Consider the following 85,742-nt stretch of genomic DNA (forward strand, 5'->3'; position numbering starts at 1 on the left):
GAAGCCGACCACACGGCCGCTGTCATCGCGCACGGCTTCGATCACCACATGGGCATGAAAGGTCGTGCCGTCCTTGCGCAGGCGTGTGCCGATTTCTTCGAAACGGCCAGTGTCACGCGCCTGTGCAAGGTTCTGCTCGGGCAGACCGGCAACGCGCTCGGCTTCGCTGTAGAACAGCGAGTAGTGCTTGCCGACGATCTCGTCGGCAAGGTAACCCTTGGCCCGCTGGGCGCCCGGGTTCCAGTTAGCGACGATACCGTCAGGGGTGAGCAGGTAGATGGCGTAGTCCACCACGCTCTGGATCAACAGCCGGTACATGACGTCGGGGCTTGCGACTAGCGACATGAAAATTTCCCTGAACCTGCAACGCGCACGAAAAGGACCCCCAGGCCAGAGCGACCGGGTCTTGAATACAAGGTAATGGCATTATGCCGCTTGGCGGGATTTTGTGAAGTAGATCACAATTTTTTGCCAGCGCCGCTCAGTGGTAAGCGGACGTAACCTTATAGGTGAGCAGGTCCGGGTCATCACCCAGCATGATTTGCTGCACCGGCCGCGGCAGGTCGGCCACGACGGCTTTGCAGAAGGCGACAGCGATGGGGTCCGGCGCGTAGCAACGCAGCAGCCAGTCTCCGGCACCGCTCAGCACCTGCAGCGCGACCGCACGGCCAATACCCTGCCGGCGGTAGCGCTTGAGGATGAACAGGTCGGCCAGTTCACTGGCATCGATGCCAGGCAGTTCGCTGCGTTCGACCAGCACGAAGCCAGCAATGAAACCATCCACCAGCACCAGGTTGGCGCTCCAGCCGTCTGCAAGCCAATAGCGCTGCAGGTGCTCTTCGTGGATGTAGAAGCGCCCATCCACCTCAACGTCTTCCTGCTCCCAGTCAGAGGACTCGTAGGCATAGAACTGATAGAGATTGCGGATCAGGTCGGCCTGGTCGGGGGTGGTGGTGAGCAGTTCGATGGGCAGCATGGTGGGCTCGGGGCAAGAGAGTGTTCGAAGGCTTACGTCAACAAAGTAGCGGCCCCCGAATTATGGCTCAACTCGCCGCCACAAATGGCATCAGGCGCTGCGCACCTGACGCCGTGTCCCTCACTTTTCCTCCAGTACCGCCCTGCCCTTCACTGCCCGCGGCCCTCGCCAGGCCCAGAACAGCAACCCCGGGAACGGGGCGTAGACAACGAAGACGATCCATAACATCTTGCGCTCCGCGCGCCGTTCGCTGCCGATGATGTTCCAGATGGCGAAGATCTCCAGCAAGATGACCAAGGCCGCAACAATGATCCAGATCGTTCCGATTTCCATGAGCACTCTCCCGTTGGCATGTAAAGGGTTGGGTTACTGCCAGCGGCAAGGGTTCATTCGGATTTGCTTGGCTGCGCCTTTTCCAGGGCAGCCTTCAACGCTGGCGCATCCGCGAACTCCTGCTGGCTGACCAGCGCACCCTGCTCAAGCTGCAACCACAGCACCTTGCCTTCATGCCCAGGGTAACGGCTGGCCACCTGCCCTTCACGATCAAGCATAACCCGGTAGTTGTAATCACGCATGGCGGGGATGGCGAACAGTTTGCTGATCAGCGCAGGCATGCGCTGGATATCCGCCACGAACACCGCATGGCGCGACTCCAGGTAGCCCTTGGGCTGGTCGGCCAGAGCCGCCTTCACCAGCTTGGCGCCGTCCATATCGCGGGCCACCAGCAGCACCTGCGTGCCGGCCTCCAAGGTATAGGGCTGGTCATGTTGATCGAGCAGCGTCCACGGTGCGAGCTTCTCCCCGGTTTGCAGGGCGTTCGCCAGCAGCGGCAGCAGGCTGAACAACAGGGCGACGGCGTATTTCATCGAGGTTCTCCAAATGGGAGGCGCCAGCATAGCCCAGTTGCCTCAATACGACCTCCACTACCACAACCCCACCCTGGCGATTGTCTTTCCACAGGCCACCGGCCACACTCTGCTGGCCAGCCAGGAAGCGGAGTCCAGAGTGCCCACCCCACGCCAGTTCAGCAAGAAGACCAGCACCAGCAACATGCTACGGCTCAAGTCCACCGCGGCCAGCCCCCAGGTGCCCTATCGCGTCGACTTCGTCCTGCTCAAACACTTCTCCATGGCCAGTTTCACCGTGGCCATGGACGTGCTGGTCACCGCCAACCTGCTGCGCGCCGACAGCTTCAGCTTTACCCCGCTGTCGCTGGACGGTGACCGGGTGCTGAGCGACCTGGGCCTGGAGCTGGTGGCCACTGACCTGGTTGCCAGCGAGCTGAAAGCACTCGACCTGCTCATCATCTGCGGCGGCTTGCGCACACCGCTCAAGTACCCCGAGCTGGACCGCCTGCTGGGTGACTGCGCCGCCCACGGCAAGGCCCTGGGCGGGCTATGGAACGGCGCCTGGTTCCTCGGCCGCGCCGGGGTGCTGGATGACTACGGCTGCAGCATTCACCCCGAACAGCGTGCCAGCCTGTCCGAGCGCAGCCCGCAGACACGCATCACCCCGGCCAGCTTCACACTGGACCGTGATCGGCTCAGCGCCGCCAGCCCCAACGGTGCCATGGAGCTGATGCTCGGCCTGGTCCGCCGCCTGTACGGTGACGGCCTGGCAGAAGGCGTCGAGGAAATCCTCTCGTTCTCTGGTGCGCGCCACCGCCAGGTTGGGCCGGGGGCGAAAAAGTCGATGAGCCTGCACCTGCGTACCATCGTCGAGCTGATGGAAAACAACCTTGAGGAAACCCTCAGCCTCGACCAGTTGGCGGCCTACAGCGGCCGCTCCCGGCGGCAGATCGACCGCTTGTTCCAGGCCCAGCTGGGCACCTCGCCACGGCGCTATTACATGGAACTGCGTATCACCAAGAGCCGCCGCCTGCTGCAGTACTCCGACCTGTCGGTGATGGAGGTTGCGGTGGCCTGCGGCTTTGTTTCGGTATCGCACTTCAGCAAGTGCTACGCGGCCTACTTCGGCTACCCGCCGTCACGTGAGCAACGGCTGGGCGAGTGAACGGCACTCAGGCCTGGATGTAACGCATCACCGCTTCGCAGATCATGGCCTTGTGACGCAGTTTTACCTGATCATCGAGCAGGTCGATCTGGAAGATGTCGCCGAAGGTGTGGCGGTTCGATACCCGATAGAAGCAGAACGCGCTCATCAGCATGTGCAGGTCGATGACCTCGATGCCCGGGCGGAACACGCCCTCTTGCACGCCACGCTCCAGCGTGCGGCCCAGCGCCTGAAGGACCAGGCTGCTCATTTCGCGGATGGCCGGGGTTTTCTTCACGTACTCGCCGTAATGGATGTTTTCGGTGCAGACCATGCGCACGAAATCGACGTTGCGGTCGTGGTGATCGAAAGTGAACTCGGTCAGGCGCTGGATGGCCTGCTCGGCCGGCAGCGACTCCAGGTCCAGGCGGTGCTCGGTCTTGCGGATGTCGCCGTAGAGTTTGACCAGGCACTCGACGTACAGCTGCTCCTTGCTACCGAAGTAGTAGTAGATCATGCGTTTGGAGGTAGCGGTGCGCTCGGCGATGGCATCCACCCGCGCGCCCGCCAGGCCTTGCTGGACGAACTCGTTGATGGCGGCCTGGAGGATGTCCTCGCGGGTTTTTTCAGGGTTGTTCTTGCGCGACTTGCGTGTCCCTTCGATCTCGGGCTGGCCGAGGGGGGCAACGGGATTGCTCATAGCTGCTCACGGGTATTTATTGGGATTTGGACGGGATTATCCGTGAGTGGAGGGTTGGGGGGAAGCGCGCTGTTGATCGAGCGGGCAGGATTGGCGAGGGCCAGCCTGTGGCCATGATCAGGCGCCGCGCGAGCAGCGCCCGATTTCACAGGCCGTGAACCCTGCGGGGGTTACAACACCGGCTTGCGCGCCGCCCCGCTGCGCCGCTTGGCCATCGCCGCCAAGCGCACAGGCACGTTGGCCGCGCCATAGCCGGCGTAGCCACCCTTGCGCTGGATGATTTCAAAGAAGAAGCGGTCTTCGAACGCCTCGGTGTACACGTGGAACAGCTCGCCACCCTGTGCGTCGCGGTCATACAGCACGTTGTAGTACGCCAGCTCGCTGAGAAACTCGTCGTCGAAATCGAAACGAGCCGCCAGATCGTCGTAGTAATTGAGCGGAATTTCCAGCAACGGCACACCGGCCTCCTTCGCCCGCGCCACTTCCTTGAAGATATCGGCACAATCGAAGGCGATATGATGCACACCCGACCCGCGATAGCTCGACAGCGCGTGGGCGATAGCGGTGTTGCGGTTTTCCGAGATGTTCAGCGGCAGGCGCAGGCTGCCGCACTGGCTGCGCAGCGCACGGCTTTTGACCAGCCCGTACGGGTCGGGCAGCACCACTTCATCGTCTGCGGCAAAGTCGAACAGGCTCTTGTAGAACAGCACCCAGCTGTCCAGCGACTCGGCCGGCAAGGCCAGGGCCATGTGGTCGATGCGCTGCAGGCCACCGGTGCTGCTGGCACTGGGCTCCAGGCGGAAGTCGGTGTCGTACAGCGACGGGCCTTCCTTGCCCTGCTCCACCAGGTAGATCAGGCTGCCATCCGGGGCGCGTACGGCAGGCACCTCACATTCGTTGGGGCCGACCAGCCCGCGGAACGGCTGGCCGCGGAAGTCGGTGGCACGCTGCAGCGCCGCGTGCTCGTCCTTGACCCGCAGTGCGGTGGCGCACAGCGACGGGCCATGGGCCTCGAAGAAGTTGTGGCCAAAGGAGTACGGCTCGGCATTGAGCACGATGTTGATGTCGTTCTGGCGCAGCAGGCGTACGTCCTTGCTGCGGTGCTTGCCCGCGTCGGCGAAGCCCAGGCGCTTGAGCCAGCTGCCCAGCCGCGCGCCGACCGCTTCGTCGACGGCAAATTCGAGGAACTCCACGCCGTTGTAGGCACTGGCGGCGGGCGGTGCGAACAGCACACCCGGCTCGATGGCGGTACCTTCCTGCTGCAGGCGCAGACGGGTCTGTTCCTCCAGGTACAACAAAGAACGCAGGCCATCGGCGGCGTTCTGGCGCGGCGGTGCAGCGCGGAAGCCGTCGTTGAAGATTTCCAGCGACAACGGGCCGCGATAACCGGTAGCCAGGATCGGCGCGAGGAAACCGGCCAGGTCCATTTCGCCCTGCCCCGGGAAGCAGCGGAAGTGGCGGCTCCACTCCAGTACATCCATGGCCAGGATCGGCGCATCGGCCATCTGCACGAAGAAGATCTTGTCGCCGGGGATATCGCGGATCGCAGCAGGGTCGCCCTTGAGCGACAGGGTGTGGAAGCTGTCGAGGATCACGCCCAGCGCCGGGTGGTCGGCCTGGCGCACAAGGTTCCACACTTGCTGGTAGGTGTTGACGTGACGGCCCCAGGCCAGGGCTTCGTAGCCGATGCGCATGCCGCGTTGGCCGGCATGCTCGGCGAGCAGGCGCAGGTCGTCCACCAGCAGTTGTTCGTCGCCCAGGGCGTCGGCCTGCACGTTGCTGCACACCAGCACCAGGTCGGTGCCCAGCTCTTGCATCAGGTCGAACTTGCGCTCGGCGCGGTCGATGTTCTTCTGCAGGCGGTCGCGGCGGCAGCCTTCAAAATCGCGGAACGGCTGGAACAGGGTGATGGCGATGCCGAGGTCGGCGCACATCTGCCGCACTTCGCGGGGGCTGCCGGCATAGTAGAGCAGATCATTTTCGAAGATCTCGACGCCGTCGAAACCGGCGGCGGCGATGGCTTCGAGCTTTTCCGGCAGTGTGCCGCTCAAGGACACGGTGGCTATCGAACGCTGCATGGTGGAATTCCTTGTTATGGGCTACAGGGCTGGAAGCGAGTGGTGCTGTGGGTACCGGCCGCTTGGGGCGAACCTGCGAAGGGCCGGGAGCGGCAGCTCACCATCAGACTTCTTGGCATGATGAATTATTCGCAGGTAAAGTCATGGCAGCAATCACTTTGTACGGAATGGTTAGTTTTGCGTTCGATTATCGCACAAAACCCGTTTTGGCGAATTGATTCACTGCCACCCCTGCGCAACTATGAGACCAGACGCAGGCACACCGACCACCACTTTCTGCCCAGTGGCCGTTCGGCGCAACCTGCGCTCACAAGCCCAGCGCCACAACATAATAAGTTCAATAAAACGGGTACCGACCTATGCACATCTCCCTCGCCTTGCAACCCGCACCTGCTGGTTCGTCTTCACCTAGCAGACTTCGCCAGCGATCGCCGGCTTTATAAGCGCACCCCTTACTCCCGATAGCGATCGCACACCCACTGGCTGCCGCCTGACGGCGCCTGCTGTGCGGCGACAAACAAAAACAACGGAGACAACGATGGCTCACTCCAGCTCTCAAGCCAAGAAAGCGACCGCCAGCGGATGGATAGGCTCGGCACTCGAGTATTACGACTTTTTCATCTATGCCCAGGCGGCGGCACTGATCTTCCCGCAGATCTTCTTCCCCAACACCGACCCCAAGATGGCGATCATCGCCTCGCTGGCCACCTACGGCGTGGGTTATCTGGCCCGTCCGGTCGGCGCCTTCGTGCTCGGCCACTGGGGTGATACCCGCGGGCGCAAGAACGTACTGCTGCTGTGCATGTTCCTGATGGGCATTTCCACCATGGGCGTGGGCCTGCTGCCTACCTACCACGATATCGGCATGCTCGCCCCGGCCTTGCTGGTGCTGCTGCGCCTGGTCCAAGGCTTTGCGGTGGCCGGTGAAATCTCCGGCGCCAGTTCGATGATCATGGAACACGCGCCATTCGGGCGACGCGGCTACTATGCCAGCTTCACCTTGCAGGGCGTGCAGGCCGGCCAGGTCATGGCGGCGGCCGTGTTCCTGCCACTGGCCTACTTCATGCCCAGCGAGGCGTTCAACGACTGGGGCTGGCGGATCCCGTTCCTGATGAGCGCCATCGTGCTGATCGCAGGCTTCATCATCCGTAAGGAAGTGCACGAAACCCCGGCCTTCGTGAAAGAAGAGAAACAGGCCAAGGTTGCCAAGTCGCCAATCAGCGAGGCCTTCCGCCACAGCTGGAAGCACATGGTGCTGGTGATGTTCATGGCGTTGATGAACGTGATCCCGGTGGTTGCCACCATCTTCGGCGCGGCTTACGCCGTACAGCCGGCCTACGGCATCGGCTTCGACAAGAGCGTGTACCTGTGGATCCCGGTAGTGGGCAACATCGTTGCAGTGCTGGTGATCCCGTTCGTGGGCAACCTTTCCGACAAGATCGGCCGTCGCCCGACCATGATCGCCGGCTGCCTGGGCTCTGGCCTGCTGGCCTTCGTGTACCTGTATGCAATCAGCATCCAGAACGTACCGCTGGCCTTCGCCACCTCGATCCTCATGTGGGGCATGGTTTACCAAGGCTACAACGCGGTGTTCCCAAGCTTCTTCCCTGAGCTGTTCAACACCCGCTACCGCGTGTCGGCCATGGCCATCGCCCAGAACATCGGCACTATGCTGACCGCCATGCTGCCGGCACTGTTCGCACTGGTGGCACCACCGGGTTCGGACAACATCCCGCTGGTCGTTGGCGCCCTGGCGTTCTTCATCACCTGCATATGCGCTCTGGCAGCCTATATCGCACCGGAAACCCACCGCCTGGCGATGGAAGACCTGGGCAACCCGCAGGCCAAGCCGATGGACAAGCAAGCCTACGAGGCCAACCGCAAGAGCGGCCTGCAGACAGCAAGCCACTGACAGATGCACGGGGCCGCTCTGCGGCCCCACGCATTTCAGCCGTTAACCACTGCCTGCAAGCGCTGCCACAACTGCTCGACATGTTCACGCTCAGTGGGCAGCGCCCCCACCGAAACCCGCACCATCCAGCGCCCATTCAAGGTCGCCGGCGTAACATAAGCATCACCGCAGGCATTGAGCCGCTCAGCCCAGGCCTTGGTATGCGCATCCAGCGCTTGCCCCTCCAGCCCCGCAGGCCGGTGCACAATGCACAAGGTCTGCAACTGTACCGGCGCCAACAACGCCCACTCCCCTGCAGCCTCGATCTGCGCAGCCAGCCAGCGGGCATTGTCCATGTCGCGACGCAAGCGCTGCTGCAACGCCTCTACCCCTTCGCTACGCAACATGAACCATAGTTTCAGTGCCCGGAACCGGCGCCCCAGGGGGATGCCCCAGTCGCGCAGGTTCTTCACCTCGCCATCGACCGCTGACTGTAGGTAGCTGGGGTTGGTGCTCATCACCCGAATCAGGTGCTGCGGGTCACGCACGTAGTAGATAGAACAGTCGAACGCCACACCCAGCCATTTGTGCGCGTTGACCACCACGGAGTCGGCCAGCTCGATACCGTCCCACATCCAGCGGCATTCGGGCAGGATCATCGCCGAGCCGGCCATGGCAGAGTCGACGTGCAGCCACACCCCCTGGGCCTGGGCGATCTCGCCAATCTGACGCAAGGGGTCCAGCGCCGTAGTGGTCGTTGTGCCGGTGGTGGCGACCACTGCGCAAGGCTGGTTGCCGTCGGCCAGGTCCTGTTCGATGGCCGCCAACAAGGCCTCGGGGCGCATGGCGAACTGCTCGTCGGTGGCGATCAGGCGGATGTTGGCGCGGCCGAAGCCGGCCAGCAACGCGGCCTTGTCCACCGAACTGTGGGCGTGGGCACTGACGTAGACGATCAGCGGTTTGGCTTCGGCTTGCAGGCCGCCGCGCACCAGGGCGTAATCGGTGGCACGTTCGCGGGCACAGATCAGCGCGACCAGCGTGCTGGTCGACGCGGTGTCCTGAATCACGCCGCTCCACTGCCCCGACAGGCCCAGCAACTGGCGCACCCAGTCCAGGGTGGTTTCCTCCAGCTCGCTCAGCGCCGGGCTCGATTGCCATGACAGGCCCAGTACCCCAAGGCCCGTGCTGAGAAAGTCGCCGAGCACCGAGGACAAGGTGCCATTGGACGGGAAGTAGCCATAGAAATCGGGGTGTTGCCAATGCGAAAGCCCAGGCATCACCAGGGTGTTGACGTCATCGAGGATCGCCTGGAACGGTTCGCCCTGCAGCGGGGCGCCGGCAGGCAAGGCAGCTTTCAGGTAGCCGGGCTCGACCTGGGCCATCACCGGGCGTTCACCGACCGTCTGGCGGTAATCGGCAATCAGGTCGATCAATTGGTGGCCGTATTGACGGAATTGTTCTGGGGTCACGCGCGGTCTCCTGTGGGTTGTCCGCTGTCGGCGATGGGGCGTCACCAACAGCTCAAGGGCCCCAGTCTAGGCGCGTACCGCCACGCGTATAACCCCGCTTCGCGCATACCTGCTATGGCGAACCCGCATGCCCACCCTGCACACCGAACTGTGATTGGCGCCACAGCTCGAACACCCGGTTGCGCAACCAGCGGTGCTCGGCCGACGCCTGCAGGCGCTGGTGCCACACCACCCAGTAGCGTTGGGTATGCTCCACAAACCCCAACGGGCGCCAGGCCAGGCCATGCAGCCGGCAGAGCTGGCGGGCAATGTGCTCGGGCAACGTCGCCAATGCCTGGCTGTTACCCACCACCTGCACGGTGGCCGAAAAGAACGGCACCTCCAGGCTGATGCGCCGCTGCAGACCCTGGGCGCGCAGGTGGCGGTCGATGAAGCTGTCCTTGTCGCCACCGCCACAGATGCGCACGTGCTTGAAGGCCAGGTAGTCGTCCTGGCTCAGCACTTCGCAGGCCGCCAGCGGATGGTCGCGGCGCATCAGGCACACCGCCCGGTCCTCGCCGAGCAGGCGGCCGTGCAGGTTGGCCGGCGACTCGTCGAACAGGGTGGTGGCAAGGTCGATCTCGCCGCTGGCCAGCAACGCGTATTGTCCGGCCTGCCAGGTGCGGTAGTCGATACTGACGCCGGGGGCTTCCTGCTCCAACGCCGCCACCAGCAGCGGCAGCATGTGCTCTGCAACGTAGTCGGACGCGGCCAGGCAGAAGCGCCGCTCGCAACGGGCCGGATCGAACGCGGCGGGCTGGCGCAGGGCCTGGAGTTCTTCCAGCACCTGGCGCAGCGGTTCGACCAGGGCTTGGGCGTATTCGCTGAGCACGTAGCCGCGGCCCTGGCGCACCAGCAATGGGTCGTCGAAGGCTTCACGCAGGTGGGCCAGCTGGCGGCTCAACGCCGACTGGCTGACGCCCAGGCGCTCGGCGGCGTGGCTGAGGTTTTTCAGCTGCAGGAGGCAGTCAAGGGTACGCAGGTGGGCGAGGCTGAGGGAGGCGAAGGTTGGGTTCATACAGGCTTCCCAATGCAGTATCACAGGCCCAATCGCCGGCAAGCCGGCTCCCACAAGGACCTCGCAGGCCCATGGCCCGCAGTGTGCCCGCAAGAACCCAGGGGGTGCGCTGCGCCCGCGGGAACCTGAGGCTTGCACCGTCCCTGTGGGAGCCGGCTTGCCGGCGATTGGGCCGCAAGGCGGCCCCGCTTTTTACTCGGTCAGGCCAACATAGACGTTCTGTACGTCATCGTTCTCGTCGATCGCTTCAAGGAACGCCTCGACTTCAGCCAGCGCCTCGGCACTGAGGCTGGCAGCGCTCACCGGGTTCTTCGGGGTATAGCCGATCTTGGCCGAAGAAACAGTGAAACCATGCTCCGGCAGGGCTTTTTGCACTGCATCCAGGTCAGTGGTGTCGGTGATGAACAGGGTCGAGCCCTCTTCCTCACCTTCTTCAAAGTCCTGGGCACCGGCCTCGATGGCGGCCATTTCCGGGTCGGCATCGCCGTCGGGCATGGCTTCGATCAGGCCCACATGGTTGAAGTCCCACGCCACCGAACCGCTGGCACCGAGTTGGCCCTTGCGGAACAGCACGCGAATCTGCGCGACGGTGCGGTTGACGTTGTCGGTCAGGCACTCGACGATCAGCGGCACCTGGTGCGGCGCAAAACCTTCGTACGTCACCGCCTGGTACTGCACGGCATCACCGTCCAGGCCCGCGCCCTTGCGGATCGCCCGGTCCAGGGTCTCGCGGGTCATGGAAGCCTTCTTGGCTTGCACGATGGCCAGGCGCAGGCGTGGGTTCATGTCGGGATCGGCGCCCGACCTGGCCGCGATCTGGATTTCCTTGGACAGCTTGCCCATGATCTTGCCCTTGGCATTGGCAGCTGTTTCTCTATGCTTGGCTTTCCACTGTGCGCCCATGTCGACTCTCTTGTTTCAGCGGCCGGTTCAGGAAGCGACCGGCCAAAAAGTGGGAGCAGTTTATACGCCCTCGGGCCAGTGTTCGACAAGAAATCTCATGCTTTGTCGGCCTTGCCCGCCGCCGCGGCGAAGCGGGCCAGCCGTACGTCCAGGTGGCGTGGCCGCAGCCCCCGGTCTTCGGCGCGCTCCTTGCGGCGAATAGCATTGCGCACCATCAGCGAGCCCAGGTAGCGGATCGGCTCCGGCGGGAACAGCCCCAACGGGCCCTTGACCAATGGCGAGCGGGTCCACGGATTGTCCAGCCCCAGCGCCAGGGACGAGAGGATCTGCCCGCCCATGTGGCACGGCCCTACCCCGCTGCCAGAATAGCCGAAGCCATAGAACACGTTGCCCTGCCCGTCCAACCGCCCAAAGAACGGCAGCCCGGTCACCGAGCGGTCCGAGGGGCCGTTCCAGCTGGCCGCCAGCGGCACATCGGCCAAGGCAGGGAAGAAATCGGCCAGGCTTTCACGCAGCAGTGGCCGGTACGGCGAGGGTTGATCGAACACCGGCAGCATGCGCCCGCCATAGGCGAAGGTGTTACCACCCTTGCCGAGCATCAGCCGCCCATCAGAGGTGTTGTGGTAGTAATGCACGAAAATCCGTGAGTCCAGCACGCTGATGCCGTTGTTCAGGCCGATCTCGCGCAGCAGCTCGGGGCACGGCTCGGTGATCACCATGTCACTGGAAACGATCGCCACGCTGCGCTCGAACTGCGGGAAGGCTCGCGCCATCCAGGCATTGAGGCCGAGCACGACACGGTCGGCACGCACCGTGCCATGGGCCGTGCGCACCTGCACCGGGGCGCCGTGCTCCAGGCCGGTCATGGCTGTGCCTTCATGGATGCGCACGCCGCGCTGCAACGCCACCCGCCGCAGGCCGCGCACCAACCGGCCTGGCTGCACGGTGGCGGCGGCTGGCGAAAACCAGCCTTCCAGGTGCCGCGCTGAACCGGCCAAGCGCTGCACCTCGTCCAGCGGCAAACGCTCGAATGAATTGATCCCCCTGTGCTCCAGCGCAGCGATCACCGCATCGGTGGCGCCCACCTGGGCCTGGTTGGTGGCGGTGTACAGGGTGCCGTCCAGGCGGTAGTCGCAATCGATGCCATTGGCCGTGCAGAATGCGCCAATGGCACCGATGCTGCGCTCCGACTCGCTTACCAGGCGTACCGCTTCAGCCACCCCGAACAGACGTTCGAGGGTGAAGTACTTGGCCGACCACGACAACGCACACCCCCCATTGCGCCCACTGGCGCCCGCACCGCAGATGTCTGCCTCGATCAGCAGCACGTCCAGCGACGGTACTGCCTCCTTGAGCATCAGCGCGGTCCACAGGCCGGTGTAGCCGCCGCCTACGATGCACACGTCGCAGCGGGCATCGCCTTGCAGCGGCGGGCATACCGCGTCCTGCTCACAATCCAGGGCCTGTTGCAGCCAGAAGGGTCTCATTCGCTCGCTTTCCTTTAGGTACGCAGTGGCTTGATCGCCATGCTGGTGTTGGGAGCCACATCATTGGCCTGGGCTGCACTGGCCGGACGGCTGTTCCAGTGCGGCAGCAGCACCAGGGCCGAGAACAGTGCGCAGCCAGCGAACACGATGAACACCGTGACGCTGTCGAAGTAACCGGGCAGCAGGCCGCCAAGCACCGCGCCCACCGAGCCGCAGCCATTGACGAAACCGGCTGCCGTGGCACCGGCCTTGGCCGTGCCGAAGTCGATGGCCGCCGCGCCGCTGATCATCGAGTCCGGCCCATACAGGGTCAGGCCCATGAAGAACAGCAAACCAACCACCATGACGATGCTCCCGCTGTGCATGGCGGCCATGAACGCCGCCAGGGCCACGGTCAGCAGCACCAGGCTGATCACACAGGCCGGCATGCGCCGTGCGCCGAACAGCTTGTCCGATGCCAGGCCAATGATGATCGGGCCCAGCAGCCCGGCCAGTTCAAAGGCCGTGGGGATGATCGCAGCGCCTACTTTGCCCACCGAGGGCATCTGCTCGAAGACGATCACCGGCCCCCACAGCAGGATCGCGTAGCGCGCCGGTTTCAGAAGAAAGTACGCCAGGCCCAGGGTCAACACCGTGCGGTTGTGCAGGATCTCGCGCAGCGGCGCCCAGACACTGCACAGGCCACCGGCCGGCGCCATGCTCTGCGGCTCCGGCTCGACCGCCGGCAAGCCTACATCTTCGGGTTTGTTGCGCTGCAGGAAGAAGAACAGCACCGCCACCGCAGCAACCACCGCGGCACTGGAGAAGAATGCCGCATGCCAGGTGCCGATCAGGGTGTAGGCCCACCAGCCGGCGAACGGCGAGGCGACCAGGCCGCCAAAGGCATAGCAGGAGCTCCACAACCCCAGTACCCGGCCGCGCTGCACGGCGGGGAAGAAGCTGCCGATGTTCTTGCACAGCCCGGCCCAGCCCGTGGACTGCGCCAGGCCCTGGATCAGCATGCAGGTGGCGAAGATCGGGAAGGTAGCGTAGCTGCCCATCACCACGGCTGCCGCCGCCGAAATCAACAGGCCCCCAAGTACCACCACGCGCGGGCCGAAACGGTCGGCCAGCATGCCCCAGGTGAACTGGCCCACCGCATAGGCGGCCAGGTAGATGGCGTCGAGGTTGGCCATCGATGCCTTGTCGAGCATGAATGTCGGGTCTTCACCAATGCCTAGCTTGGCCACCGAGAAGGCCTTGCGGGTGAAGTAGAAGGCGGCGTAGGCCAGCCAGGTGATGGCGAAAATCTGGATGCGCCAACGTTTCAACGCGGCTAGAGAGTGATTCATGTGCGTCTGACCTCTTGCTCAAGTGTGCCGGCAGAATGTGAATAAACGCCTGTCTTGTTTTTGTGTTGCGCACTGCATGACGTGGCTCGTCATCTGGTCAGATGGCGCGGGGGTGCGCGCCATGTCCCGCAGCTGCTCGTGGCAGCGCCGGGATTGATGAATATGGAAACAGCTGGTGACTGATAAATAAAATCGATTTATCGTATTTCACACATAAGCTCAGCTTGTTACTGGAGTCGACATGTCGGTGTCCCACGCTCAACTCAAGGCTTTCCATGCGGTGGCCGTGCACGGCAGCTTCACCCGGGCGGCAGAAAAGCTGTTTCTGACCCAGCCGGCCGTCTCCGACCAGGTGCGCAAGCTCGAAGAGCGCTTCGGGGTGTTGCTGTTCCACCGCAACAAACGCTCGGTGCAGTTGACCGACCTGGGCGAGCGCCTGCTGGGCATCAGCAAGCGCCTGTTCGCCTGTGAGGCCGAAGCCCACGAACTGCTGCAAGACTCCCGCGCCCTGCACACCGGCAGCCTGGTGCTGGCGGTGGATGCGCCGGTGCACGTGCTGCCCCAGATCGCCCGCTTTTGTCAGCGCTACCCGGGCATCCAGGTCAAGGTCGAGACCGGCAACACCGATGAATCCCTGGCCCGGCTGTTCAGCTACCAGGCCGACCTGGCACTGTTGGGGCGCGATGTCGACGATGAGCGCCTGCACTGCGTGCCGCTGCGCCGCGACCCGATGGTGGCCTTCGTCTCGCACAACCACCCCTGGGCCAGCCGTGGCTCGATCAGCCTGGCAGACCTGGACGACACGCCGCTGGTACTACGCGAGCCTGGCTCGGTGACCAGGCAGACGCTTGAGGAAGAAATGCAGCGCGCTGGCTTGCGAATTCGCCCCGCCATTCAGGTCGAAGGCCGCGAGGCCGCGCGCGAGGCGGTGGTGGTGGGGATTGGCGTGGGGGTGGTGTCGGCCGCCGAGTTCGGCGCCGATGCGCGGGTGTGTGCACTGCCCATTGTCGATTGCCAGCGGCACCTCACCGAGACACTGGTGTGCTTGAGCGAGCAGCGTACCCGGCGGGTGGTGGCCACGTTCCTGCAGGTGGTACAGGAAAGCTTGTAGCGGCCTTGCGGGCGATTGGGCCGGTAAATCCAATGCAAGACTCGAGAGAAAGCCCCGCAAAAGCCATCCTGGCTAGAAAACGCCCAGCACCTCCAGTCTTGAGTGCCGTGTTCAATAGGCCAGTGAAGCCTTCATAACTATGCTGGGTATACATCCCTGTCAAACTGCATACCCCATGCTCTACCGTCTAGCCGCCGACACCCTGGTGCTGCTGCACCTGGCCTTCATCCTGCTGGTACTGTCAGGCGGCCTGCTGGTGCTCAAGTGGCGCCCCGCCCTGTTCATCCACCTGCCCGCCCTGGCCTGGGGCCTGGCGGTCGAGGGCCTGCACCTGGAATGCCCGCTGACCGACTGGGAAAACCGCATGCGCTTCGCCGCAGGCGGTGCCGGCTACCACGGCGGCTTCGTCGAGCACTACATCTGGCCGCTGATCTACCCTGCCGGGTTGACCCCGCAGATCCAATGGCTGCTGGGCGGCGTCGTGCTGGTGGTCAACCTCGTGATCTATGGCTGTGTGATCCGGCGCTGGCGCCGCTCACCTACCGGGTAGCGATGACGAACAGCCGCGGGAACGGCAGCAGCACCTTGCCGTCGGTGGCCGCCGGGTAGTCGTGCTGCATGGCCTGCAGGTACATCTGCAGAAAGTCCGCCTGCTCTTTCTCGTCCAGCCTGGCCAGATAAGGCCGCAGGGCCGACCCCTTGAACCACTCCACCACCGCCTCGGCGCCACCGGTCAACGGGTGATGGTAGGTCGTGCGCCATACGTCCACCCGCGTACACAGCGGGCTGAGCAGGTCGTAGTAGAACGCCGCGTTATGCCGGGGCGGCAAACTCAGGTCGGCGAATTTTTCGGCCCAAGGGCCACGACCGGCAATCTCGCGCAACTGGCGGTGGGCCGGCTCGTCAAGGTTGTCCGGGGTTTGCACAGCCAGGCTTGCACCCTCACTGAGCTGGCGCACCAGGTGCGGGTAGAGCGAACCGTGGTCAGGCAGCCATTGCAGTGAAGCGTTGGCCAGGATCAGATCCTGCGGTTCGGGGGCGGCCCACTGGGCGATATCGGCGATTTCGCAACGCACCCTGGGGATGCGCAAGCGCTGGCGTGCACGGGCCTTGTCGATCATGTCCGGGTCACTGTCCAGGGCCGTCACCTGGGCGTCGGGATGGCGCTGCAACAGTATTTCGGTGGAATTGCCAGGGCCGCACCCCAGGTCGGTGGCATGGCGCACCGGGCGTGGCGGCACCGCGGCAAGCAGGTCGCGCACCGCACGGGTGCGTTCGTCTTCGAACAGGGAATACTGGGTGGCGGACCAAGCCATGAGGGGCTCCTTTTGGCGGGCAATGTGCTCAGCATAAGCCATCTGTCGCCTGTACGGGCCCTGTCGAGGGAACTGTTCGCGGATCCTGGAAGTCAGTCCTCATATGCGTATGCCGATGAAACCCTTCCTGGCCCTGGCCCTTCTGGCCCTGATGGCTGCCGCCGCCCTGCTCGGCTCACCCTGGATGAACGGGCGCTTTCACATGCCGGATGAGAAAACCCCCGCCCATCAACGCGAAACGGCCGGGTCCACGAGGGAGCCGGCCGCTTCGGGCAAGCGCTAGCGCTTAGTGCTTACGGGCGCTGCGCATCTGGTGCACCACACCCATGGCCACAACGACGGCCGCGGCAATGCCGGTGGAGATCACCAGGATCTGGTAGTCAGGCATGAAAGCCATGGTCACCAGCGCGGCGACGATGAAGGCGATCACCAGGTAGGTCAGCCACGGGAACAGCCACATCTTCAAACGGACTTCCTTGCCCTCGGCGATCAGCTTGCGGCGCATGCGCAGCTGCGAGAAGGCAATGACCAGGTACACCAGCAAAGCGATCATGCCGGTGGTGTTCATCAGCGTATCGAGCACGTCTTTCGGGCGCAGGGTCTCGCTGAAGTTGATCAGCGCGCACACCACGGCCACGGCGCACGAACCGATGATCGCGTTCACCGGTACGCCGGTACCGGGGCGGGTCGACTTGAAGAACGACGGCGCATCGCCACGCTGCGCCAGCGAGAACAGCATGCGTGAAGCGGTGTAGTGGCCCGAGATCAGGCAGCTGCTCACCGAGGTCAGCACCACAAAGTTCATCAACAGCTCGGCATACGGCACACCCAGCAGTTCCAGGGTGCGGCGATACGCGCCATAACCGGAAACGCCCAGGTGCGGGTCGTTCCACGGCACGAGGCAGACGATCAGGAAGATCGAACCGACGTAGAACAGGCATACCCGCCACACCACAGAGTTGGTGGCCTTGACGATCTGAGTGGCCGGGTCCTTGGCTTCGGAGGCGGCGATGGTGACGATTTCGGCACCGAGGAAGGCGAACATCACGCCAAGCAACGCACCGATCACCGTGGTGATGCCATTGGGCATGAAGCCTTCGGCGGTCAGGTGAGTGATGCCGCGCACTTCACCGAATTGCCAGATGTTCATCACCGCTGCGGTACACACGATCAGGAAGCAGACGATCGCGATCACCTTGATCAACGCGAACCAGAACTCGAACTCACCGTAGTGTTTGACGTTGAAGAAATTGACGGTGATCAGCACCAGGGTCGTGGCCAGCACGAACACGTTGACGCTCACATCAGGGAAGAAACCATGCAGGATCTTGCCCGCCACATAAGCTTCCCAAGCCATGAGGATGACCCAGTACCACCAGTACAGCCAGCCGATGGTGAAACCGGCCCAACGGCCGATGGCGCGGTCGGCGTAGGTGGAAAACGAACCGGTGTCGGGCGACGAAGTCGCCATTTCACCCAGCATGCGCATGATCAGTACCACCAGGATGCCGCCTGCCAGGTAGGCCAGGACAGCCGCCGGGCCGGCGCTGTGGATCACGCTGCCGGAGCCGACGAACAAGGCGCCGCCGATAACCCCGGCGATCGACATCATCGTCAGGTGGCGCGACTTGAGCGAGGCACTGAGTTTGCTCTCATGCCCGCTGTTCGCGGTGGTGGTTGTGGATGTTGCGTCCATCAGTTGTGTACCCCGTGCTTCTTTTTATCCAAGGAAAACTGTAAGGCCGCGATGGTCATCGGCCTCACCTGTACATCAGTGCTAATGCGGGCAGGAGGTGTGCGGTTACACACGCAGGCCTTCCATGGCGGCCTGCTGACGCGCCCCAGGGTTTGCCCCTTGGGCGAACTGAACATGCTTTATGTGGCGATATCTGACACCTAATGTAAAAATGTCCGGCACATAGAGCCATGCACAGTGGCATGAAAGTCGCACTGCACTGTACAGGTCGCCGATGCAATACACCCTCCAGGCGCCTGCCGTTACGCACCCTCAAGGCCCCCGAATGCTTGAATTACACCCAGACTCCTCGACGCCGTTGGTCAACCAGATCATCGACGGGCTGCGTGAGCTGATCGACAACCAGACCCTCAAGCCAGGTGCCAAGGTCCCGTCGATCCGCGCGTTTGCCGCGACCTACTCGGTGAGCACCTTCACTGTGGTCGAGGCGTACGACCGCCTGGTTGCCCAGGGGCTGCTGGTGAGCAAGGGCAATGCCGGGTTCTTCGTCAACCGCGCGGCGGCGGAACTGCTGGAGAACCACGGCGCCGAGGCCGATGCCAGTCGGCCCTCGTTCAACTCCGAGTGGTACCTGCAGCAGATCTTCGAGACCCGCCAGTTGCCATTCAAGCCGGGCTGCGGCTGGCTGCCCAACGACTGGATGTACGAAGAAGGCCTGCGCCGCGGCCTGCGCCAGGTTGCCGGCAGCCCGCTGGAGCTGTCCGGCTATGGCGACCCGATGGGCCTGCCGGAACTACGCGCGCTGACCGCGCAGAACCTGCAGCAGGAACTGTCGATCGTCGCCAACCCGGCGCAGCTGATGCTCACCCACGGTGCCAGCCAGGCCCTGGACCTTGCCGTGCGCACGCTGGTGCGCCCGGGCGACGTGGTGCTGGTGGACGATCCCGGCTACCCCAACCTGATGAGCATCCTGCGCACCCAGGGCGCCACCCTGATCGGAGTGCCACGCACCCCCAACGGCTACGACCTCAACCACCTCGAACAGCTGTTGGCGCACCATCGCCCGACGGCTTTCTTCACCCAGCCACACCTGCACAGCCCGACCTGCTCGCGCACCCCGCTGCCGCAGTTGCACCGCTTGCTGCAACTGGCCAGCCAGCATGGTTTTCGCCTGGTGGAAAACAACCTGTACGCCGACATGGTCGCCGAGCCACAGCCGTGCCTGGCAAGCCTCGACCACCTGCAACAGGTGGTGTACGTGGGCAGCTACTCCAAGAGCATTTCGCCCAACGTGCGGGTCGGCTACCTGTTGGCCAACCCGGACCTGGCGCAGAAGCTGCTGCACCTGAAGATGCGCTCGGGCCTGACCACCTCGCAGGTGATGGAGCGCGTGGTGTATGCCGCGATCATCGACGGCCGCTGGCGCAAGCACCTCAAGCGCCTGCGCCAGCGCCTGGCCGAGGCCCACCAGGAAGTTGGCCGGCACCTGCACCGGCTGGGTTTCGAGCTGTTCATCGAGTCGGATGAAGGCATGTACATATGGACCCGTCACCCGGCGCTTCCCGACAGCGCTGCACTGCTCGATGATGCGCTGGAGAAAGGCATCATGCTCGGGCCCGGGCAGTTGTTCATGGTCGATGCCAAGCCGACCGGGTGGATGCGGTTCAATGTGGCGTTCAGTACCGACCCTGCGATGTGGGAGTTGTTGGAGAAGGTGCTGGTCAAGCACGTGCGCCGGGCGGGCATCTAGGGCTTACGGAGGGTGCTGCGGGCCTGCTGGCCGCGGCATTTTCAGCGTCTGCACCCCAAGCGCCGCGCGCGGCGCTCTATCCGATGGGTGCTATGAGCACGCAACCTCTATGCCGTAACCCCCGGCCCCGCTAACCACGGCACTGGCCATGCCACTGATCCTGCTGAACTTGGATCCGATCCAATGAACGGGTATGCTCGCGGCAATAGCCAATTGCCATCATTCAGGCACGCACCACGCCTGAACTTCAAGGACGAGCCCTTTGCCCAGCAACTCTACCCGCCATACGATCGCCCGCCAGTGGCAACTGCTCAAATTGCTGCCCGACCGCCATCCGGGCATGAGCTCCACCCAGTTGCAGGCCGCATTGGCCAAGGTCGGCTTCAAGACCAGCAAACGGACAGTGGAAAGAGACCTCAACGAGCTTGCTTCGCTGTTCCATTTGCGCTGCAACAACAAAGGTATGCCCTACGGCTGGTACTGGCAGCCAGGCCGCAGCCCGGGTGCGGCTCAACTGCTGCAGCCGGATGCGCTCTGCCCTGCCCGGCAGATCGAACTGCGCGCCTGGGTGGATGATGCCCTCGCACGGCGCCTGGAAGATGAGCCCTTGTCAGCTGACATGCGCCTGGCCCCGCACGGCGACGGCGGCGCGACACTGGATGCCACCGTCGACGATAGCCGCGCGTGATGGGCTGGCTGCTGTCCCAGGCGGGTTCGATACGTGTACAAGCGCCAGAGGCATTGCGCACAGCCGTGATCGAGCAGTTGCGCCAAAGCCTGGCCTTGCACGACACCGGCCACTAGGCGCCAGCTGGCACCCTCAGGAAGGCAATACGGGCTTGCGCGGCCGCGCCAGGCAGGCGTAGCCCAGGCCCAACACGCTGAGCACCAGCACACCAAGCAGCACCATCAACTCCCGGCTGTAGCGCGCCACCAGCGCCGGAAAACCGATGAACTCTCGGTACACCTGCACATCCGCCACACCCTCGGCATGGGTGATGCTGATACCACCCTGGCGGATCTGCGAGTAGTCGGCATCGAAGTAGACCCACACCTTGCACGCCCTGCCACGTTCGATCACAGGGATCTCGATCATGGCCGTGGGGGCCTCGTAGAGGGTGTCGTTGCCTGAGCCGTCGCGCACTTGCACCAGGCCCTTGGCCGGCAGCCGCACCTTCACCTCGCGCACCTCGGTGTCACCTGTGTTGCGCAGCTCGATGAGCAAGCCGGTACGGTGATCCACCAGGCCGGCCTCGAACGGTTTGGCGAACAGTTGCGCGTAGGGCGCTTGGGCAAGGTCGATCAGCCTGTCGACCTGATCCTGGCTCAACGCCCCCTGGCCGATGCTGGTGATGCGTGGCTGCAACCGCTCGTACTTGAGCTGGTCGTTGGTCTTGCTGATACGCTCGCTGAACTGGCTTGGGTAAGTGAGGTAGGCGTAGGTCAGGGAAGCTTCAAGGCGGTCGTTGCTCTTGAGCGCCACATAGGCCACCAGCCAGACCATCAGGCCAAGCAACAGGGCTACGAGAAGTTTCCCGATTTTGTCCCAACTCAAGGGTAAATTTCCTTCTGTCACGGCATCGACGGTTCAGAGGCCACAAAGGGTGCCAAGTTCAACACCGCCAGGCAAGCACTCAGTGGCCCCTTAACCCTTCAGGCAAAGCGTTCGACCTGCGCCTGGGTGCGGCGCATCAGCACCTTGCCCTGCCGGATCGACACCAGCGCATGGCCCTGGCTGCGCACCATCTCGTAGTCGTCCGGCGCCGACAGCAGCAACACGTTCGCCGGTCGCCCCACCTCGATGCCGTAGCGCTCGCCAAGGTTGAGCGTGCGCGCGCTGTTGTCGGTGATCAGGTCCAGGCAACGTTGCAAGTCTTCGTACCCCAGCATGTGACAGATGTGCAGCCCGGCCTCGAGGATGCGCAGGATGTTGCCATTGCCCAACGGGTACCAGGGGTCGACGATGGAATCCTGGCCGAAGCACACATTCATCCCTGCGCGGTCGATTTCGGCGACACGCGTCAGCCCGCGGCGTTTCGGGTAGCTGTCGAAGCGCCCTTGCAGGTGGATGCTTTCGGTCGGGCACGAAACAAAGTTGATGCCCGACATTTTCAACAGGCGGAACAGTTTGGAGCAGTAGGCATTGTCATACGAGCCCATGGCCGTGGTGTGGCTCGCGGTAACCCGTGCCCCCATCCCGCGTACCCGCGCCTCTTCGGCCAGCACTTCGAGGAAGCGCGACTGCGGGTCGTCGGTTTCGTCGCAATGCACGTCCACCAGGCAGTCCGTGCGCTCGGCCAGGTCCATGAGGAACTTGATCGACGACACGCCCTGGTCGCGGGTGTTCTCGAAATGTGGAATGCCACCGACTACATCGGCGCCCATCGCCACCGCCTCGGTCATCAGCGCCCGCCCGTTGGCGTACGACTCGATGCCCTCCTGCGGAAACGCGACGATCTGCAGGTCGATCAGCTCGCGCACCTCTTCACGCACCTCGACCATCGCCTTGAGCGCGGTGAGCTTGGGATCGGTCACATCCACATGGGTCCGCACATGCTGTATGCCATGGTCCACCAGCATGCCGATGGTCTTCTTGGCGCGGGCCTTGATGTCATCGTGGGTGGTGATTGCCTTGCGCTCGGCCCAGCGCTCGATACCTTCGAACAGCGTGCCACTCATGTTCCAGTTCGGCTCGCCAGCGGTGAGGGTGGCATCGAGGTGAATGTGCGGCTCGACGAAAGGCGGCACCACCAGGTTCTGCTGGGCGTCCAGGTCATCGGGGCCGGCGGCCATGACGACATTGGCCTGGGGCACGATGGCGGCGATACGCTCGCCGTCCAGCTCGATGCGCACCAGGCCGGCCTTGCCGCGCAGACGTGCGTTGATGATGTTCATGGAGTTACTCCTTGCCTTGGGCTTCGGTCATGCGCCATATCAGCATAGCGACCGCAGCGTTCATACGGAAAAGCGGGTCGTCCAGCGACTGCCCGCTCAGTTGTTCGATGCGTTGCATTCTTTGATTGATGGTGTTGCGGTGCAAACCCAGGCGCTGACCAGCCTTGAGGCCATTGCCGTTTTCCTTGAGCAGCGCATCGAGGGTGTGCAGCAGTGCATTGGGTTGTTTACGGCCGGGGGCGCGCAGCGGGCCGAGCGTCTGGGCGACGAAGTCATCGAGCAGCGAACGGTCGCCAATGCCCTGCAACAGGCGCAATACACCCAGCTCGCTGAAGTCGCACAGGCCGGTGGCTGGGCGCAGGTTTTGCGCCACCTCCAGGGCCTGGCGCGCCTGGTTGAGGGCCTGGCGGTAATGGCCGCAGTCCTCGGCGGGGCTCGACAGCCCCATGAACAGCCCCATCTCGCCTGCCTGCGCGGCCAGTTGCCGGTGCAGGGCAGCCAGGGCTGCACGCAAGTCCGGGGTATCGGGCAGCAGCAACACGAACAGGTCACCGGCCAGTTGCGCGGTGACCGCGCCGGCCCGGGCCCGGCACCAGGCTTCAAGCTGGTCTTCCAGGGTTTGGCGGGTGTCCTGCCACAGGCGTTCGCCTTTGGCCAGGCCATGCCGTTCGAACAGTCCATCGACCGCAGACAAGCGCAACGCTACCAGACGCCGTGGCCCCTCCAGGTCGAGCTGCAAATGCGCGGCCCGCTGCCGGGCGATCGCCAGGCTCGGATAATCACCGCTCAGCAGTTGCCCGAGGATGTCGTCGCGCGAGCGACGCACCTGGGCCATCTGTACCAGCGCGGTACCGATCAGGTGGGTGACCACCACCATCTTCAGGGCGTAGGGCTGTTCGATCAGTGGCAGCCCCAACTGCTCGGCGCGCTCGATTACCGCGGCCGGAATGCACCTGATGAAGGTGCCTCCCGTGAGGATCACCAGGCCGGCGATACCCACCGCATCGCCGTCTTCGACCAGGCTCAACAGGTTGCCCTCGCCGCGTGGATGGTTGATGCCGGTGACGAACACCAGTTCGCCGCCCATCACCCATTCGGCGATGCCCTCGTTCTCCGCCACATAGGGCCAGCGCACCCGCCGCTGCAAATTGCGTGCGCCCGCCCGCACGCTCATCTCGTGCAGGCCGGGCAGGTGCAGGATCTCTTCCAGGGCCAGGCTCACGGCTCGACCCGCGCTTGGCCCAGGGCCCGGCGTCGGCCGCCCAGCTCAAGCAGCACGATGTAGCACAGCGCCGAGGCTCCGATGCCCACCAGTGGCGCCACCCAGGGCGAGGCACAGGCCGCCACCGCACCGACGCCATAGGCGCACAGCCCCAGCAGGTTGTAACGCGGCAGGCTGACCGTGGCCAGGGCCGGATACTTGCCACGGTGGCGGTACCAGAAGTCGGCCATGATCACACCACCCACCGGCGGGATGATCGAGCCCAGCAGTACCAGGAAGGGAATCAGCAACTCGTACATGCCACCGATCGCCAGCACGATGCCCACCCCTGCCGCTACCAGCGTGGCCGTGCGCCGGCGTTCGCTGCGCACCAGGTGGCAAGCTGCGGCGGCAACGTTGTAGAGGGTCGGCCCCTGGATGGTCCACAGGTTGAGGCAGAGCATTACCACCGCTGCGAACGACAGCCCTTGCAGCATCATCACTTCGACGATGTCGGCCTGCTGATAGACCATCGCGCACCAGGCGCCGGCCACGACCATGAGCCCATTGCCGAGCAAAAATGCCACCACACTGGCCGTCACCGCCACCCGCCCACTGCGCGACAGGCGCGTCCAGTTGGTGGCCTGGGTGGCGCCGCTGGCAAAGGTGCCGAAGACCATGGTCACCGCCGCCGAGAAGGTCATGGTTTCATGCGGCACCAATGCCGCCAGTTGCTGCAGGCCACCCACGTCGCGGGTGGCGATTGCCATGGAGATGATCAGCAGGGCGAACATCAGCGGCACCGATACCCGCGACAACAGGTCCAGCCCCTTGAAGCCGACCATTGCCGTGATGCTGAAGCCCAACCCGAACAGCACCATCAACGGCACGGTGAACCCCTCGGCCAGCCCAAGCAGCTTGACCAGCACGATCGCCACAGTGGCCGTACCCCACGCATACCAGCCCAGTTCGGCGAAACCGAGCAGGAAGTCCGACAGCCGGCTGCCGGCCTCGCCGAAACAGAAGCGCCCCATCAATACAGTGTTCAGCCCGCTGCGCGAAGCGATGAACGCCAGCGCGGCGGCGTAAAGGGCCAGCAGGGTGTTGCCGAGGGTGGCGATCCAGAGCATGTCGACGAAGCCGAAGGCCATGCCCAGCTTGCCCCCGGCGAACATCGTGCCGGTGAAGAAGGTGAAACTGAACAGGACCATGGCGATTGGCAACAGGCCCTTGCGGGCGTGCTGCGGCGCCTCGCAAAGCGGGAATTCTGACGGGGAACTCATTGTCGGGTGCTCCGGGTTGAAGTTGGAGCAGCCAGAGCAATATGCGGGCCGCTTTCTGTCGGGCGGCTGTACCTCGAAATAGCGGGCGCACGGCATGGCAAATAGTGTGCAAGGTGCACAGATGTGCACGTTCGTGATGGTTTTTTATGTGCCAAATGACTCAATTTGAGGCCGCCGCGCACCAAAGCGGGACGCGGCTGGGTAGTTTCCACCCGGCCGCCCCTGAAGGACGACGCGGCCGGTCAGGCCGAAGCGGTGCGTGGCATCAGTTCATAGGGATGCTTCCAACCCGGCAGCGCCTGGATACGCGCTTTCCACGCCTCGATATGGGTGAACTGAGCCAACGGGATGCCGGTATCTTCCGGCATGAACACATAGCCGGCCAGCGACAGGTCGGCGATGGTCAGGCGCCCACCGACCATATAGGGCGTTTTCGCCAGGTGCGCATCGACTACCTGGTAAGCCGCCGTGGCGCGCTCTCGCAGAAACTGAGTTACCGGTGTTTCGCCAGCGTTCTTCAGGCAGAAGATGAAGCGCAGCGCCGCGTAATAGGCAGTGAACTTGTGGTTGTCGAACAGCATCCAGCGCCAGATTTCGCGCTTTTCGTCGTCATCGCGCGGGCCAAACTGGCCGGTGCGTTCGGCGAGGTATTCGAGAATGAGCGCCGATTGGGTGATCGTCTTTCCCGCATGCTCCAGCACCGGCACTTCGCCCTGCTCGTTGACCTCATCCCGCCAGCGTTGGTCGCGGGTCTGGCCGTTGAAGAAATCGACGAATACCGGCTGCCAGGCCTGGCCGGTGAGTTCGAGCATGAGTGCGGCTTTATAGGCATTGCCGGATTCGGCGAAGCAATGGAGCGTGTAGTCGGGCATGGTAATCCTTCATTTTCCCAGGGGCGATAGCGCTGTTGGTCAGGGCCGTAAAGGGGCCGCCAGCCCGAGCAGACCACGCCGGCTCGACACGGTCAATGCACACGCGCAAAGTAGAGCGCTACCCCCGCATGCCAGGACGGCCCCTATGCCCTACCCCACACTCCCTCGCACCCTGACCACCCCGCGCACCCGCCTGGTCCGCCCCGACCCGGCGCTTGCAGGGCAATTGCGCCAGGCCCTGCTCGATAGCTATACCCTGCACCAACCCTTCCTGGCCTGGGCCAAGCCCGACTGGACGCTGCCGGAAGTGCGCGAGAGCCTGCAGCTGAGTGCCCGTGAGTTTCTCGACCCCGCAGCCGAAAAGCGTTACTTTGTGCTGCACCTGGACAGTGACGCAGTCATTGGCTGCATCGGCCTGCGCCCGGGCAACGCTGAGTACGAGGTGGGTTACTGGGCCAGCCAGGCGTTCACTGGCAAGGGACTGATGCGCGAAGCATTGACTGGCTTGCTCGATGCCATCGCAACCCCGGTGTGGCTGACCACCGACATCGACAACCAGGCCAGCCAGCGGCTGGCGGAGCGTTCCGGCTTCGTCCGGGCCGGCGCCAAGCTCACCGAACTCGACCCGAGCACGCCGCGCCCGCTCTATCGACGCCCCTGAGCCCCGGTGCTGCTGGCTTTGCGAACGGTGCGCGACGGTATCGATGCATCAAGGGAACTACCGCCTCAGTTCTGCCATCTTACTCACTGAGTGGTATTTCCCTTGGGCTTCACGCTATTGGAGAACACGCTATGCGCCACCTATTGCTCGCCCCTGCGCTGCTGCTCCTGCTGCCAGCCGGTGCTGCCATGGCCCGCGTCGATGCGGGCGACGTCGCTACCTCGGCCGGTGTATCCGCCTCGCTGTATTCGACCTTCAAGGATGATAAACGGATCATCCCCGCCCGTGACGAGCTGTCTGCATTCGTCGCCAGCGGCGGTGCCATTCGCGGCGCCTACGTAGAGTCGGCGTTGGAACAGGCACGCAAGGACAATCCTGGCTTGCAGGCCAGCGATGAGGAGCTGGCTCGAGCCATCTTGTCCCAAGATGACCCAATGGCTCACCACTGAGGCCTGTATGGCGTCAGGGCCACCCAGGTACACGCGTGAGGGGGGCTAGGTTCAGCGGTTCATCCTGCCCAGGTTGAACCGATGCCTATGCCCCGCCCTCTCTACGTCATTGCCTGACGTTCTCGATCGCCTGGGTCCAGGCAACCGCTGCCCAACCCCTTCCCTAAACTACAAGCGCCGTGTTCCGGTCGACGCCCGGGCCTGTCTCACCCCCACCCGTCCATGCGCATCGTCGCCCGCACCAGCCGCTGCTCCTCCTGCTCGATCTCGCGCAAACTGTCACGAATTCCGTTGATGTGCTCACGCGCCGCCCGCTGCGCCTGCTCCGGCAACTGCTCCATCACGGCGTGATACAGCCGCGCATGCTGGCGGTCGATCTGGCGTTTCTGCGCGGGGCGGCAATACAGGTTGTTGACCGATGCGAACACCGTGCTCAAGGTCAGATCACTGAGCGACTGCAGGGTGTGCACCAGCACCGGGTTGTGCGAGGCCTCGCTGATCGCCCGGTGGAAGGCGTGGTCGCGGAGGGCGTGCTCACGCGCATCCAGCCCTTCGGGCGCGGCGTGGGCGGCGAGCATGTCCTCATAGCGGCGGCGGATCAGCAGGCGGTCCACCTCGGTGGCCCGCAACGCCGCCAGGCGCGCCGACTCGGCCTCGAGCAGCGCGCGCACTTCCAGCAGGTCGAACAAGGTGCGCGGCTGCGAGCTGAACAGGTGCATCAGCGGCGTGATACCCACCTGCTGCCCGGTCAGGTCGGCGACGAACGAGCCGCGCCCCTGTTCGGTGTCGATGATGCCGCGCCCACGCAGGATGCGCAGGCCCTCACGCAGCGCAGAGCGCGAACAGCCAAGCTTTTCCACCAGGCGCCGCTCCGAAGGCAGGGCCTGACCCACCTTGAGCACACCCTCGACGATCAACCGTTCGACCCGCTCGGCAACCTGGTCGGCGACCTTGGCTTTGCCTTCAGCAACCATGCGCACCCCTCCACTGGTAGGACCACTTCCATAGCTTGCGCCAATCTATACGCCTGAACGGGTAAATAAACAGCGGCAGGCACAAAAACTGGTAGGACCAGTGTGCTTCGCACTCGACCTGGTGCGACCGGGCGCGCAGGCTGCGGGGGTAAGCGGTTTACCCACAACAACAAAAATTGCCGTTGAGTGAGCCTGATGAACATTCTCTACGACGAACGGGTCGATGGGGCGCTGCCTGCCGTTGACCAGCCTGCACTGCTGCAGGCCTTGCGCGAAGCGCTGCCCGACCTTGAGATCCTGCATCGCCGCGAAGACCTGGCACCTTACGATTGCGACGGCCTCTCTGCATACCGCACCGTGCCCCTGCTGGTGGTGCTGCCCGAGCGTCTGGAGCAGGTGCAGACGTTGCTCAGGCTCTGCCACCTGCGCGGCGTTCCCGTCGTGGCTCGCGGAGCCGGCACGGGGCTGTCAGGCGGCGCATTGCCATTGGCCAAAGGCATCCTGCTGGTCATGGCACGCTTCAACCGCATTCTTGAAGTCAACCCGCTCGGCCGGTTCGCCAGGGTTCAGCCCGGGGTGCGCAACCTGGCCATTTCTCAGGCCGCGGCGCCGCACGGCCTGTACTACGCGCCAGACCCTTCTTCGCAAATCGCCTGCTCCATCGGCGGCAACGTCGCGGAAAACGCCGGTGGCGTGCACTGCCTGAAGTACGGTTTGACCGTGCACAACCTGCTCAAGGTGGAGATCCTCACTGTCGAAGGCGAACGCCTGACCCTGGGCAGTGATGCCCTCGACAGCCCTGGTTTCGATCTGCTGGCGCTGTTCACCGGTTCCGAAGGCATGCTCGGCATCGTCACTGAAGTGACCGTCAAGCTGCTGCCCAAGCCTCAGGTCGCCCGGGTCCTGCTCGCCAGTTTCGCCAGTGTGGAGGACGCCGGCCGCGCCGTGGCCGAAATCATCGCGGCCGGGATCATCCCCGGTGGCCTGGAAATGATGGACAACCTGGCGATCCGCGCCGCCGAAGACTTCATCCACGCCGGCTACCCGGTTGAGGCCGCGGCGATCCTGCTATGCGAACTCGATGGGGTGGAGGCCGACGTGCAGGACGACTGCGAACGCGTGGCAGCGGTTCTGCAGCAGGCCGGTGCCGACGAGGTGCGCCTGGCCTGTGACGAGGCCGAGCGGGTGCGCTTCTGGGCTGGCCGCAAGAACGCATTCCCTGCCGTGGGGCGCCTCTCGCCAGACTATTACTGCATGGACGGCACCATCCCGCGCCGCGAACTGCCGCGCGTGCTCAAGGGCATCAGCGAACTGTCCGAACAGTACGGCCTGCGCGTAGCGAACGTATTCCACGCCGGCGACGGCAACATGCACCCCCTGATCCTGTTCGATGCCAACCTGCCCGGGGAGCTGGAACGCGCCGAAGCCATCGGCGGGCGCATCCTGGAACTGTGCGTGGCAGTGGGCGGTAGCATCACCGGCGAGCATGGTGTGGGCCGCGAGAAAATCAACCAGATGTGCGCGCAGTTCAACAGCGACGAAATCACCCTGTTCCATGCCGTGAAGGCCGCGTTCGATCCCAAAGGGCTGCTCAACCCAGGCAAGAACATCCCCACCCTGCACCGCTGCGCCGAGTTCGGCGCCATGCATGTGCATCACGGCCAACTGCCCTTTCCTGACCTGGAGCGCTTCTGATGAGCCTGGACCGTGACATGAGCCAGGACCTGCTCGAACAGGTGAACCAGGCCTTGAACCTGAACACCCCGCTGCGCATTCAGGGCAGCAACAGCAAAGCCATGCTGGGCCGCCCGGTGGCCGGGGAGATCGTCGATACCCGCCGCCACCGCGGCATCGTCAGTTACGACCCGACCGAGCTGGTGCTCACTGCTCGCGCCGGTACGCCCCTGCAGGAAATCGAAGCGACGCTGTTCGAGGCCGGGCAGATGCTGCCGTGCGAGCCGCCCCACTTCGGCGCCGGTGCGACCTTGGGTGGCGCGGTCGCGGCGGGGCTGTCCGGGCCGCGCCGGCCCTGGGCCGGTTCGGTACGCGACTATGTGCTCGGCACGCGGGTCATTACCGGCCACGGCAAACTGCTGCGCTTTGGCGGTGAGGTGATGAAAAATGTCGCAGGCTACGACGTGTCGCGGCTGATGGCCGGCAGCTTCGGCTGCCTGGGCCTGCTGACCGAGGTATCGCTGAAGGTGCTGCCACGGCCACGCCAATGCCTGAGTCTGCGCCTGCCGATGGACCGCCATCAGGCCCTGGCCGAGCTGGTTGAATGGGGCCAGCAGCCATTGCCGATCAGCGCAGCCTGCCACGACGGCGAAGCGCTGTACCTGCGCCTGGAAGGCGGTGAGGGCTCGGTGCAATCGGCCCGTCAGCGCCTGGGCGGCGACGTGCTCGACAGCCGGTTCTGGAGCGAGCTGCGCGAGCAGCGCCTGGCCTTTTTCGACGGCGACGAACCGCTGTGGCGCCTGTCGGTACCGATCGATACCGCCGAACTGGACCTGCCGGGGCGCCAGTTGATCGATTGGGGCGGTGCGCAGCGCTGGCTGAAGTCCAGCGCCCCGGCATCGGTGATCCGCGAGCAGGTGGCCAAGGCCGGCGGCCACGCCACAGGCTTTACCCCCGGCGAGCACAGCAGCGCCCCCCTGCCCGCCGCGTTGATGCGCTACCACCACGCCCTCAAGCGGCAACTCGACCCCCAGGGCCTGTTCAACCCTGGCCGCCTGTACCCGGACCTGTGAGGCCACAGCATGCAAACCAACCTGAGCGAAAGCGCCAAGCGCCTGGCCCGCGCCGAAGAGGCCCAGAGCATCCTGCGCGCGTGCGTGCACTGCGGCTTCTGCACGGCCACCTGCCCCACCTACCAGCTGCTCGGTGATGAACTGGACGGACCGCGTGGGCGCATCTACCTGATCAAGCAAGTGCTCGAAGGTGCACCGGTCACCGCCAGCACCCAACTGCACCTGGACCGCTGCCTGAGCTGTCGCAACTGTGAGACCACCTGCCCGTCAGGGGTCAAATACCATGACCTGCTGGACATCGGCCGCGCCGTGGTCGAGCAGCAGGTGCCCCGCCCGCTCGGCGAGCGCCTGCTGCGCCAGGGTTTGCGTGCAGTGGTACCGCGCCCGGCGCTGTTCAAGGCGCTGACCCGCGCAGGCCAGGCCCTGCGCCCCGTCCTGCCGGCCACCCTCAAGAGCAAGTTGCCCGCCCAAGTGGCCGCCCCTGGCAAGCGCCCGGCGGTGCGCCACGCGCGCCGCGTGCTGCTGCTTGAAGGCTGCGTGCAGCCGGCCCTGTCGCCCAACACCAACGCCGCCACCGCGCGGTTGCTGGACCGCCTGGGCATCAGCGTCGAGCCAGCGTTCGAAGCCGGCTGCTGTGGTGCGGTGGATTACCACCTCAATGCCCAGGAGCAGGGCCTGCAGCGTGCCCGGCGCAACATCGATGCCTGGTGGCCCGCCATCGAAGCGGGCGCCGAAGCCATCGTGCAGACGGCCAGCGGCTGCGGCGCCTTCGTGCGTGACTACGGCCACCTGCTGGAAAAGGATCCGCTTTACGCGGCCAAGGCTGCACGGGTCAGCGCGCTGTCACGCGACCTGGTGGAAGTGCTGCGCGATGAACCGGTCGAGCAATTGGGCGTGTGCCACGAACAACGCCTGGCGTTTCATTGCCCGTGCACCCTGCAGCACGCCCTCAAGCTCGGTGGCCAGGTGGAGCGCCTGCTGGCGCGGCTGGGCTTCACCCTCACACCAGTGCCGGACAGCCATTTGTGCTGCGGCTCTGCCGGTACCTACTCGCTGACCCAGCCAGCGCTGTCGCGGCAACTGCGCGATAACCGCCTCAACGCACTGGAAAGCGGCAAGCCGCAAGTCATCGCCACCGCCAACATTGGCTGCCAGACCCACCTCAATGGTGCCGGGCGCACACCGGTACGGCACTGGATCGAAATCGTCGAAGCAGCCCTGAACCCGGAGAACAGCCATGCTTAGCAAGCCCGTGATAGGTCAGACCGAAGTTGCCCGCCTGCTCGCAGCCGCGCGCCAGGAGGCTCTGGCGCATCAGTGGAATGTCACCATCGCGGTGGTCGACGACGGCGGCCATCCCCTTGGCCTGGAGCGCATGGATGGCTGCGCGGCAGCCAGCGCCTACATCGCCGTTGAAAAGGCCCGCAGCTCGGCCTTGGGGCGCAAGGAAACGCGTGATTACGAACAGATGGTCAACGGTGGGCGTACCGCCTTCGTCACAGCGCCGCTGCTGACCTGCCTGGAGGGCGGCGTGCCGTTGCGGGTGGATGGCCAGGTGGTTGGCGCCATCGGTGTGTCCGGGGTCAAGCCTGAGCAGGATGCCCAGGTGGCCAAGGCCGGGGCAGCGGCCATCACGTAACCCGAGCCTTGACGACTCACCGCCACCAGAAGAGCCGGGCCGTGGTTGGCTTTCGCAGGTCGACCGCTTGCAAACCACCCGGCCGTCCCTACATGTTCAGAAAATTCCTACCCAACCTCTCGGAAGCGTCCTACTTGCCGCCCACCACCATGGAAAACATGATCGGCTCTTGTGTCCCAGAGGAAGCAGCGCATGCATCCACACACCCGCACCACTGCCGAGCTGCGCAGTACCCTGCGCGAGCTGCTGGCTCATGATGTCAGCAACCCTGACGATGACCCGCACCTGTCGGGCGTACTGTTCTTCTGTGCCACCGACGAGCGCACGCGAGGGCTGATCGAACGCATCGAGTTGCTGGCCAGCGACTTGTTCTTCGACGCCTGCGGCCGCCTCATCGCCCACCGCATCCGCGCCGTTGCCGTCGAGGTTGTGTCCATCAAGCAAAAACGCAAAGCCCCCGCCGACGAGACCGTGATCCGCATTTCGCTGCTGGACAAAGGCTACATCACGGTGAGTACCGCACGCTTCTAAAGCCAACAGCCAACGGCGACACCGCCGCAACGCTGTCGCTCAATGCTTACTTTGCCTTTGCCTTTGCCTTTGCCTTTGCCTTTGCTTTTGCTTTTGCTTTTAAAGCGCGCGGTAGCTCAGTCACCGCAAATTGCGACTTCAGGAGGCCGAGCGCAGGTCTTGCGGAGGGAGGTGACGGGCATGGATGCCCGTCAAGCGCTTCGGCCCATGGATGGGCCGTGAGCGCGGTCCTCCCGGGAGCAAGGCCGGAGCGAGGGAACCCCGAAGCGAAGCGTAGGGGCCGGATGACGGGAGCCGGCGGTTTTTGGTCCCTTTTTGCCAAGACAAAAAGGGACCCGCCGTAAGGGCGGAAAGGTGAGTAAGCGCCACCATGGCAACCGGATATGCCCACCCGAATCAAAGCCCCCCAACTTCTATCTTGCAGCTTGCCGCTCGCAGCTCGCAGCCAACCTAGTGCCCAACCAACCTAGCCCGATACCTCCCCGGACTCTCCCCCGTCCACTTCTTGAACGCCCGATGAAACGCACTAGGCTCCTGAAAGCCCGCCTGCTCGGCAATTTCAGCAATGCTCATCACCCCCTCCCGCAACCGCTCGAACGCCATGGCACGCCGCACCTCATCCTTGATCTGCTGATACGAACGCCCTTCGCGCTCCAACTGCCGACGGAAAGTACTGGCACTGATACCCTGCCACTGCGCCATGGCCGCCAACGTCGGCCATTGCCCATAGCGCCGGGCACGCAGATGCCGGTACACCTGCGCCACCAACCCATTCTGATTGCGAAACCGGATGACCAACCCCTGCGGCGCACTCCGCAGGAACGTTTTCAGACCCGCCAAGTCCTGAACCACCGGCAAACGCAAGTAGGCACTGTCGAACTCCACCTCGGTACGCCCGCTGCCCAGGCGCAAGTCCGGGCCCCACAGCAGCAAGTCGTCGTCCTGTGCCGGGCGCGCCACGGCAAGCTCAGTGCGGTCGATGGCCAGACGGCGCCCGGCCAACCAGCACAGCAGGCCCACCACCAGCACAAGATAGGTTTCCTCGGCATACACCCGGGTCAACGGGTCGGCAATGTCCGAGTGCACACTGATCACCGCCCGCCCCGCGCGCACCGTCAGGTTGCCCCGCAGGTCACGCAGAAACAGGCTGAAATTGCCCAGGCATTGGCGCAGTGCCTTGTCCAGGTTCGGTTCCTGAATAAGGCCGCGGCAGATCAAGGCAAAGCTGCCCAGCGGCATGCCATGGCTGTCCAGGCGAAAGAACTCATCGTCCAGCAGCTGGATCTGCGTCAGCCATAGCTGGGCAAACGCCTTGGCCGGTACCCGGGCCTGCGGCTGGTCGAGCACCGCCGGGTCGATGCCCACCGCAAGCAAATGCGCATCACGCACCTCGGGCTGGTCGCGCAGGGCATGGAACATGGCATTGAGAAAGTACACCGCGACCGAATCGCTATCGCGCATGGCGTTATTCGCTGTCTATGCTGAGTGGCAAAAAGTGCCAGGTTGACTGAACAGATCCGGCATAGGCTGGCACAGGGCCTTTGCCTAGACTCGGACTCAACGAGGGAGCGCCAACCATTCTCGCAGAGCCTGGCCCGCTCCCGCCATGCCTTCGCAATCGGAGCCTCTATGAGCAGCGCAGAAATCTACGTCGTCAGTGCCGTCCGTTCCGCCATCGGTGGTTTTGGTGGCTCGCTCAAGGACCTGCCCCTGGCAGATCTTGCCACCGCCATCAGCCGCGCCGCCCTCGAGCGCTCGGGCGTAGCCCCTGAGCAGGTCGGCCATGTGGTGATGGGTAATGTCATCCCTACCGAACCACGCGATGCCTACCTGTCGCGGGTCGCCGCGATGAACGCGGGTATCCCCAAGGAAACCCCGGCGTTCAACGTCAACCGCCTGTGCGGTTCGGGCCTTCAGGCCATCGTTTCCGCCACCCAGTGCCTGCTGCTTGGTGATGCCGATGTGGCCATGGCCTGCGGTGCCGAGTCCATGAGCCGTGGCCCTTACCTGCTGCCGCAGGCCCGTTGGGGGGCGCGCATGGGCGACCTGCAAGGCATCGACTACACCGTCGGCGTGCTGCAGGACCCGTTCGAACACTTCCACATGGGCATCACCGCGGAAAATGTCGCCGCCAAGCATGGCATCACCCGCCAGATGCAGGATGAACTGGCCCTGACCAGCCAACGCCGCGCTGCCCGCGCCATCGCTGAAGGCCGCTTCGCCAGCCAGATCGTGCCGCTGGAGCTGAAAACCCGCAAAGGCACCGTCGAATTTGCCATTGACGAACACGTGCGCGGCGATGTGACCGCCGAACAGTTGGCCGGCATGAAAACCGTTTTCAAGAAAGACGGTACTGTGACTGCCGGCAACGCCAGCGGCATCAACGACGGGGCTGCCGGCCTGGTGCTGGCCACCGGTGACGCCGTACGCCGCCTGGGGCTCAAGCCGCTGGCGCGCCTGGTGGCCTACGCCCATGCCGGCGTCGAACCGGAGCTGATGGGCCTGGGCCCGATCCCGGCAACACGCAAGGCGCTGGAAAAGGCCGGCCTGAACATCAGCGACCTGGACGTGATCGAGTCCAATGAAGCCTTCGCAGCCCAAGCCTGCGCCGTGGCCCAGGCGCTGGATTTCGACCCCGAGAAGGTCAACCCGAACGGGTCCGGCATTTCCCTCGGCCACCCCGTGGGTGCCACCGGGGCGATCATCGCCACCAAGGCCATCCATGAACTGCAACGCATCCAGGGCCGTTACGCGCTGGCCACCATGTGCATTGGCGGCGGCCAGGGCATCGCCGTCGTCTTCGAGCGCGTTTGAGGGGGCTTGCAGCATGAGCATTGAACAGATCGCCGTGATCGGCGCCGGCACCATGGGCAACGGCATCGCGCAAGTCTGCGCGGTGGCCGGCTATCAGGTGCTGCTGGTGGATGTCGCCGAGGCCGCGCTGGCGCGCGGCGTAGCCACCCTGAGCAAAAACCTGGAGCGCCAGGTCAACAAGGGCACCCTCGATGCAGCGCGCGCCAGCGCAGCGCAAGCGCGCATCCACACAAGCACCGACTATGCCCACTTGAGCACTGCGCAACTGGTGATCGAGGCGGCGACCGAAAACCTGCAGCTCAAGCAACGCATCCTGCAGCAAGTGGCTGCCAACGTGGCGCCCGATTGCCTGATCGCCACCAACACCTCGTCACTGTCGGTGACCGAACTGGCGGCCAGCATCGAGCACCCCGAACGCTTCATCGGCGTGCACTTCTTCAACCCGGTGCCGATGATGGCCCTGGTCGAGATCATTCGTGGCCTGCAAACCAGCGATGGCACTTATGCCCAGGCGCTACTGGTCACCGAAAAGCTCGGCAAGACGCCGATCACTGCCGGTAACCGCCCGGGCTTCGTGGTCAACCGCATTCTGGTGCCGATGATCAACGAAGCGATCTTCGTGCGCCAGGAGGGCCTGGCCAGTGCCGAGGACATCGACACTGGCATGCGCCTGGGTTGCAACCAGCCTATCGGCCCCCTGGCGCTGGCCGACCTGATTGGCCTGGACACCCTGCTGGCGATCATGGAGGCGTTCCATGAGGGCTTCAATGACAGCAAGTACCGCCCGGCCCCCCTGCTCAAGGAAATGGTCGCGGCCGGCTGGCTGGGGCGCAAGAGTGGCCGCGGCTTCTTCACCTACTGAGGAGCGGACAGCATGCCCCCGGTCAACGCCGCGATGCGCTGTGCCAATTTTGAAGAGCGGCGTGACCGTGCCATGGCGCTGTTCGCCGAGAAAGGCTTCGGCCAGGTGAGCATGCGCGAACTGGCGGCACACATTGGCTTGACCGCCGGTTCGCTGTATCACCACTTCCCGAGCAAGCAGGACTTGCTGTACGACCTGATCGAAGAGTTGTACGAGGAGCTGCAGGCAACCCTGGAGCCTGGCCGCCGCGCCATGGCGAGCGGGCGGTCAGCGTTGGCCTGCCTGATTGCAGCGCACTGGCAACTGCATGCTGAACGCCCCCTGCAGTTTCGCCTGGCTGCCCGGGACTTCTGCTGCCTGAGCGAAGCGCAGCAAACGCGCCTGGCGTTGTTGCGCAAGCGCTATGAGACCGGGTTGCTGCGGTTGATCGCACCACAGGCGAAACTCCCCGACGCGGCATTGGCGGCGACGGCGCAGGTGGTGGCGACCTTGCTCAACCAGTTGCCTGGGATGCTGAAGGCGTTGCCTGAGGAACAGGGGTTGGGCTTGATGGAAAGCCTGCTGGTGGGGGGGATAGAGCGAGCATTGCGCTAGGCTTTGTACGAAAAGTGCCTGCGCGACGATCATGCTGCGTTGAGAGCAGGCTCGGAATGCTCATTTACACCCCGTAAACTCCGCTTCCTCGCCGGCTTTCGCCTTGCCTGATCGCCACTCGGCGACTTTTCGTACAAACCCGAGGCGCTACCTCTTCACCACCTCAGCACACGCGGACCAAGCACTGCTCCGATCAGGGTGGGCACCGACATGCCCAGCACGTACCAGGTCGCCCAGAACGGCACCTGCATTTCCGGGCAGTGCAGGCAGTAGACCACCGTTGCGGTCGAACCGGCGAGCAGGCCCGCTGCGGCGCCAGCCTGGCGCAAACGCGTCGGCGCCAGGCCACGCAATGCCCAGAACAGGGTGATGAACACCGGCACGCACAGCAGGGTGATATTCAGCGCACAGGTGCGCCAGGTACGCCCAAAAATCAAATCGGCACGGGCCTCGACCGGAGCCCCGAACAGGCTGATCGCCGCGCCCAGCCAGACCACCAGCAACGGCAGCCCGAGCAGCTGCCACGCTATCCCGCCGCGCACACCGGGCCTGGACAGACGCTGGGTCAGCCACAGCCCGAGCAGCGCCAGGCTGGTGGGCAAGGCCAGCTTGGCCCAGAACAGCGGCGTACGCACCACTTCGCCCAGGTCGCTACGCACGCCATAGAGGGCGACCGTCATCAGCACCGCAGCCAGTGTGCCTGCAAGCAACGCCAGCGCCAGGCGCCGTGCCAGCGCGTGACGGTCCACCGGCCCTTCACCGGCGGCCAGCAGGGTAATCAGTTCTTCAGTCTTCATGCTCTTCACTGCCTCGAATCAGCCTGGCAAGCGCCTTGAGCCCCCGGTGTATCCCCACTTTGACCGCCGAACTGGACAGCCCGGTAATGCGCGCAGTCTCCTCCACCGACAACCCCTCTAACTTGACGTGGACGATCGGTAAACGCTGGCGCTCCGGCAACCGCCCCAGCAGCTTGGCAAGGTCGCGACTGGCCTGGGCCGGCGCCTCCTCGCTGACGGCGAACAGGCCACTGTCGTCCTCCAGCAGGTCATGCAACGCGTCGTGGCGCGCATAACGGCGCAGGTAATCTGCCAGCTTGTAGCGGGCAATCGCCTGCACCCACGCCGTCAGCGGCTGTTGCGGCTGGTAGGTGTGACGTGCGTTATGCACGGCCAGCAACACTTCCTGCAGCACGTCTTCGATTTCGGCCGGGCGCTGGTACAGACGCCGCCGCAGAAACCCGCGCACATGCAGCGCCAATGCCGCAAGAAACTCGCGGTAAGCCTGCGCATCACCCGCCAGCCCGCGCAGCAGCAAAACCTGCAACTGCCTCTCGCGTGCGCCGAGCGTGTCTTGAGTGTTAGTTCGTTGCATGGGGCGCCAAGGTTACACCGTCTGAAGTTTTTTCTTTCATCGAACCTTAGCCGCTGCTGCGCTTTTCAGCGCCCCGCTCAGGTCAGATGCAGCACCCTGAAAATATTTTCGCGTGCCTGTAACCCGAGCAGCGGCCAGCGCGAACTAGTCCATGAGCCTGGTACATCACCACGGCCCCATCCTCTGGAGACACCCCCATGAATAGCCTCGCCCTCACCACTGCCGCCCTGGCCCTCGCTTCCATGGCCAGCGTCGCCACCGCTGCCGATACCACCAGCACTGGTGCGGCCATGGAGAAATGCTACGGCGTTGCCATGGCCGGCAAGAATGACTGCAAAGCCGGTGCCGGCACCAGTTGCGCAGGCAGCTCCAAAAAAGACTACGACGGCATGGCCTGGAAAAACGTGCCGGCTGGCACCTGCACCTCGATCAAGACGCCTAACGGCATGGGTTCACTGACCCCGATCAAGTCTTGAGCAGAGGCCGCCGACCATGAACTCGACTGCCTCTCTGGGCGCCGGGCTGGGGCTCAAGGCTGAACACTTTGCCCAAGCCTTAGCCTGCAACGCCGATGGCCTGTGGTACGAGGTGCATCCAGAGAACTACATGGTCGGCGGGCCGCGCCTGGCGTGGCTGCAGCGCATGGCCGAACGCCATGCGCTGTCGCTGCACGGGGTGGCACTGTCACTGGCAGCGGACGCCGAACCCGACCTGCCCCACCTGCGCCGGTTGCGCACGCTGATCGACCAGGTGAAGCCGGTGCTGGTCTCGGAACACCTGGCCTGGTCCACCTGGCGTGGTCAATATCACCCCGACCTGCTGCCGTTCCCCCGCAGCCACGAAGCCCTGGTACGCATCAGCGACAACATTATGCGCACCCAGGATGCCTTGGGCCGTGGCATCGCCATCGAAAACCCCAGCCACTACCTGCACCTGCAGGGGCACGCGCTGGACGAAATCGACTTTCTCGGCGAACTGGTGCGCCGCACCGGTTGCACGCTGTTGCTGGACATCAACAATGTTCATGTCAGCGCCCACAATCTGGGTTTCGACGCCCAGGGCTACCTCGACCGCTTCCCGGCCCATGCCGTCAGCGAAGTGCACCTGGCCGGCCACAGTCACGACGACCAAGGCGCACTGCTCATCGACTCGCATGATGCAGCCATCGCCGAACCGGTCTGGGCGTTGTACCGCCGGCTGATCGCGCGCATCGGCGCGCGCCCGACCTTGATCGAGCGCGACGGCAACCTGCCGGCCTTCGACGAACTGCTTGCCGAACGGGCCATTGCCCAGGCGGCACTCGACCACGCAGGGGCCTTGCCATGAACCTGCCCCTTGCCCAGTTCCAGGACGCCTTCATCGACGCCCTCTGCCGGCGCCCTGCCCCGCTGCTGCAGAGCCTGACCTGCCAGCCGGCGTTCGCGGTCTACCGCAATACCGTGATGGCCGGGTGCGTGGACGCATTGCGAGCCAACTTTCCCAGTGTCGAAACCTTGGTCGGTACCGACTGGATGCAGCAAGCGGCGGCGGCCTACGCACAGCACACGCCACCCGACGACCCGCGGCTGATTCGCTACGGCGCCACGTTCGCCGCCTTTTTGCAAGACAGGCAAGCCAGCCACGGGCTGCCGTACCTGGCTGACGTCGCGCGCCTGGACTGGCATTGGTGTGAAGTGTTCTGCGCCATCGAGCAACCTTGCCTGGCCCTGGCCGACCTGGCAGGCATGACGGCCAGTGACCTGGGCCGTAGCCACCTGCGGCCGCGCCAAAGCGTGCGCTGGCAATGGTTCGACGCGCACCCGGCACTGAGCCTGTGGCGCTGCAGCCGCCAAGGCCTGCCATGGCCCCAGTCACAACCCTGGGTGGCAGAAGGCGCACTGTTGAGCGCCGACCAGGATGGCGTGAACCATCAGCCACTCGAGGCCGGTGGCTGTACCTTCCTCGATGCCTGCGCGGCCGGTCACTCACTGCAAGGCGCCTCACAGCTCGCCCTGCAACGCCAGCCTGACCTCGATTTCACCAGCCTGCTCGGTCGCCTGATGCAGGCCCGGGTCTTTCTCCCGCTTTCATTCGAATGAAGGAACGGCCATGGACACCCTACGCCCACCTGCTCCCCCCATTGGCCTGCGCCAACGCTGGAACGCCCTTGCCGACGGCCTGCAACGGCTGCTCAGCGACAGTGCCGTGTGCCTGATAGCGCGGCTGGGTATCGCCGCGATCTTCTTCCTGTCAGGCCGTACCAAGGTCGAAGGCTTGCTCAGCATCACCCCCAGTACGTACGACTTGTTCCACACCGAGTATGCCCTGCCGCTGCTTTCGCCCTGGCTCGCAGCCCACCTGGCGACCTACGCCGAACACGTGTTCCCACTGCTGCTGGTGCTGGGCCTGTTCACCCGGCTTTCGGCCCTTGCCTTGCTAGGCATGACGGCAGTCATCCAGGTATTCGTCTACCCGGATGCCTGGCCTACCCACCTGTCCTGGGCCGGCCTGCTGCTGTTGCTGGTAGCCCGCGGGGCCGGCGCTTTGTCACTGGACCGATTGCTGAGGCTGCATTGAACCCAACCGGCCAGCTACCGTTGGGCAGCGGCAGGGTGTTGTGAGAAGCACACTTGCAGTGAAGCCCCCCCAAGCCGCGGATTTCCAGCCTTGCGGTGTCGACCCACAGGCGCGCCAAGTGACCGCAGACTATCGCCAGCAGATGCAGATCCTCAGGGAGCAGGCAGCGCTGAACAGGTAAGGCACGAACCGCGCATGGCACGCTGCGGCGCCCTTGCCGGTTGCATGTGACCGGGCATACGTGCAAGGGTAAAAAAGGAATACCCGTCAAAACAAAGGAAGCGAAGCACCCCATGCCAGGAATCACACGTATCCATCGCTATTTGCGCTCACTGTCTGCAAACCGATCTGCAGCCAGTGGGCGTGAAGTCAAACAAGGCGCCCGAGCTGCCTCGAAGCTCGCAGACATCCTCTGCACTCCCCGCTCTGTCCCCCCTTACTTCTACGTCGCGCCGGTGCGCGGCCCTGTCGATCGCCTGCCCCCTACCTGACAACTCAAGCCGCGTTTTTTCGCAGCGCTCGCTTGTACCCGTGTGCAAGCCGAGATGAATCACGACTCAACAAGGGGCAATAGCCAATGATCTTTTTTCAAGGCAAACGCATTTTCAGCGCCATCTTCGATATGGATGGCACCATGTTCGACACCGAGCGCCTGCGCTTCAAGACGCTCAAACAAGCGTCTCTGGAAATTTCCGGCAAGGCGCTGAGCGAGCAGACACTGATCGGTTCGCTGGGCCTGAGCGCGAAGAAGGCCGAGGCCCTGGCCAAGGCGCACAACGGTGACGACTTCCCGTACGCGCAGATCCGCCAGCGCGCCGATGAGCTTGAACTGGAGTACGTGCGCAACCACGGCGTGCCGATCAAAGCCGGCTTGCTGGAAGTGCTGGAGCGGCTGCGCAAGTCTGGCTTGACCATGGCGGTCGCCACCTCCAGCCGCCGGGCCATTGCCGAGGAGTACTTGATCAACGCCAATGTGCTCAAGTATTTCGACATCACCGTGTGTGGCGACGAAGTCAGCCAAGGCAAACCCCACCCCGAAATCTTCCTGCGCGCCGCCACCGCCCTCAACTGCGAGCCGAGCCAGTGCTTCATGGTCGAAGACTCGGAAAACGGCATGCTTTCGGCCATCCGTGCCGAAGGCCAGGCGATCCTGATCGAAGACATCAAGCCGCCGGCCGCTGAAGTCAAAGCCGGCGCGCTGAAGGCCTACCGCAGCATGACCGAATTCCTCGCCGACTTGAGCGAATGCGTGCCTGACTTGGGCATGCCGCAGCTTGAAGAGCCCTTTCCAGCGTCACTGAACCAGTTCCGTGTCGGCATTCACGGGTTCGGCGCCATCGGCGGCGGTTACCTGACCCAGGTGTTTTCCCATTGGGACGGCTACACCCGGCCGTGTGAAATCATCGCGGCCACCCGCTCGCGCATGCTCCGCGAAACCGTCTCTGCGTTTGGCCGCTACAGCGTGCGCTACGGCGCCACCTCGTTCGACCAGACCATCGAGAATGTACGCATGATCGACATGGACGATGCCGAGGCGGTGATCGACATGTACAACGCGGCAGAAATCGTCGGCCTCAGCCTGCCGGAGCAGGCCATCCGCAAACAGGCCAAGGTGATTGCCCAAGGCCTGCTGCGCCGCTTCGAGCGCCGGGGCCGTGACCTCACCATCCTGATCGTGCTGAACAAGATCGGTGGCGCCGCGTTCGTACGCTTGCACGTACAGGCGGAGCTGGAACTGCTGTGCGCGCCAGACATCACGCAACAGATCCTGCAAAAAACCCATTTCGCGGAGACGGTGGTCAGCCGCATCGTGTCCAAACTCAGCAACGAGGCCCTGGTCCGTCAGTTGCGCATCAAGTCGCAGATGTTCCAGAACAGCCTTGACGACGAGCCTGCACCGGTCAGCAAACCCTCCGCACCCGTACCTGAATACGAGCGGCTGATCTGCCGCTTCCGGCCGTTCGCGCAGTCCAGCAACGCGATGAGCCAGTTGCACCTGATCCTGTTCAACAGCGAGCCAGACATGCCGTTGTACGTGGAGCGCGGCAGTGACCTGCTGGAGCGTCTGCGCCAAGTGAAGACGGTCGCTGACATTGCGCAGATCCAGGTCATCAAGAACCGCCTGTGGAACGGCCCTCACGCCATCATTGCCTGGTATGCAAGCGTGCTGGGCTATGACTGGGTTGGCCAGGCCATGGGCGATGAGCGGGTCAGTGAACTGGCCGAGCGCTTGATCAGCCAGGAGGTCGCACCGGCACTGGTGGCTGAGAATGCCGACATGGCAGAGGCGGTTCGCGATTTTGCCGCCACCTTTCTGGAGCGCTGCAAAACGTCGTTCAAAGACCCATGCTCGCGTGTCGGGCGCGACCCACTGCGCAAACTTCAGCGCAACGAGCGCATCCTCAGCAGTATCGACCTTGCCCACAAGCACGGCATCGAAACCCCTGGCCTGGCGTTCGGGGCTGCGCTTGGCATTCACTATGCGTTGCGTTGCAACGACAGCAAGGACCTCGAAGCGCAGACCATCAAACGCATCTACCAGCAGAACGGTGAACGCGTCGAGGCTGTGCTGACCCATAAGGGTGATTACAACGGCAAGCCTTACCCAGGGATGGACCCCGTTGCCGACGCGGCGCTGATCGAGACCATTGCAGGGAATTTCAGGCAATTGCAGCAGGAAGAGAATGCGGTGATGTCCGCGGTGAATTAAGCCCAGGCTTGTGTCGCCTGTGAGATCGGCAGTGCGTGATCTCACAGGCGTCCAGGCGCTCAGGGGCTGCAAACGCCGACAAAAAACCAAAATCCGATCGACCTCTTGCGCCCACTGGGCGTCCGATGCACTGCACGTGCGAATTCACTCAAGGGCAACCAGGAGGCCAATCGCTCATGAACGATCGCATCATCGAGTTTTTCACCGACACCACTGTATTCGGTATTTCCATCCTCAACCTGCTGCTGGCGGTCGCGGTCGCCGCACTGACCTTTCTGGCCGCACGGGCGACCATCAGTTTTCTGCTCAGGCGGGTGCAACGCTGGTCCGTGCATGACGGTGCGCTGAGCCATGTCTTGGCCAAAGTACTGTCCGGCACCAGCAATTCCCTGCTGTTCCTCGCTTCTGTGCTGGTGGGCCTGAGCATGCTCGACCTGCCCGAGCGCTGGCTGAGCCGGGTGGGCAGCCTCTGGTTCGTGGTAGCAGCGCTGCAGATCGGCCTGTGGGCCAACCGCGCCATCGGGCTGGGCCTGGGCCGCTACTTCGCCCGGCACGGCACCCCAGGCCTGAACCAGGGCAGCGCCCTGGCTACCCTGGCCGGCTGGGGCGCACGCGTGCTGTTGTGGTCGGTGGTACTGCTGGCCATGCTGTCGAACCTGGGCGTGAACATCACCGCCTTCGTCGCCAGCCTGGGTGTGGGCGGCATTGCCGTTGCGCTCGCTGTGCAGAACATCCTCGGCGACCTGTTCGCCTCGCTGGCGATTGCCGTGGACAAGCCATTCGAGGTGGGCGACTTCATCGTCATCGGCTCATTGTCCGGCACCGTCGAGCAAGTCGGGCTGAAGACGACGCGCATCCGCAGCCTGGGCGGTGAGCAGATCGTCATGGCCAACGCCAGCATGATCAGCAGCACCATCCAGAACTACAAGCGCTTGCAGGAGCGGCGCATCGTCTTTGAGTTCGGGCTGTCTTACGACACCCCGACCGAGGCCGTGAAAAAAGCCCCGGCCATCGTCGAGGAGGCGATCAAGGCGCAGGACCAGGCGCGCTTCGACCGCGCCCACTTGCGTGGTTTCGGCAAGGAGGCATTGGAGTTCGAGTGCGTCTACATCGTCAAGGACCCAGGCTACAACCTCTACATGGACATTCAGCAGGCCATCAACTTCCGCTTGCTCGAACGGTTCTCCAGGATCGGCGCCAAGTTCGCCGTACCGGTGCGGGCAATCAAGGTCACAGCGCTGCCGCAAGGGGCCGAGACCTTCGGCCACAGTACCGAAGAGCGGGGTTTCAGAGAGGCCTGAGCTTCAGCCCCTATCGACCCAGCCCACGCAGCGCTTCGACCAATTGTGCCTTGGTCATGCTGGAGCGCCCCTTGATGTCCTTGCTGCGGGCCTCTTTCATCAGGCTTTCCTTGGTCTGGGTCTCCAGGGAAGCGCCTGATGTGCGGGCATGGCCCTGACGGGTTTTGGCGGCACGCCTGGCAGAGTCGGAACGCGCGGTGCTTTTTTCGCCGGGCGTGGTCTTCTTGCCTGAGCCGCCAGCTTTCTCGCCACCCCCAGACTGCTTGTTGACGGTAGCCCAAGCACGCGCCTCGGCCTCATCTTTGGAGACCCCCTTCTGCTCGTAGCTTTCTTCTATATGCTCAGCCTTGCGTTTCTGCTTCTCGGTGTATTTGGCTTTGTCTCCACGTGGCATGGCATTCACTCCTGCGGCAGTTTCCTGGTGGGGTTGGGCGGCGAAGGCCCGTCATCCGTTTGGACGAGGCTTGCTGGCGGATGTTCAGCCTGATACGCCGCTGTGCCTCGGTTGCCGGCACAAAGCGAAGCCAATCAAACTTTTTCATGCCCATAGGCTCTTTTGAAAGACATACCTTCAAGCGGGAGCAAGCCATGAAGCACACCGATCGCAACAACGGCGACAGCGCGGATAAAGTCCCTCGCCCGATATCCTCGGAGCAGGCCCAGCAAGGCGAGCCATCGCCCGACCCTGTGCTGGAGCGGCCGGACCCCGACACCGAAGCCGTGGACAAAGTGATCACGCCGACGTCGATCAAGGAACAACAGGCGCAGACCGAGGCCATCAAGCGGCGCCTGGCTGAGGTCGAAGACAAAAACCGGCGATAACCGAGCTGCCCACCCGCCAGCCGACAGGACGCGCCATGACGACCCACGCCCTGCAACCACCCGCCGGCGCCTGTGCGCAGGAGCGCTTCTACCGCACCGACATACCGTCCCGGCTCGACCGGCTGCCGTGGACGCGCTTTCATACCCTGCTGGTCATGGCGCTGGGCATCACCTGGCTGCTCGACGGCCTTGAAGTGACCTTGGCCGGTTCGGTGGCGGGCGCGCTCAAGGCCAGCCCGACCTTGGCAATGACCAATACCCAGATCGGCCTGGCAGGGGCGGCCTACATCGCCGGTGCCGTACTGGGTGCATTGCTGTTCGGCTGGCTCACCGACCGCCTGGGGCGGCGCAAGTTGTTCTTCGTCACGCTGTTGCTGTACATCGGCGCAACGGCGGCTACGGCCTTCGCCTGGGACCTGTGGAGCTTTCTGCTGTTTCGCTTTCTCACCGGGGCCGGCATCGGCGGTGAGTACACCGCCATCAATTCGACCATCCAGGAATTCACCCCGGCGCGCTATCGCGGCTGGGTCGACCTGACCATCAATGGTACGTTCTGGCTCGGTGCCGCACTGGGCGCGGTGGGCGCAGTGATCCTGCTCGACCCAGCGGTGCTTGGCGGTGAACTGGGCTGGCGCCTGTGTTTCGGCATCGGCGCCGCGCTGGGTTTGCTGATCCTGCTGATGCGCCTGTGGATACCCGAAAGCCCACGCTGGTTGATGATTCACAATCAGCCTGAAGAGGCCGAACGCATCGTCGCCAGTATCGAACGCCATTACCACCAGCGCGGCATCGCCATTCCCCCGCTGCAAACCCCTGCCCTGCAGCTGCGCGCGCGCGACCATACGCCACTGCGCGAGGTGTTCCACAGCCTGTTCAGGGTGCACCGGCGGCGGGCACTGGTGGGGCTGACGCTGCTGACCGCCCAGGCCTTTTTCTACAACGCGATCTTCTTCACCTATGCCTTGGTGCTGACCGACTTCTACGACGTGCCGCCTGCCCAGGTGGGCTGGTACATACTGCCGTTCGCCCTGGGCAATTTCTGCGGGCCGTTGCTGCTGGGCCGGCTGTTCGACGTGGTCGGGCGGCGCATCATGATCAGCTCCACGTACCTGCTGTCCGGCCTGTTGCTGGCGGTCAGCGGTTACCTGTTCCAGCAGCAACTGATCGATGTGACCGAGCAGACCATCGCCTGGATGGTGATTTTCTTTTTTGCCTCGGCAGCCGCCAGTTCGGCCTACCTGACCGTGGCTGAAACCTTCCCGCTGGAGATCCGTGCGCTGGCGATTGCCGTATTCTATGCCTTTGGCACGGGGCTTGGTGGCTTGATCGGCCCGACCTTGTTCGGCGCGCTGATCGAGACCGGCGAGCGCCTGAATGTCCTGTACGGCTACCTGATCGGCGCGGCGTTGATGATCATCGCGGCACTGGCCCAGGCGCTGTGGGGCGTGGCGGCAGAGCGACAGCCACTTGAACACGTAGCCAGGCCCCTGTCGCAAGTGAGCGACACCTGACCCATTCGGAGACTTTATGCTGCGCGCGTTTGAACAACGGCTCGACCCCTTCCCACCCGACGAGGCGCCCCCACCCCCGGTTGGCCTGCTGCGCTTCCTGTGGGCCTGCACGCGAGGCGCGCGCGGCTATGTGCTGGCCCTGGCGCTGCTGAGCGCCGGGGTGTCGATCTACGAAGCCTGGCTGTTTTCCTTTCTGGGGCAGGTCGTCGACCTGCTCTCGGCCTGGCAGGCGGGCGGCGCTGCCGATGGGCAGGAAACCCGGGTGTTGTGGGGTATCGCCATCGTATTGCTGACCAGCATCGGCCTGGTGGCGCTGCGCACGATGGTTCAGCATCAGGTACTGGCGATCAACCTGCCACTGCGACTGCGGTGGGACTTCCACCGGCTGATGCTGCGCCAAAGCCTGTCGTTCTTCTCTGACGAGTTTTCCGGCCGGGTCACCACCAAAGTGATGCAGACGGCGCTGGCGGTGCGCGAAGTGCTGTTCACCGTCATCGAGATCGCCCCGGGCATCGGCGTGTATTTCATCGCGATCATCGCCCTGGCCGGCGGCTTCGACCTGAAGCTGATGCTGCCGTTCATTGCCTGGGTCGCGTTGTTCGGGCTGGCCATGCTGTACTTCGTGCCGCGCCTGGGCCAGGTAGGGCAGGAGCAGGCCCACGCGCGTTCCTCGATGACCGGGCGAGTGTCGGACGCCTACACCAACATCACCACGGTCAAGCTGTTTTCGCACTCCAAGCGTGAAGCGCATTTCGCGCGGGCGGCAATGGAAGACTTCAAGCTCACCGGCTTTCGCCAGATGCGCCTGGTCAGCCAGTTCGAGATCGTCAACCAGGCGCTGGTGGTCGGCCTGATCGCTGGCGCGGGTGGCTACGCCCTGTGGCTCTGGCACCAGGGCGAAGTCGGCACTGGCGCGGTCGCCGCGATCACCGCCATGGCACTGCGGGTCAACGGCATGTCGCACTGGATCATGTGGCAGATGACCTCGCTGTTCGAGAACATCGGCACCGTGCAGGATGGCATGGAGACCCTCACGCGCGGCCCGAAAGTGCAGGATGCGCCGAACGCCGGGGTGCTCAAGACCACGGGCGGGGCGGTGGACTTCGACAACGTCAGCTTCAACTACAACGGCGAACGCCAGGTGCTCGACGGGCTGACGCTGCACATTCGCCCAGGCGAAAAAGTCGGCCTGGTGGGGCGCTCCGGTGCGGGTAAATCCACGCTGATCAACTTGCTGCTGCGCTTCTACGACGTGGACAGCGGCGAAATTCGCATCGATGGGCAGAACATCGCCAAGGTTACCCAGGACAGCCTGCGCAGCGCCATTGGCATGGTCACCCAGGACACCTCCCTGCTGCACCGCTCCATCCGCGACAACATCGCCTACGGTCGCCCCGATGCGACCGAGCAACAGATCCGCCACGCCGCGGCCAACGCCCAGGCCGATGCATTCATCGAGCAGCTCAGCGACCGGCAAGGCCACAGCGGCTACGACACCTTGGTGGGTGAACGCGGCATCAAGCTTTCGGGTGGCCAGCGTCAACGCATCGCCATCGCCCGGGTCATGCTCAAGAACGCCCCGATCCTGCTGCTCGATGAAGCCACCAGCGCGCTGGATTCGGAAGTCGAGGTCGCCATCCAGGAAAGCCTCAATGAAATGATGCAGGGCAAGACCGTCATCGCCATCGCCCACCGACTGTCGACGATCGCCGCCATGGACCGGCTCATCGTCATGGACCAGGGGCGCATCATCGAACAGGGAACCCACAGCGAACTGCTCGCCAGGAACGGCACCTATGCCCGGCTATGGCAGCACCAGAGCGGTGGCTTTCTGGGTGAGGATCAGGGTGTGGCCGAGGCCATGGAGTAAGCCATGGGCCATTCACGCATTGCCCTTGCCCTGGCGCTGACGCTGGCGGCCAGTACCCCTGCGCTCGCCGAGCAGCCGTTACGCCTGCAACAGCTCAAACGCTGCGGCGACTTGATGGACAGCCAGCAGCAAACCTGGTGCCTGCGCGTGCAGGGCCTTGGCCAGGCCACGCCGCAGCTGCTGCTCAACGGCAACGCAGTGGCTCCGGCGCGTATCCAGCGCCAGGGTGACACCCTGCGCCTGCAACTGGACAGCACGGCGGTGCGAAGCGGCCCGCTGTGGTTGCAGGACGGCCCGCGTGCCAGCAACGCCGCCTGGCTTACCCTGCGCAACAACCATGTGCTGGCCGCAGGGCCCAAGGAGGTGGCCAAGAACATGGATGGCCTGACCACCTATGTCGACCTGGTCAGCGTGTTGATCGAAGAGGACCACGACGGCCGCCAGGAGGCCGAACGCTTGGCGCGCAAATATGGGGCCAAGGTGGTTGGCAGCATCGCTGCGCTGAACCTTTATCAGCTGCGCCTGCCCGCCCGGGACCTGGTGCAGCGCGACGCGCTGGTATTGCGTCTGGGTGGTGAAACCAGCGTGGATGCGGTGGTGGTGGAGGAATCAGCGGCTGAAGAGGCAGAGCACGCCGCCCGCGAGGCGCCGGGGACCCGCAAGCCTGCGCAAGACTCTGACGAGTGGGCTGCCAACCGCTTTCTCGATGCGGTGCACTACTACCAGCGGCGCATCCCGGGGCGCCAGGCACCGGTGCTGCCCACCCCCATTCGGGTCGGCGTGATCGAACGCAACGTCGACTTCGACAGCGCAGACTTCGCCGACTACCTGGGCGCCTGCGAGGGGCGCCGCACCTGCGTCTATGCCCAGGATGCCGGCAAGCCGGACAACCACGGCACGACCGTGGCCGGCATTCTCGCGGCCGCCTGGGATGATGGGGGCAATACCGGCTTCCTGAAGGGGCTGGACAAGGCGGCAGGTGGCTTCGAGGTGATCGTCGAGCGCAACTCCGATGCCGGCATCACCGCCAACATTGCCGCATCGGTGAACCTGGTCGAGGACGGCGTGCGCGTACTCAACTGGAGCTGGGGCATTCACCGCGTCGGGGCGCGCAACGTGCAAGGCGACGAAGTGGACTCACTGCTGCGCTCCGGGATTGCCATGAGCGGCTATGAAGAGCTGCTCGAGGAGTTCTTTCTCTGGCTGCGCAAGGCCCATCCGGACGTGGTGGTGGTCAACTCGGCCGGCAACGGCGCCTCGTTCTCGGGCACCGACGAATACCGCCTGCCCTCCTCCTTCATCACCGAACAACTGCTGGTGGTGGGTGGCCATCAACGCAGCGGGCAGGCGTCAGTCCCCGTCGAGTCGCCAAACTATGCCGTCAAGCGCAGCACCTCGAACGTAGACATGCGCGTCGACATCACCGCCGCAGCCTGCGCCCACGCCTCTACCCCACAGGCAGGCCAACCCGGGGCGGTGCATTGCGGCACGTCCTATGCTACCCCGATGGTCACAGGCCTGCTGGCGGCAATGCTGTCGATCAACCCGCAGTTGCAGCCCGAGCAGTTACGCATGCTGCTGCGCCGCAGCGCCATGACCATCGGCGGCAACAACGACTTCGAACGAGAGGACGCCGAAGACCTCACCGCGCCGATCCTGCCGTCGGAGCGCAACTTTCAGTTGCACGACCAGGACGTGGGGCGTTCGGCGCGGCTGGACATGCAAAAAGCCCTGCAGCTTTCGGTGCAAAGCCTTGAGCGGGTGCGCTGAACAGCATCCAGAACCTCCGCGCTCACGGCCTCGATCAGGGTGCCTTTTTCTCCACATCCCTGGGGGGCTTGGCCGGCCCTTGGGGATCGACCTGCGGGTCGTCCAGGTCCGGTGAGTCCGGGTCGAAACCCAGGTCATCTTGGCCGTCGGCGTGGTCGGACGAGTGTGGCCCCTTGTCTCGCGCGGTTCGTTGCGCGGTGGAATCATGCGCCGTACCGTTCGAGCCGTCTGGCCGATGGGCATCATTGTCCCGCTCGACTTCCCCTTGGCCCTTGGCCTGGCCTGCTTTCTCAGGCGCTTGCGTGGTGTGCGTCTTCATTGCCCCTCCTGAACCTTTGGCGTGATACAGCACTGGCTGCCCCACGGGGGCCGCTGCTGTAACAGAGGAAGCCTGGAGGCCTGATAAAGTTCACCTGGCCATCGCTGCGCCGGGATGGGCGGCCAGCTGCACACCACGTTCAGCGGCCATGGCTCACCTCCTCTAGCGAATGAATTCTCGCGCGGCGCGGGGTCAATTCAGCGACTGGTTGGCGCAATCGCGAAGATACGCCGCAACTGACCCGCTCAGGCCTTGCCAATCTCCGGCGCCAGCATCCATTCAGCGCTGTCGTTCCACACATCCATGCGCACGATCTTGCCCGCCTTCACTTCGAAACGGTCCAGGTAACGGTTGCCGGAAAAGCTGCGGCCATCCGGCCACTGCCCGTACAGCGTGCCATTGGAATACACCACGGTGTGGTCCTCGCGCTCACACCAGTCGAACTGCCCCAGCTGCTTCTTCACCCAGGTGTAACGCGCGCCGTTGAACGCGGTGATGTCGGCCGGGGTGGGCATCGCGCGGCCGCCGGTAAAGGTAATGCGCACGTCGTCGCTCATGAACGTGGCAGCGCGCACCGGGTCGGGGGCCATGGAAGCAGCGAGGAAGTCGCGAACGATCTGTACGGCGCTGTTGCTTTCGGTCATTGCAAGTCTCCGAGGGTGTCCAGAACGGGGCGCAGGCCCCGAGCGATGCCTTGATCCAGTGCACGCGAGGGCGCTGAAGCCGAAGGCGCAAGCCCCAAAACACGGGGTGCCCGAAGTATTTTCCAAATGGCACCTGTTTTGCTAGCACATTTTTATAAATTGCTAGCAATCAGGAGTTCGAACCATGTTCAGCCGTTCCTTGCTACGTCGCTGGCTGCCCTGCGCAGCCTTTTCCCTGGCCTGCTGCACGGGCTGGGTACAGGCTGCAGAGCCGATCAAGGTGGGCCTGGTGGCCGCGTTGTCGGGGCAGTCTGCCAAGTCCGGCGAGGCCCTGACCCGGGGCCTGACCCTGGCCATCGATGAGATCAATGCCAAAGGCGGGCTGCTGGGCCGCCCGGTGGAACTGGTGCGCCGCGATGACGAGAGCAACCCGGCCAAGGGCATGCTGGCGGCGCGCGAGTTGATCCAGCGGGAAAAGGTCAGCGTGCTGTTCGGCGGCCTCGACACCCCGGTGTCGCTGGCCATCGTGCCCTTGGCCAACCAACTGAAAACGCCGTTCATGGGGATCTGGGCGGCGGGCACCAAAATCACCGAGAACGGCGCGAAGGACAACTACGTGTTCCGCGTGTCGGCGGTGGATGAACAAGTGGACGAAGCACTGGTCGCCTATGGCCTGCGCCAGGGCATGAAGCGCCCGGGCCTGATCCTGGCCAATAACCCGTGGGGCGAGTCGAACCTGGCAGGGCTCAACGCCGCTATGGCCCGCCGCGACATGGCCCAGGCGCCGGCCGAGCGCTTTGAGGACAGTGACCTGGACATGGTGCCGCAACTCACCCGCCTGAAAAACGCAGGCGTCGACACCTTGCTGCTGGTGGGCAACGTCGGGCCTTCGGCGCAGGTGGTCAAATCGCTCCAGCAGATGGGCTGGAACGTGCCGGTGGTGTCGCACTGGGGCCCGGCCGGCGGCCGCTTCGGCGAGCTGGCCGGGCCTGACGCCGGGCGCGTGCACTTCATCCAGACGTTCGTCTTCAGCGCCCACAACAGCGCCCGCGGCGATGCCTTGCTGGCCGCCCTCAAGCAGCGTTACCCGCAGGTCAAGACCCTGGCCGACGTGACCCCGGCCGTGGGCATCGCCAACGCCTACGACGCCATGCACCTGGTGGCCCTGGCGATCGACAAGGCCCAGGACACCCAAGGCACGAAGGTGCGTGACGGGTTCTATGCCATCAGCGACTACGAGGGGCTGATCAAACACTACCAGCAGCCGTTCAGCGTTGACCGCCACGACGCCCTGGGCCCTGAGGACTATGTCTTCAGCCGCTTCGATGGCGACACCATCGTGCCCGTGACGCCCTGAGCGGAGGCCCTCGACATGATCACCACCGCACTGGTCAGCGGCCTGGGCCTGGGCAGCATGTATGCGCTGCTGGCGCTGGGCTTTCACCTCACCTATGCCGTGTCGCGCACGGTCAACTTCGCCCAGGGCAGCGCGATGATGGTCGGCGCCGTGCTTGGCTACAGCCTGGCCGTGACCTGGGGCTGGCCGTTGTGGCTGGCACTGCCCACTACCCTGCTGCTGTGCGCGGTGCTGGGCCTGGCCATCGAGCGCTTTCTGGTGCGCCCGTTCCATGCCCGTGGCTCGGACGCCTGGCTGATGGCGACCGTGGCGGGCGGGCTGCTGCTGGACAACCTGGCGATGTTCACCTTCGGCAAGGAGCCACGGCAGTTCGGCAGTGCCCTGACCAGCCTGCGCCTGGACCTGGGCGACAGCAGCCTGAATGCCGTGCAGTTGGCCATCCCGCTGGCCGGTGCGGCGGTGGCGGCCGCGCTTTACTGGGTGCGCCGACGCACACAGCTGGGCCTGCGCCTGGAAGCCTGCGTGCAGAACCCACGGGCAGCCCGGCTGATGGGCATCGACGTGAACCGCGTGGTGACGGCGGCCTTCGCCCTGTCGACCGTGTTCGCGGCGCTGGCGGGCCTGCTGATCGCACCGCTGTACAGCGTGCACGCCGACATGGGCACGTTGTTCGGCCTGAAGGCGTTCGCCGTGGCCATCCTCGGCGGCATCGCCAGTGCGGGTGGGGTGTTCGCGGCAGGCCTGCTGTTTGGCCTGCTCGAGGCGGTGGTCACGCTGTATTTCGGCTCTGCGTTCACGCAATTGCTGTGCTTTGCACTGGTGATCGTGGTACTCGCGGCACGTCCTGACGGCCTGTTCGGCCGCAAACTCTGGGTAAAGGTATGACCATGCGCGAGCGACTCGCCCCCCTCGGCCTGGCCCTGTTCGGGGTCGCCAGCCTTGGCCTGGCTTTGGGCCTGGACAGCTACTGGCTGTTGATCCTGACCTTGTACGCGCTGGCGGTCACCGTCGGCGTGGGCCTGAACATCCTGATCGGTTTGTCCGGGCAGATGTCCTTCGGGCACATCGCCTTCTATGCCATCGGCGCCTACCTGTCGGCGTTGCTGACACTTGCCGGCCTGCCGCTGTCGGGCGCCCTGCCCCTGGCCGGCCTTGGCTGCGCGCTGTTGGGCGGCTTGCTGGCGATCCCGGCGCTACGGGTCAGCGGGCCCTACCTGGCGATGATCACCATTGCCTTTGCCCTGGTGGTGCACAACGGCCTGATCGAGTGGCGCAGCATCACTGGCGGTGCCAACGGCCTGATGGGCATTCCACTGCCTGAAGTCGGCACGCTGGACCCGGCCCTGCTGCTGGCACTGGCTGCGGTGCTGCTGATGCTGGCGGCGCTGGCCTTCTACTGGAGCCTGCAGCGCAGCGGCTGGGGCCTGGCAATGCGGGCGGTGAAGGCGTCGGAGATCGCCGCCCGCTCATTGGGGGTCAACCCGGTGCAGACGCGGACCTTGGCCTTTGCCCTGTCGGCAGGCCTGGCGGGCGCAGCCGGTGCGCTGGTAGCGCCGGTGCTGATGTTCATCAACCCGGCAGCGTTCCCGTTCTCGCAGTCGATCCTGTTCGTCCTGGCGGTGATCGTCGGTGGCGCCGGCATGCTGTTCGGGCCGGTGCTCGGTGCACTGGTGATCGTGCTGCTGCCTGAACTGCTGGCCGACTTTGCCGAGTACCGGCTGCTGGCGTTCTCGGTTTTGCTGCTGGCGGTACTGTGGGCGGCACCACGCGGTGTGCTGGGCAGCCTCGCCAAGCGGTTTTGGCGGCCGCGGCACGAGCCGGTCACCGCACAGCCAGATCCGGCGGTGCTGAGGGCGTTCTTCACCGGTGGTGCGCGGCATGGGCTGAAGGTCGAGGGCATCGGCATCCGTTTCGGGGGTGTGCAGGCCGCGCAGCACGTCAGCCTGCAGCCCTTGCCAGGCAGCATCACCAGCCTGATCGGGCCCAATGGTGCGGGCAAATCCACGGTGCTCAACCTGATCAGTGGTTTCTACCGCCCCGACTCCGGCTCGATACAGCTGGGCGCGGAGCTGGCCGGGCAGCCGGCCTGGCGCATCGCGCGCGCCGGTATCGCCCGTACGTACCAGACCACCCAGCTGTTCGGTGAGCTGAGCGTGCTTGAGAACCTGCTGCTGGCCTTCCAGCAAGGTGCCATCGAACGGCCCTGGCCGTGCCAGCAGGCCACACGCAAGGCCTTGGCCATCGCGTTGCTGGCGCTGGTCGGCTACCGCGGCAACCTGCACGTCGCCGCCGATGACCTGCCCCACGTCGACCGCCGCTTGGTCGAGATCGCCCGGGCCCTGGCCAGCCGCCCGCAGGTGTTGCTGCTTGACGAGCCGGCGGCGGGCCTTGGCCGGCAGGACACCGACCGCCTGGCCACGCTGCTGCAACGCCTGGCCACCTTCAACCTGGCGATCATCCTGGTCGAGCACGACATGCCGCTGGTGATGGCCGTGTCGCACAGGCTACTGGTGCTCGACGCCGGCAAGCCGATCGCCTGGGGCACCCCTGAACAGGTGCGCTCGGACCCGCGGGTGATTGCGGCGTACCTGGGGGGCACCGAGTACCAGGCCCAGCCGCGCGCGCAGGCCTGGGCGGGCTCGCGTGATGCCGTGCTGCACGTGCGCGACCTGTGCATCGACTATGGCGCGGCGCCAGTGGTCGAAGCTGTCGACCTGGTGGTCAACCCGGGTGAGCTGATCGCTATCCTGGGCGCCAATGGCGCCGGCAAATCGAGCATCCTGCAGGCCCTTGCCGGCCTGCACCGGCCACGTGGCGGCAGCATCGTGCTGGACAACCGCAGCATCGAAAGCCTCGATGCCAGCCAGATCGCCCGCCTTGGCCTGGCCCTGGTCCCTGAGGGCCGGCAGCTGTTCGGCCAGTTGAGCGTGCGCGAGAACCTGCTGCTGGGGGCCAACGTGCGCCAGGATGCCGTCGATGCCGACGGCGAAATCGCCGCGATCCTCACGCGCTTCCCCCGCCTGCGCGAACGCATCCACAGCCCGGCCGGGCTGCTCTCGGGCGGTGAGCAGCAGATGGTCGCGATTGGCCGCGCGCTGATGGCCAAGCCACGCATCCTGCTGCTGGACGAGCCGTCCCTGGGCCTCTCCCCGGCGATGATCGGCGAGCTGTACGACGCCCTCGCCGCCCTGCGCGACGAAGGCGTGACGTTACTGCTGGTCGATCAGATGGCTAACCTGGCACTGCAGGTGGCCGACCGCGCCTACGTGCTGGAAACCGGCCGCATCGTCAAACAGGGCAGCGCCGAGCAACTTCGCGGTGACCCACAACTGGAAGCCGCCTACCTGGGCGCAGGAGCCGCCGCATGAGCCATCTGGAACTGATCAATGTGCGCCTGGGCGACGGCCCGGCACTGAGCCGCCTGCTGATCGAAGACGGCCGCTTCGTGGCCCGGCTGAGCCGGCCGGCGCCCAAGCTCGACCTCGGCGGCCGGCTGGTGCTGCCGGGCCTGATCGAAACCCATATCCATCTGGACAAGGCCTGCATCCTTTCGCGCTGCCAGCTGCGCGAAGGCACGCTGGCCGAAGCCATCGCCCAGACCCGCCTGGCCAAAGCCGCGTTCACCGAGGCCGATGTCTACGCCCGCGGCGCGGCTGTGCTGGAGCAAGCCATCGTACAAGGCACCACTCACATGCGTACCCATGTCGAGATCGACCCGGGTATCGGCCTGACCGGCCTGCGCGCCATCCGCAGGCTACAGGCGGATTACGCCTGGGCCGTGACCCTGGAGATCTGCGTGTTCCCGCAGGAAGGCATGCTCGACAACCCCGGGACCGAAGCGCTGTTGTGCCAGGCCCTGGACGAAGGCGCCGAAGTGCTGGGCGGCTGCCCTTACACCGACGCCGACCCACCAGCGCAGATCCGCCGGCTGTTCGAACTGGCGGTGGCCTACGATCGCGACCTGGACCTGCACCTGGACTTCGACCTGCAAATCGCCGGCATGACCTTGGGCGAGGTGATCCGCTGCACCCGCCAGCATGGCTGGCAAGGCCGGGTCACCGTCGGCCATGTGACCAAGCTCTCGGCGCTGCCGCAGGCCGAACTGCTGCGCATGGGCCAGGCGTTGGCCGAAGCCGGTGTGCATGTTACCTGCCTGCCGGCCACCGACCTGTTTCTCACCGGCCGTGACCGCTTCCATGACAAGCCCAGGGGGCTGGCACCGCTGGCACAACTGCATCAGTGCGGGGTGACCTGTTCGTTGTCCAGCAACAACATCGGTAACCCTTTCACGCCCTATGGCGATGCCTCCCTGGTGCGTCAGGCCAACCTGTACGCCAACGTCGCCCAACTGGGCACGCCGGAGGAATTGCTGCTGTGCCTGGGCTGGATCTCACGGCAGTCGGCGCGCCTGCTGCGCCTTGCCGACTATGGCCTGGAACCGGGTTGCCGGGCCGACTTCGTGGTGTTCGACGCGCCCTCGCCCGCCGAGGTGATCGGCCGTATCGCCGCGCCGCTGATGGGGTTCAAACAGGGCCGGCAGACCTTCAGCCGGCCACCGGCCGAGCTGTTCCCAGCACCGCTCACAGCCCTGACAGTGCCTGGCGCAGGTTGACCTCAGGCGCAGCCACATCCTCGAGGGCCAACTGGCCTTCGAGTTCGTCCAGGTGCGCGATCATTTCGTCCACGGCCGCCTGGGTATCGCCGGCGCGCAAGGCATCGATGATCGCCTGGTGCTCGTCCGAGGCACAGGGCGGGCTGTCCCCGCGCTGATACAGGGCGACGATCAGCGAACTGCGCACCATCAGGTTGCCGAGGATGTCGGCCAGCACCTGGTTACCGCTCACCTCACCCAGCAACAGGTGAAACTCACTGAGTTCGCGAACGATGGCGCGGCGATCGGTGCTGGCAGTGGCTGCACGCTCGTCGTGCATGTGCTGTTCGATGCGCACCTGATGCTCGGCGACATGGGCCGGGGTGATGGCCTCGACGATCGCCCGCTCCACGGCGCGGCGTGCGGCGAAGATTTCCCGTGCTTCGCGGGCACTTGGCTGGGCCACGGTGGCGCCGCGGTTGGGCTCGATGTCGACGATGCGTTGCATGGCCAGGCGTTGCAGCGCAGCCTGCACGTGGTTGCGGTTGGCTTGCAGGGTCTCGACGATGTGCGCCTCGACCAGGCGCACGCCGGGGCGCAGGCGATGCTGGGCAATGGCCTTGGCGAGCATCTCGGCGATGCGCTGGACTTCTTGTTGCTTGCTGCTGACCGTCTTGCCTTTCATCGCGACCTCGAAACCCTCAAACGCTTTGGGCCGGCATTATCCGCCGGGCCACGCATTGCGGCAATCGGCGTGGTTCAGTCCTGCTGGCCAAGGGCGCTGCCCTGGCTGCGCGGGTCATAGGCAGCGGTGCGCTGGCCGTCCAGGCCGATGGCAATCACGCCGGCCAGGCCCATCAACGGGCTCAACGCAGGCGTGGTCTCGACCTGGTGGCCACGGTCGGCCAGCCCCTGCACCACCGTTGCGCCGATATCGGCCTCCAGCTTGAGGTTGTCGGTGCTGTCGAAGAAGCTGCGCCCAAGCAGAAAGCGCGGTGCACGCAACGCCGCCTCGGCAGGCTGCTGGTAGTCGATCAACTGGGTGGCAAGCACCATCTGCGTCTGGGGCTGGCCGTCGCCCCCTTGGGTGCCGAAAAACCAGCGCCGCCCATCATCGGCCAGGTAGGCCGAAGGGTTGAGTGTATGCGCCGGCCGCTTGCCGGGCGCCCAGGCGTTGCAGTGCCCCGGCTGGGGACTGAAACCTGCCGCACGGTTGTGCCAAAGGATGCCGGTATCGCCCAGGATGCACCCGGAGCCGAAGTCATGGAACAGGCTTTGAATCAGGCAGGCACTGCGCCCGGCGCGGTCGGTGGCGGCCATCCATACCGTGTCGGCCGGTTGCCCGGGCGCTCCCCAGGGCGTCGCACGTTGCTCGTTGAGGGTTGCGGGAGGCAGAGCAAGCGCGTGCTCGAAGTCCCAACCCGTGGCGCGTGGGTCATGGAGTTGAGTGTTGCGCTGCAGCAGGCCCTGCTTGATGGCTTCGACCAGCAGGTGGTAATAGCGCGGCGTGCCGTTCTCGCCCAGGTTCAGGGCCTGCAGCGCAGCCATGGCGCGCAGCGTGTACAGGCCTTGGCTGGGAGGCGCGACATTGTACAGCCAGCCGTTGCGATAACGTACGCAGAGCGGCGCCGCCAGGTCTGCGCGGGTGGCGCGCAGGTCTGCGAGGGTCAGGCCGCAACCCAGCGCGTCGAACGCCACACCGAAGGCCTGCGCCAGTTCACCGTGGTAGAAGTCGCTTGGCCCACGCCGCGCCAGGTGCTCCAGGCTGTTGGCCAGCGCGGGTTGGCGCAAACGGCCACCTTGGGGCGTACACAATGCCTGCAGGCTGGGCAGTGCCTGGATGAGGCTGGCGCGCTGCCCTTGCCAGAACAGTTGCGAGGCGGATACCTCTACCCCGTCCCGGGCCAGCCCGGCGGCGCCTGTCAGCAGGTCGGCCCAGCCCAGCCGCGACCCCCACTGCTCGCTGATGGCCTTGGCCTGCGCCCAACTGGCCATGGCCCCGGCCGTGGTCGCGACCGAGGCAGGCCCACGCAGGCTGATCGCGCCCGCCGCAGGCAAGCGCCTGCCGGCCTGGCCGATCCCGATGATGGTGCGTACCTGGTCATCGTGGAGCAACCACAGTGCATCACCGCCCAGGCCCGTCATGTGTGGGTACACCGCTGCCAGCACGGCACTGGCGGTGAGCATGGCATCGATTGCGCTACCCCCGCCGTCGAGCACCTCCAGGCCCGCAGCGCTGGCCAAGGGGTGCGGGGTGCACAGCACGCCACCGCGGGAATGGGCGACCAGGGACTCGTTCATTGCTAGCTCCTTTATGGATATTGCTAGCAATCAGCAAGGATCGTTCCCAATCGCGTAAACCGCTTTGAACTAATCCACCCGCCCCGCTCCCTAACCTTGTGCGTTCCCATTGCCACTCACTAGGAAGGTTTGATCACTATGAAAAGCGAACAAGTTGAAGGTGTTGCACAGAAAGTCGCAGGCAAGGCGCAGAGCGCGGTGGGTCGGCTTTTCGAGGACCCGGCCCTGGAGGCAGAGGGCGATGGCCGCCAGGTCGCTGGCCAGCTGACCAAAACCTACGGTGACGCACTGAACAACGTCTCTGCCTTCGTAAAAGAGAAGCCCATCACCGCACTGGCAATCGGCGCCGCCCTCACCCTGGTGGTGAGCCGCCTGCTGCGTCGCTGATAAGCAAAAGGTCGGTCCGAGGGCTTCAAAGACCATGAAGCCCTTTGGCGTCCAGCAGAGGCCTCGGCGAAGCAATAACGCCTACCTCCGATCGCCCACTGGCGATAGCCCAGGCCCCTCCCCGGAACCTGTGCCTGGACCAATCAATGCGTGAACAGGCGTCGCTCACGCGCCCAGACAATGGCCTCACTGCGGCTGTGAACATCGAGCTTGGAGTACACCGTTGCCACATGGTTGCGCACAGTATTAAGGGCCAGGTTCAACCGCGTGGCGATTTCCTTGTCGGCAAGGCCTTCGCAGATCAGCGCCAGCACATCGCGCTCGCGGCGGGTCAGGTCGGTCAATGAGGCGTCAGGCAAGCGGCCGGTGTTCAGGCGCTTGGCATTGGCCAGCTTCTCGATCAAGGTCTGGCTGAACCACGACGCATCCTGCATCACCGTTTCTATCGCCTCGACCAACTCCAGCTCGGAACGCTTGCGCTCGGTGATGTCCATCAGCACCAACAGGTAACACGGGGTGTCCTGCAGGCTCACAGTGTCCGCCTGCAGCACACAGTCGAGACGGTCATTGCCTTTTTTTCGCAGCTTGAGGTCCAGCCCCTCGATGCGCCCGGTTTTTTCCAGCGCATCGAATACTTGGGTCGCGACACGCCGATCATCCATGAAGTCGATTTCGGCCACGGTCTTGCCGATCAGCTCCTGGGCGGCGTAACCCAGGGTGTCGAGAAAGGCTTCATTGGCATCGATCAACTGCTGCCTGTCGGCGCTGCACACCACGGTGGGCACTGGGCTGAGGCGAAAGGCCTTGGCAAAGCGTTCCTCACTCTGGCGCAGGGCATTTTCCGCCTTGCGCCGGGGCTCCAGGTCGGTGAATGAAAACAGCATGCAATCTTCTTCGTGCATGTCCAAGGGTTGCCCGGCCACGATGACCAGCTTGGTGCCGCCATCGGGCAAGCGCAGTTCAGCCTGCATCTGCGGGATGGTGGCCCCTTCCATGAGCCGCTCGATAGCCAATTCCTTGCGTTCGGCGTTTTCCAGCACATCCACTTCATAGACAGAACGGCCGATGACGTTCTCCCGCACATGGCCGGTCATCTCCAGAAAGCCCTGGTTGACCTTGATGAAGCGCAAGTCGCTGAGCCTGCAGATGACTGCAGGGGCCGGGTTGGCATTGAAGGTCTTTTCGAAGCGCTGCTCGGCACTGGCCCATTCGGTGGCATCGGCCAGGATCAGCACCAGCGATTCGGCCTCACCCTTGCTGTCTTCCAGCACCATGCTGCGCACCCGGTGCACACGGCTGCGCGCTTCATCGTCGCCAACAGCTAGCACCTCCACCATCACGTCGCTGAACACCTCTCCTGCGGCCACCCGCGCGATCGGGTACTGCTCGGCTTCAAGGGGGTGATTGTTGCGGTAGCGCAGGGCAAAGCGTGCGCGATAGCCCTCAGCGTCGCTGCCCAGTTGCTCCAGGCTGTCGACCCCGTGCATGCGCAACGCCGCTTCGTTGGCCCAGATGATGGACTGGTCGACCTCCAGCAGGATCACGCCATCGGACAACCCGGCGATGATTTGCTGAAGTTGGCGGCGGTTGGTCTCGCGGGCAAGCACGGCGTCGCTCATAGAGGTTCTCCAATCGGCAGGTCTGCATGGCCTGGAGCTTAATCGCTGCAGGCCGGCCAGGGTTGGTGCGAATGCACTAATCGATCAGGTGCGGATGCGCCATCACAGCCTTGCATGTGACCTGCAAACTGGCCCTGACGTTGCACCAGGCCTGTGCCGGTGCTGCCGGATCTTACCCACGAGGATGCATAGATGACTGAATCGTACGTGACCACCCCAACGAACGCTGTCAGCCCGCTACGGGTATCGTGGAGCGCCGTGTTCGCAGGCGGCGCCATCGCCCTGGTCAGCTACCTGGTACTCAGCGTGCTGGGCACGGCCATTGGCGCCGGCGCCATGAACCCTATGGCTGATGGCAATCCGCTGCAGGGCTTCGGCACCGGTGCGGGGGTATGGCTGTTCATCAGCACCCTGCTCTCGGTCGCGGCAGGTGCCTGGGTCGCCGGGCGGACCGCGCCCACCCGGGGCGGCCTGCATGGCCTGTTGAGCTGGACAGTGACCACCCTGCTGGCTACCTGGTTGCTGGCGTCGTTGGCCGGCACCGTGGTTGGCACTGCCGGCAACATCGCTGGCAAGGGCCTGTCGCTGGCGGCCGACGGCGTCGCTGCCGCCGCGCCCAGTGTGAGCCAAGGCATCAAGGAGCAACTGAACAAGAAGGGTATCTCGCTGGACTGGGACAACCTGGAAGCCGAGTTGAACAAGACCTTGGCGCAGTCTGGCAAGGCTGAGCTGGCCCCCTCGACCCTGGAGCAGAAGGCCGAGCAGGCGCAGGCTCAGGGAGAGTCGGCAGGACGCATCGCGGCCGAGAACCCGACCCAGGCCATCGACCAGCTCAAAGCATGGTTCGAGCGCGTGCGCAAGGCCGGTGAACCTGCCCTGAGCGCGGCAGACAAGCAAGCGTTGGTCAACATCGTCGCTGCGCGCACCGGCAAGAGCCAGCAGGAGGCCCAGCAGGTGGTCGATAACTACGCCCGTGCCTATGAACAGGCTGCCGAGCAGGTGAAGGTGCTTAAAGAGCAGGCCGAGCAACAGGCTCGCGAGGCTGCCCAGGTCGCCGCCAGCAACGTCTCGAAAGCCGCCTGGGGCACCTTGGTAACCCTGCTGATCGGTGCCGCCTTGAGTTTTGGCGTAGGCCGCTTCGCGCTGTCGTCACGCAAAACGCGCGTTGCCACGGTGTGAGTCGCAACGCCCACGCTGCAGGTACGCTTCACCCAACCCACGTTTCACGGATGTCTGTCGAAGGAGAAAAACCATGAGCAGCACTTCGGACAAAGTAAAGGGCTTGGCCAACGAAGCCATCGGCAAGGTCAAGCAAGCCGTAGGCAAGGCCACTGGCAACACGGAACTGGAGGTCAAAGGCAAGGTGCAGGAGAAAAAAGGCGAAGCGCAGCAGGTAGTCGGTGACGTCAAGGACGCCGTCAGCAAGGATTGACCCTTGCACATGAGCCATAACAAACGGCTGCCTGAGGGCGGCCGTTTGCCGTTTCTGGGGGGGTACGGTTCTCGGCTTGCGGCCCGGCCATGCCACACACCGCATTCGGCAGGGATCGACCGGCCAGATACTGGCCGGGCCAGTATCCTCGGTGGCTTACCTGCCTGTATAACGATCAGGATGCACTCTCGCCCAAGGAGCAATGATGAACCGCTTCAACCCGGACAAATTGAAACTCTCGAAATGGACAGCGCGACACCCCACGAACCGTGAGAAACACTTCCTGGTGACCGACCTGGAACGGGATGAAGAAGGGCATGTACTGCGTGTGGAACTGGAAGCGGTGCACAGCAAGCGCAGCCAGTGGCTGGACTGGCAGGTGCTGCGTGACCCTGAGGTATGGCTGATGGGCTGGCAGTGAAAACGGCTTGAGCTGCCGCCCTCGTACCCACCCCACGCTGCCCGGTCAGCCAAACACCGGTTTGAGCAGCGCCTGTGCCTCATACAGCGGTGGCAGGTAACGCAGGCGTATCTCATCCATGCTCAGCCGCGATGCATGGGTAGTGATGGTCAGCGTCGCCTTCAACTGCCCCGCCCGGTCCAGTAACGGCACGCCGATTACGCGCATGCCGACTTCGAACTCTTGATCGACGATGCAGTAGCCCTGCTCGCGCACCTGCTGCAACGTCGCGTCCAGCAGCGCCCTGTCGGTCTGGGTGTAGGGCGTCAGCGGGTGTAGCGGATTGCGGGCGAAATAGTCATCGCGCTGCGCCTGGCTCAGTGCCGCCAGCCAGACTCGCCCGCCGGCAGTGCAATACATCGGCACCCGCGAGCCGGGCCGTATCGACAACGAGGCGATGTGGCTGTAGCGGCTACGCACCAGGTGGATGATTTCGTCGTCGTCGCGTGTCCCCACCGAGACATGTTCCTGGGTCTGCCGGGCCACTTGCTCGACGACCGGGCGCAGCATGCGTGGCAACTGCGCCGAGTCCACATAGGCCTGGCCGATACGCAGGGCCTTGGGGGTCAGCCAGTAGTGGCGGTTGTCGGTTTCGGCGAAGCCTTCATGCACCAGGGTCAGCAGAAAACGCCGCGCCGCACTGGGCGTAAGGCCCGCTTGCCTGGCGGCCTGGGGCACCGTAAGGCGCGGCTGCTCGGCGTTGAACAGCTGCATGAGCGCCAGGCCTTTCTGTAAACCGGCAATCAGGTCGCGGGGGTGAATCAGGGGTTTGTCCATGTTTTGCACCCTTGAATGGGGAGTTCGTGGCCGCCAGGCAAGCCGAATTGTGCAGTTGCCGCGATAATCGCGTCATGAGTGCGATTGTCGCATCAAACCCCTGGCAAGCGTATTGTGACAACGCCGCCACCGCCTCACCCTGACTTCCACAACAACACCTATAACGGAAGTCACCATGATCAAAGGTTCGACAGCGCTGGTCGCCATCGTCGGCACGCCCATCGCCCAGGTGAAATCGCCTGAAAACTTCAATACCTGGTTCAGCAACAATGGCCATGACCTGGCCATGCTGCCCATCGACTTGCAGCATGCCGCGCTGGACGCCTTTATCGACACCTTGCGCGGCTGGCGCAACCTGCGCGGTTGCGTGGTGACCGTGCCTTACAAGCAGGCATTTGCCACCCGCCTGGACGGCCTGAGCGCACGCGCAGCAGCCCTGGGCTCAGTGAACGTGGTACGGCGTGAAAACGACGGCCGCCTGTATGGTGACAACGTGGACGGCGCGGGCTTTCTGGGCGCAGCACGCAAGCACGGCTTCGCCCCTGCGGGCAAGCGAGTGCTGATCGTCGGTTGCGGTGGCGTCGGCAGTGCCATCGCCTACGCACTGGGTGAGGCCGGGGTTGCCCACGTCACCCTCGCCGACCCCGAAACGCCTCGCGCCACAGCGCTTGCCGGCCTGCTGGGCAAGGCCTTCCCTGGCGTCGGCACCACCACCGCATACAGCACGCTGGACGCCTTCGACCTGGTGGTCAACGCCTCGCCCGTGGGCATGGGCGGCACGGGCGAACTGCCGCTGCCCGCTGCACTGCTGGGCACGCTCAAAAGCACCACGCTGGTAGCCGACGTTGTCACTTCGCCCGAAATCACCCCGCTGCTGCAACACGCGCGTGAACGCGGCTGCGCGGTGCAGACGGGCGCGCAAATGGCCTTTGCGCAACTTGGCCACCTGGGCGCCTTCATGGGCGTAACGCCACTGGAGATCTGAGGCCATGCCCCCTATCGAAAACGCGCAAGCGGTGTACGACCTGGTGGTGCTTGGCAGTGGCGCCGGTGGCCTGGCTGCCGCCGCCACGGCATCGCGCCTGGGCCTGAAGGTGCTGGTGGTGGAAAAGGCCGAACACTTTGGCGGTACCTCGGCGATCTCCGGGGGTGCTGCGTGGTTGTATGGCTCCGATCAGGCGCGCACCGCCGGTGCGCAGGACTCACCCGAGGCCGTCAGGACCTACCTGAAAAGCATCATCGGTGCCGGCTACAACGGCGAACTGGTGGACGCCTTCATCGCGCGCGGGCACCAGGCACTGCGCTGGCTGGAACACAACACCGAACTGCGCTACGCCCTGCGCCCGCACTCGCCGGACTATTACCCGGACGCACCCGGCGCCACCGCGTTTGGCCGTGCGCTGGAAATGGTCGAGTACGACGGCCGCCGGCTCGGCCCACGCTTCAAGGACCTGAAAATGCCACCGCCGGGCATGCTGTTGTTCGGCGCGATGATGGTCAACCGCGAGGACATTCAGCACTTTTTGAGCCTGCGCCGCTCCCCGCGGTCACTGTGGCATTGCCTGAAACTGATGGCGCGCTACGCACTGGACCGGGTTCGCCATCACCGTGGCACGCGCCTGACCACGGGGAACGCACTGGTGGCGCGCCTGGCCAGCACCGCCTTCGCCCACGGCGCACAGCTGTGGTTGCGCAGCGAAGCGCAGGCACTGATCGTCGAACACGGCACGGTCACCGGCGTGGTGGTGCAGCATGAGGGCCGCCGCACGCAAGTCCATGCCCGCGGTGGGGTGGTCTGCGCCATGGGCGGGTTTGCTGCGGGTGCATTGGCGGCGGCCCACCGCCCGGCCCCTGACGCGCCGCACCTGACCATGTCCCCCGCTGGCAACGACGGTGCTGCGCTGCGCCTTGCCCAGGCGGTGGATGCCGCCCAGGGCGAGGGCCTGGCGGCCAATTTCTTCTGGGCGCCGGTTTCCGAGCGGCGCCATGCCAGTGGTGAGCGCGAGCGCTTCCCGCACCTGGTCACCGACCGCGCCAAGCCCGGCGTCATTGCGCTCGACCCGGCCGGGCGGCGCTTCGTCAACGAATCCAACTCCTATCACCACTTCGTACAGGCCATGTTCGCCAATCGCATCAGCAGCTGCTGGCTGGTCTGTGACGCCGAGGCCATGAGCCGCTACGGCCTGGGCCTGGCACGGCCCAAGCCGGTGGACAACACGGCCCTGATCGAAGCCGGCTACCTGCACCGCGCCGGTTCAGTGCAAGGGCTGGCCGAGGCCATCGGCGTGCCGGCGCAGGTGCTGCAGGAAACACTGGAGCGCTTCAACGCCGACGCCCGCAGCGGCATCGACCGGCAATTCGGCAAGGGCGGCAACAGCTACAACCGTTACATGGGCGACCCGCAACACAAGCCCAACCCATGCCTGGCGCCACTGGCCAAGGCCCCGTTCTACGCCATCCGCCTGCACACCGGCGACCTTGGCTCGGCGCGCGGCCTGGTGACCGATGCCAACGCCAATGTACTCAACCGCGCCGGGGCGCCGATCGTTGGCTTGTATGCCGTCGGCAACGACATGAACTCATTGATGAATGGCACCTATCCGGGCCCCGGGATCACGCTGGGCCCTGCCCTCACCTTCGGCTGGATCGCTGCCAGCCATATCGCTGAACGCCTGCAGGCGCACAGCCCTGACACGGAGACGCTTGCATGTACTACGAAATGAGAACCTACACCCTCGACCCACTGAAAATGGCTGACTGGCTGGCCCTCTACCAAAACCACGCCCTGGCGGTGCAACGCGAACACCTGGGCAACCTGGTCGGTTTCTTCACCAGCGAATTCGGTGAGGTGAACCAAGTGGTGCACATCTGGGGTTATGCCAGCCTGGACGAGCGCAGCGAACGGCGCGCGGCGATGGCAGCGGACCCACGCTGGGCCCAGTTCTCGCGGCTCAACCGTGAATTGGGCGCTGTACTGCGCCTGCAATCACGCCTGCTGCGGCCTACCGGCTTCTCGCCGCTGCAGTGAAAACCGAACCGGAGTGCGCCCATGCAACCCCTTGAGTGTGACGTACTTGTCATCGGCTCCGGTGCCAGCGGCCTGGCTGCTGCGGTTACCGCCGCGCACCATGGCCTCAAGGTGATCGTGGCAGAAAAAGCCCCCCGGCTCGGCGGCACCAGCGCCTGGTCGGGCGGTTGGCTATGGATACCGCGCAACCCCCTGGCCGTAGCCGAAGGACTGGTCGAAACCGCTGATGCAGCGCAGCGCTACCTGCGCGCCCAAACCCGCGTAGCGGAACTGGACGCACGCCAACTGGCGTTCCTGCGCCATGGCCCGGCGATGGTGGCATTCTTCCAGCAGCACACATGCGTGCAATTTCAGTGCGGTGCGAAGCTGCCCGACATGCATGAAGGTGACGGCAGCGCGCGCGGTGGGCGTGCCCTGTGTGCACAGCCCTATGACGGCCGCCTGCTCGGGCCCTGGATACACCGGCTGCGGCCACCGCTGGACATCGTCAGCCTGGGCGGCATGGGCATTGCCGGTGGCATGGACATGGCCGCTTTCTTCAATGCCCGGCAATCGCCCAGGGCGGCTTGGCATGTGGCCAAACGCCTGCTGCGTCACGGGCGCGACCTGTTGCTGCATCGGCGCGGCCTGCAACTGGTCAACGGCAACGCGCTGGTGGCCCGCCTGCTGCGCAGTGCCCTGGACCTGGGCGTCACGCTGCTGACCGACAAAGCGGCCATTGCCTTGCTGGGCGATGCACGCATCACCGGCGCGCACTGTGCCGATGGCCAGCGGATCCATGCGCGGCGTGGCGTGGTGCTGGCCTGTGGCGGTTTTGCCCAAGACCGCCAGCGCATCGCACAGCTGATGCCGCACGCGCCCGACGGCGTTGGCCATTACTCTGCCGCGCCGCCGGAAAACAGCGGCGATGGCCTGCGCCTGGGCGAGCAGGCCGGCGCCCAGGTCGGCACCCACCTGGCCCATGCCGGTGCCTGGGCGCCGGTCTCGCAGGTGCCGCGTAACGATGGCAGCGTTGGGCATTTCCCGCACCTGATAGACCGCGCCAAGCCTGGTTTCATTGCAGTGCGCAGTGACGGTCGACGCTTTGTCAACGAGGCGGACTGCTACCACGACTTCATGAATGCGCTGTTCGCCGCTACGCCAGAGGGTGAACCCTATGAGGCTTGGTTGATCTGCGACCATGCCGCGCAGCGTCGTTATGGCATCGGCTGGGCCAAGCCGTTTCCCTTCCCTGCCCGCTTCTATGAACGGCGTGGCTACCTGTTGCATGGCAACGACCTGGCGCAACTGGCCGCGCGCTGTGGCATCGATGGCCAGCAGTTGCAGCGCACGGTGGCGCGCTTCAACCAGCAGGCGGCGCAGGGTGTGGACCCTGACTTTGGGCGCGGCGCCTCGGCGTACAACCGGGCGCAGGGTGAGCCGCAGCAGGCCCCGAACCCTTCGCTGCGGCCTCTGCTGCACGGGCCTTTCTATGCAGTGAAGTTGCTGCCGGGCAGCCTCGGGACCTTTGCCGGGCTGGGCACCGATGCTTCGGCCAGGGTGCTCGATGATGCAGGGCAAGCCATACCGGGGTTGTTTGCGGTGGGTAATGACATGCACAGCGTCATGGGCGGGCACTACCCCAGTGGTGGTATCACGCTGGGGCCAGGGATGACCTTCGGATACCTCGCAGGCCTGGCGCTATGCGGGTTGCCGCAGCCGGAGCGGGACTGTTCCGGGGTTGGATCGGCTGTTTCATCCCATCTCTAGCATTGAAGGCATTTGTGTGGGATCCGGCTGCCGGCGATGCAGATGCTGCGGTGCATGGCACCGGCTTGCCGGCGATGGGCCGCGAAGCGGCCCCTTGGCTCACATCGATGCCAGCACCGCCCGGGCCTTCTCCAGCGCCATCCGCGCACGCTGCTCGCCACTGACACCCTGCACCAGCAGTTGCCGCGTGGGAATCTCCAGGCTTAGCGGAACGCTCGCTGGCAACCCGCGCAACAGGCCGGCCAGGTCGGCATCACCCTCCCCTGGGAAACGCCGCTCGTTACGGGCCTGGCGCAGGATTTCATCCATGTCGGCCGGAACCGGCCCAGCCACGTCGCACAACTGGGCGTAGCGCATGCGCTGCGGGGCCAGCCGCGCCAGGTCGTCGAGCGACGACCCGGAGCGGTTGAAGTGAAAGGCATCCACCAGCACGCAACCGTTCGGGCGGTCTGCCTTGGCAACGATGCGCATGGCCTGTTGCAGGTCGCGGACGTCGGTCCAGGGCATGAACTCCAGATGCGGATGAATACCGTAGCCGGCCGCCAGGTCGCACAGTTCAGCGAAGCGCTCGGTGAGGCGCGCCTCATTCGGGTCGTTACCGGCAACCAGCAGTTCGCTGCCGCCCAGCTCGGCACCGACCGCCAGCATCGGCTCGAAATCGGCCACGCAGGTGGCGGGTTCAAGACGCAGGATTTCCAGATCCAGGACTTTGATACCGGTGTCACGCAGGCGCGCCTGGGTCTGGCGGCGCAGCTCGGCGTCGCTCACCAGCGGGAAGTGCTGCTCTTCGCGGGTCGCTGGCACCAGGCGCAGGCCAACGTGGCTGTAACCGGCACGGGCGGCGGCTTCGACCATCGCCGGGGGTGACAGCTCCAGTACGGTGAGCGCGGCCAGGGAAAAGATTCGATCAGTCATGGGGGTTACCTGCAGGCAAAGGGGTACGGGAAGGAAGCACGCACGCGCGGCTCACACGATGATCTCTGGCGTGCAAGCCCGGCCGCTGGCGGCTGCCTGGCGGACCGCCTCGATCAACGCCAGGGTGCGGCCGCCGTCAGCGGCATCGGTCAACGGCGCTTCCTGCCCACGGGCAACACGGACAAAGTGCTGCAACTGCAGGGTCAGTGCCGCACCCGCCGGGATACCCACATCACGCTGCAGCAGCGGTGTATGCCAGCCCGAGTTTGCCTCGGCGTATTGCCAGTGCTTGAGCTGGGGGATGCTCAGCGCCCCCCGGGTGCCGGCCAGCAAGTAACAGGGTTGGTCCGCCTGGCGCGGATAGACAGGGCTTTCGCCCGAGCTCAGCTCCCAGCTCCACGGCGCTGCCACCGCGTCGGAGCCGGTCAAGCTGCCCAGGGCACCGTTGGCGAACTCCAGCAGCACTGCCGCGCTGTCCTCGTTGGCAAACCCGCGCACCTGGTTACGGGTAAACGCCTGCACCTGTACCACCTCGCCGCACAGGTAGCGCAGCAGGTCCAGGTCGTGGATCAGGTTGGTCAGCAGAAAGCCGGCGCCGGGCTCGCGGCGCCACGGTGTGTCGAAATAGCTGTCGGGTTTTTGCAACTGCCACAGCGCGGTGACGTTGACCAACCGGCCCAAGGCCCCTTCGGCGATCACGCTGCGCGCGCTGGCAATCAGCGGGTTATGCCGCCGGTGGTGGCCGACCAGCACCGGCACGCCGCAGCGGCGCGACGCCTCCACCAGCGCACGCACTTCATCCAGGTGCACCCCTACCGGCTTTTCCAGCAGCACCGGCACGCCGGCTTCAACACAGTCGAGAGCAGTGGCCACGTGCAGGTTGTTCGGATTGGCCACGATCACGGCCTCGGGCCGCACAGCCTGCAGCATCTGCCGGTGATCGGCGAAATACGCCACCCCGCACTCGGCGGCAAAGGCTTCAGCCTGGGGGCCGGGGTCGGCCACCGCGCACAACTGGGCTTGCGGTACCTGGCTCAGGTGCTGGCAATGCTGGCGTCCCATGATACCGGCGCCAATCAGGGCGATGCGAAGGGGTGCGTTCAACGGGCAGTCCTCTAGCGTTTATCGTTATTGTTGCGGAAATTCCAGAACAAGGTTCCGGAATCACCTATCGCTAATTTAGAACTGCGGTCCGTTTTGCAAAAGGACGCCCTGCATAGAGTGTGCGGTAATCGACCAGAGATTTAGACGCATCCCCCGCTGCAGCCCATTCAAGCGAACAACTCGCTCGCCTGGCTGGCCACCGACAATTCCTCCACCGCCGCCAACAACAGCGGCGCCAGCTCCGGCAAGCGCGCCTGGGAAAGGCGCGCACTGGGGCCGGCAATGCTCAGCACACCAATGACGTCGTTGCCATGCGGCCGGCGCACCACTGCAGCCAGGGCCGAAGTGCCGACTGCCGAGGTTTGCTCGACCCAGGCATACCCCCGCTCACGGGCGCCAGCCAGGTAGCCCAGCAGCTGCTCAGTGGAGCGCGGGGCGTTGGGGCCGAACTGCTCGGGGTCGGCAATGCCCTGGCGCAGGACCATCTGCAGCGCCTCGTCATCACTGAGGCTGGCCAGCCAGGCATGCCCCGAGGCGGTGTAGAACAAGGGCGCATCGCGGCCCATGTCCGGGTCGTAACGCAACCCGGAACGGGCGCCCTGGGATTTGGCGATCCAGGTCTGGCGGGCGCCGTCGATAACGCCCAGGCGCACCAACTCTCCGCTGTCCTGAGCCAGGCGGTCGAGGATCGGCTGGATGATGTCGGCGCCGCTGCTGGACAGGTAGCGAAAGCCCAACGCCACCAGCTTGGCCGACAGTTGGTAGCGGTTGTTGTCACGGTTCTGGCGGACGTAGCCCAGGCGCGTAAGGTCGGCGAGCATGCGGTGGGCGGCGCTCTTGGGGATCTCCAGCCGGTCAGCGAGGGTTTGCAGGGCCAGCCCCTGGGGCTCGGCGGCAAGGCTTTCTACAAGACTGAAGGCGCGTTCGATCTGACTACCAGCCATGACAGGGTTTCCTGATGAAAAAGGCGAATTCTGGAAGATGATTCCATATCCTCGTCGGCCACCGCAGGGCAGCACGCCTTAAGTGTCCGATTATCGACCATTACTTACCGGCATCACTTGCATACCGCTGGGTCAGGCAAGAAGAATATGGAACCTAGTTCCAATAATAATGCCGGAGACCCGCGATGCCCACCGACAACTTGCAAGCCGAATGCGATGTACTGGTCATTGGCTCTGGCGCCGCCGGGCTGGCCGCTGCCGTCACGGCAGCCTGGCATGGGCAGCGGGTTACTGTTGTGGAAAAAGACGCGGTGTTTGGCGGCGCCACTGCCTGGTCCGGCGGCTGGGCCTGGGTGCCGCGCAACCCGCTGGCGCGTCGTGCCGGTATCGAGGAAGACATCAAGCAACCTCGCACGTACCTGCGCAACGAACTGGGCGCCCATTACGACGCGCAGCGCATCGACGCCTTCCTTGAAGCCTGCCCGCACATGGTCGCCTTTTTCGAGCAACATACGGCCCTGCAGTTCGCCGATGGCAACGCCATCCCCGACATGCACGGCGATACCCCTGGCGCCGCCATCGGTGGGCACCAGGTCATCGCCGCCCCCTATGACGCCCGCCAGCTGGGTGCGCTGTTGCCACGCTTGCGCAGGACCCTGCGCGAAACCTCGTTCATGGGCATGCCGATCATGGCCGGCGCCGACCTCGCCGCCTTTTTGAACATGACCCGCTCCCCCCGCGCCTTCTGGCATGTGTGCAAACGCTTCGCTCGCCACCTGTACCACCTCGCCCGCCATGGCCGGGCCATGCACCTGGTCAACGGTGTGGCACTGGTGGCGCGCCTGGCCAAGTCGGCTGAAGACCTGGGCGTGCGCCTGCTTGAGTCTGCGCCGGCCAAACGCTTGCTGATGGAGGACGGTCAGGTGCGTGGCGCGGTGATCGCCACCGCGCAGGGCGACCTCACCCTACGCGCCAACGCCGTGGTGCTGGCGGCCGGTGGCTTTGCCCATGACCCCGAGCGGCGCCGGCAATTGTTCCCGCGCGATGCCAGTGGCCACGACAACCTCGCCCTGCCGCCGCGGTCGTGCTCCGGGGACGGCCTGCGCCTTGGTGAAGCCGCCGGCGGCGTGGTGGCCACCGACCTGAAGTCGGCGGTCGCCTGGGCCCCGGTGTCGAAGGTCGCGCACCGTGATGGCAGCGTCGGCCACTTTCCGCACATCATCGAACGGGGCAAGCCCGGCATCATCGGTGTGCTGGCCAACGGCAAGCGCTTCGTCAACGAGGCGCACGGCTATTACGACTATGTCGCAGCCATGCTCGACGCCCTACCGCAGGAAGAAGAAGCCTGTTCGTGGCTGATCTGCGACCATCGCTTCCTGCGCCGCTACGGCCTTGGCCACGCCCGCCCCGCCCCGCTGCCAGTGGGGCCGCACCTGCGCAGCGGCTATCTCAAGCGCGGCGCCAGCCTGGAACTGCTGGCCCGCGCCTGCGGCATCGACCCTGCTGGGTTGAGCGCCACGGTCGCCGAGTACAACCGCCACGCACGCCAAGGCCAGGACCCTGAATTCGGGCGCGGCAGCACCCCGTTCAACCGCAAACAGGGCGACCCGCACCACAAGGGGCCCAACCCCTGCGTCGCGCCGATCGAGCACGGCCCGTTCTACGCGGTAAAGGTGCAGCCCGGCTGCTTTGGCACCTTCGCCGGCCTGCGCACCGACGGCCACGCACGTGTGCTGGATGAACAGGGCCAGCCCATCGGCGGCCTGTATGCCGCGGGCACCGACATGGCCAGCGTATTCGGCGGCTGGTACCCGTCCGGGGGTATCAACCTGGGGCCGGCGCTGACGTTCGGTTATGTGGCCGGCCGGCATATCGCCGGGGCCCAGGCGTATGAGTAAGCCAGCCCGGCGGTACTTCGCCGCCGCCGCCCTGCGCCGTTCAGCGCCCGGAGCAGGCGCCCCCGGGAAAACCGGCTAAGCTCGGGGCTGCGAGCCACAGCAGTGCTCGGCACAGCTTTGCAGGTCCATCGTCGCTCGGGCGATCCACACCGACGGGCCGTTACCGGCTCAAAGAGGGTGCAGCAATGGCGACAATCGAGACAACAGCGCTCGCTCAGGGGCTGCAGCAGGTGGAAAACAGCTGGCAGGCATATCTCGCTTCACAAAAGCGCACACAGGGGCTGACGGGCAAACAGCTCAGCTCAGCGCTCAAGGCCTGTACCCGCGATTACATCAGGTTCCAGAACCAGAGCCAGCAGTTCTACGCCGAAGTGCGCAAGCGCGTGGGGGATGCTGAAAAGCTGGAGCTGGACCGGGTGCTTTACCCTCACTACTTCACCGACAAACACTGAGCCGTCTACAGCGCAGGCACCTGGTTGCGCGAACCGGCGCAGCAGGCGCCGGTGGAGACAAGTCAGCGAGCCAGAAACCTAGGTATGCACTGCTCAAACGCCCAGCAGTGCTGGGCTGATCGAGCTTGCCCCTTCCCATCCGGATACCGGGTCATACCGGACCTGCTGCGTGGCCGTGCCCTGCCTGCCGGGTACCGTTCTGCTCGACTATGAACTTTCATCACACCCGGTGTGACGCCTGGCCGGCTAATCCCACACGTGTTTGCCGCTTAAGGTGGCCTGCAAGGTCGTTGTGCAGGCGGCCCATGACAACAACAAGCGAGCAACCGAGGTGCAAGCCGATGCGTGGCGAACAAGGCAAGACAAACAACAAGCTGGGGACTGGCTTGAAAGGCAGGCAGGTCACGATGATCTCGATCGGCGGGGTGATAGGCGCCGGCCTTTTCGTAGGCTCAAGCAACGCCATCGTCACCGCCGGTCCGGCGGTACTGGTGGCGTACCTGATTGCCGCCGCGATCGTGGTGCTGGTGATGCAGATGCTCGGCGAGATGGCCACGGCGCGGCCAGACACCGGCTCGTTTTCATCCTACGCTGACCAGGCCATCGGGCGCTGGGCCGGGTTTTCCATTGGCTGGCTGTACTGGTGGTTCTACGTGCTGGTGATCGCCATCGAGGCCATCGTTGCCGGCAACATCCTGGGTGACTGGCTGGGCTTGCCGCACTGGTCCACCGCCTTTGCCATGACCCTGGCACTGGTCTTGTGCAACAGCCTCAGTGTCGGTTCGTTCGGTACCCTGGAGTACTGGCTATCGCTGTTCAAGGTGGTGTCGATCGTCAGCTTCATCGGGCTCGGCGTGCTGGCGATCCTGGGCCTGATGCCCGGCTCGTCCACCAGCGGCATCCGCAACCTCTACGCTAACGGCGGCTTCGCCCCGAACGGCAACGTGGCCATCGTCGCTGCGCTGCTGACTGCGATGTTCAGCTTCCAAGGCAGCGAGGTGGTGACCATCGCCGCGGCCGAATCACCCGACCCTAAAGCCAACATCAAGAAGGCCATCCGGGCGGTGGTGTGGCGCCTTGGCCTGTTCTATCTCGGCTCGATGTTCGTGGTGGTGTGCCTGATCCCGTGGAACGCACCAGGCCTGGCACAAGGCTCGTATCAGGCGGTACTGAACGCGATGAACATCCCGTGGGCACCCGGCATCATGAGTATCGTGGTACTGGTGGCAGTCACCAGTTGCCTGAACTCGGCCATCTACACAGCGTCGCGCATGGCCTACTCACTGGCCCGACGCGGCGATGCGCCCAACGCTGTTTCACGCACCACCGCTCAGGGCGTGCCGCTGGTGGCCGTCGCCCTGACCTCGGCAGCCGCACTTGCGGCCCTGGCCGCCAACTATCTGCTGCCAGCTCAGGTGTTCCAGTTCCTGCTGGCCACCAGCGGTGCACTGGCCTTGCTGATGTATCTGGTGATCGCCATCACTCAACTGTGCATGCGCCGCAAGCTGGTCGCCCTGGGCCGGCCACTGGCGGTGCGCATGTGGCTGTTCCCGTGGTTGACCCTGTTCACCATCGCTTTGATCGTCAGCGTGTTCGCCATCATGGCGGCGTTCCCCGGCCAGCGGGCCGAACTGCTCAGCACTCTGGGGCTGACGGCCGTGCTGGTGGCCATCGGCGTCCACCTGCAAAAGCGCCAGCCGGCGCTGTCGGCGCAGCGCAGCGCCTTGCAGTTCGAGACCTGCCAGCCATGACTCAGCGTCATAGCCGGTGTGCCGAACACGCCCTTTTTCACCCTGCAGCGCACCCCTAAGCTGCCTGCAACCCCGGCCCTGAACGGGCCGGGGATTCAAGAAAACCAACTGTGGAAGCCCTCATGAGTATTGCCCCCAAACCCGACGAACTGGCCATCCCCTATCAACTGCCGCAAGTACCGTTCATGTCCCCCGACATGGTTCACCCCGGTGTACTCGGCAAGTGGCTCGAAGACGACCACCTGTGGGTCCCGGTGACCGCGTCGGTATCATTCAAGCCCTTGCTGCTGAGTGTCTCTGGCGGCTATTACATCAACCTGCTGCGGGTGCGCCAGAGCGGTGTTCTGTCGCGTCACCGTCACACCGGCGGCGTGCATGCACTGGTACTCAAAGGCCGCTGGTACTACCTGGAGCACGACTGGGTCGCCGAGGAAGGCTCGTTCGCCTTCGAGCCACCAGGCGAAACGCACACCCTGTTCGTGCCTGAGGACGTGGAAGAGATGATCACCTGGTTCCATGTGCAAGGCGGTTACACCTATGTCGACCCACAGGGGGTCGCCGTCGGGTACGAAGACGTGTTCACCAAGCTGGAGGCCGCTCGCGCTCACTACAAGGCGCTCGGGCTGCCCGACGACTACATCGAACAGTTCATTCGCTGAGCGACGGACACGCCAACGCCCCCTCGTATCCTGATACACGCGGGTTGCTACCCCGACGCGGCGCTGCCAGCATTCTGCTGACAACGGAGGCAGAACATGGACAACTACTCACAACTGCTGGCCTTCCTCGGCGCTGCCGAACACGGCAACTTTTCTGCTGCGGCGCGTGCTTGCGGCATGACGCCGTCGGCCATCAGCAAGCTGATCTCGCGCCTGGAAGACCGCCTGCAGGTACGCCTGTTCCAGCGGGGCACCCGCAGCCTGACGCTGACCGAGGAAGGTGCCGCCTACCTGGTCAGCGCCCGGGCAGTCAGCAATGCCATGGCAGAGGCCGACTCGCTAGCCGAAGCCTTTCCTACCCGCGTCAGTGGCACGCTGCGGGTCCACACCATGACCACCTTCGCCAAGCACCAGATCATCCCCTGGCTACCAGAGTTTCTTGCCGCCTACCCGGGGCTGACCGTGGATATCCAGGTCGGCGCGCAGTTCAGCGATCAGTTCGATCAGGGGCTGGACGTAGCGATCCACAGTGGCGTACTGCCCGACTCCTCGCGCATTGCCCGCAAGATCGGCCAAAGCCGCTGGATCCTCTGCGCATCGCCCGCCTACCTGGCCAAGCACGGCACACCGGCAAACCCTGAACAACTGCTGCAGCACACCTGTTTTTCCTTCGGTTTCAGCAGCGTGTGGAACACCTGGGGGTTCGTGGTCGATGGCCAGGCCATCACCGTGCCGGTGGTCCCCAAGGCCACGTTCGGCCAGGGCGACCTGCTACGCGACCTGGCGCTAGGCGGCGCTGGCATCGTGCGTCTGGCGGAGTTTCATATCGGCCAGGACATTCAGGAGGGCCGCCTGGTGCCCCTGCTGCAGGCCTATGCCCAGGACAGCGTCGAACCGCTTTACATGATCTACACCAATCGCAAACACCTCAGCCCGCGAATCCGCGTGTTCCGCGACTTTCTCGAACAGAAGCTCGCCAGCAGCCCGTGGAACACCCGCTGAGAAAACCAAACCCGACCAGCAGAACCTGACGCGCCGTCAGCCCTGCTGCGCACAACGACACAGAGGTACTGATGCGCAATCTCGTAGGCGATGTTTCCAGCGCCGCCCGTATCCTGCCGGCACTCGAAGGGCAGGCCCTGTTCATCCGCAATGGCAAAGGCCCGTACCTGTGGGATGATCTGGGCCGGCGCTACATCGACACAGCACTGGGCTTCGGCGCCGTACTGCTCGGCCATGCCGATGACGGGGTAAATGCGCAGGTGGCCCAGGCACTAGCCGACGCCGCCTCGCCCTCTTGGGCCCACGTGCGCGAACATGCTGCCGCCAGTGCGCTGGCAGCGCACACCGGCGCCCTCAGTCGAGTGATCTTCACCAACTCTGGCAGCGAGGCGGTTCACCTGGCCTGCCGCGCTGCACGCGCTTACACCGGGCGCGGGCGAATCGCCAAGATGGCGGCCGGCTTCGACGGCTGGTTCGACGATGTCAGTTTCGGCAACGTCGGGTCGCCCGAGGCTGCGTTCGCTGATGGCGAGCGCCCCTCCACGGCCCGAACCACACTGCTGCGTTTCAACGACTTCGACGATGTGGAGCAATTGTTCGAGCAAGACCCGGACATCGCTGCCGTGCTGCTGGAACCGATGCTCGCCAACGCCGGCTGCATCATGCCGGCGCCAGGTTACCTGCAGCATGTGCAGGACGTGGCTCATCGCCATGGTGCGCTGGTGATCAGCGACGAGGTGCTGATGGGCTTTCGCCTGCATGCCGGCCTGGCCAGCCTGCAGGCAGGCCTTGACCCGGACATCGCCAGCGTCGGTAAAGCCATCGGCAACGGTGTACCGGTATCGGCGATCGTCGGCAAACCGCACGTTCTGGCCGGCTTCGAACAGGGCAAGGTGCTGCGCGGCGGCACCTTTAGTGGCAACCCGATGGCCTGTGCGGCGGTACTTGGCACGCTGGCACAACTGGACAGCGCCGCTTACCCAGAGCTGATCGAGCGTGGCGAAAAGCTACGCCACACCGTCCAGGCGATCTTCAAGGCCCGGGGCATAACCATCAGCACCAGTGGCTACGGCAACGTGTTCGCCATCTGGCCGTGCGAGCGTGCGCCAGCCGATTATGAAGAAGCCGCCGCCTTCGCCGACGCAGCGTTCAGCCAGGCGCTGCACCTGGCGCTACGTGCCGAGGGTGTGCTGGTGATGCCCTCGCCGTATGGGCGCATCTACCTGTCGTTCGAGCACAGCGATGAAATTGTCGAACAGATGGTCCGCGCGTTTGAAGCGGCAGCAGTGCGCCTGGCGCCACGTTTTGCGGAGGGTGGCGTCAATACCCGATGAACTGAGGGTGCAGCACATAAGCAGCCAGGAAGGCGCCCCAGGGGCGCCTCATCAATCGCACTGATGATGACTATCGAAAGGCCCGCCTGTCGGCCCGGCAGACGGGCCCCGTATACTGCCCGCCGGATTCTCCCCCGCTCCACGCGCCTGCTCAAGGCGACACTCCCCTTCTGGAACCTCGCACCATGTCAAATACCAGCCCGGCCCCAGGTGGCCTGCCCGAACACAGTCAGCAAAGCGTCAAACAGCAGTGGCTGGCGATTCTATCGGTCGCCGTGGGCGCCTTCGCCCTGGTGACCAGCGAGTTTTTGCCGGTAGGCGTATTGAACGATGTCGCCAGTGACCTGGGCATCAGTGCTGGCCACGCCGGCCTGATGGTCACTCTGCCCGGGATCATGGCCGCCCTCGCCGCCCCCTTGCTGTCGGTGGGCATCGGCGCCCTGGACCGGCGCTATCTGTTGATCGGCCTGACTCTGATCATGATCATCGCCAACGCGGTGGTGGCCTATGCCAGCGACTTCAACCTGTTGCTGTTCGGCCGCGTGCTGCTGGGCATCAGCATCGGCGGTTTCTGGGCTACCGCCATTGCCCTGAGCGGCCGCCTGGCACCCAAGGGGGTGGGCGTTGCCCAGGCCACCTCGATCATCATGGTCGGTGTGACCCTGGCCACCGTGCTGGGCGTGCCGGTAGGCACCTGGCTCAGTGGCCTGCTGGGCTGGCGCATGACCTTCCTGGTCACGGCCTTGGTCGGCGTCCCGGTACTGCTGGCGCAGATCCTGCTGCTGCCGCGCCTGAACCCGGACAAGGCCATCCGCATCAGTGACCTGCCAGCGCTGTTCATCAACCCACAAGCCCGGGTTGGCCTGATTGCGGTGTTGCTGATCGGCCTGGCGCACTTTGCCGCCTACACCTACGTCGCGCCCTTCTTCAAGCAGCATTCCGGTTTCGATGGGCCGACCATCGGCTCGCTGTTGCTGCTGTATGGCGTAGCCGGGGTGATGGGCAATATCTTCGCCGGTTTCGCCGCCAACCAAAGCGTGCGTCACACCCTGTTGCTGGTCGCGTTGATGATCGGCGTCAGCACCGCCCTGTTCCCCCACTTCGCCACCGGCATGACGGGGGCGGCGATGCTGATCGCGCTCTGGGGCTTCGCCTTCGGCGCTTTCCCGGCCTGCGCCAGTATCTGGATGTTTGTCGTCGCGCCCAAGGACGTCGAACGAGGCATGCCACTGTTCGTCGCCATGTTCCAGGTGATCATCGCGCTGGGCTCGTTCTTCGGCGGGCAAATCGTCGACCAGCTGGGCAGCTCGGTGCTGCTGGGCCTGGCCACGGCATTGGTGGGCTGCGGTTTTGTCACGGTGCTGGTGCTGGGGCGCAGCGTCAGCAATAGCGCTGCGGCGCAGGCGTGCTGACAGGCAGGGTGTAATCACCGCACATTCAATGACCTGCAACTGGCCTGCCGCGTTACCATTGGCCCCTACCTGAAGCATGGAGCTACGCAATGACGCTGCATATCCACACCCCGCTGATCGAATCCCGCCCGCTGTCGCTGGCCGCTGGTCGCTCGATCTGGCTGAAGCTCGACGCACTTCAGCCCTGTGGCTCGTTCAAGCTGCGTGGGGTGGGCCATGCCTGCGAAGCGCACCATGCCCGGGGCGCCCGCCATTTCGTGTCTTCATCCGGTGGCAATGCCGGCCTGGCCGTCGCCTACGCCGGGCGCAAGCTGGGTGTGCCGGTCACCGTGGTGGTGCCTGAGACCACCACCGAACGCGCCAAGGAACTGTTGCACCTGGAGGGTGCCAAGGTGGTGGTGCATGGCAGCTCGTGGCAGGAGGCCAACGCGTTGGCGCAAACCCTGGTCGGGCCGGACGATGCCTTCATTCACCCCTTCGATGACCCGCTGCTGTGGGCCGGGCATGCCAGCCTTGTGGATGAAGTGGCGGCAACCGGCTACAAGCCCGATGCGGTGGTGCTGTCAGTGGGCGGCGGCGGCCTGCTCAGTGGCGTGGTCGAAGGGCTCAAGCGCAACGGCTGGCACGATGTCCCTGTGCTGGCGGTGGAAACCGAGGGCGCGGCCTCGCTGCACACGGCAGTGCAGGCAGGTCACCCGGTAGAGCTGCAGCGCCTCACATCGGTGGCGACATCGCTGGGCGCCAAGCGTGTCGCCGACCAGGCCCTGGCGTGCGTGCAGGAACATCCGGTGCACAGCGTTCTGGTCAGCGATCGCGCGGCGCTTCAAGCCTGCGAGCGGTTTCTGGCGGACCACCGGGTGCTGGTGGAGCCTGCCTGCGGGGCGGCGTTGGCGTTGGCATACGAGGCCGCGAAGCTGGACGGTTACCAGAACGTGCTGGTGGTTGTTTGTGGCGGGGCTACGGCTACGCTGCAACAGATTCAGGACTGGTTGAAGCAGGTCGCCTGAGGTTGCCCTCACGGCCCCGGTCGCCGGCAAGCCAGCGATCAGGCCGCAGGGTCACTCAAGCAACTGAATGATGCGCGGCTGCACGTGGCTGCGCTCGATTTCGATCACCGCCACCGTCACCGGCAACTTGAACCGCCGTGGCCCGGCACTGCCGGGGTTCAGGTACAACCGCCCTTCACGCCAGTCGATCAATGGTTTGTGCGAATGCCCAGTGATCACCACGCGCACCGCCTCATCCAGTTCGGCTGGCACATCGGCAATGTCGTGCACCAGCAGTGTCTGCCAGCCGTGCATGTCGAAACATCGCTGGTCGGCCAGGCCAGCTGCCCAGGGCAACTTCAGGTCGTTGTTGCCGCGCACCACCTCTAACGGCGCCAACGCCTGGAGTTCGTCAAGGATCTCTGGCTTGCCGATATCACCGGCGTGCACGATCAGATCGCAACCGGTCAGCGCCCTCACCGCCTCGGGCCGCAGCAAACCGTGGGTGTCGGAAATGATGCCAGCTTTCATTGATGGCTCCTGTGCGGGTCTGTCGCATTGCAGCACTTCATCGGATTCTCCTTGTACCGCGCAGCCGGTGATTAGGATGGTCATACGGGCCTGTTCCAATGAGCTCGCTGCAATCGGAAAAATTCCGGTCTATCGGCAACGACCTCGACGAAATGCATATCTCGCCCTTTCGGTATGCAGCAAGTGAAGGCACAATGCGTGTCCTTTTTTTGGCCGGCCTGGCCGGGGGCCTTTAAATGATCAAGACGCCGTATTACCTCATCGATAAAACCAAGCTGCTGAGCAACATGGAGAAGATCGCCTACGTGCGCGAACACTCCGGTGCCAAGGCACTGCTCGCCCTCAAGTGCTTCGCCACCTGGTCGGTGTTCGACCTGATGCAGCAGTACATGGACGGCACCACATCCTCGTCGCTGTACGAGCTCAAGCTCGGCCGCCAGAAGTTCGCCGGCGAGACTCACGCCTACAGCGTGGCCTGGGCCGACGACGAGGTCGAGGAAATGCTCGAGAACTGCGACAAGATCATCTTCAACTCCATCGGCCAGCTGCAGCGCTTCGCCGAGCAGTCCGAAGGCAAGGTCCGCGGCCTGCGCGTCAACCCGCAGGTCAGCAGCTCCGACTACCTGCTGGCCGACCCGGCCCGCCCGTTCAGCCGCCTCGGTGAATGGGACCCGGAGAAGATCGAGAAAGTCATCTCGCAGGTTTCCGGCTTCATGTTCCACAACAACTGCGAGAACGGTGACTTCGGCCTGTTCGACAAGATGCTGACGCACATCGAAGAGCGCTTCGGGCACCTGCTGCACAAGGTCGAGTGGGTCAGCCTGGGTGGCGGCATTCACTTCACCGGTGAAGACTATGCCGTCGATGCGTTCTGCGCGCGCCTGAAAGCCTTCTCGCAGACCTACGGCGTGCAGGTCTACCTGGAGCCGGGCGAAGCGGCCATCACCAACAGCGCCTCGCTGGAAGTGACCGTGCTCGACACCCTGTACAACGGCAAACACCTGGCCGTGGTCGACAGCTCGATCGAAGCACACCTGCTCGACCTGCTGATCTACCGGCTGAACGCCAAGATGGCCCCCAACGATGGCGAGCACACCTATATGGTCTGCGGTAAATCGTGCCTGGCCGGCGACATCTTCGGCGAGTACCAATTCGATCGTCCGTTGGCCATCGGCGATCGCCTGTCGTTCATCGACACGGCGGGTTACACCATGGTCAAGAAAAACTGGTTCAACGGTTTGAAGATGCCATCCATCGCGGTCAAGCAGCTCGACGGCAGCGTCGAAGTGGTGCGCGAGTTCGGTTTCGACGACTACGTTTCCAGCCTGTCGTAAGACCGGCTATCAAGTAAGGAGCAAGGGATAAATTGAAGAAGAACGTTCTTATCATTGGTGCAGGAGGTGTCGCCAAGGTGGTGGCCCACAAGTGCGCGCAGCATAACGACGAACTCGGTCGTATTGCCATTGCGTCGCGGAACATCTCCAAATGCCAGGCCATCATCGACAGCGTCAAGGCCAAGGGTAGCCTCAAGGTACCCGCCGACATCCAGGCCTTCTCGCTCAACGCCCTCGATGTCGAGGCAACCAAGGCACTGATCCGCGAGACTGAATCGCAGATCGTGATCAACGTGGGCTCTGCCTTCCTCAACATGTCGGTGCTGCGTGCCTGCATCGATACCGGTGTCGCCTACCTGGACACCGCGATCCACGAAGAACCGGGCAAGATCTGCGAGACGCCGCCCTGGTACGGCAACTACGAGTGGAAACACCTCGAAGAATGCCAAGAGAAGAACATCACCGCCATTCTCGGCGTCGGTTTCGACCCGGGTGTGGTGAACAGCTACGCCAAACTGGCGCAGCAACAGTATTTCGACAGCATTGATTCGATCGATATTCTCGACGTCAATGCTGGGTCCCACGGCAAGTATTTCGCCACCAACTTCGACCCGGAAATCAACTTCCGCGAGTTCACCGGGCAAGTATGGAGCTGGCAGAACAGCCAGTGGACCAGCAACACCATGTTCGAGGTGAAACGTACCGACGACCTGCCGGTCGTGGGTTCGCAGAACCTGTACCTGACCGGTCATGACGAGGTCCACTCGATCTCGAAGAACCTCAACGTACCGAACGTGCGCTTCTGGATGAGCTTCGGCGAGCACTACATCAATGTGTTCACCGTGCTGAAGAACCTGGGCCTGCTTTCCGAGCAGCCGGTCAAGACCGCTGAAGGCCTGGAAGTGGTACCACTGAAAGTGGTCAAGGCCGTGCTGCCTGACCCCGCTTCGCTGGCGCCTGGCTATACCGGCAAGACCTGCATCGGTGACCTGGTCAAGGGCACCAAGGATGGTCAGCCGCGTGAGGTGTTCATCTACAACGTGGCTGATCACGAAGAGGCCTACGCCGAGACCGACAGCCAGGGTATCTCCTACACCGCCGGTGTACCGCCAGTGGCTGCGGCCCTGCTGGTTGCCCGTGGCGAATGGGATGCCAAGCGCATGGTCAACGTCGAGGAGCTGCCAGCCGAGCCGTTCCTCAAGGCGCTGGATGTGATGGGCCTGCCGACCCGTGTGAAAGATGAAAAAGGCGATCGTCCTTGGGACGCTGAAGCCTAAGCAGCAAGAGCAAGGGGCGCCAATCTGGCGCCCCTTCTTTTTGCCTGCACCGGCCTCATCGCCGGCAAGCCGGCTCCCACCGGGACCGCGCAGTTCTTCAAGCCTGCGCTTTACCTGCGCAAGCAACTGTCTTGCCCAATTTTTAAAAGCCGGCGCAATCCATGTGGGAGATTCTATGGTTCTCAGCAAGCCATTTTCCCGCCTTTGGTAACGTATTCGTCCTGATTTCTCATCAGGGCGAATGCCACTCGTGCGAGCTTCCTGGCCAGAATTACCAACGCCTGGGTCG

General features: G+C 64.5%; 80 protein-coding genes and 3 pseudogenes (1 of these 83 only partly in view). 49 read left to right on the forward strand and 34 right to left on the reverse strand.

Annotated features, from left to right (window positions below):
* The 4 genes from JNA92_RS17115 to JNA92_RS17130 form a co-directional block, all read right to left on the reverse strand.
* Window positions 1-345: the 5' end (the start) of a putative bifunctional diguanylate cyclase/phosphodiesterase gene (locus JNA92_RS17115; RefSeq protein ID WP_241805848.1), read on the reverse strand. It extends 1,755 nt beyond the left edge of the window; 345 of the gene's 2,100 nt are visible here — the first part of the coding sequence; the start codon lies at window positions 343-345; its stop codon lies off the left edge, out of view.
* Between the two features lie 136 nt (window positions 346-481).
* Complete coding sequence (locus tag JNA92_RS17120; RefSeq protein WP_241805849.1) at window positions 482-976, reverse strand: GNAT family N-acetyltransferase; 495 nt, start codon at window positions 974-976, stop codon at window positions 482-484.
* 120 nt (window positions 977-1,096) lie between these two features.
* Window positions 1,097-1,309, reverse strand: a complete 213-nt coding sequence (locus JNA92_RS17125; protein ID WP_241805850.1) for a PLDc N-terminal domain-containing protein — start codon at window positions 1,307-1,309, stop codon at window positions 1,097-1,099.
* 53 nt (window positions 1,310-1,362) lie between these two features.
* Window positions 1,363-1,842 (reverse strand): FAD/FMN-containing dehydrogenase, encoded by a 480-nt coding sequence (locus tag JNA92_RS17130; protein ID WP_241805851.1) that lies wholly within the window; start codon window positions 1,840-1,842, stop codon window positions 1,363-1,365.
* Between the two features lie 139 nt (window positions 1,843-1,981).
* Between JNA92_RS17130 and JNA92_RS17135 the strand changes: the two genes are divergently transcribed.
* The gene (locus tag JNA92_RS17135; protein WP_241805928.1) at window positions 1,982-2,989 is read left to right on the forward strand and encodes a GlxA family transcriptional regulator; all 1,008 of its coding nucleotides are present in this window, start codon (window positions 1,982-1,984) and stop codon (window positions 2,987-2,989) included.
* A 7-nt stretch (window positions 2,990-2,996) separates the two neighbouring features.
* On the opposite strand, the gene JNA92_RS17140 is transcribed toward JNA92_RS17135, so the two are convergent.
* Entirely contained in the window at window positions 2,997-3,668 is a 672-nt protein-coding gene (locus tag JNA92_RS17140) for a TetR/AcrR family transcriptional regulator (RefSeq protein ID WP_241805852.1), read from the reverse strand.
* Between the two features lie 170 nt (window positions 3,669-3,838).
* Complete coding sequence (gene quiC / locus JNA92_RS17145) at window positions 3,839-5,746, reverse strand: 3-dehydroshikimate dehydratase QuiC (protein WP_241805853.1); 1,908 nt, start codon at window positions 5,744-5,746, stop codon at window positions 3,839-3,841.
* Between the two features lie 538 nt (window positions 5,747-6,284).
* Between quiC and JNA92_RS17150 the strand changes: the two genes are divergently transcribed.
* Window positions 6,285-7,658, forward strand: a complete 1,374-nt coding sequence (locus JNA92_RS17150) for an MFS transporter (protein ID WP_241805854.1) — start codon at window positions 6,285-6,287, stop codon at window positions 7,656-7,658.
* A 35-nt stretch (window positions 7,659-7,693) separates the two neighbouring features.
* Here the strand turns inward: JNA92_RS17150 and JNA92_RS17155 are convergent, their stop codons facing one another.
* The 5 genes from JNA92_RS17155 to JNA92_RS17175 form a co-directional block, all read right to left on the reverse strand.
* Entirely contained in the window at window positions 7,694-9,106 is a 1,413-nt protein-coding gene (locus JNA92_RS17155; protein WP_241805855.1) for a DOPA decarboxylase, read from the reverse strand.
* A gap of 112 nt (window positions 9,107-9,218) precedes the next feature.
* Window positions 9,219-10,163, reverse strand: coding sequence for a LysR family transcriptional regulator (locus tag JNA92_RS17160; RefSeq protein WP_241805856.1), 945 nt, complete (start codon window positions 10,161-10,163; stop codon window positions 9,219-9,221).
* A 192-nt stretch (window positions 10,164-10,355) separates the two neighbouring features.
* Window positions 10,356-11,066 (reverse strand): YebC/PmpR family DNA-binding transcriptional regulator, encoded by a 711-nt coding sequence (locus tag JNA92_RS17165; RefSeq protein ID WP_039603624.1) that lies wholly within the window; start codon window positions 11,064-11,066, stop codon window positions 10,356-10,358.
* A 95-nt stretch (window positions 11,067-11,161) separates the two neighbouring features.
* Entirely contained in the window at window positions 11,162-12,553 is a 1,392-nt protein-coding gene (locus JNA92_RS17170; RefSeq protein WP_241805857.1) for an FAD-dependent oxidoreductase, read from the reverse strand.
* 14 nt (window positions 12,554-12,567) lie between these two features.
* Window positions 12,568-13,884 carry an MFS transporter gene (locus JNA92_RS17175; protein ID WP_241805858.1) on the reverse strand — a complete coding sequence of 439 codons (1,317 nt, stop codon included), beginning with the start codon at window positions 13,882-13,884 and terminating at the stop codon, window positions 12,568-12,570.
* A gap of 241 nt (window positions 13,885-14,125) precedes the next feature.
* Between JNA92_RS17175 and JNA92_RS17180 the strand changes: the two genes are divergently transcribed.
* Both JNA92_RS17180 and JNA92_RS17185 read left to right on the forward strand, forming a co-directional pair.
* Window positions 14,126-14,995 (forward strand): LysR substrate-binding domain-containing protein, encoded by an 870-nt coding sequence (locus JNA92_RS17180; protein WP_241805859.1) that lies wholly within the window; start codon window positions 14,126-14,128, stop codon window positions 14,993-14,995.
* 175 nt (window positions 14,996-15,170) lie between these two features.
* A complete protein-coding gene (locus tag JNA92_RS17185) occupies window positions 15,171-15,545 on the forward strand; it encodes a DUF2784 domain-containing protein (RefSeq protein WP_241805860.1) in 375 nt (124 codons plus the stop codon).
* Here JNA92_RS17185 and tam read toward each other — a convergent pair.
* Window positions 15,535-16,311 (reverse strand): trans-aconitate 2-methyltransferase, encoded by a 777-nt coding sequence (tam, locus tag JNA92_RS17190; protein ID WP_241805861.1) that lies wholly within the window; start codon window positions 16,309-16,311, stop codon window positions 15,535-15,537. The genes JNA92_RS17185 and tam overlap by 11 nt on opposite strands.
* Window positions 16,312-16,414: 103 nt before the next feature.
* On the opposite strand from tam, the gene JNA92_RS17195 reads away from it, so the two are divergent.
* Window positions 16,415-16,594, forward strand: a complete 180-nt coding sequence (locus JNA92_RS17195; protein ID WP_241805862.1) for a hypothetical protein — start codon at window positions 16,415-16,417, stop codon at window positions 16,592-16,594.
* A 3-nt stretch (window positions 16,595-16,597) separates the two neighbouring features.
* Here JNA92_RS17195 and JNA92_RS17200 read toward each other — a convergent pair whose 3' ends face one another.
* Window positions 16,598-18,007 carry an amino acid permease gene (locus JNA92_RS17200; RefSeq protein WP_241805863.1) on the reverse strand — a complete coding sequence of 470 codons (1,410 nt, stop codon included), beginning with the start codon at window positions 18,005-18,007 and terminating at the stop codon, window positions 16,598-16,600.
* Window positions 18,008-18,332: 325 nt separating this feature from the next.
* Between JNA92_RS17200 and JNA92_RS17205 the strand changes: the two genes are divergently transcribed.
* Both JNA92_RS17205 and JNA92_RS17210 read left to right on the forward strand, forming a co-directional pair.
* Entirely contained in the window at window positions 18,333-19,757 is a 1,425-nt protein-coding gene (locus JNA92_RS17205) for a PLP-dependent aminotransferase family protein (protein ID WP_241805864.1), read from the forward strand.
* A 262-nt stretch (window positions 19,758-20,019) separates the two neighbouring features.
* Window positions 20,020-20,561, forward strand: a pseudogene (locus tag JNA92_RS17210) (WYL domain-containing protein).
* 16 nt (window positions 20,562-20,577) lie between these two features.
* On the opposite strand, the gene JNA92_RS17215 reads toward JNA92_RS17210, so the two are convergent.
* The 5 genes from JNA92_RS17215 to JNA92_RS17235 form a co-directional block, all read right to left on the reverse strand.
* Window positions 20,578-21,312, reverse strand: a complete 735-nt coding sequence (locus JNA92_RS17215) for a hypothetical protein (RefSeq protein ID WP_241805865.1) — start codon at window positions 21,310-21,312, stop codon at window positions 20,578-20,580.
* Between the two features lie 98 nt (window positions 21,313-21,410).
* Window positions 21,411-22,652 (reverse strand): cytosine deaminase, encoded by a 1,242-nt coding sequence (gene codA, locus JNA92_RS17220; protein ID WP_241805866.1) that lies wholly within the window; start codon window positions 22,650-22,652, stop codon window positions 21,411-21,413.
* A 4-nt stretch (window positions 22,653-22,656) separates the two neighbouring features.
* Window positions 22,657-23,874 (reverse strand): PucR family transcriptional regulator, encoded by a 1,218-nt coding sequence (locus JNA92_RS17225; protein WP_241805867.1) that lies wholly within the window; start codon window positions 23,872-23,874, stop codon window positions 22,657-22,659.
* Window positions 23,871-25,136, reverse strand: coding sequence for a cytosine permease (codB, locus tag JNA92_RS17230; RefSeq protein ID WP_241805868.1), 1,266 nt, complete (start codon window positions 25,134-25,136; stop codon window positions 23,871-23,873). Before codB ends, JNA92_RS17225 begins: the two co-directional genes overlap by 4 nt.
* A 242-nt stretch (window positions 25,137-25,378) precedes the next feature.
* Window positions 25,379-26,008, reverse strand: coding sequence for a glutathione S-transferase family protein (locus tag JNA92_RS17235; RefSeq protein ID WP_241805869.1), 630 nt, complete (start codon window positions 26,006-26,008; stop codon window positions 25,379-25,381).
* Between the two features lie 145 nt (window positions 26,009-26,153).
* Between JNA92_RS17235 and JNA92_RS17240 the strand changes: the two genes are divergently transcribed.
* Window positions 26,154-26,669, forward strand: a complete 516-nt coding sequence (locus tag JNA92_RS17240) for a GNAT family N-acetyltransferase (protein WP_241805870.1) — start codon at window positions 26,154-26,156, stop codon at window positions 26,667-26,669.
* A gap of 131 nt (window positions 26,670-26,800) precedes the next feature.
* The gene (locus tag JNA92_RS17245) at window positions 26,801-27,118 is read left to right on the forward strand and encodes a DUF2388 domain-containing protein (RefSeq protein WP_241805871.1); all 318 of its coding nucleotides are present in this window, start codon (window positions 26,801-26,803) and stop codon (window positions 27,116-27,118) included.
* A gap of 206 nt (window positions 27,119-27,324) precedes the next feature.
* On the opposite strand, the gene glcC is transcribed toward JNA92_RS17245, so the two are convergent.
* On the reverse strand, window positions 27,325-28,092 hold the full coding sequence (gene glcC, locus JNA92_RS17250) for a transcriptional regulator GlcC (RefSeq protein ID WP_241805872.1): 768 nt from the start codon (window positions 28,090-28,092) through the stop codon (window positions 27,325-27,327).
* 195 nt (window positions 28,093-28,287) lie between these two features.
* Between glcC and glcD the strand changes: the two genes are divergently transcribed.
* The 5 genes from glcD to JNA92_RS17275 all read left to right on the forward strand — a co-directional run bounded on the left by glcD (window position 28,288) and on the right by JNA92_RS17275 (window position 33,009).
* Window positions 28,288-29,787: a glycolate oxidase subunit GlcD gene (gene glcD / locus JNA92_RS17255; RefSeq protein ID WP_241805873.1), complete on the forward strand. Its 1,500-nt coding sequence runs from the start codon at window positions 28,288-28,290 to the stop codon at window positions 29,785-29,787.
* The gene (gene glcE, locus JNA92_RS17260) at window positions 29,787-30,839 is read left to right on the forward strand and encodes a glycolate oxidase subunit GlcE (protein ID WP_241805874.1); all 1,053 of its coding nucleotides are present in this window, start codon (window positions 29,787-29,789) and stop codon (window positions 30,837-30,839) included. The genes glcD and glcE overlap by 1 nt, the downstream gene beginning before the upstream one ends.
* A 9-nt stretch (window positions 30,840-30,848) precedes the next feature.
* On the forward strand, window positions 30,849-32,084 hold the full coding sequence (gene glcF, locus JNA92_RS17265; RefSeq protein ID WP_241805875.1) for a glycolate oxidase subunit GlcF: 1,236 nt from the start codon (window positions 30,849-30,851) through the stop codon (window positions 32,082-32,084).
* Window positions 32,077-32,478, forward strand: a complete 402-nt coding sequence (locus JNA92_RS17270) for a heme-binding protein (RefSeq protein ID WP_241805876.1) — start codon at window positions 32,077-32,079, stop codon at window positions 32,476-32,478. The genes glcF and JNA92_RS17270 overlap by 8 nt, the downstream gene beginning before the upstream one ends.
* A gap of 192 nt (window positions 32,479-32,670) precedes the next feature.
* Complete coding sequence (locus JNA92_RS17275) at window positions 32,671-33,009, forward strand: hypothetical protein (RefSeq protein ID WP_241805877.1); 339 nt, start codon at window positions 32,671-32,673, stop codon at window positions 33,007-33,009.
* Between the two features lie 450 nt (window positions 33,010-33,459).
* On the opposite strand, the gene JNA92_RS17280 is transcribed toward JNA92_RS17275, so the two are convergent.
* Window positions 33,460-34,470 (reverse strand): AraC family transcriptional regulator, encoded by a 1,011-nt coding sequence (locus JNA92_RS17280; RefSeq protein WP_241805878.1) that lies wholly within the window; start codon window positions 34,468-34,470, stop codon window positions 33,460-33,462.
* A 168-nt stretch (window positions 34,471-34,638) separates the two neighbouring features.
* On the opposite strand from JNA92_RS17280, the gene JNA92_RS17285 reads away from it, so the two are divergent.
* From JNA92_RS17285 to JNA92_RS17295, 3 genes are read left to right on the forward strand one after another with little or no spacing between them, the layout of a single operon-like run.
* Complete coding sequence (locus JNA92_RS17285; RefSeq protein ID WP_241805879.1) at window positions 34,639-35,823, forward strand: acetyl-CoA C-acyltransferase family protein; 1,185 nt, start codon at window positions 34,639-34,641, stop codon at window positions 35,821-35,823.
* Between the two features lie 13 nt (window positions 35,824-35,836).
* Entirely contained in the window at window positions 35,837-36,685 is an 849-nt protein-coding gene (locus JNA92_RS17290; protein ID WP_241805880.1) for a 3-hydroxybutyryl-CoA dehydrogenase, read from the forward strand.
* A 12-nt stretch (window positions 36,686-36,697) separates the two neighbouring features.
* Window positions 36,698-37,279 carry a TetR/AcrR family transcriptional regulator gene (locus JNA92_RS17295; RefSeq protein ID WP_241805881.1) on the forward strand — a complete coding sequence of 194 codons (582 nt, stop codon included), beginning with the start codon at window positions 36,698-36,700 and terminating at the stop codon, window positions 37,277-37,279.
* Between the two features lie 155 nt (window positions 37,280-37,434).
* On the opposite strand, the gene JNA92_RS17300 is transcribed toward JNA92_RS17295, so the two are convergent.
* Together JNA92_RS17300 and JNA92_RS17305 are read right to left on the reverse strand one after the other, a co-directional pair.
* Entirely contained in the window at window positions 37,435-38,076 is a 642-nt protein-coding gene (locus tag JNA92_RS17300) for a DUF1109 domain-containing protein (RefSeq protein ID WP_241805882.1), read from the reverse strand.
* Complete coding sequence (locus JNA92_RS17305) at window positions 38,066-38,650, reverse strand: sigma-70 family RNA polymerase sigma factor (protein ID WP_241805883.1); 585 nt, start codon at window positions 38,648-38,650, stop codon at window positions 38,066-38,068. The genes JNA92_RS17300 and JNA92_RS17305 overlap by 11 nt, the downstream gene beginning before the upstream one ends.
* A 197-nt stretch (window positions 38,651-38,847) precedes the next feature.
* On the opposite strand from JNA92_RS17305, the gene JNA92_RS17310 reads away from it, so the two are divergent.
* The 6 genes from JNA92_RS17310 to JNA92_RS17335 all read left to right on the forward strand — a co-directional run bounded on the left by JNA92_RS17310 (window position 38,848) and on the right by JNA92_RS17335 (window position 45,217).
* Complete coding sequence (locus JNA92_RS17310; protein ID WP_241805884.1) at window positions 38,848-39,126, forward strand: BufA1 family periplasmic bufferin-type metallophore; 279 nt, start codon at window positions 38,848-38,850, stop codon at window positions 39,124-39,126.
* A 16-nt stretch (window positions 39,127-39,142) separates the two neighbouring features.
* Window positions 39,143-39,976, forward strand: a complete 834-nt coding sequence (bufB, locus tag JNA92_RS17315; RefSeq protein WP_241805885.1) for an MNIO family bufferin maturase — start codon at window positions 39,143-39,145, stop codon at window positions 39,974-39,976.
* A complete protein-coding gene (locus JNA92_RS17320) occupies window positions 39,973-40,728 on the forward strand; it encodes an HvfC/BufC N-terminal domain-containing protein (protein ID WP_241805886.1) in 756 nt (251 codons plus the stop codon). The genes bufB and JNA92_RS17320 overlap by 4 nt, the downstream gene beginning before the upstream one ends.
* A gap of 10 nt (window positions 40,729-40,738) precedes the next feature.
* A complete protein-coding gene (locus tag JNA92_RS17325) occupies window positions 40,739-41,206 on the forward strand; it encodes a DoxX family protein (RefSeq protein WP_241805887.1) in 468 nt (155 codons plus the stop codon).
* Between the two features lie 577 nt (window positions 41,207-41,783).
* Window positions 41,784-43,916 carry a bifunctional mannitol-1-phosphate dehydrogenase/phosphatase gene (mtlD, locus tag JNA92_RS17330; protein ID WP_241805888.1) on the forward strand — a complete coding sequence of 711 codons (2,133 nt, stop codon included), beginning with the start codon at window positions 41,784-41,786 and terminating at the stop codon, window positions 43,914-43,916.
* Between the two features lie 176 nt (window positions 43,917-44,092).
* Window positions 44,093-45,217, forward strand: coding sequence for a mechanosensitive ion channel family protein (locus JNA92_RS17335; protein WP_241805889.1), 1,125 nt, complete (start codon window positions 44,093-44,095; stop codon window positions 45,215-45,217).
* A 10-nt stretch (window positions 45,218-45,227) separates the two neighbouring features.
* On the opposite strand, the gene JNA92_RS17340 is transcribed toward JNA92_RS17335, so the two are convergent.
* Window positions 45,228-45,611, reverse strand: coding sequence for a termination factor Rho (locus JNA92_RS17340; protein ID WP_241805890.1), 384 nt, complete (start codon window positions 45,609-45,611; stop codon window positions 45,228-45,230).
* A 194-nt stretch (window positions 45,612-45,805) separates the two neighbouring features.
* On the opposite strand from JNA92_RS17340, the gene JNA92_RS17345 reads away from it, so the two are divergent.
* The 4 genes from JNA92_RS17345 to JNA92_RS17360 are packed head-to-tail and all read left to right on the forward strand — an operon-like array spanning window position 45,806 to window position 51,190.
* Entirely contained in the window at window positions 45,806-46,039 is a 234-nt protein-coding gene (locus tag JNA92_RS17345) for a hypothetical protein (RefSeq protein ID WP_241805891.1), read from the forward strand.
* Between the two features lie 35 nt (window positions 46,040-46,074).
* Window positions 46,075-47,550 (forward strand): MFS transporter, encoded by a 1,476-nt coding sequence (locus JNA92_RS17350; protein WP_241805892.1) that lies wholly within the window; start codon window positions 46,075-46,077, stop codon window positions 47,548-47,550.
* Window positions 47,551-47,566: 16 nt separating this feature from the next.
* Window positions 47,567-49,420 carry an ABC transporter ATP-binding protein gene (locus tag JNA92_RS17355; protein WP_241805893.1) on the forward strand — a complete coding sequence of 618 codons (1,854 nt, stop codon included), beginning with the start codon at window positions 47,567-47,569 and terminating at the stop codon, window positions 49,418-49,420.
* A gap of 3 nt (window positions 49,421-49,423) precedes the next feature.
* Complete coding sequence (locus JNA92_RS17360) at window positions 49,424-51,190, forward strand: S8/S53 family peptidase (RefSeq protein WP_431312467.1); 1,767 nt, start codon at window positions 49,424-49,426, stop codon at window positions 51,188-51,190.
* Between the two features lie 34 nt (window positions 51,191-51,224).
* Here JNA92_RS17360 and JNA92_RS17365 read toward each other — a convergent pair.
* Window positions 51,225-51,371: pseudogene (locus JNA92_RS17365) on the reverse strand (DUF6021 family protein); the annotation flags it as partial.
* 383 nt (window positions 51,372-51,754) lie between these two features.
* Window positions 51,755-52,153 carry a nuclear transport factor 2 family protein gene (locus JNA92_RS17370; RefSeq protein ID WP_241805894.1) on the reverse strand — a complete coding sequence of 133 codons (399 nt, stop codon included), beginning with the start codon at window positions 52,151-52,153 and terminating at the stop codon, window positions 51,755-51,757.
* Window positions 52,154-52,337: 184 nt separating this feature from the next.
* Here JNA92_RS17370 and JNA92_RS17375 point away from each other — a divergent pair, with 184 nt between their 5' ends.
* The 4 genes from JNA92_RS17375 to JNA92_RS17390 are packed head-to-tail and all read left to right on the forward strand — an operon-like array spanning window position 52,338 to window position 58,122.
* Window positions 52,338-53,510: an ABC transporter substrate-binding protein gene (locus JNA92_RS17375; RefSeq protein WP_241805895.1), complete on the forward strand. Its 1,173-nt coding sequence runs from the start codon at window positions 52,338-52,340 to the stop codon at window positions 53,508-53,510.
* A gap of 15 nt (window positions 53,511-53,525) precedes the next feature.
* Entirely contained in the window at window positions 53,526-54,395 is an 870-nt protein-coding gene (locus JNA92_RS17380; protein ID WP_241805896.1) for a branched-chain amino acid ABC transporter permease, read from the forward strand.
* A gap of 2 nt (window positions 54,396-54,397) precedes the next feature.
* Window positions 54,398-56,878, forward strand: a complete 2,481-nt coding sequence (locus JNA92_RS17385; protein ID WP_241805897.1) for a branched-chain amino acid ABC transporter ATP-binding protein/permease — start codon at window positions 54,398-54,400, stop codon at window positions 56,876-56,878.
* Window positions 56,875-58,122 carry an amidohydrolase family protein gene (locus JNA92_RS17390; protein ID WP_241805898.1) on the forward strand — a complete coding sequence of 416 codons (1,248 nt, stop codon included), beginning with the start codon at window positions 56,875-56,877 and terminating at the stop codon, window positions 58,120-58,122. Before JNA92_RS17385 ends, JNA92_RS17390 begins: the two co-directional genes overlap by 4 nt.
* Here the strand turns inward: JNA92_RS17390 and JNA92_RS17395 are convergent.
* Together JNA92_RS17395 and JNA92_RS17400 are read right to left on the reverse strand one after the other, a co-directional pair.
* Complete coding sequence (locus tag JNA92_RS17395; RefSeq protein WP_241805899.1) at window positions 58,091-58,786, reverse strand: GntR family transcriptional regulator; 696 nt, start codon at window positions 58,784-58,786, stop codon at window positions 58,091-58,093. The two genes, JNA92_RS17390 and JNA92_RS17395, sit on opposite strands and share 32 nt — an antisense overlap.
* Before the next feature lie 74 nt (window positions 58,787-58,860).
* Window positions 58,861-60,402 (reverse strand): gamma-glutamyltransferase family protein, encoded by a 1,542-nt coding sequence (locus tag JNA92_RS17400; protein WP_241805900.1) that lies wholly within the window; start codon window positions 60,400-60,402, stop codon window positions 58,861-58,863.
* A gap of 138 nt (window positions 60,403-60,540) precedes the next feature.
* On the opposite strand from JNA92_RS17400, the gene JNA92_RS17405 reads away from it, so the two are divergent.
* The gene (locus tag JNA92_RS17405) at window positions 60,541-60,789 is read left to right on the forward strand and encodes a CsbD family protein (protein ID WP_241805901.1); all 249 of its coding nucleotides are present in this window, start codon (window positions 60,541-60,543) and stop codon (window positions 60,787-60,789) included.
* A gap of 143 nt (window positions 60,790-60,932) precedes the next feature.
* On the opposite strand, the gene JNA92_RS17410 is transcribed toward JNA92_RS17405, so the two are convergent.
* Entirely contained in the window at window positions 60,933-62,408 is a 1,476-nt protein-coding gene (locus tag JNA92_RS17410; RefSeq protein ID WP_241805902.1) for a PAS domain S-box protein, read from the reverse strand.
* Between the two features lie 192 nt (window positions 62,409-62,600).
* Here JNA92_RS17410 and JNA92_RS17415 point away from each other — a divergent pair, with 192 nt between their 5' ends.
* The 3 genes from JNA92_RS17415 (at window position 62,601) to JNA92_RS17425 (ending at window position 64,261) form a co-directional block, all read left to right on the forward strand.
* Window positions 62,601-63,587 (forward strand): hypothetical protein, encoded by a 987-nt coding sequence (locus JNA92_RS17415; protein WP_241805903.1) that lies wholly within the window; start codon window positions 62,601-62,603, stop codon window positions 63,585-63,587.
* 73 nt (window positions 63,588-63,660) lie between these two features.
* Complete coding sequence (locus JNA92_RS17420) at window positions 63,661-63,840, forward strand: CsbD family protein (RefSeq protein WP_241805904.1); 180 nt, start codon at window positions 63,661-63,663, stop codon at window positions 63,838-63,840.
* A gap of 205 nt (window positions 63,841-64,045) precedes the next feature.
* A complete protein-coding gene (locus JNA92_RS17425; RefSeq protein ID WP_241805905.1) occupies window positions 64,046-64,261 on the forward strand; it encodes a TIGR02450 family Trp-rich protein in 216 nt (71 codons plus the stop codon).
* A 45-nt stretch (window positions 64,262-64,306) separates the two neighbouring features.
* On the opposite strand, the gene JNA92_RS17430 is transcribed toward JNA92_RS17425, so the two are convergent.
* On the reverse strand, window positions 64,307-65,077 hold the full coding sequence (locus tag JNA92_RS17430) for an IclR family transcriptional regulator domain-containing protein (RefSeq protein WP_241805906.1): 771 nt from the start codon (window positions 65,075-65,077) through the stop codon (window positions 64,307-64,309).
* 175 nt (window positions 65,078-65,252) lie between these two features.
* Here JNA92_RS17430 and JNA92_RS17435 point away from each other — a divergent pair, with 175 nt between their 5' ends.
* Genes JNA92_RS17435 through JNA92_RS17450 form a run of 4 tightly spaced genes read left to right on the forward strand, consistent with a single transcriptional unit; the run spans window position 65,253 to window position 69,854 of the window.
* Window positions 65,253-66,062, forward strand: coding sequence for a shikimate dehydrogenase family protein (locus tag JNA92_RS17435; protein ID WP_241805907.1), 810 nt, complete (start codon window positions 65,253-65,255; stop codon window positions 66,060-66,062).
* A 4-nt stretch (window positions 66,063-66,066) separates the two neighbouring features.
* Window positions 66,067-67,800, forward strand: a complete 1,734-nt coding sequence (locus JNA92_RS17440; RefSeq protein WP_241805908.1) for an FAD-dependent oxidoreductase — start codon at window positions 66,067-66,069, stop codon at window positions 67,798-67,800.
* Entirely contained in the window at window positions 67,785-68,105 is a 321-nt protein-coding gene (locus JNA92_RS17445) for an NIPSNAP family protein (RefSeq protein WP_241805909.1), read from the forward strand. Before JNA92_RS17440 ends, JNA92_RS17445 begins: the two co-directional genes overlap by 16 nt.
* Before the next feature lie 21 nt (window positions 68,106-68,126).
* Entirely contained in the window at window positions 68,127-69,854 is a 1,728-nt protein-coding gene (locus JNA92_RS17450) for an FAD-dependent oxidoreductase (RefSeq protein WP_241805910.1), read from the forward strand.
* Between the two features lie 99 nt (window positions 69,855-69,953).
* On the opposite strand, the gene JNA92_RS17455 is transcribed toward JNA92_RS17450, so the two are convergent.
* From JNA92_RS17455 to JNA92_RS17465, 3 genes are all read right to left on the reverse strand, one after another.
* Window positions 69,954-70,769: a sugar phosphate isomerase/epimerase family protein gene (locus JNA92_RS17455; protein WP_241805911.1), complete on the reverse strand. Its 816-nt coding sequence runs from the start codon at window positions 70,767-70,769 to the stop codon at window positions 69,954-69,956.
* A gap of 51 nt (window positions 70,770-70,820) precedes the next feature.
* Entirely contained in the window at window positions 70,821-71,873 is a 1,053-nt protein-coding gene (locus tag JNA92_RS17460; protein WP_241805912.1) for a Gfo/Idh/MocA family protein, read from the reverse strand.
* Between the two features lie 167 nt (window positions 71,874-72,040).
* Entirely contained in the window at window positions 72,041-72,817 is a 777-nt protein-coding gene (locus JNA92_RS17465) for an IclR family transcriptional regulator (protein WP_241805913.1), read from the reverse strand.
* Window positions 72,818-73,002: 185 nt separating this feature from the next.
* Here JNA92_RS17465 and JNA92_RS17470 point away from each other — a divergent pair, with 185 nt between their 5' ends.
* The 8 genes from JNA92_RS17470 (at window position 73,003) to JNA92_RS17505 (ending at window position 82,332) form a co-directional block, all read left to right on the forward strand.
* Entirely contained in the window at window positions 73,003-74,715 is a 1,713-nt protein-coding gene (locus JNA92_RS17470) for an FAD-dependent oxidoreductase (protein WP_241805914.1), read from the forward strand.
* A gap of 185 nt (window positions 74,716-74,900) precedes the next feature.
* A complete protein-coding gene (locus JNA92_RS17475; RefSeq protein WP_241805915.1) occupies window positions 74,901-75,167 on the forward strand; it encodes a hypothetical protein in 267 nt (88 codons plus the stop codon).
* Window positions 75,168-75,508: 341 nt separating this feature from the next.
* Window positions 75,509-76,918, forward strand: coding sequence for an amino acid permease (locus tag JNA92_RS17480; RefSeq protein WP_241805916.1), 1,410 nt, complete (start codon window positions 75,509-75,511; stop codon window positions 76,916-76,918).
* A gap of 122 nt (window positions 76,919-77,040) precedes the next feature.
* On the forward strand, window positions 77,041-77,577 hold the full coding sequence (locus JNA92_RS17485; RefSeq protein ID WP_241805917.1) for a 2,4'-dihydroxyacetophenone dioxygenase family protein: 537 nt from the start codon (window positions 77,041-77,043) through the stop codon (window positions 77,575-77,577).
* A 96-nt stretch (window positions 77,578-77,673) separates the two neighbouring features.
* Window positions 77,674-78,579 (forward strand): LysR family transcriptional regulator, encoded by a 906-nt coding sequence (locus JNA92_RS17490; RefSeq protein ID WP_241805918.1) that lies wholly within the window; start codon window positions 77,674-77,676, stop codon window positions 78,577-78,579.
* 71 nt (window positions 78,580-78,650) lie between these two features.
* Window positions 78,651-79,913, forward strand: coding sequence for an aspartate aminotransferase family protein (locus JNA92_RS17495; protein ID WP_241805919.1), 1,263 nt, complete (start codon window positions 78,651-78,653; stop codon window positions 79,911-79,913).
* 185 nt (window positions 79,914-80,098) lie between these two features.
* Window positions 80,099-81,325, forward strand: coding sequence for an MFS transporter (locus JNA92_RS17500; protein ID WP_241805920.1), 1,227 nt, complete (start codon window positions 80,099-80,101; stop codon window positions 81,323-81,325).
* Between the two features lie 89 nt (window positions 81,326-81,414).
* Complete coding sequence (locus JNA92_RS17505; protein ID WP_241805921.1) at window positions 81,415-82,332, forward strand: pyridoxal-phosphate dependent enzyme; 918 nt, start codon at window positions 81,415-81,417, stop codon at window positions 82,330-82,332.
* A gap of 51 nt (window positions 82,333-82,383) precedes the next feature.
* On the opposite strand, the gene JNA92_RS17510 is transcribed toward JNA92_RS17505, so the two are convergent.
* Entirely contained in the window at window positions 82,384-82,842 is a 459-nt protein-coding gene (locus tag JNA92_RS17510; protein ID WP_241805922.1) for a metallophosphoesterase family protein, read from the reverse strand.
* Window positions 82,843-83,078: 236 nt separating this feature from the next.
* On the opposite strand from JNA92_RS17510, the gene JNA92_RS17515 reads away from it, so the two are divergent.
* Both JNA92_RS17515 and JNA92_RS17520 read left to right on the forward strand, forming a co-directional pair.
* The gene (locus JNA92_RS17515; protein ID WP_241805923.1) at window positions 83,079-84,176 is read left to right on the forward strand and encodes a carboxynorspermidine decarboxylase; all 1,098 of its coding nucleotides are present in this window, start codon (window positions 83,079-83,081) and stop codon (window positions 84,174-84,176) included.
* Window positions 84,177-84,208: 32 nt separating this feature from the next.
* Window positions 84,209-85,453, forward strand: coding sequence for a saccharopine dehydrogenase family protein (locus JNA92_RS17520; RefSeq protein WP_039602482.1), 1,245 nt, complete (start codon window positions 84,209-84,211; stop codon window positions 85,451-85,453).
* 182 nt (window positions 85,454-85,635) lie between these two features.
* Here the strand turns inward: JNA92_RS17520 and JNA92_RS17525 are convergent.
* Window positions 85,636-85,742, reverse strand: a pseudogene (locus tag JNA92_RS17525) (IS110 family transposase); the annotation flags it as partial.

Source organism: Pseudomonas putida, from assembly GCF_022627325.1.
GTDB lineage: Bacteria > Pseudomonadota > Gammaproteobacteria > Pseudomonadales > Pseudomonadaceae > Aquipseudomonas > Aquipseudomonas putida_X.

What these genes read in the sequence shown, in the direction of transcription:
- JNA92_RS17130 (WP_241805851.1), bottom strand. Translation starts at nt 1,842, where the DNA reads ATGAAATACGCCGTCGCCCTGTTGTTCAGCCTGCTGCCGCTGCTGGCG.
- JNA92_RS17430 (WP_241805906.1), bottom strand. Translation starts at nt 65,077, where the DNA reads ATGGACAAACCCCTGATTCACCCCCGCGACCTGATTGCCGGTTTACAG.
- JNA92_RS17410 (WP_241805902.1), bottom strand. Translation starts at nt 62,408, where the DNA reads ATGAGCGACGCCGTGCTTGCCCGCGAGACCAACCGCCGCCAACTTCAG.
- JNA92_RS17355 (WP_241805893.1), top strand. Translation starts at nt 47,567, where the DNA reads ATGCTGCGCGCGTTTGAACAACGGCTCGACCCCTTCCCACCCGACGAG.
- JNA92_RS17240 (WP_241805870.1), top strand. Translation starts at nt 26,154, where the DNA reads ATGCCCTACCCCACACTCCCTCGCACCCTGACCACCCCGCGCACCCGC.
- JNA92_RS17480 (WP_241805916.1), top strand. Translation starts at nt 75,509, where the DNA reads ATGCGTGGCGAACAAGGCAAGACAAACAACAAGCTGGGGACTGGCTTG.
- JNA92_RS17165 (WP_039603624.1), bottom strand. Translation starts at nt 11,066, where the DNA reads ATGGGCGCACAGTGGAAAGCCAAGCATAGAGAAACAGCTGCCAATGCC.
- codB (WP_241805868.1), bottom strand. Translation starts at nt 25,136, where the DNA reads ATGAGTTCCCCGTCAGAATTCCCGCTTTGCGAGGCGCCGCAGCACGCC.
- JNA92_RS17500 (WP_241805920.1), top strand. Translation starts at nt 80,099, where the DNA reads ATGTCAAATACCAGCCCGGCCCCAGGTGGCCTGCCCGAACACAGTCAG.
- JNA92_RS17455 (WP_241805911.1), bottom strand. Translation starts at nt 70,769, where the DNA reads ATGACTGATCGAATCTTTTCCCTGGCCGCGCTCACCGTACTGGAGCTG.
- JNA92_RS17450 (WP_241805910.1), top strand. Translation starts at nt 68,127, where the DNA reads ATGCAACCCCTTGAGTGTGACGTACTTGTCATCGGCTCCGGTGCCAGC.
- JNA92_RS17440 (WP_241805908.1), top strand. Translation starts at nt 66,067, where the DNA reads ATGCCCCCTATCGAAAACGCGCAAGCGGTGTACGACCTGGTGGTGCTT.
- JNA92_RS17120 (WP_241805849.1), bottom strand. Translation starts at nt 976, where the DNA reads ATGCTGCCCATCGAACTGCTCACCACCACCCCCGACCAGGCCGACCTG.
- JNA92_RS17350 (WP_241805892.1), top strand. Translation starts at nt 46,075, where the DNA reads ATGACGACCCACGCCCTGCAACCACCCGCCGGCGCCTGTGCGCAGGAG.
- JNA92_RS17345 (WP_241805891.1), top strand. Translation starts at nt 45,806, where the DNA reads ATGAAGCACACCGATCGCAACAACGGCGACAGCGCGGATAAAGTCCCT.
- JNA92_RS17405 (WP_241805901.1), top strand. Translation starts at nt 60,541, where the DNA reads ATGAAAAGCGAACAAGTTGAAGGTGTTGCACAGAAAGTCGCAGGCAAG.
- JNA92_RS17425 (WP_241805905.1), top strand. Translation starts at nt 64,046, where the DNA reads ATGAACCGCTTCAACCCGGACAAATTGAAACTCTCGAAATGGACAGCG.
- JNA92_RS17335 (WP_241805889.1), top strand. Translation starts at nt 44,093, where the DNA reads ATGAACGATCGCATCATCGAGTTTTTCACCGACACCACTGTATTCGGT.
- JNA92_RS17280 (WP_241805878.1), bottom strand. Translation starts at nt 34,470, where the DNA reads ATGCGCGATAGCGATTCGGTCGCGGTGTACTTTCTCAATGCCATGTTC.
- glcF (WP_241805875.1), top strand. Translation starts at nt 30,849, where the DNA reads ATGCAAACCAACCTGAGCGAAAGCGCCAAGCGCCTGGCCCGCGCCGAA.
- JNA92_RS17305 (WP_241805883.1), bottom strand. Translation starts at nt 38,650, where the DNA reads ATGCAACGAACTAACACTCAAGACACGCTCGGCGCACGCGAGAGGCAG.
- glcC (WP_241805872.1), bottom strand. Translation starts at nt 28,092, where the DNA reads ATGGTTGCTGAAGGCAAAGCCAAGGTCGCCGACCAGGTTGCCGAGCGG.
- JNA92_RS17505 (WP_241805921.1), top strand. Translation starts at nt 81,415, where the DNA reads ATGACGCTGCATATCCACACCCCGCTGATCGAATCCCGCCCGCTGTCG.
- JNA92_RS17510 (WP_241805922.1), bottom strand. Translation starts at nt 82,842, where the DNA reads ATGAAAGCTGGCATCATTTCCGACACCCACGGTTTGCTGCGGCCCGAG.
- JNA92_RS17485 (WP_241805917.1), top strand. Translation starts at nt 77,041, where the DNA reads ATGAGTATTGCCCCCAAACCCGACGAACTGGCCATCCCCTATCAACTG.
- glcE (WP_241805874.1), top strand. Translation starts at nt 29,787, where the DNA reads ATGAGCCTGGACCGTGACATGAGCCAGGACCTGCTCGAACAGGTGAAC.
- mtlD (WP_241805888.1), top strand. Translation starts at nt 41,784, where the DNA reads ATGATCTTTTTTCAAGGCAAACGCATTTTCAGCGCCATCTTCGATATG.
- JNA92_RS17395 (WP_241805899.1), bottom strand. Translation starts at nt 58,786, where the DNA reads ATGAAAGGCAAGACGGTCAGCAGCAAGCAACAAGAAGTCCAGCGCATC.
- JNA92_RS17150 (WP_241805854.1), top strand. Translation starts at nt 6,285, where the DNA reads ATGGCTCACTCCAGCTCTCAAGCCAAGAAAGCGACCGCCAGCGGATGG.
- JNA92_RS17415 (WP_241805903.1), top strand. Translation starts at nt 62,601, where the DNA reads ATGACTGAATCGTACGTGACCACCCCAACGAACGCTGTCAGCCCGCTA.
- JNA92_RS17340 (WP_241805890.1), bottom strand. Translation starts at nt 45,611, where the DNA reads ATGCCACGTGGAGACAAAGCCAAATACACCGAGAAGCAGAAACGCAAG.
- JNA92_RS17435 (WP_241805907.1), top strand. Translation starts at nt 65,253, where the DNA reads ATGATCAAAGGTTCGACAGCGCTGGTCGCCATCGTCGGCACGCCCATC.
- JNA92_RS17275 (WP_241805877.1), top strand. Translation starts at nt 32,671, where the DNA reads ATGCATCCACACACCCGCACCACTGCCGAGCTGCGCAGTACCCTGCGC.
- quiC (WP_241805853.1), bottom strand. Translation starts at nt 5,746, where the DNA reads ATGCAGCGTTCGATAGCCACCGTGTCCTTGAGCGGCACACTGCCGGAA.
- JNA92_RS17290 (WP_241805880.1), top strand. Translation starts at nt 35,837, where the DNA reads ATGAGCATTGAACAGATCGCCGTGATCGGCGCCGGCACCATGGGCAAC.
- JNA92_RS17200 (WP_241805863.1), bottom strand. Translation starts at nt 18,007, where the DNA reads ATGGACGCAACATCCACAACCACCACCGCGAACAGCGGGCATGAGAGC.
- codA (WP_241805866.1), bottom strand. Translation starts at nt 22,652, where the DNA reads ATGAACATCATCAACGCACGTCTGCGCGGCAAGGCCGGCCTGGTGCGC.
- JNA92_RS17170 (WP_241805857.1), bottom strand. Translation starts at nt 12,553, where the DNA reads ATGAGACCCTTCTGGCTGCAACAGGCCCTGGATTGTGAGCAGGACGCG.
- JNA92_RS17235 (WP_241805869.1), bottom strand. Translation starts at nt 26,008, where the DNA reads ATGCCCGACTACACGCTCCATTGCTTCGCCGAATCCGGCAATGCCTAT.
- glcD (WP_241805873.1), top strand. Translation starts at nt 28,288, where the DNA reads ATGAACATTCTCTACGACGAACGGGTCGATGGGGCGCTGCCTGCCGTT.
- JNA92_RS17390 (WP_241805898.1), top strand. Translation starts at nt 56,875, where the DNA reads ATGAGCCATCTGGAACTGATCAATGTGCGCCTGGGCGACGGCCCGGCA.
- JNA92_RS17300 (WP_241805882.1), bottom strand. Translation starts at nt 38,076, where the DNA reads ATGAAGACTGAAGAACTGATTACCCTGCTGGCCGCCGGTGAAGGGCCG.
- JNA92_RS17195 (WP_241805862.1), top strand. Translation starts at nt 16,415, where the DNA reads ATGCGTATGCCGATGAAACCCTTCCTGGCCCTGGCCCTTCTGGCCCTG.
- JNA92_RS17375 (WP_241805895.1), top strand. Translation starts at nt 52,338, where the DNA reads ATGTTCAGCCGTTCCTTGCTACGTCGCTGGCTGCCCTGCGCAGCCTTT.
- JNA92_RS17445 (WP_241805909.1), top strand. Translation starts at nt 67,785, where the DNA reads ATGTACTACGAAATGAGAACCTACACCCTCGACCCACTGAAAATGGCT.
- JNA92_RS17295 (WP_241805881.1), top strand. Translation starts at nt 36,698, where the DNA reads ATGCCCCCGGTCAACGCCGCGATGCGCTGTGCCAATTTTGAAGAGCGG.
- JNA92_RS17490 (WP_241805918.1), top strand. Translation starts at nt 77,674, where the DNA reads ATGGACAACTACTCACAACTGCTGGCCTTCCTCGGCGCTGCCGAACAC.
- JNA92_RS17310 (WP_241805884.1), top strand. Translation starts at nt 38,848, where the DNA reads ATGAATAGCCTCGCCCTCACCACTGCCGCCCTGGCCCTCGCTTCCATG.
- JNA92_RS17470 (WP_241805914.1), top strand. Translation starts at nt 73,003, where the DNA reads ATGCCCACCGACAACTTGCAAGCCGAATGCGATGTACTGGTCATTGGC.
- JNA92_RS17370 (WP_241805894.1), bottom strand. Translation starts at nt 52,153, where the DNA reads ATGACCGAAAGCAACAGCGCCGTACAGATCGTTCGCGACTTCCTCGCT.
- JNA92_RS17325 (WP_241805887.1), top strand. Translation starts at nt 40,739, where the DNA reads ATGGACACCCTACGCCCACCTGCTCCCCCCATTGGCCTGCGCCAACGC.
- bufB (WP_241805885.1), top strand. Translation starts at nt 39,143, where the DNA reads ATGAACTCGACTGCCTCTCTGGGCGCCGGGCTGGGGCTCAAGGCTGAA.
- JNA92_RS17420 (WP_241805904.1), top strand. Translation starts at nt 63,661, where the DNA reads ATGAGCAGCACTTCGGACAAAGTAAAGGGCTTGGCCAACGAAGCCATC.
- JNA92_RS17175 (WP_241805858.1), bottom strand. Translation starts at nt 13,884, where the DNA reads ATGAATCACTCTCTAGCCGCGTTGAAACGTTGGCGCATCCAGATTTTC.
- JNA92_RS17465 (WP_241805913.1), bottom strand. Translation starts at nt 72,817, where the DNA reads ATGGCTGGTAGTCAGATCGAACGCGCCTTCAGTCTTGTAGAAAGCCTT.
- JNA92_RS17475 (WP_241805915.1), top strand. Translation starts at nt 74,901, where the DNA reads ATGGCGACAATCGAGACAACAGCGCTCGCTCAGGGGCTGCAGCAGGTG.
- JNA92_RS17400 (WP_241805900.1), bottom strand. Translation starts at nt 60,402, where the DNA reads ATGAACGAGTCCCTGGTCGCCCATTCCCGCGGTGGCGTGCTGTGCACC.
- JNA92_RS17515 (WP_241805923.1), top strand. Translation starts at nt 83,079, where the DNA reads ATGATCAAGACGCCGTATTACCTCATCGATAAAACCAAGCTGCTGAGC.
- JNA92_RS17205 (WP_241805864.1), top strand. Translation starts at nt 18,333, where the DNA reads ATGCTTGAATTACACCCAGACTCCTCGACGCCGTTGGTCAACCAGATC.
- JNA92_RS17185 (WP_241805860.1), top strand. Translation starts at nt 15,171, where the DNA reads ATGCTCTACCGTCTAGCCGCCGACACCCTGGTGCTGCTGCACCTGGCC.
- JNA92_RS17125 (WP_241805850.1), bottom strand. Translation starts at nt 1,309, where the DNA reads ATGGAAATCGGAACGATCTGGATCATTGTTGCGGCCTTGGTCATCTTG.
- JNA92_RS17140 (WP_241805852.1), bottom strand. Translation starts at nt 3,668, where the DNA reads ATGAGCAATCCCGTTGCCCCCCTCGGCCAGCCCGAGATCGAAGGGACA.
- JNA92_RS17160 (WP_241805856.1), bottom strand. Translation starts at nt 10,163, where the DNA reads ATGAACCCAACCTTCGCCTCCCTCAGCCTCGCCCACCTGCGTACCCTT.
- JNA92_RS17380 (WP_241805896.1), top strand. Translation starts at nt 53,526, where the DNA reads ATGATCACCACCGCACTGGTCAGCGGCCTGGGCCTGGGCAGCATGTAT.
- tam (WP_241805861.1), bottom strand. Translation starts at nt 16,311, where the DNA reads ATGGCTTGGTCCGCCACCCAGTATTCCCTGTTCGAAGACGAACGCACC.
- JNA92_RS17360 (WP_431312467.1), top strand. Translation starts at nt 49,424, where the DNA reads ATGGGCCATTCACGCATTGCCCTTGCCCTGGCGCTGACGCTGGCGGCC.
- JNA92_RS17245 (WP_241805871.1), top strand. Translation starts at nt 26,801, where the DNA reads ATGCGCCACCTATTGCTCGCCCCTGCGCTGCTGCTCCTGCTGCCAGCC.
- JNA92_RS17385 (WP_241805897.1), top strand. Translation starts at nt 54,398, where the DNA reads ATGCGCGAGCGACTCGCCCCCCTCGGCCTGGCCCTGTTCGGGGTCGCC.
- JNA92_RS17495 (WP_241805919.1), top strand. Translation starts at nt 78,651, where the DNA reads ATGCGCAATCTCGTAGGCGATGTTTCCAGCGCCGCCCGTATCCTGCCG.
- JNA92_RS17320 (WP_241805886.1), top strand. Translation starts at nt 39,973, where the DNA reads ATGAACCTGCCCCTTGCCCAGTTCCAGGACGCCTTCATCGACGCCCTC.
- JNA92_RS17285 (WP_241805879.1), top strand. Translation starts at nt 34,639, where the DNA reads ATGAGCAGCGCAGAAATCTACGTCGTCAGTGCCGTCCGTTCCGCCATC.
- JNA92_RS17180 (WP_241805859.1), top strand. Translation starts at nt 14,126, where the DNA reads ATGTCGGTGTCCCACGCTCAACTCAAGGCTTTCCATGCGGTGGCCGTG.
- JNA92_RS17270 (WP_241805876.1), top strand. Translation starts at nt 32,077, where the DNA reads ATGCTTAGCAAGCCCGTGATAGGTCAGACCGAAGTTGCCCGCCTGCTC.